Here is a 115,343-nt window from a genome sequence, read left to right as displayed (position 1 = left end):
GTCGCCACGGGTTCCATCCTCGGCAGCGGTGTCGGCAAGCCGGGTGCGCACGTCCGCTGGGCCGTCGCCGGCCGGATGGCGGTGGCCTGGCTGATCACCCTGCCCGCCGCGGGTCTCGTCGGGGCGCTGGCCTTCTGGGTCTCCCACTCGGTGGCCGGGATGACGACCCAGCTCGTGGGCGACGGCCTGATCTTCCTGATCCTGGTCGGCACGTCGTTCGGTCTGTGGTGGCGCGCCCAGCAGCAGAAGGTCGACCACCGCAACGTCAACGCCGACTGGGACGCCAGCACCAATTCCGTGGTGCCCGTCGAGGTGCGGGAGCCCGTGCCCGTCGCAAAGGCCAAAGACGTCGCGGCCGTCTGAGACCCGAGAACGACTGAAGGACATACCGAATGGTTAACCTCGAGAGCATCCTGCGGGTGCTGGTCGTCGGCCTGATCCTCGGTGCGGGGCTGCCCGCGCTGTTCGCCTGCGGGTTGGTCGCGTACTCCTCCGGAGCCGGCACCCCCGACGCCGACGGTGTTACCCGCGCCCCGAACCCCGCGCTGAAATACCTTGGCGTGGCGCTGTTCACGATCGTCGCGGCCGTGATCCTGGTCGGGCTGCTGTGGATCACCCGGTCGACGATCGAGCACCAGTTCGGGCTCGACCTCTTCCCGTTCGCGAAGTGAGGTCGCGGTGACCACAGACAACGCCGGCGTCATGGACAAGGTGCTCACCTGGCTGCGCGACGGATACCCGCAGGGTGTCCCGCCGAAGGACTACTTTCCGCTGCTGGCACTGCTGAAGCGCTCGCTCACCGAGGAAGAGGTCGTCAGGGCCGCGCAGTCGATCCTGCGCTCGACGGACTCCGACGTGGTCACCGAGGACGAGATCCGCACCGCGGTGCACGAGGTGATCGCCAAGGAACCCAATCCCGAAGAGGTCCATCAGGTCGCCGCGCGGCTGGCGTCGGTCGGGTGGCCGCTGGCCGCACCGGTGCGCTGAGTCCGTCAGCCGCGCGTGTCCCGGCGCAACGGATGGTCGTCGGGCACCTGCACGAAGATCAGCGTGACGCCGTCGGGGTCGGTCACGTGCATCTCGTACAGCCCCCACGGCTCCTGCCGGGCCTCCCTGGCGATCTCGACGCCGCGGTCGCGTAACTCGTCCTGCGCGGTGTGGATGTCGCGCACCTGCAGCCACAGCGTGCCGCCGGCGTCGGGGCCGCCGTGGGCGGCCAGTTCGATCAGTGACTGTCCGGCGTAGAAGACCGTGCCGCCGCCGTACTCACGCGCGATGGCGAGTCCGAGCCCGTCGCGGTAGAACCGCAGCGACCGTTGATAGTCCGCCGGCCGCAGCAGCATCCGGCTGGCCAGGATCTCCATGGCTTGTGTCTATCACGGCGGTCAGGCCCCCGGCTGGAACTGCTGCCGCTTGACGATGGCGTTGAACCACGTCGGCGCCAGCGAGTCGACGGCCCGCGCGGTGACGGCCATCCGGGGCGCGATCCGCACCGGCCGGTGGCGCGCCGCGGCGATCATCCAGTCGGCGGCTTCCTGCGGGCTCAGCCCCGGCACCCGGTCGTACTCCCTCGTGGGCGCGATCATCGGCGTCTTCACCAGCGGGTAGTAGAGCGTTGAGGAGTGCACGCTCTTGTCGGCCCATTCGGTCTCGATGACCCGGCTCACCGCCGACAGCGCCGCCTTCGAGGCGACGTAGACCCCGAACAGCGGGGAGGCCTCGCTGAACACGCCCCACGTCGCGACGTTGATGATGTGGCCCTCGCCGCGGGCGATCATGCCCGGCGCCAGCCCGCGGATCAGCCGCAGCGGCGAGTAGTAGTTCAGCGTCATCGTCCGCTCGACGTCGTGCCAGCGGTCCAGCGATTCGGCCAGCGGACGGCGAATTGACTTGCCCGCGTTGTTGATCAGGATGTCGACGCCGCCGAACCGCTCCTCCACGTCGGCCACCAGCTCGTCGACGGCGTCGAGGTCGGACAGGTCGCACGCCCGGGCCGCGGCGACGCCACCGGCCTCGGAGATCCGGCCGACCAGTGCGTCGAGCAGATCCTGGCGGCGGGCCACCGCGACGACCGTGGCGCCGCGCCGGGCGAACTTCTCCGCGGCGGCCTCGCCGATACCCGACGAGGCGCCGGTCAGCAGGATGCGCTTACCGGTGAGGTCGACGTCCGCGCGCGGTTGCAGGAACTGTTCGGCCATCGACGGCCGCATGCTCGTCAGCATCAGGCTGTCCGACAGCCGACGCAACGGATTCTTGCTCACGCCGGGAGTCTAGGCGCGCCGCCTATAGTGCTGATGCATGGCGCTGGCCGACGCTGTCGAGGTACTGCTCCGGGGCGACGCCGTCACCGGTGATGCCACCGACGAGCGGATCCTGCAGGTCGCGGTGGAACGGTTCACCCGGTTCGGCATCGCGCGCACCAACGCCGACGACATCGCGAAGGCGGCCCGGGTCAACCGCACGACGCTGTACCGCCGGATCGGCACCAAGGACGACCTGGTCATCGCGGCGATGGCCTTCGAGGTGAACCGGATGCGCGCCGAGGTGGTGCGCGAATCGGAGGCGATCGACGACAGCGTGGAACGGCTGCTGCACGGGTTCGTGGCCACCCTCGAGACGCTGCGCGGCAACCGGTGGATCCAACAGCTGATCCGTGACGGCGAGGTGCAGCTGCTGCTCGACGACGACCAGACCCTGTTCCGGGCGGGCGCGGCGATGGTGGCCGAGCGAATTCGCCAGTGCTGGAACGACATCGGGCACGACGGCGGCGACGCCGACACCATCGGCGCCATCCTGGCCCGGCTCATTCACTCGTTCGTCACGGTGCCGGCCGCAGCCCCGGTGCTGGCGACCACCGAGCAGATCCAAACCTTTGCCGACATCTACGTGCGGGCGTTGATCTTCTCGACCGGTTGACCGCTGCGGGTGCATCAGTGCAACATAGAAAGGTGCAATGATGCATATCGTCGGGAGGGTGGGGTCATGACGCGGCAGCTGGAACAACAGGTCGAGCTGGTCGAACCCGATTCCCTGCTGGGCCGTATCGCCGGCCAGTGGACGTACCTGCCGATGAACGGCGCCGCCTTCATGATGCAGGGCATGCACCCGGTGATCGGTGACATCACCCAGAAGTACTCGGTCGCGCTGACCGACCCCGCCGGCCGGGCGGTCCGGTCACTGGATTCGGTGCAGCAGTGGATCTTCGGCGGCCAGGCGGCCATCGAGGAGGGCAACCGGTTACGGCGCCTGCACCAACCGCTGCAGATGAAGGACGCCGACGGTAAGCACATCAGCGCCCTCAATCCCGACGCCTACGCGTGGGTGATCGCCACGGCGTACGTGACCACGGTGTCGGCCGCGCCGCTGCTGCTGGGACGTCCGTTCACCGAGGCCGAACTCGACGAACTGTGGCGCGACAGCGTGCGGGTGGCGAAGATCGTCCAGGTCCCGATGAGCCACTTCCCGCAGACCCGCGAGGAATACGCCGCCTACTTCGAGAAGATGGTCGCCGAAACGCTGGTCGCGCACCCGTACATCCTCGAGATCCTCACCGAGATGCGGAAGGGTCAGGTCCCCCCGACGCTGCCCGCCCCGGCCCGGTGGGCGCTGCGCAAGGCGCTACGGCCGGTGTTCGCCGCGACCTACCTCACCACCGTCGGGGTGATGGAGCCCGAGGTCCGCGACATCCTCGGCATCACCTGGACCGACCGCGACCAGCGCAAGCTGGAGAAGACGTGGCGGTTCATCCGAACCGCGTATCGGCTTCTGCCCGAACGCATCTCGTACACCCCGCTGGCCTACCACGCACGGCGCCACCACGAGGTGATCCAGAAGATGCGCCGCCGCGAGCTGAAGTCGTTCGTGTAGATCGCCTGTCAGAAGTAGCGCGGGAAGGCCGACCAGTCCGGGTCGCGCTTCTCCAGGAACGCGTCGCGTCCCTCGACGGCCTCGTCGGTCATGTACGCCAGCCGCGTCGCCTCACCGGCGAACACCTGCTGGCCGACCAACCCGTCGTCGATGAGGTTGAACGAGAATTTCAGCATGCGCACCGCCTGCGGGGACTTGCCGTTGATCTCGGCGGCCCACTGCAGCGCCTCGGATTCGAGTTCGGCGTGGTCGACGACGGCGTTGACCGCGCCCATCTGATACATCGTCTCGGCGTCGTAGGCGCGGCCGAGGAAGAAGATCTCGCGGGCGAACTTCTGCCCGGTCTGCCGTGCGAGGTAGGCGCTGCCGAAGCCGCCGTCGAAGCTGCCGACGTCGGCGTCGGTCTGCTTGAACCGGGCGTGCTGGCGGCTGGCCAGGGTGAGGTCGCAGGTGACGTGCAGGCTGTGCCCGCCGCCGGCCGCCCACCCATTGACCAGGCAGATCACCACCTTGGGCATGAACCGGATGAGGCGCTGCACCTCGAGGATGTGCAGCCGGCCCGCGCGGGCCGGGTCGACCGTCTCGGCGGTTTCGCCGGCGGCGTACTGGTAGCCGGAGCGCCCGCGGATGCGCTGGTCGCCGCCGGAGCAGAACGCCCAGCCGCCGTCCTTGGCCGACGGACCGTTGCCGGTGAGCAGCACCACGCCGACATCGGGCGACATCCGGGCGTGGTCGAGCACCCGGTACAACTCGTCGACGGTGTGCGGGCGGAACGCGTTGCGCACCTCGGGCCGGTCGAAGGCCACGCGCACGGTCGGCTGCGCGACACCGTCGACGACGTGGCGGTGGTAGGTGGTGTCGGTCAGGTCGAAGCCGGGAACCGGTTGCCAGACTGACGGGTCGAAGGGGTTGTCGCTCATGGCAACAGAACCTACGTGATCGGGTCGAAGCGGAAGACGGCGCAGCGGCCGGCCAGCGCCTCGAACTCGTCGGGCGTCGCGTCGGTGACCAACCCGGCGTTCTTCATGAAGTCCACACCGGTGGGCACCAGGGTGGGGAACTGCCGCAGCAGCGGCCGGGCCTCGTCGACGGACATCTCCACCATCCGCACCCGCTCATCGCGGCGGTTCTGGGTGAGCGTCACCTCGGGGTTGGCCCGGGCGTTGCGCACCCAGTCCGCACCCGGAAAGCCGCCCACCACATAACGTTTCCCGTCGACGTACATCGGGGTGATCGGCGTGGTCCGCGGCCGCCCGCTCGTGCGGCCGGTGACGGTCAGGATCATCGGCCCCTCCTTACCGAAGATCGGCAGTCCCAGCTTGGTCGAGGCGATCACGACCTTGTTGAGCGGTTTCAGCCACCACGGCGGCCGGATGCGTTCCTCGGGCATATCCCTCCTAGACCTCGAGACCGACGAGGGTCAGCGCATCGCGCAGACCGGTGGGGCGTTCGGTGGTGGGTAACGGGTCGACCAGGACGAACTGGCAGCCGACCGCACGCGCCCCGCCGTCGGCCTCGTCGCTGTCGCCGACCATCACCGCGTCGGCGGCGTCCACCCCCAGCCGCGTCAGGGCGGCGGTGAAGATCTCGGGTGCCGGTTTGGTGGCGCCGACCTCGAAGGACAGCACGAATTCGTCGACGTCACGGTCGGCGCCGATCGCCGCGAACGCCGGCCGCACGTCGAACGCGATGTTCGACACCACCGCGGTCCTCACACCTCGGCGGCGCAGGCCGGCGAGCACGTCGGCGGTGTCGGGGTAGGGCGTCCACGACGATGGGTCGACCACCCGCCGGTAGAGCTGTTCGGCGTGGTGGTCGGCGAGCCCCGACTCGCGCAGCACGTGGAGGTAGGCCTCGCGGTGCAGATGTGGGGCGAGGTCGCGGTTGACCCATGCGTGGTCGGCCTCCGGGGTCATGTGCACCGACCGCCCGGTCGGCGCGGTCAGGCGGCGCAGCAACTCGGCCTGGACGTGGCCGTCGACCTCCCGGTTGTCGACCTCGATACCGGTGAACCAGCTCTCGTCCTCCTCGAGACGGAAGAGTGTTCCGGAGAAGTCGAACAACGCCGCGCGCACAGTCATCTCAGCCATCGTGCCACGTCACCTCTGGCGTACCCGGGCGGCTTTGTCGGACAACACGTCTCGTTCGCGCTCGTTGTCGGCGAGTGCGGCGGCCCGGTCGAACTGAGCGGCGGCCTCGTCGGCGCGGCCCAGGCGGGCCAGCAGTTCGCCGCGCACGCTGGGCAATAGATAGGAGTCGGCGAGCCCGGTGATCCCGTCGACGATCTCGAGCGCGGCGGCGGCCCCGTCGGCCATCGCGACGGCCACGGCGCGGTTGAGTTCGACGACGGCCGAGGGCGTGATCTGCAGCAGCGCGTCGTAGATGGTCACGATGCGCCGCCAGTCGGTCTCGGCGGTCGACGGTGCGGTGGCGTGGCATTCGGCGAGCGCGGCCTGCAGCGCGTACGGGCCCCACCCGGTGCCTCGCCGGTCGATGGCCGCCGCCGCACGCCGCAGCGCCGCGACGCCCCGGCCGATCTGGGCGCGGTCCCATTTCGTCCGGTCCTGGTCCTCGAGCAGGATCGGGCGGCCCGCGTCGTCGGTACGGGCCGCGAACCGCGAGCTCTGCAGTTCCATCAGCGCCACCAGCCCGTGGGCCTCGGGTTCGTCGGGCACCAGCGCGGCGAGGACGCGGCCCAGGCGCAGCGCCTCGCGGCACAGTTCGTCGCGGATCCAACGCTGCCCGGAGGACGCCGAATACCCCTCGTTGTAGATGAGGTAGATGACGCTCAACACCGCCGACAGGCGTTGCGGGTACTGCTCGCGGGGCGGCACCTCGAACGGGACCTCTGCGTCGGCCAGCGTCTTCTTGGCCCGCACGATGCGTTGGGCCACCGTGGCTTTCGGCGTCAGGAAGGCCCTGGCGATCTCCTCGGTGGTCAGGCCGCCGATGACGCGAAGGGTCAGCGCGATCTGGTTCTACCGCGACAGCACCGGGTGGGCCGCGATGAAGATGAGCCGCAGGATGTCGTCGTCGATGTGGTCGGGGTCCCAGGCGGGTTCGTCGAGGTGGGTTTCGAGGTCGCGGGCCAGTTCGGTGTACTTCGCGTCGAGGTTGTCGCGCCGCCGCCAGTGGTCGATCGCCTTGCGTTTGGCGACGGTGGTCAGCCAGGCGCCCGGGTTGTTCGGCACGCCGGTCGACGGCCACTGGGTGAGGGCGTCGACGAGGGCGTCGGCGGCGAGATCCTCGGCCAAGCCGACGTCGCCGACGGTGCGGGTGAGCGTGGCGACGATCTTGGCGGCCTCCATCCGCCACACCGCGTCGACGGTCTGCTGGATGTCAGAAACCACGGGCCCATTCTGCCGAGCAGACGCAAATGTCCCGCGACACGCCGTCGAGGCGGAGCATTTGCGTCTGCTCGCGGATGAGAATCAGCCGACGGCTCGCCCTGCGCCCTCCCAGAACTGCGCCCGCACCGCCTTCTTGTCGGGCTTGCCCAGCGCGGTGATCGGCACCGACTCGGCGACGACCACCTGCTTGGGCACGTGCACCGAGCCCTTGCGCTCCTTGACTGCCGCCTGGATCTCGGCGGTCATCGTCGCCACGGCCTCTCCGGAGGAGTCGGCGTCGGGCCGCAGCACCACCACGGCCGTGACGGCCTCACCCCACTTCTCGTCGGGGGTGCCGATCACGCACACCTGCGCGACCAGGGGATGTTCGGCGACGACGTCCTCCACCTCGCGCGGGAAGACGTTGAAGCCGCCGGTGACGATCATGTCCTTGGTGCGGTCGACGATGAAGTAGAAGCCGTCCTCGTCCTCGCGGGCCAGGTCACCGGTGTGCATCCAGCCGTCCCGGAAGGTCTCGGCCGTCGCGTCGGGCAGGTTCCAGTAGCCGCCCGACAGCAGCGGACCGGAGACACAGATCTCCCCGACCTCGCCCTGCGGGACCGGCTGCCCGTCCTCGCCGAGCAGCGCCACCCGCGCGAAGAGCGTCGGGCGGCCACATGACGTCAGCCGCTTGTCGTCGTGCTCCTTCTTCGACAGGTAGGTGATCACCATCGGCGCCTCGGACTGGCCGTAGTACTGCGCGAAGATCGGGCCGAACCGCCGGATCGCCTCCTTCAGGCGCACCGGGTTCATCGCCGAGGCGCCGTAGTACACCGTCTCCAGCGACGACAGGTCGCGGGTGTGCGAATCCGGGTGGTCCATCAGCGCGTAGATCATCGACGGCACGAGCATCGTCGCGGTGATCTTCTGCTCCTCGATGACGCGCAGCACCTCGGCCGGGTCGAACTTCGTCAGCACGATCAGCTCGCCGCCCTTGACGATGACCGGGGTGAAGAACGCCGCACCGGCGTGCGACAGCGGCGTGCACATCAGGAACCGCGGGTTCTCCGGCCACTCCCATTCGGCCAGTTGGACGGTCGTCATGGTGGTGATCGACTGGGTCGTGCCGATGACGCCCTTGGGTTTGCCGGTGGTGCCGCCGGTGTAGGTCAGCCCGCCGATGTGGTCGGGCGGCAGATCCGCGGCCACCAGGGGTTTGGCCGGGTATTTGGCCGCCTCGGCGCTCAGATCGACCGCGACCTCGGACAACTCCTCCGGGACCGGGCCAATCGTGAGGACCTGCTTGAGCGACGGAACCTTCTCCAGCAGGCCCAGCGCCCGCTCGACGAACATCGGGTTGGGATCGATGATCAGCGACGTCACCCCGGCGTCGGACAGCACGTAGGCGTGATCGTCCAGCGAGCCTAGAGGGTGTAGTGCGGTGCGGCGGTAGCCCTGCGTCTGGCCGGCGCCGATGATCATCAGCACCTCGGGCCGGTTGAGCGAGAGCAGGCCGACGGCCGCGCCCGTACCCGCGCCGAGCGCCTCGAACGCCTGGATGTACTGGCTGATGCGGTCGGCGAGCTCACCGCCGGTCATCGTGGTGTCGCCCAGGAAGAGCACCGGCCGGTCCTTGTGGCGCTTCAGTGCGCCGACCGTCAGGTGGCCGGAGTGCAGGAAATGCCGCAGCTGATCACTCATGGCCAACAGACTAGAACGTGTTCCAATTCCAGTCAGCCGGTCCCCGCGATTTCAGAACCGGGCCGGGGCGCGGCCCTGTTCGCGCAACCACCCGGCGCGGGCGGCCGGGTACCACTTCAACGACGCGGGTCCACGAATGCCGAAACGTTCGCGCACCTGGGGCGGCAGACCGCCGACGATCACCAGCCCAGGGTGGTGCCCGTAGGCTTTGCCGGACGACGATGCCGGGAGGCGCCATGGTCCCAGCCGACGGCGATGAGCTGCGGGCGACGATCCTACGAATGGCGCGCGAACGCGGCCCGGCCAAGACCATCTGCCCGTCCGACGCGGCACGGGCCGTCGGGGGAGACCGCTGGCGTGAGCTCATGGACGGAGCGCGTGACGCCGCCCGCGAGCTGGCCAGGGCCGGCGAGGTGGAGATCACCCAGAGGGGCGAAGTACTCGATCCCGACGCGGCCTGGCGCGGACCCGTCCGGATCCGCGCCAGGGACGACTACTGACCCAGTTTGTCGGCATCGGCCCGCGCCTGCGCCGCGAGCTTCTCGGCGAGTTCGGCCTTCCACCGGATCTCCTTCTGGACCCACGGATTGTCCTGCGGGAACTCCTCTGTCTCCGACACCCGCCGCACCTCGAGCTTCACTCCGGGCCCCAGCGGCACCTTCTTCGCCCACTGTTTCGCCTCCTCCTTCGAGGACACGTCGAGGATCCAGAACCCGTTGAACAGCTCCTTGGCCTCGGTGTACGGACCGTCGGTCACCACCGGTGGATCGGAGTTGAAGTCGACGACGAAACCCTCCTCGGGACCGGTGAGACCCTCCCCGGCCAGCAGCACCCCGGCCTTGATGAGTTCCTCGTTGAAGCGGCCCATCGATTCGATGACCTGGTCGAAGTCGATCTCCTGTTCGGCCATGGCCGCCTCGGCCTCCGGCCCGACCCGCATGATCAGCATGTAACGCGCCATCGTGTGTCTCCTTCTCGAGTGGTGAAGGGGCACTCCCATCGTGCCCTCGCAAACACGTCGAACGGCACCCCCGGAAAATCGACACGAAAAGAAATTTTTCTCGAAGTTTCTCGCGACTACCGAGAAACCGCAGGTCATCGCATTAGCATTCGCCCATGCCCGCCGCCGATCTCGTCCTGACCGGGACCGTGCTCACCGTCAACGACGCACAACCGACGGCCGAAGCGCTCGCGGTGGCCGACGGGCGCATCGTCGCCGTGGGGTACCGCTCCGACGTCGAGACCTGGATCGGGCCCGGCACCGAGGTCCTCGACGTGGGCGATGGCTGCGTGCTGCCCGGTCTTGTGGAGGCGCACGGGCATCCGCTGATGGAGGCGATCGCGCTGTCCGAGCGGATGGTCGACATCCGTCCCGTGACGATGAGGTCCGCCGACGAGGTCGTCGCCGCCGTGCGCAGCGAGGTGGCGCGGCGCGGACGACAGGGTGCCTACCTCAACGGGTGGGATCCGCTGCTGCAGGACGGGCTGCCGGACCCGACGTTGACGTGGCTCGACGGCATCGCACCGGACAGCCCGCTGGTGATCCTGCACAACTCCGGACACAAGGCGTTCTTCAACAGCGTCGCGGCCAAACGGGCGGGGCTCAACCGCGACGTCCCGGATCCGAAGGGCGCACGCTTCGGCCGCGACGCCGACGGCGAACTCGACGGCACCGCCGAGGAGACCGCCGCGGTGTTCCCGCTGCTCGCCGGCGTCGTCTCACCGAGTGACTATCCGTCGATGCTGGTGGCCGAGTGCGCGCGACTCAACCGCGCGGGGCTCACGACGTGTTCGGACATGGCGTTCGATCCGGTGTTCCGGCCCATGCTCGACGGTCTGCGCGACGAGCTCACGATCCGGTTGCGCGCCTATGAGGTCTCCAACCCGCAGCTGACCAGCACCGCGCACCCGGGCGACGGCGACGACCTGGTGCGCCAGATCGGCATCAAGATCTGGGTTGACGGTTCGCCGTGGATCGGCAACGTCGACCTGACGTTTCCCTATCTGGACACCGCGGCCACCCGGACCATCGGGGTGGTGCCGGGCTCGTGCGGTCATGCGAATTACACCCGCGAGCAATTGCGCGAGATCGTCGGCGCCTACTTTCCGTTGGGCTGGCAGATGGCCTGTCACGTGCACGGCGACGCCGGGGTCGACACGATCCTCGATGTCTACGAGGAGGTGCTCGAGGCCCATCCCCGCCCCGATCATCGGCTGCGCCTCGAACACGTCGGCGCCATCACCGACGAGCAGCTCGAGCGTGCGCACGCCCTCGGCGTCACCTGCAGCATCTTCGTCGACCAGATCCACTACTGGGGGGACGTCATCGTCGACGGGCTGTTCGGCCCGGAACGCGGAAACCGTTGGATGCCTTGCGGATCGGCCGTCGCGACCGGTATGCGGATCTCACTGCACAACGATCCGCCGGTCACCCCGGAGGAGCCGTTGCGCAACATCAGCGTCGCGGTGACGCGCACGGCGCCCAGCGGGCGGGTGCTCGCGCCCGAGGAGCGGCTGACCGTCGATCAGGCGATCCGCGCCCAGACCCTCGACGCCGCGTGGCAGCTGTTCGCCGACGACGTGATCGGCTCGATCGAGGTGGGCAAGTACGGCGATCTGGTGGTGCTGTCGGCGGATCCGCGCAGCGTGCCGCCGGAGCGGATCGCCGAACTCGACGTGCTGGCCACCTATCTCTCGGGCCGCTGCGTTTACGCCAAACAACTCTGACAACCACCGTTGTCATGGCAGGCTCGTAGGTATGCCCGGACTGCCTGACCCCCGCTTCCTCGACGACCGGCTCAACCACTGGGCGCACACCACGCCCGACGCCGAGGCGGTCGTCTATCTCGACCGGACCTGGACGTGGGCGCAGTGGGACGACCGGGTCCGCAGGCTCGCCGGCGCGCTGAGCCGGTTCGGGGTGGGCCACGGCGACGCGGTGGCGTTCCTCGACAAGAACCATCCGGCGTGCGTCGAGCTGACGTTCGCCGCGGCGTCGCTCGGCGCCGCGAATGCGGTCGTCAACTTCCGCCTCGCCGGTGACGAATTGGACTACGTCCTGGGCGACAGCGGCGCGAAGGTCCTGATCGTGGGCCGCGAACTGCGCCCGACGATCGACAAGATCCGCGACCGGCTCACCCACGTCGAACACGTCGTCGAGGTCACTCCCGACGGGCAGGACGGCGACGAATACGAGGCGCTGCTCGCCGGCTCCGCGCCGACCGGGCGCGCCGAGGACGTCGCACCCGACGACGTCTGCGTGATCATGTACTCGTCGGGCACCACGGGACGCCCCAAGGGTGTCGAGCTCACCCAGGCCAACCTCATCGCCCACACCGTCAACGCCCACGACGGCTGGGGGTTCGACGAGGGCGACAAGAACATGGTGTCGATGCCGCTGTTCCACGTCGGCGGCCAGTCCTATGTGCAGTTCGGCATCCACGACGGGGTGCCCACCGTCATGACGCGGGAGGTCGACGGCGCCTCGCTCGCCGACGCGATCCTCAAGGGCGCCAACCGCACCTTCCTGGTGCCCGCCGTTCTGGCCAAGGTGCTGGAGACGGGTCCGGACGCGGTGAAGCTGTTCGGGGCGTTGAAGACCTTCTGTTACGGCGCGTCGCCGATGCCGCTCCCGCTGCTGCGGCAGGCCCTGAAGGCCTGGCCCGACACCGACTTCATCCAGGTGTATGGGTTGACGGAGGTGTGCGGGGTGATCAGCCACCTGATGCCCGAGGCGCACCGCGACGCCGAACACCCGGAGCGGCTGGTCAGCGCGGGTCAGCTCATCCCGAATGCCGAGCTGCGCGTCGCCGACCCCGACACCGGTGACGAGCTGCCGACCGGACAGCAGGGCGAATTGTGGTTCCGCACACCGCAACTGATGAAGGGCTACCACAACAAACCCGAGGCGACGGCCGAGGCCGTCACCCCCGACGGCTGGTTCCGCACCGGTGACGTCGGGCGGATCGACGCCGACGGTTTCATCTTCGTCGAGGATCGCCTCAAGGACATGATTATGTCGGGCGGCGAGAACGTCTACTCGATCGAGGTGGAGCGGGTGCTCGCGGAGCACTCGGCGGTGACGGAGGTCGCGGTGATCGGCGTACCCGATGAGAAATGGGGCGAGGCGGTCAAAGCCGTTGTCGTGGTGGAGGGTTCAGCATCCGAGCAGGAGCTGACCGAATGGTGCCGCGAGCGCCTGGCGCACTACAAGTGTCCGCGCAGCATCGACATCACCGAGGAACTGCCCCGCAATCCGACGGGCAAGATCCTCAAGAAGGAACTGCGCAAACCGTTCTGGGAGGGTCGGGACCGGACCACGGTGTGAGGTCGGCGAGACTGGCGGGGTGAACCCCGCGCTCGATGATCTCGTGGACCGCCTGCACGTCGTCGCCCTGCCGATGCGGGTGCGGTTCCGCGGCATCACGGTGCGTGAACTGGCGCTGATCGAGGGCCCGGCCGGGTGGGGTGAGTTCGGGCCGTTCCTCGAGTACGCACCGCCGGAGGCGGCGACGTGGCTGGCCTCGGCGATCGAGGCGGCCTACTCCGCACCGCCGGCGGTGCGGCGTGACCGGATCCCGATCAACGCGACGGTGCCGGCGGTGAGTGCCGCACAGGTGCCCGAGGTGCTGGCGCGCTTCCCCGGCGCCCGGACCGCCAAGGTCAAGGTCGCCGAGGCGGGTCAGATGCTGGCCGACGACGTCGAGCGGGTGAACGCCGTGCGGGCGGCGGTGCCCACGGTGCGGGTCGACGCCAACGGCGGCTGGACCGTGGAGGAGGCGGTGGGCGCGGCGGCGGCGTTGACGGCCGACGGATCGCTGGAGTACCTCGAACAGCCGTGCCGCACGGTGCCCGAACTCGCCGAATTGCGCTCGCGCATAACCATTCCCATCGCCGCGGACGAGAGCATCCGTAAGGCGGACGATCCGCTGCACGTGGTGCGGGCCGGGGCCGCCGACATCGCGGTGGTCAAGGTCGCCCCGCTGGGCGGGGTCCGTCCGTTGCTCGACATCGCGGCGCAGATCGACATCCCGATCGTGGTGTCCAGTGCGCTGGATTCGGCCGTCGGGATCTCCCACGGTCTGTACGCGGCCGCGGCACTGCCCCGGCTGGAACACGCGTGCGGACTGGGTACCGGCGGGCTGTTCGTCGAAGACGTCACCGAACCGTTGGTTCCCGTCGACGGTCAACTGCCCGTGACGCAGGTCGTACCGGATCCGGACCGTCTGACCGCGCTGGCCGCGCCGCCCGAGCGGCGGCAGTGGTGGATCGACCGCGTTGCTGGGTGTTTGCAACTGCTACGCCGTTGACATGTTGACACAAAAGCATAGTCTTTGTGTCAACATCGACGCCTGGAGGCGACATGGTCGCACCTGCCCACTCTTCACCGCAGCGTCAGGTCGCGGCCGTCCGGCCGAAGGTGATGCGCGAGTTCCGCAGACACAGCGGCAGCACGCTCGGCGGCTTCTTCGGGGCGGCAGCGTTCGACGAGGTGGCTCTGGTCCCGGTGGCGGCCGCGGTGGACAAGACCGGACGGTTCGCCGCGAACTTCGCCGATCGTGGTGTGCGCAGCGGGTTCTCGGCGTTCCTGGCCATCTGGGGGGACGCCGAGGACCGGGTCGCCGAATCCGACCGGCTCAAGATGCTGCACCGCGACGTGCGCGGCCACGGCAGCGGTGACTTCGCCGACGTCCGCTACAGCGCGCTCGACCCCAAGCTGTGGAGCTGGATCGCGGTCAGCGGCATCTTCCTCGTGCTCAACTCGTTCACCCCCTGCACCGGCATCGTGCTCTCCGAAGCCGAACGCGACGCCGCCTACCTGCAACTCCTCGACGCCTTCCGCGGCCTCGAGCTGCCGGGCAAGAACGCCAAACTGCCCGCCACCCACGCCGACGCGGTGGAGTACTACGACGCGATGGTCGCCACCGAACTGCGGGCGAACCCGTTCCTGCAGCGCGTCACCACCGACCTGACCCGGCTGCCGCTGCCGACGCTGTTGCTGCCCGCCCCGGTCCGGCGGGCGCTCACACCGCCGTGGCTGCTGCTGCGCCCGGTCGCCGGGCGCGTCGTCAAGGTGTGCTCGTTCGGCATCCTGCACCCGGGGATCCGCGAGATGACCGGCTTCGACTGGCAGGCGCGCCACGACCGGGAATTCGAGGTGTACTGCCGGCTGCTGCAGGTGGCGTGGCGGGTGCTGCCGGACAGGCTGCTGCTGATCCCGTTGGCGCGCAACCGGATCGAATACGAGAAGCTCGTCCGGTTGCACCGGTCGGTCGCGCTCGACTCGTTCGCACCGCCGCCCGGATGCCCGGCGGGCTGAGCTGATCTGAATGCGCCGCACCAGCGCCAACCGCTCCGAACAGGAAGCCGCGATCCTCAAGGCCGCCGCCGAGGAGGTCGCGCTCGTCGGCGTCGGCCGGTTGAGCATGGACGTGATCGCCCGCCAGGCCGGCGTCAGCCGCAGCACCCTGTACCGCCGGTATCCCAACCGCGAGGCGCTGATCACCGAACTCGGAAGGCAGACATTCGACTTCGCGATGGCGCGGTTGCAGACGGTCAGCGTGGCCGCCGGTGCGCAGGAGGCGGCGGTGGCCGCATTCCGGGAGGGGGTGCGTCTACTCACCGGGGAGCCCGTCATGCGGCGCTTCCTGCAACTCGACGGCGACTTCACCGCCACCACGGGCATGTTCGACGAAGCCCGGATGTTCCTCGTCAGCGCGGCCACCGCGATGGCCAAGGCGTTGCGGGCCGCGGGCGCCACCATGCCCGACGACGCCCTGCTCGCCGTGTGCGAACTGCACATCCGCCTGGCGGCGTCCCTGGTTCAGGTGAGCACACCCGTCCTCGACGTCACCGACGACGACGCGGTGACCCGCTACGCGCGGACCTATCTCACGCCGTTGGTGTGGTGACCGCGGAACCCCGCCCGATGGCCTGATCTGTGGGATCCATGGCGTAGACGCCACGTCCCGGGGCGCTTCACACTGAACGCATGACGAGATCGGTGCTGATCGTCGGGTTCCCCGGCGTCCAGGCACTCGACCTCGTCGGCCCGTTCGAGGTGTTCACCGGCGCCTCCCGCTACCTGGCGACCGACGGCAGGGACGGCTACCACGTCACGGTCGGCTCGCTCGGCGGCCGGCCCGTCACCACCGGGACCGGGCTCACGCTCGCCGCCGAACTGCTCCCGAAGCCGGACACCCCGCTCGACACGCTCGTCCTGCCCGGCGGCGAAGGCACCCAGACCGCCGTCGCCGACACCGAACTCATCGCCTGGGTGCGCGCCGCCGCCCCGCACGCCCGCCGCGTCGTCACCGTCTGCACCGGCGCCTTCCTCGCCGCCGAGGCCGGTCTGCTCGACGGTTGCCCCGCCACCACCCACTGGGCCTACGCCGATGCCTTCGCCAAGCGATACCCCGCCGTCGCCGTCGACCCGGACCCCATCTTCATCCGCAGTTCACCGAGGGTGTGGACGGCCGCAGGCGTCACCGCCGGCATCGACCTCGCACTCGCGCTCGTCGAGGACGACCACGGCACCGAGGCCGCGCAGACCGTCGCCCGGTGGTTGGTGATGTACCTGCGCCGGCCGGGCGGACAGACCCAGTTCGCCGCACCGGTGTGGATGCCACGCGCCAAACGTGCCCCGATCCGCGACGTCCAGGAGGCCATCGAGGCCGAACCCGGTGGCGCGCACAGCATCGCCGAACTGGCGCAGCGCGCGGCGATGAGCCCACGCCACTTCACCCGGGTGTTCAGCACCGAGGTCGGCGAGGCCCCCGGCGCCTACGTCGAACGCGTCCGGACCGAGGCCGCGCGCCGCCAACTCGAGGAGACCGACGACACCGTCACCGCGATCGCCGCCCGCTGCGGCTTCGGAACCGCAGAGACCATGCGCCGCAACTTCATCCGACGACTCGGCGTCTCACCCGATCACTACCGCAAGACGTTCACCGCCTGAGAGGACCGCCCATGACCCAGATCGCGATCGTGCTCTACCCCGGCTTCACCGCCCTCGACTTCATCGGCCCCTACGAGGTGCTGCGCAGCCTGCCCGACACCGACATCCGCTTCGTCTGGCACGAACCCGGACCCGTCACCGCGGACTCCGGTGTGCTCGTCGTCGGCGCCACCCACTCGTTCGACGAGACCCCCTCACCCGACATCGTGCTGGTTCCCGGCGGCCCGACCTCCGGCGAACACGCCCGGGACGAGAAGCTGCTCGCCTGGATCCGCGCCGCGCACGCGACCACCACGTGGACGACGTCGGTGTGCACGGGGTCGATGATCCTCGCCGCGGCCGGGGTGCTCGACGGCAGGCGCGCCACCTCCCACTGGATGGCGGTCCCGCTGCTCAAGCCCTTCGGTGTCACCCCCGTCGGTGACGAACGCGTGGTGCGGGACGGCAAGGTCGTCACCGCCGCGGGCGTCTCGGCGGGCCTCGACTTCGCGCTGTGGCTGTCCGCGCAGCTCGCCGGCGAGGCGCAGGCCAAGGTCCGGCAGCTCATCCTCGAGTACGACCCGCAGCCGCCGTTCGACTCCGGCCATGTGTCGAAAGCGTCGGCCGTGACGAAGGCCGCCGCCACCGCGGCGCTGGGCAAGGACACCTTCGTCACCCACCGCCAGCTCGCGCCGTCGGCGAAGCTGCTGTGGGACACCGCGCTGCAGGCCGTCCGCGCGCGCAACCACCGCCGGAAGGCGTCTGCCTAGGATCTGCCGCATGGGTATACCCGAGGTGGATCCGACCGCCGGCTCGCCGATGCTGAAAGTCGGTGCCAGGCTGCTGCGCCCCCGGCCGGTGCGCTATCTGGTTCGTCACATCGTGCCGCGCATCGACCCGCCGCTGCTGCGCGTCAGCCGCGGCCGGGTGTCCACGGCGATGGTCACCCCGGAGCTGTTGCTCACCTCGGTCGGGGCGAAGACGGGCGAACAACGCGTCACGCCGCTGACCTACTTCACCGACAACGGCCGCGTGATCGTCGTCGCCTCGAACTACGGCGGCCGCCGGCATCCCGCCTGGTACCACAACGTGCGCAAACAGCCGCGTGTCACGCTGACCGCCGGCGGATACCAGGGCACCTTCGTCGGCGAGGAGGTCACCGGCGCCGAGCGCGACCGGCTGTGGGAGTTGGCGAAGAACTGGATCCCCAGCTACGCCGACTACGAGAAGCTGACCCAGGGGCGCACCATCCCGATCCTCGCGTTCACCGAGACGACCGAGTGATTTCGGCGTGCGCAGTCGCGCTGGGCGCGACCCACCACGCCGAAATCGCCGTCGAGTAGCGTCGGGACGCGTGAATCTCGCTTACGACGATCGCGGCACCGGCATCCCGGTGCTGTTCATCGCCGGTCGCGGCGGCGCCGGCCGCACCTGGCACCTGCACCAGGTCCCGGAGTTCGTCCGCAACGGTTACCGGGCCATCACCTTCGACAACCGCGGCGTCGGCGCCACCGAGAACGCCGAGGGCTTCGGCGTCGAGCAGATGGTCGCCGACACCGCAGCGCTCATCGAGAAACTGGGCGCCGCCCCCGTCCGCATCGTGGCGGTGTCGATGGGCTCCTTCATCGCCCAGGAACTCATGCTGGCCCGCCCGGATCTGGTCCGGTCCGCGGTGCTGATGGCCACCCGCGGCCGCCACGACCGGGCCCGCAACTTCTTCTCCGACGCCGAACGGGAACTGGTCGACGCCGGCATCACCCTGCCGCCACGATTTGACGCGAAGGTCCGTGTGCTGGAGAACTTCTCACCCAAGACGATCAACGACGACCGCGCGATCGGCGACTGGATCGAGATGTTCACGATGTGGCCGACCAAGTACACGCCCGGTCTGCGGACCCAGGGGTCGGTGGGCCCGAAGGAGAACCGCCTGCCCGCCTACCGCAGCATCCGCATCCCCACGCTGGTGATCGGGTTCGCCGACGACGTCCTGTTGCCCCCGCATCTGGGCAAGGAGGTCGCCGACGCGATGCCGCACGGCCGCTATTTGGAGATCCCCGACGCCGGACACCTCGGCTTCATCGAGCGGCCGCAGGAAGTCAACGCCGCGGCGCTGAAATTCTTCGCCGATATCCTGTAGCGATGAACCCCTCGACGGCACAGGCGCGGGTCGTCGTCGACGAACTCGTTCGCGGCGGCGTGCACGACGTCGTGCTGTGCCCGGGGTCGCGTAACGCACCGCTGGCCTTCGCGCTGGCCGACGCCGACCGCGCGGGCCGGCTGCGGCTGCACGTCCGCATCGACGAACGCACCGCCGGCTTCCTCGCGATCGGGTTGGCGGTCGCCGACCGGGCGCCGGTGTGCGTGGCGATGACGTCGGGCACCGCGGTCGCGAACCTGGGCCCCGCCGTCGTCGAGGCCAACTACGCCCGGGTGCCGCTGATCGTGCTCAGCGCGAACCGGCCCTACGAACTGCTCGGCACCGGGGCGAACCAGACCTTCGAGCAGCTCGGCTACTTCGGCAACCAGGTACGGGCGAACATCAGCCTGGGTCTCGCCCCGGAATTGAGCGCAGGCAGTCCGGGCGATATGACTTCCCTCAACGCGCAGTGGCGTTCGGCGACCTGCCGGGTGGTGGTGGCGGCGACGGGTTCGCGCAGCGCCAACGCCGGCCCCGTGCAGTTCGACATCCCGCTGCGCGAACCGCTGGTGCCCACCTTCGACGACGACGGCTCCTGTCCGCCGGGCCGCCCCGACGGCAAACCGTGGACCCACACCCCGCCGGTGACGTTCGACCAGCCGCTCGACATCGACCTCACCCCCGACACCGTGGTGATCGCCGGTCACGGCGCGGGCGTGCACCCGAACCTCGCCGACCTGCCCACCGTCGCCGAACCGACGGCACCGCCTGCGGCCAATCCGCTGCACCCGATGGCGCTGCGCCTGCTGCGGCCCAAGCAGGTCATCATGCTCGGCCGCCCGACACTGCACCGGCCGGTCTCCGCGCTGCTCGCCGACCCGTCGGTGCCGGTGTACGCGCTCACCACCGGGCCGCGCTGGCCCGACGTCAGCGGTAACTCGCAGGCCACCGGAACCCGCGCGGTCACCAGCGGCACTCCCGACCCGGCGTGGCTGCGGCGCTGCAAGGAGGTCAACGACCACGCCGTCGCCGCGGTGCGCGAACAACTCGCCGCCCACCCGCTGACCACCGGACTGCACGTCGCCGCAGCGGTGGCCGACGCGGTTCGGCCGGGGGATCAGCTGGTGCTGGGCGCGAGCAACCCGGTGCGCGACGCCGCGCTGGTCGGGTTCACGCCCCACGGTGTGCAGGTGCGCTCCAACCGCGGGGTGGCCGGTATCGACGGCACGGTGTCGACGGCGATCGGCGCCGCACTGGCCCACGACCGCACCGGCGGCCGCACCATCGCGTTGATGGGCGACCTGACGTTCGTACACGACAGCTCGGGCCTGTTGATCGGCCCGACCGAACCGACCCCGCGCAACCTGACGATCGTGGTGTCGAACGACAACGGCGGCGGCATCTTCGAACTGCTCGAACAGGGCGATCCCCGCTTCAGCGACGTTTCGTCTCGGGTGTTCGGCACCCCGCACGACGTCGACGTCGGCGCGCTGTGCCGCGCCTATCACGTCGACAACCGCCAGATCGAGGTCGGCCAGCTCGCCGACGCACTCGACGAACCGCACGAGGGGATGCGCGTGCTGGAGGTGAAAGCCGACAGGTCGTCGCTGCGCGCGCTGCATGCCTCGATCAAGGCCGCGCTGTGAGGCTGGCCGAACGGGTGGCCGCCGTCCGCCGCGTGGTCATCCCGCATCTGTGGGGCGACGGGGACGAGACCCGCGCCGAGCGGATCATCCGGCGGGTGCGCATCGGCATCATCCTCGCGGCGTGCCTGGTGACGCTGCAGTCGGCGCTGATGGTGATCGGCGCCTGGCGGAACGACCGCCAGATCGAACGCCACATGGGCGTCGCCGAGGCGACGGTGCTCAGCGCCGGGCCGCGCCGGTCGACCATCGAGTTCGTCACCCCCGACCGCATCACCTACCGTCCCGAACTCGGCGTGCTGTACCCGTCGGAGTTGGAGACGGGGATGCGCATCTACGTCGAATACGACCGCAACAACCCGGATCTCGTGCGGGTGCGCGACCGTGACGCGTCATTGGCGATCATCCCGGCCGGATCGATCGCCGTCGTCGGCTGGCTGGTCGCCGGTGGTGCGCTGATCGGTCTGGCCGTACTGCAGAAGCGGCTGGCCCGGGAGCCTGTCCCGTCCTGACGCGTTTGGCCGTCCCCGCGCCGGGTATCGCCCGCGCGACGGAGGGAGCTCGACATGTCGATTCTGGACTCGGCCAGAGACCGGGCCACCAACTTGGCCGCAGGCGTGGTCAGCAAGGTCGGCGACAAGACACGCGACGCGACGCACGGGCAGTCGGTGACCATCACCAGCAGCGTCGTCGAGGTCGAGGAGCTGTGGCGCGACGCGCACCGAATGTCGATCGTGCTCGGCGAACTCGGCGACGTGGAGTACACCGGACCCGACCACTACCGCTGGACACTGCACGCCGGCCCGGTCGAGACGACGTGGGAGTCCCGGATCCACAGCATCGACGGCGGGCTGCGGTTCGCCGGCGACGACGGAAACGAGATCATCGTCACCTTCCGGCCCGCGCCGAACCACCTCGGCACCGAGGTCACCCTGAAGACCAAGACCCCGGCGCCCGATCTGCTCTCCGGCGCGCTCGCGTTCAAACTGCTCTACCGCTGCCGCGCGTTGTTGCAGACCGGCGAGGTCCCCACCATCCGTAAGAACCCCAGCGCGCGTCCCTCCGCGCGGTAAGGAAGGTTACTCATGCGCGCACTGTGCTGGAACGGCGTCAACAAGCTGTCCGTCGAGACGGTCGACGATCCCGAGATCCTCAACCCGCACGACGTCATCCTCAAGGTCACGCTGACCACCACCTGCGGATCCGATCTGCACTTCATCGACGGTTATCTGCCTGGCATGCGGGAAGGTGACATCTTCGGGCACGAATTCATGGGTGAGATCGTCGAAACCGGCCGCGAGGTCCGCGACGTCAAGGTCGGCGACCGCGTCGTCGTCCCGTCGTTCATCGGGTGCGACCGGTGCTGGTACTGCGAGCACGACCTGTACTCGTGCTGTGACACCACCAACCCGAATGCCGAACTGCAGCAACCACTCCTGGGCTACCCGTCCGGCGGGATCTACGGATACACCCACCCGTTCGGCGGCTACGCCGGATCGCACGCCCAGTTCGTGCGGGTGCCGTTCGGCGATACGAACTGTTTCCCGATCCCCGGCGACATCACCGACGAACAGGCGCTGTTCCTGTCCGACGCCGTGCCGACCGGGTTCATGGGCGCGGACTTCTGCGACGTCAACGGCGGCGACACCGTGGCGGTCTGGGGCGCCGGGGGAGTGGGCCTGATGGCGGCCAAGAGCGCATTGCTGCTCGGCGCCGAACGCGCCATCGTCATCGACCGTATCCCCGAACGCCTCTCGCTGGCAGGCGAATTCGGGCTGGAGACCATCGACTACGGCGCGGCGGACAGCGTGCAGGAGTCGCTGCGCGAGATGACCGGCGGGCGCGGGCCGGACGCCTGCATCGATGCGGTCGGCATGGAGGGCCACAGCACCGGACTGCAACAGGTCTACGACCGGGCCAAGCAGCTGCTGCGGCTGGAGACCGACCGGGCGAGCGCACTGCGCCAGGCGATCCTCGCGTGCCGCAAGGGCGGAGTGGTGTCGGTGCTCGGCGTCTACGGGTTGACCGACAAGTTCCCGATGGGCGTGGTGACCAACAAGGGGTTGACGCTCAGATCGGCTCAACAGCACGGTCAGCGGTACATGGCGCGTCTGTTCGACTACGTCGAGCAGGGCGACCTCGACCCGGCGAAGCTGATCACCCACGATCTACCGCTCGAACAGGGTGTGCGCGCCTACGACATGTTCAAGAACAAGCAGGACAACTGCATCCGCGTGGCACTGCGTCCCTAGGAAGCGGCGCTAGATCGTCGAGATGAGCTTCGACAGCCAGTTGTCGTCGTTGATGTCGAGCACTTCGTCGTTGACCAGGTCGTAGACCGTCGGCGTGCCGATCCCGTAGATGTTGATCTCCGCTAGGAGTTCGACGTTGAGGTCGGACATGTCCCGGGTGTCGACCGCCTCGCCGCCGCCCGCGACGGCCGCGACGCCGGGTGCGGGGATACCGCTGTTCTGGGCCATATCGGCCATCTCGGCGTCGGTCGGTCCCGAACCGCCGGGCTGCTGATGCGCCCACAACTCCTCGACGAACGCCTGGAAGGCCACCGCCCGCGGCGATGCGTCGGCGGCGGCGAACATCGCGTTGCTCACCCGCGCCGAGTGGTCGCCGTTCTGGTCGAGGAACGTCACCGGCCGATAGGTCACCGCCAACTGTCCGAGGCTGACGTAACTGGCCAGCTCGCTGCCGAAGTCGGCCTGCAGGGCGGCGCAGTGTGGACACTGCGGTTCGGTGAACACCTCGATCTGCGCCGCGGCCTCGGGATCGCCGACGAGGATGCCGTAGCCGTCCTCGGTCACCGCGGCGCGCGGCTGGTTCGGATCCTGGCGGGCGGTTCCGGTGACCTCCCGCGAACACCCGACGGTGAACAGCAACAGTGTCGCGACGAACAGGATCGCTGTGCGCACCGGCAGTTCCTTCCTTCTTCACGTACCCGTTCACGTCCGCGCCGATTCGACGCGCCGTCGGCCCTGGTGGGCGATATCGTCACGGTAATCGTGCCCGCTTGGCCGAGGGGGAGTCATCGGCGGATACCTCAAACCTGATGAAGTGGTCGACCGACTCGCCGACCTTGCGCTGTACTACCGAGAGCTGTGTCGGCCGGTGCACCTCACCGCATCACCGGTCGGCGCTCCCGGGGTGGCGCCGAACGGTTTTCCGATCACAGCTGTCGCCCTGACCGACCGGACGGTGACGTCGCGCAAGATTCCCGCGTTGTTCATCGGTGGCGTGCACGCCAGGGAGTGGGTTCCGCCCGACGCGCTACTCAGTTTCGCGGAGAAATTGGTCGAGGCGAAGACACTCGCCAGGGACATCGTCTATCCGCGATTCGAGAGTGGCGGTGTGCCGTACGAGAATCCGAGCAACGCAGCGCACGACAAGGCGCCCTATGTCGTCGCGGCCGCAGATGTGGCCGCGATACTCCGACGCTTCGACATCATCGTCCTTCCCCTGGTGAACCCCGACGGCCGGTGGGTCTCGGTCACCGCGCCGAAGGAGAACGCCGAGAACCGCCTGTGGCGCAAGAACCGCCGTAGCGCGGTGGCAGGGTCATGCCTCGGTGTGGACATCAACCGGAATTACGACATCGCCTGGGACTTCCAGAGGTACTACGACACCGCCGCCGCAAGTCGCGTCAAGGCGTCTACGAAACCGTGTGCGGGCACGTTTCACGGACCGAGTCCGCTTTCCGAACCCGAGACCCGCAACGTGGCGAATCTGATCGATGCCGAGAAGGTGGAGGTCTTCGTCGACGTGCACATGACCGGGCGCAGTGTCAGCTTCCCGTGGGGTATGGAGACGAACCAGAGCACCGAACGCGCAATGTCATTCGGCAACACCGCGTTCGACGGGAAGCGTGACGGCGTGGCCGCCACCGCGACACGCTACGGCGAGTTCGTCGACAACGACCTGAACAACCTGCTCGCCGACCTCGGGCTCGCCATGGCCAAAGAGATCGTCGACTCGGCCGGTGCCTCGCCCGTCGCGCGCCGGCGCTCGACCTATGCGGTATCGCAGTCCGCCGGGATGGAGGGTGACGGCGAGACCTACACGGGCGTCGCGGATGACTATGCATTCAGCCGACAGTTCGCCGCAGGAGTGGACCGGCGCTGTGTGGCCTTCACCATCGAGTGCGGCTTGACGAAGAGTCAGAATCCCGACAACCCCGACGAGGACGAGGGCGGTTTCCAGCCGAATTACACCGACGTGTATCCCAAGATCGAACGCGAGGTGCACGCCGGGCTGTTCGGTTTGCTCAAGCATGGCTCGTGGAGCGCGTGGCATCAACCGTGATCCACTACATCGCGATCACCGGGTCGCCGTCCAGTCAGCGGCTGATGAATCAGCCGGGGCTCTACCTCGTCGCCACCACACCGGCGCCGTCGGGCGGCTGGATGATCCTGGCCTATGCCGACGAGGTGGCTCGACAAGCCCTGACACAGAACGGATTCCGATTCGAGACGCTGGAGGACGATCGGGCTAGTGACGCGCGATTCGCGATGTCGGCCAGCCAGGTGCTCGGCGGTCCGCCCGTGCCTGAGGCGGTGCGCAGCGACATCGCGGTCGAGCTACTGCTGCGCGCGCTCGACTACCTGCGGGGACGGCTCAACCGGGTGGTGCTGGAGATCATGCAGTCGGCCGACGTGCTGGCCGCGCAGCTCGCCCTCCCGGTCGATGAGGCAGCCTACGACGCGCTGATCGCGGCCATCGACCGGTTCTCCACCGCCGTCGACGTCGGATTCGAGCCGCGCACAATTGATTTCACCAAGGCGGCGTCGGCCTCACTGGCCGGTGTCGTCTCGGCCGCCAAGACTGCGGTGGGCCTCGAGGGCCTGCGCAAGATCGTGCGCCGCGTCCTGGACGCCGGTTCGGTGAGCGGGGAGTTCGCGGATCTGCTCGGGCTGGCCGGCTCGCAGGCCTCCGTGGTGACCGGTGCTTCATCGGTCGAGCTGAAGGTGGCCGCCGGCGATGTCTCGCTGCTCGGGATCGTCTCGGTCGGTGAGGTCGCGCTCGCCGGGGACTTCCGCTACAGCGGCGCACCGCAACTCGGATTGACCCTGCGGCTGCAGGACCTGCGGATGGTCGACTCCGCAGCCGGGTCCCTGACCGCCGCGCTGGGGCTGGCCGACGCGACCGGCAGCGTTTCGCTGCGCATCGACACGGCAGACGGTTTCACGGTCAACGGCGGGGCCCGCGGAGAGCGCATCTCACTGGTGCCGCCCAAATCGAAGGGTCCGGTCCGCATCACCAGCCTCATGCTGGACGTCGTGCCCACCGGGACCCGACTGTTCGTCGCGCTCACCAGTTCGGTGCAGGGCAGCATCGGTTCGCCGCTGACCCTGACCGCGAAGAACCTCGGGGTGCGATTCGAAATCGACCCGCTCGGAGACCGGCTCGTGCGTGAGGCGTCTCTGAAGACGCCCGACGGCTTCGGGATCGCGCTCGACGCCGGTCCGGTTCGCGGCGGCGGATTCCTCGAACGCGTTCCGGTGCCCGGCCACCCCGACTGGACGCGGTACTCCGGAGCGTTGGCGCTACGGATCGGACCGGTCGCGGTCACCGGCTTCGCCGTGCTGACCGATCGGCCCGACGGCTTCTCGTTCGCGGTGTCGATCTCGGTGCAGATCTCCCCGCCCGTCGAACTCGGTCTGCTGTTCACTCTCAACGGTGTCGGCGGCATCGTCGGCGCCAACGTGAGTGCGGACACCCGTGCGCTGGCTGCCGGGGTCGGTGACGGGACGATCAGCAGGTTGTTGTTCCCGGACGACCCGGCCCGCGCCGCCCCCGCCATCCTCGAAACGCTGGCCACGGTTTTCCCCGTTCACGAGGGCGGTTTCGTGATCGGCCCGATGGTCAAGCTCGGCTGGGGCAGGCCCGTCTCGTTCGTCACCGCCGAGGTGGCGCTGATCCTGTCCCTGCCGGATCCGAAGATCCTCGTCCTCGGCCGCCTACGCATCGCGATCCCGGCCGACTTCGCGCCGATCATCGACCTCAAGGCCGAGATCTATGGGGAGTTCAGCGGCGACCGCGTGCTCATACTCGCCTCGTTGATCGACTCGCGGATAGGGTTCTTCACCGTCGCAGGGCAATTCGGCATGCTGCTGCGGTTGGGGGCCGATCCCACCTTCGTGCTGTCGGCCGGCGGTTTTCATCCCCGCTATCAACCGCCCGGTGAACTCGCCAACCTGCGGCGCATCAGCGCCGAGATCTCGCCGCCGGCCTTTCATCTGCGGCTCGAGGCGTATGCCGCGATCACCACCAACACGGTCCAGTTCGGCGGCGCGCTGGACGTCCGCTACGGAATCGACGGCACCGGTGTGTACGGCACGGCCGCTCTCGACGCGCTGATCCAGTTCGATCCATTCGGCTTCCAGGCGGACCTGATGGCGGGCGTGTCGGTCCGCGTCCTCGACATCACATTGCTCGCGATCACCCTACGCCTGCACCTGGAAGGTCCGGCTCCGTGGAAAGCCTGGGGGACAGGCGAAGTGGTGCTGCCGTGGCCGCTGCCCGACATCTCGATCGACGTCGGCCCGGTCACCTGGGGTGGCAAACAGCCCGCGCCGGCGCCGGTGGTCTCCGCCCGGTCGATGGTTGTCGACGCGCTGTCCCGGCCGCAGGCGTGGAGCGCCACCACCGCGGCCGGGCAGTACGGCGTCGCGCTGGCCGCCGCGGACCCTGGCGCGGGCATCCTCATCGACCCATGGTCACAGTTGTCGGCGACGCAGAGCGCGGTACCGCTGGACGTCGACATCGTCCGTATCGGCGCCAGCCGTCTCGCAGACGGCGAGCGGCGCGTCGTGCTGGGACCTGTGACCATCGCCCAGCAGCTGGCGCTCGGCTATAGCGCGGAAACCGCCACGCTCACCGGTGAATTCGCCTCCGGCCAGTATCTGGACCTGTCCGATGACGACGTGCTGCGCCGACCGTCGTTCGAGAACATGCCCGCCGGGATCCAGATCGACCCGCGCGATGCCGATCTGGTGCCCGGCGTCGTCTGGGTTCAGCCGCACTACGTCACCTCGTTCCCACACCACGACACCGGCGGATTCCTGGACTCCGTCGAGGCCGCCGCGGTCAGCGGGCTCGCCGTCGCGGCGACAGCGGCGGGCAGCAGCGTCGCCCGCACCCGGTACGCCACCGCGGGCAGTGACCTCTCCATCGCCCACCCGGGGCAGATGGTCGTGGTATCGGCGAACACGCTGCAAGCCGTTCCCGGCGGACCGGCCACCGCCATGACGTTCACGCTCGCCGAACAGCAACTCACCGCACTCGGCGCCACCGCGGTGCAACTGATGGCGCTGGGCGGTGCGGGGTGACCGCACCGAGGCCGGCCGGGTCACGCTATGCGTTTCTGCCGTACTACCGCACCGGTGCGGTTTCGGCGCTGCGGCAAGCCTTTCGGCCGACCGCCGCCGTCCGGGCCACCATGACGGTGTCGGTTGCGGTGCGGGCACTGCCCGCGGACCAGGATGTCGCGCAACCGCCGAAAGCCGATGTGAACGTCACCATCCGGGGTCCCGGCGACGTGGTCGGCGTCGATCCGGTCCAGATCATCCGTCGACATCCCGCGCCCGGGACCGTCAACGCGGAACCCGGCGACCTCGCGCACATCGAATTCGACCGGCCGGACCTGCCGTGGCAGTTCACCCCTACCGGGCCCGGGGCGGACGGCAACCTGCCGCCGTGGCTGCGGCTCGTCGTCGTCGACGCGGCCAACGCGGTCTTCACCCCGCGCAGCGGCGACCGCCTCGCCACCGTCGAGGTGCCGGCCACGGAGCTGCCGCCCCCCGACGACGCGTGGGCGTGGGCGCACGCGCAGGTGATCGGATCCGACGTCGCGGGCGGCCTCGACGAGAACAATCCCGCACTGAACCTGTCGCGCCTGCTGTGTCCGCGTCGCCTCACCGAAGCCAAGGAGTGGATCGCCTGTCTTGTGCCGGTCTTCCGGGCCGGCCAGGAAGCCGGCCTGACCGGTACGGCGCAGACCTCGACACTCGCCTATGCGTGGCGGGCCGGGGATGCCCGGGTGGTGCTGCCCGTCTACGACTCGTGGACGTTCCGCACCGGACGCGACGGCGACTTCGCCACGCTCGCCGGCCGCCTGCGGCCACCCGACGCGGACTCCCGGGTCGACGTCGGGATTCGACACGTCGACACCGGACACCCGGGTAACGGGATCGTCGGCGTCGGGCCGGGCGATCCTGGCCGGCGCCGCTCGGTTCGCGGCGCGCTTGTCGCCGTGGACGATCCGCTCACCGACGCGAAGAAGTGGCCGGCTCCGACCACCGCCGAACTCCGCAGGCAGCTCGAAGCGGTGGCCGGATACCGCTACGAGGCGAACGTCCCCGCCACACCGACCGTCGGACCGCCGCTCTACGGCGGCGCCCACATCGCGCGCGGCGATGTCTCCGAGGCGGCGCCGGGCTGGTTCCGCACTCTCAACCTCGACCCGGCGGACCGTCTCGTCGCCGGTCTCGGCACCCGCGTGGTGCAGATGGATCAGGAAGACCTGATGGCGTCGGCCTGGGCGCAGGTCGGCGGTGTGCTCGCCACCAACCAGGCGCTGCGCCTCGCGCAGCTCGGGCGGTATGTCAGCGAGTCGCTGCACAGGCGGCTGGAGAAGCTCGACGGGGCCAGCCTGCTCACCGTGACCAACCCCGTCACGGGGCGGCTACCCGATCCCACGTTCGGCACGCTCCGGGCGCGGCTTGCGGCCGGCGCGTTGCCGCTGGCCGCCATCGGTCAGCTGCGCCGGTTCGCCCCACCCCGCGGACCGGCCACCCGCTTCGCGGGTAACGCCGCTTCGCGCACCACGGCCGTGCGCCGGTTGCTCACCGACGATGCGGGCCGCACCCGCAGCTGGGTGCGCCCGCTCGGTGAGGCGCTCGGCTCCGGCAGCCCGGCCGTGCTGGCCGAACTGGGCACCGAGATCGGTTTCGACGCTGCCTCCCTCGTCGCACTCAGCACACCTGATCTGCGGGTGGCTGCCGACGGTGGAGCGGCGCTGCGTGCCCACGTCGCACCTGCGGGCGAGGTCGTCGCGAGAGTGCTCAGCGCCACCCTCGACCGGCTGATCGCGGCGCTGCCCGCCCCCGACGACAACGACCACCCTCCCCACGTGGTCACCGACGTCAGACCCAGGATCAGCGAACTCCTTCGCACCGCACAGCATTGGCGGGTCACGGACTGGTCGCTGTCCGCCGACACGGCGCGCAGGATCGGCCTCGACGCGCGCACCGATGAGCGTGGGCGCCAGACCCTGCGCACCGCCGAACTGGTCGACTGGTGGTCCGATCCCGGGGGCGTCGACACCTCACGGCCGGGCGCCGCGACCTCGTCGGCGTGGCGGCGGGACACCGCGGGACTCTTCGCGGCGGCCGCCACTGCGCCGGTGACAGCCGACACCGCCCGCCCCACCCTCGCGGTGTCCACGCTCAAACTCGTTCCGGCGCTGCAACCTTCGGTCACCACGACCCGCCGGGTCCTGGGGCGGTTGCCGCGCCTGGTGGACTGGCCGGAGTGGCTGCCGCCGGACTGGTTCGACGATCGCCGCGTCGAACCGGTGCTGGCCGGTCCGCGGTTCGACCACCCGATGTACGAGGCACTGCACCGGTACGACCCGGAGTGGTTGATGCCCGGTGTCGCCGACATCCAGCCGGCCGAACTGGTGACGGTGCTGCAGACCAATCGCCGCTTCGTCGAGGCGTTCCTCGTCGGCTGCAATACCGAGTTCGCCTCCGAGCTGGTCTGGCGGGGTTATCCGAGCGACGGCCGGGCGACGTCGTTCCGGTCGTTCTGGACCGCAGCCGACGAGTTGACCCAGCCGGTGCACCGGTTCGATGCGCAGGCACCGCTCGGCGGCCACCTGCGCGATGACGTGGCCAACGCGCTGGTCGTCGTTGTCCGCGGAGAGGTCGTGCGCCGGTATCCGACGATGCTGGCCGCCCTGGTCACCCAGCGCGGCCAGGGTGATCCACCGTCGGGCTTCAACCCGCTCGGCGCGGCCACCCCACTGTTCCGGCTCCACCTGGACCCCGACATCCTGCTGCTGGGCTTCAGTCTCCCCGGTGCGCCGCCGAAACCGGCGGAGCGACTGCAGAATCCGCCTCCCGGGAAGCCGATGGCGTGGTGGTTCACGCTCAGCGAGCACGTCGGCGAGCCGCGCTTCGGGCTGCTCGAAGGCGACGGTCGCCCGTCCACGGCGCCCGCGCTGGACCGTGACGGCCTCACCTGGGACGACCTCGACCCCAGGAAGTCCGGCTTCCTGCCGGCCAAGGCCCCTTCGGTGCCGGTCGACGGCGCTGTGATGCGCGCCGACAGCGCCCGGTTCGCCTGGCTGCTGTTCCGTCACCCCGAACGTGCCGCCTTCGCCGCTCGGGACATCCTCATCGCCAACCGGATGCGAAGCGAACCATGAGCGACCGATACGAATGGGACAACGTCCACTCCCGGACCCCGCTGCTGCTGCTACCCATTCGGATCGAAACCCGGCTGACGCCCGGCCGCACGCAGCTCAAAGTGCGCATCTATCCCGACGACATCCATGTCGACCGGCTCGGTCATGGCCTGTCAGCTGCGGAACAGGCTGCCGCAGCGCGGTATTGGCGACGCCGGTGGACCGAGGATGATGATGCCCCCAAATCGGACCGCTGGCAGAAGCTGGTCGACGAGGTCGGTCCGCGCCGGGCCGCGTGGGCCGCGGCGCTCTACCTGCCGAAGAACTACGGGGCGACCACCGGGCAGCCGGTCTTTCCCAGCCTCACGCCGCAGGCGGTCGCCGACCGGGTGCGCGCGGCGCTCATGCCCGAGCGGTTCTGGGTGCTCGTCCACCAGTTCGAGTGGAAAGTCAAAGCGGGCGCGCGCATTACGCAGGCTCCCGCACTCGGACCGAAGCCCGGTGCCGGCGGAGCGCCCATGACCGAGCTCGCCGGCGCACTGTCCGCGGCCGCCAACGCGGTGGCGGGAGTCAGCGGCGAGCAACAGGACCCGGAGTTGAAGTGGCTCACCGATTACGCCGTCGCCGAAGCGGCCGGCATGGCGGTCACCGTCGACATCTCACCACCCTCGCCCCCGTTGATGCCGCCGGTGCAGGTCGTCGGCGTCAGCATGCGGCCACCGTCGGCGGCCGCGGCGGAGTTCTGTCGTCTGCTCCACGCGCACGCGCACAGCGACGGATTCGAGTTTCTCGCGACCGGTGCGATCACCAACAACACCGCCGAGGACCGCACCACGTTCAGCCGTGCGGCCGGCGTTCCCGCCGAGCCCCGGTTCCGGCCGGTGCCGCCTCCGACGCCACCCCCGCCCCCACCGGCGCACACCGGGATCTTCGGGATGGGAGGCGAGGAGCAGGAGGAGCCGTTCGTCTCTTTCGGCGAACCGCAGCCGCCCGAGGAGGCGTCGTTCCCGCCGGCGGTGACGCCGGCCGCCGCACTCAGTCACGCCCTCGGTGTGGACGTGGGCGCGCTCGCATCCCTCGACGATCCGGAGCGGCCGGAGCAGGACTGGGCCGCGGCGTTCAACACGGCGCTCTGGCCGATCACCTGGGCGCCGCTCTTCGACCGCGTCATGGCTCCCACGGTGACCGGTAGCGTTTTTCCCGAATGGGCCCGGAAAGACCTCAAGGACCACGCGATCGGGCACGTGCGGGGCCGCGGTCCGCTGCCCTCGATCAGGGTGGGCCGGCAACCGTACGGGATCCTGCCCACATCGAATTTCGCCGTCATCAACGACAACCCGCCGACCTGGAAACCCGACCCCGACGACCTCGTCGACGTCAAGTTGTCGAAAGTCGTTCCCGCCGTGCGCAAGCTGTGGGCGGCGCAGGAGCATCTCGCACCCACGGTGACGAATGGCCAGCTCGACCGTGACCTGCCCCGGATCCTGGCGATGCAGCCGACGTCGCGGGCGCTGCGCATTCGTCAGGTACTGGTCGGCGAAGTCGACGCGATGCTGTTCATCCCCGATGTCCTCGAGCCGCCGAGGAAGAAGGCGCTACGGGATCTGATGGCCAAGGTGGCTCAGTGGTCCGGCTATCGGTTCGACGATTTCCGGGTGCCGGAGCTGGTCTCCGATCAGACGCGGATGCTGCGTCTACCGCTCGCGCACGACAGCGATCCGCAGGTGTGCGCCGACATGCTGGACGGCCGCATGATCGTCGAGATAGCCAGCGTGCTGCAGGCTCTGCTCGGGCTCTCGTTGTCCACCGCTCAAGCCGCTGTCGACCGCGTCCAGGTCCGCCGCGATGCGCTCATGGGGGCAGTTGCCGTCAAGTGGCACGGTCTCCGCGCGCTCGAGGAGACGACGCGCGTGTTGGACCACGTCAGCGACTCGAACCGCATCGACGATCCGCTCACAGCGGCATGGGCGGCGTTCGTGGCTGAACAGGCCGAAGCTTCCAATCCTTGGTCGCAGATCCCCATCTTTGACCCGAACTGGCGCACCAACATGTTCGACCCCGTCGCGTTCGCCGCCCGATACACCGGTGCCCCGCCGCATCCGATCGACGTCATCGACACGCCGGGTTCCGGCGTCACCGTGAACAAGGCCCTCAGCGCTGCGATGCGTGCGGTGTTGCGACTCCTGGAGATTCGGCGTGCCATCCGCACGATCGGTGGGATCGTCGACACCCCCGACCGCATCCTGCTGACGGCTGAGACGATCGACTGCGCGTCGTACCGCGTGGATGCCTGGCAGACGTCGCGTGCGACGCGGCGGGTGGCGAAGACACGCGAAGAGGGTGATCGGGGGGTGGCGGTCGGTGTCTACGGCTGGGTGTACGGGATCGACGTCGAGAACGCACCGAGCACCGCCGGTGACGGGGGATACGTTCTCGCGCCGAGCCTGGCCCACTCCGCGACCGCGGCGGTGCTCAGGGGTGCCGCCCTGACTCACGATCCGGAGGGAACCGGGAAGGGGCCGTTGAACATCGACCTTTCCAGCACCCGGGTGCGCGAGGCGTTGGCGGTTCTCGACGGGGTCCGGGCCGGTCAACCGCTGGGCGCACTGCTGGGCTATCGGCTGGAGCGCTGGCTGCACGAGGACCGCCGACCGCTCGACCGATTCATCTACTCGCTGCGGTCGGTCGCCCCGCTCGTGGCGGCCAAGGACACCGACCGGACCTCCGGGGTCGCCGAGGCCGGCCTGGAGGCGGTCAGCGTCAACGACGTCGTCGACGGGATCCGGATTCTGGAGCTGGGCACGGCTGACCCACGCAAGGTCCGCCTTGCCCTCAAGAGCCCACCGGCGGCGTACGCGAAATACCTGCAGAGCTTCCCGCCGGTGGAGGAGGCGGATCTGGATCTTGTCTTCAAACACGTGGAGCGGCTGCGCAGCCTGCACGACGCGATCGCCGACGTACTGCTGTCCGAATCGGTGCACCAGTTGCTGCGTGGATCGCCGACGCGGGCCGCCGCGGCGGCGGACGTGCTCACCGGTGACGGTCCCCCGCCGCCGATCGAGGTGACCGCCAACCCGACCGAGGGGTCGACCGTCACGCACCGGGTTCTGGCCCTGCTGCCGCCGGTCATCACGCTGTCGAACTTCTGGCCGCAGACCGCACGCTCCGAGATGCATCCCCACATCGAACGATGGGCACAGACGATTCTCGGCAGTGCCCGCGAGATAACGCTGAGTTCGACGGTGTCGATGACGAAGGCGGGCCTGAGCGCCACGGATGTCGTCGTGCTGGCCGGCGGGACCACCAGCGCCGACGAACTCTGGCAACAGCTGGCGCGGCGTATCTCGGGCCTCGGACACCGACCGTCCACGGCCTTCACCGAAGCCTGGGTACTGGCCGGCGCGGCCTTCCGGCTCCTCGGCACGTCGCGCGCCGCGACACCCGACGACCTGCGCAGACCGAGCGACGCGGGCACCGACCCCGGCACGCGGCGCCGCGTCGACCTGCACGGGGTGCGCATCCGGTTGCAGGGTGCCCACGACGCCCTCGAGGGCGTGCTGCGCATGACCGACGGGGCGGCGCTGGTCGACACGCTGGTCTGCCAGTTCGGGCGCAGTCACCAGGGATTCATCCCGGAGGAGCTTCCGGCGATCGTTGCGCAGAACCGGGCGCGCCTAGCCGCCTTCGAGCAATCGATGGCATCCTTCACCGCCGCTGCGCCGTCCGCGGAGTCGGACGCGCTCGCCGCGCTCGCCGACATGGCGGCGTTGCTGTTCGACGACCGGATTCCCGTCGTCGCCGAACTCCTTGCCGCAGGCGGTGATCCGTTCATCGCAGCCCTCCGCGTCGGACCGTCGGACACCGGCAGTGCCGGTGCGGTGGCCGAATGGTTGCACCGCTGTGCGACCGTACGTCCCGATCTGTCCCGCTACACCGAGCTGCACCTGCTCACCGACACCGTCGGCCGGCCTCGGCCGGTGCGCGCCTGGCAGCTGCCGTCGGATGCACTGCCGACGTGGGTCGGGGCCCCGTTCCGCGGGAAGCCGCCCGAACAGCCGGTCACCGGTCTCGTCGTCGACGGTCTGCTGCCGGCTCGAGACGAAGACCCCATCGCGCTGTTGGTGCTCGATGCCTGGAGCGAGGTGATCCCAAGTCCGTCCGGCCGTCATACGCTCGGGCTGGCGATCAACGCCAACGGGCCCAATGCGCGTGCGCCGCAGGCGTTGTTGCTCGCGGTCAATCCCGATACCGAGCCGTGGAGCCCGGAGAAAGTCGGCAATCTTCTCTCCGACGTCGTCATGGCCGCCCGGCAGCGGGCGCTGACGCTGGAAGAGGTGCCGCTCGCCGGCCGGATCGTGCCGGCGACCTCGCTGGCGGACTGGTCGCTGCAGGGCGAACCGGTGCTTGACGTCGCGGCCCTGGTGGACGAGGGCTTCGACATCGGCAACGTGCTGTCGCACATCAGCGAGGAGGAGGGGCCATGACCGGGCCCAGTGCGTGGCGGGCGCGCCCGTGGAACGTCGAGGTGGGTTCCATGTTGCCGTTCTCGCCGTCGTTCACCCGTCTGGAGCCGATGAGCCGGTCGGGCAACCCGGCCGCCGCGCTGTCCGCCGCGGTGGCCGACCCGCTGTGGATGTTCATGCGGCAGTGGCAGTTCGGAGAATTCCGGGGTGAGGACGCCGGGACACCGGTGAGTGTGCAGGTGCAGACGACCTCGGCCCCTGCGAACTCATGGGGTACGTCGGCCGGCGCCATGTCTCCCATCGCCGGCGCACCCGTGGACGCCACGGTGGAGCGCGAACCGGCCGGGCCTCTCGACTATGTGACCCGGGCGCGGTCCGGCTTCGACCTGATCAAACGGTTGCGCGCGGCCGGGCTCGGCGCGGTGGCCGACGCGCTACCCCAGCGTGCCCCGCTGTCGGCGCCGTTGGGTGCGCCCGCCGCGGCGGTGGCCCCGCTCCTGGCGTCACGCACGGCGGATCCGGAAACCCTTTACGCCATGCTCCGCGACGCCGGCCCCACCGGAATCCCGTCGACGTGGGGCGTGAAACCCGAGCAGGAGAATGCTTTCCGCACTGTGGCCGCGGCGTGGAAGGACGTCTATGCCGCGGCGCGCACCGGGCCGGAGCGGTCGGCGTGGAGCGGGTCCCGACTCGAATACAACTACCGACTCGAGATGAAGAGCGGCCCCACGCTGACGGCGGCGGAGGCCGGCAGTGGCCGCGGGGAGTGGTGGTCGTTCGACGCGGTCCCGGGCTCGCCGGCAGCCGGCCCGCCGTTGGTGATGACACACCACACCGCGGCCGCGACCCCGTTGCGCTACCCCGGGATGCCTGCCGACCGGTTCTGGGAGTTCGAGGACGCAAAGGTGAACCTCGGGGCGTTGGAGGTGCAACCGCACGACCTGGCGAGGTTGATGGTCGCAGAATGCGCGTTGATCTTCGGTTGCGATTGGCTCAACATCCCGATCGACGCGCCCGGCTCGTCCCTGGTGACAGTCAGGTCGGTGCAGTACCGCACCACGTTCGGTGAGACGTTCACGGTGCCACCGTCACGGATCAGCAACCGGAATGCGCCGTGGCGGATGTTCTCGGTGTCCGCCCCCGGTTCGGCAACCGGTGCGATCGACGGGCTGGTGACGCCGCCGGCAAGCGCACCACCGCTCGAGGGACCGCCGCTGGAAGAGGTGTTCTTTCTCCGTGACGAGTCGGCGAACCTGGCTTGGGCGGTGGAACGAATCGTGCCCGACAGCCTCGGCCGCGGAATGCCCCGCGCCGCCGCTCGGGTCGACGCCGCCGTGCCCGTCGACGTCGCCGCGGGCACCGAGCTGCGGTATCTGCTCGCCACATCGGTGCCCGCCTGGTGGGTGCCGTACGTCCCGCGGTTGATGCGCACGCCGCAACTCGACGGCACGCCGGACCGGGTGGCGATGCGGCTGGTCCAGGGGCGGCTGGACTGTGACGCGTCAACGGCCACCGACATCTGGGGCAGGCTGCTCAGCGGGGACGAACACCGGGTGCTCTTCGATGCGGAGGTGCCCCGCGAAGGCGTTCGGGTGCAGCGGGTGCCGATTCTGGCGCGCCGACGGGACGGCACCTATGTCAGCTGGGTCGCCAGGCGTGTCAGCGTCGGACGGGGTGAAGGCCGTAGCGGGCTGGCGTACGACTCCGCGGAGCCGCACGACGACGTCCGCACGTGATCTTCGTGTCCTGTACCCCGACAGGCAACCTGCGCGACAGGCGGCGCTGAAACCCTCGGTGTGTGCGCGTTGCGATCGTCACGGAGTCATTCCTGCCCAACGTCAACGGAGTCACCAATTCCGTGCTGCGGGTGCTCGAGCATCTGCGCCGCACCGGACACGAGGTGATCGTCATCGCCCCGGACACCCCGCGCGGTGAACCGCCGGCCGAGCGAGTGCACGACGGGGTCCGGGTGCACCGGGTGCCGTCGCGGATGTTCCCGAAGGTGACCTCCCTGCCGCTGGGCGTGCCGCGGCCCCGGATGGTGGGCGTGCTGCGCGGATTCGACCCTGACGTCGTTCATCTGGCGTCGCCGGCGCTGCTCGGCTACGGCGGTCTGCACGCCGCGCGCCATCTCGGGATCCCGACGGTCGCGGTGTTCCAGACCGACGTCGCGGGGTTCGCGCAGAGCTACGGTGTCGGTGCGATGTCGCGCGCCGCGTGGGCGTGGACGCGGCACCTGCACAGCCGCGCCGACCGCACGCTGGCGCCGTCGACCTCGGCGATGGAGAACCTCGCGTCGCACGGCGTCCCGCGGGTGCACCGCTGGGCGCGCGGCGTGGACATCACGGGCTTCGCACCGTCGGCCCGCGACCACGAGTTGCGCCGACGGTGGTCTCCGCACGGTGAGCCGATCGTCGGGTTCGTCGGGCGGCTGGCGCCGGAGAAGCACGTCGAGCGGCTGGCGGCGCTCAGCGCCCGCACGGACCTGCAGGTCGTGGTGGTCGGTGACGGCGTCGACCGCATGAAGCTCGAATCCCTGATGCCCACAGCAGTTTTCACCGGTGCGCTCTACGGTGATGCGTTGGCCGCCGCGTACGCCAGCATGGACGTCTTCGTCCACCCCGGCGAGCACGAGACGTTCTGCCAGGCGGTGCAGGAGGCCATGGCCTCGGGTCTTCCGGTGATCGCCCCGAACGCCGGTGGGCCACGGGACCTGGTCGCCCCGTACCGGACCGGCCTGCTGCTCGACGTCACCGAATTCGAAGACAGGCTCAGCGAATCGGTCGACCATCTGATCGCCGAGCGGCCACGGTATTCGCCGGCCGCCCGGCGCAGCGTGCTCGACCGCACCTGGCCGGCGATCTGCGACGAGCTGATCGGCCATTACGAGGCGGTCGCAGGCCTGCGTCGGTTGCGCGCGGCCTGACCGTCAGCCCTGCGCTTCGATCGCGACGGGCTGCCACTCCTCCCACGTCTTGAGCCGGTTCTCGTAGTCGGCCTTCGCGATGCCCAGCGGCACCTCACCGAAGAACACCCGCAGCGGCGGATTCTCGGCGTCGACGACCTTGAGGATCGCGCGTGCCGACGCCTTCGGATCGCCCGGGTTGGCGGCGCGTTGGCTGCGGGCCCGCTGCGCCTCCTCCTTGATCTCCGCGTAATCGGGCAGCGGGGTGGCGTGCTTGGCCGACGGACCCGCCCAGTCGGTGGAGAAACCGCCCGGCTCGATCAGCGTGACGTGCACGCCGAACGGGGCCACCTCCTGCGCGAGTGCCTGCGAGAATCCTTCCAGCGCCCACTTCGACGCGTGATAGATGCCGACGTTCGCGAAGGCGCTGATCCCGCCGATCGACGACACCTGCACGATGTGGCCGCCGCGCTGCTCCCGCAGGTACGGCAGGGCCGCCTGGGTGATCCACAACGCCCCGAAGACGTTCGTCTCGATCTGGTCGCGCGCCTCCTGTTCGGAGAGCTCCTCGATGAAGCCGAACTGTCCGTAGCCGGCGTTGTTGACCACGATGTCGAGGCGTCCGAAGTGGTCGTGGGCCTGTTGGACCGCCGCGAAGTCGGCTTCGCGGTCGGTGACGTCGAGGGCGATCGGCAGCAGCGCGTCGCCGAACTTCTCGACGAGATCGGCCAGCGTCGCGGTGTCCCGCGCGGTCGCGGCCACGCGGTCCCCCCGTTCGAGCGCGGCGATCGCCCATTCCCGGCCGAACCCGCGCGATGTACCAGTGATGAACCAGACTTTTCCGCTCATACCGCGTTACAAGGGCGCCGGCGGCGTCCCCCATTCCCGGTGGCAGCGGATTCACAGGTAGCGTCGGCGTCGTGAGCCGGGCGACGTTGGACAAGAACCCCCACGAGGTCGCGTCGATGTTCGACGCGGTGGCCCGCCGCTACGACCTGACCAACACCGTGCTCTCGCTCGGACAGGACCGGTTCTGGCGGCGCGAGACCTGTGCGGCGCTGGGCATCGGCCCCGGCGACAAGGTGCTCGACCTGGCCGCCGGCACCGCGGTGTCGACGGTCGAACTCGCCGCCTCCGGTGCGTGGTGCGTGGCCGCGGACTTCTCGGTCGGGATGCTCTCGGCGGGCCGGCAGCGCGACGTGCCGAAGGTCGCCGGCGATGCGACCAGGCTGCCGTTCGCCGACGAGTCGTTCGACGCGGTCACCATCAGCTTCGGGCTGCGCAACGTGGTCGACCATGTCGCGGGCCTCGAGGAGATGGCCCGCGTGACCCGGCCGGGTGGCCGGCTGGTGGTGTGCGAGTTCTCCACGCCGACCAACCGTGCGTTCGCCACGCTCTACAAGGAGTACCTGATGAAGGCGCTGCCGCGGATGGCGCGGGCGGTGGCCTCCAACCCCGACGCCTACGTGTATCTCGCCGAATCGATCCGCGCCTGGCCGGATCAGGCGGGTCTGGCGCGGCGGATCGAGGCCGCCGGCTGGTCGCAGGTGCGGTGGCGCAACCTCACCGGAGGCATCGTCGCCCTGCACGCCGCGGTCAAACCACCGCGCTGACGCATCCGACACGCGCAAACCCGGGCCAAATGCGCGGTTGTGACGCGAATCACCATTAACTTATCGCTCTGACGGGGTTCCGCGACAGGGCGGTGGGTCATGGGTCGGGTTCATCAACAGCAGGTGTCGCGCCGGTCGTTCCTGGCGGGCACCGCCACCGCCGGTCTGGCCGCCGCGACGCTGACGTCCGCACCGCCGCAGGCGCGCGCCGCACCGCGCGGTATGTCGGTGGCGGTGTTCGGCGCCGGCATCGCGGGGTTGACGGCCGCGCACGAACTCGTCGACCGCGGCTACACCGTCACCGTGTACGAGCGAAAAGCGCTGGGCGGCAAGGCCAGATCCATTCCCGTGCCGGACTCGGGTGCCACGCCGCTGCCCGCTGAACACGGCTTCCGGTTCTTCCCCGGCTTCTACCGCAACGTCACCGACACGATGCGGCGAATCCCGTTCCCCGGCAACAGCCACGGCACGTGGCAGAACCTCACCAGGGCGACGTCATATCTGCATTCGGGACTCAACCGCGCCGATCTCACTGTGCCGCTGCCATTCCCGTTGCCTACTTTGCCGAATCCGGTCACCCCGAAGGCGTTCATCGAGTCGGTGACCACCGTGTTCCAGACGCTGTACCGGCTGCCGCTGTGGGAGGCGGCCTATGCGGCGCAGAAGTTGGCGGTCTACGTGACCAGCTGCGACGAGCGCAAGCTCGGGCAGTGGGAGAACATGACGTGGGAGGACTACATCGGCGCGAACAAGCGGTCACACGAGTACAACCGCTACCTCGCCGACGGCATCATCCGCAATCTGGCGGCGTCGAAGTCCAAGGACGCCAGCGCGCATTCCATCGGCCTGGTCGGTGAGGCCTCGGTGTGGTCGATCCTGTTGCTCGGCAACGACTATGACAACAAGGGTTTCGACCGCGTGCTCAACGGCCCGACGAGTTCACAGTGGCTCGACCCCTGGGTCGCCCATCTGCGGTCGAAGGGGGTGACGTTCCACGTGGGTCAGGCGCTGGCCCGGTTGACCCCGGACGGTCAGCACATCGCGTCGGCCACCGTCGTGGGCCCAGGTGGCGTGGCGCAGCCGGTGGTCGCCGACTGGTACGTCAGCGCGATCCCGTGCGAGAAGCTCGCCGCGGTGCTCACGCCCGACGTCGTCGCCGCAGACCCGAAACTGGCCGATGTCGCACTGCTGCGCACCGAATGGATGAACGGGTTGATGTTCTATCTCAGGGAGCGGGTCGACGTCACGAAAGGCCATGTGAACTATGTCGATTCGGGCTGGGCGATCACCTCGATCAGCGAGGCGCAGTTCTGGAAGCGGAAGCTGAGCAGCTACGGCGACGGCACGGTCAAGGACTGTCTGTCGGCGATCATCTCGGACTGGACGACCGCGGGTAACTTCAACCGCAGAAGCGCCCGGGACTGCACGCCGGAGGAGATCGCGCGGGAGGCCTGGGCGCAGATCAAGGCGCACCTCAACGACACCGACACCGTGCTCACCGACGACATGCTGCACTCGTGGTTCCTCGACCCGGCGATCATCGCCCCGGGAACCCCGGAGGTTCGCAACGACGAACCGCTGTTCATCCAGGACCCCGGTTCGTGGGCCCGCCGACCCGAAGCCGTGACCGGTATCGACAACCTGTTCCTCGCGGGTGAGTGGGTCAAGACCGACCAGAACGTCACCACGATGGAGGGCGCCAACGAGGGTGGGCGGTACGCCGCGAACGGTGTGCTGCAGGCGTCGGGTTATCGCGGTCCGATGGTCAAGATCGTCGAACTGTTCCAGGCGCCGTGGTGGGTGCCGTTCAAACAGGCCGACCGGGCGCGCTACCGCGCGAAGCTGCCGAATGCCCTGGACATCCTCGACACCCGCTGGCCCTAGCGTCAGATGTTCGAGGCGTCGGCCGGTGCCTGAGGTGGTTGCTGTTGGGCGGCAGCGTCTTCGGACCCGGTGACCGTAGCCGCTCCCAGCGTGTAGGCCGTCATCGACAGGGATCCGTAGGAGTAGCCGTCGACGAGGATGTCGACACTGTCGGCGGCGGTCGACGCCAGCCCCGCCAGATACAGCCACGGGATGAAGTGGTCGGGGGTCGGCACCGCGATGTCGAAGTCGCTGTGACCGTGCAGACCCGGCGCCCGCGAGGGCTCCGACAGGATCACCTCCCGGGCGGCGTCGTCGAATCGGTGGGCCCAGTCGTAACCGGTGTCGAGGTTCCAGTCCATCGCCCGCAGATTGTGAACGACGTTGCCGCTGGCCAGGATCAGCACGCCGCGTTCGCGCAGCGGGGCCAGCTTGGCGCCGAGTTCCAGGTGGTACTCGAGCGGTTTGTCGGCGTTGACCGAAAGCTGGACGACGGGTATCGACGCGTCGGGGAAGGCGTGGACCAGCACCGACCAGGTGCCGTGATCGATGCCCCAGCTGTCGACGTCGGCGCCCACCCACGTCGGGTGGACGACCTCGCTGACCTCGTCGGCGAGTCCGGGCAGGCCCGGGGCGGGATACTGCACGTCGAACAGTTCCTGCGGGAACCCGTAGAAGTCGTGGATCGTCCTGGGCCGCGGCATCGCCGTGACCGCGGTCGCGTTGATGTACCAGTGCGCGCTGATGACCAGGATCGCGCGCGGACGGGTGACCTGCTCACCGAACGCTCGCCAGGCCGAGGTGTAGCGGTTGACTTCGAGCGCGTTCATGGGGCTGCCGTGTCCGATGAACGCCGCCGGCATCAGGTCCATACCACCACCATCCCACGCGGTGACCGCGCCATCCTAGCGCTGCCCGGCGGGCTCGGGCTTGCGGCGCATCCTGCGCACCACCTCGACGGCGCCGCCCACGGCGACCGCCACCCCGAATGACACCGCGAACGCGCCGATCGTGTTCTCGGCGAACGCCTTCCCTCCGATGAAGCCGATCAGCGTGTTGATACTTCCCCAGAGAACGGCGGCGACGGCGTCGAAGGCGAGGAACCGGCGGTACGGGAATTCGAGTATCCCGCAGGCGATCATCGTCGGCGTCCGACCACCGGGGATGAACCGCGCCACGATGATGATCGATCCGCCGTGCTCGTCGAGTTCCCGCCGCGCCCAGTCCAGACCTCGACGCCCCTTCTCTCCACGGGTGATCCACCGGCAGGCCCGGTCCTCGGCCGACCTTCCGATCCAGTACGCCAGGTTGTCACCGACGAACGATCCGATCGAGGCCATGGCGATCACCAGGGGCAGTGACATCGCGCCGTCCGCGGAGAGGATTCCGCCCGTGATCAGACCGGTCTCGCTCGGGATGACGGGTACGACGGCGTCGAATGTGCAGAAGGCGAGAAGGAGCGGATAGGCCCACCACGCATGCCCGAGCGCGCCGAGCAGGGAGTCCATCACCCTCCTTCGGTGCCCGGGTCGCCCGCAACCGAAACACCGCGGCCGCCCGGGGCTACGACGAGTCCGCCCGGAACCCGGGCGGGCGTGGTGCGTTGAGTTGGTACCGGACGCCGAGCATCCGGATGACGAAACAGACGGCTGCGGCCCCGAGCGCGGCCGGCAATCCGTAGACGTCCAATCGGATCGCGACGACGGTGATCATCGCGGCCACCAGGGCGGGGATCGCGTACAGCTCACTGCGTAACACCGTGGGTACCTGTCCGACGAGCGCGTCGCGGATCGTGCCGCCCCCGACGGCGGTGATGACCCCGAGCAGCACCGCCGGCGCGACGCCGAGGCCGAAGGCCAGCGCCTTGCTCGCCCCGATCACGGCGAACACGCTCAACCCGATCGCGTCGAGCACGGTGATCGACATCTTCAGCCGCTCGAGCCAGCGGTTCAGGACGAACGCGATCATTGCCCCGCCCACGGCGAGCGCGAAGTACGGCCAGTATTGGAACGTCGCCGGCGGCAGCGCACCGATCAGGACGTCGCGGATCACACCCCCGCCCAACGCCGTCGTCATGCCGAGGGTCACCACCCCCACCACGTCGAGGTGCGTCGCGCGCAACGCCGTCAACGCCCCGTTGAGCCCGAAGACGAAGGTCCCGGTGAGGTCGAGCGCGAACAGCAGCGGCGGTTGGGGGTCCACCCGTCCTGCCTATCACGGGGGGTCAGTAGGCGCGGCGCAGTCGCATTCCCAGCGGCCGCCCGTCCGGATCGAGCACGATCCGGTAGGCGGGGATGGTCAACCACCGGTGCCGGGCCGGTGGCCGGGCACGGTCGTGGTCGAGAACGTGGGGGCGCAAGCGCCCTGGCGGCCGCGGCCCCCGGCATCCGTCGGCATGCCACGCGTCGAGCGCCTCCGCCCGCGCGCGCACGGTGGCCGCCGCGCGGTCGGGGTCGAGCAGATCGTCATCGTCATCGAGGCCATCCTCGAAGCCCACGTGTTCGCGCATCAGGTCGAGCCGCAGCCGGCGTGCGAAGCGCCGGGCCCCGTCGCCCAATCCGCCGGGATCCTCCGGTGCGCGGGGATCGCGCTCGTCGTCGATGATCGCGGCCGCCAACTCCGAATCATGGGTCCAGGAGCGGTTGTTCAGGTTGTTGCTGCCGACCACCGCCCAGACGTCGTCGACGATGCACACCTTGGCGTGCACGTAGATCGGCCGGCCCTCGTCGTTCTCGATGTCGTAGATCTGGACCCGCGCGCCGCCCGCGGCCCGCACCATGGCCATGGCCTCCAGCTGACCCAACTCGGCCGCGCGGGTGGCCACCTTCTGGTCGACGCGGCGCGGCACGACGGCGATCAGGTGCAGGTCGGGTGAGCGGCGCAGCGCCGCGGCGAAGATGCGCGCGACGTCCACCGACCACAGGTACTGGTCTTCGAGGTAGACCAGCCGGCGAGCGCGCCGCAACGCCTTGGCGTAGCCGCGGGCGACGCTGCGCTCGCCGAGCGGTGCGAACGGGTGGGCCGGACGGCGGCGCGGATAGGTCCGCAGGATCTGCAGCGCACAGTCGCCGGCGGCGGGCGGATCCGGCTCGGGCGGCGGCAGCCGCGACGCGGTACGCGGTGAGCCGTTGATCCAGTCGCCGACGACATGCCAGGGCAGCCGGGTCATGGCCGCGGGATCGTCCCAGCGTTCCCGGATCGCGTCCTCGACCTCGCGGACGGCGGGCCCGTGCACCTCGACCTGGATGTCGTGCCGGGCGGGGGTGGCGCCGTAGAGGTCGTCGGACGTCTCCGGCTGCGGGTCACCGCGGTGGCCGGCGTCGTCGCGGCTGCCGCGGTCGAAATCGATTCCGCCGACGAACGCCACATCGTCGCGGGGCCGTCCGGCGTAGCGGATCACCACGGCCTTCTGGTGGTGGCTGCCCAAGGCGCGGATCCGCTGGTCCAGAAGCACTTCCACGCCGGCGGCGGCCATGGCGGCGGCGAAGGCGCGATTCTGCTCGAGGTGGTAGCCGAAGGTGCCGAGATGCGCGCGCCACATCAGCCCGCGGACCAGCGCCCCTCGTCGAGCGGCCGCGGCGAGCGCCTCGGCGATCGTCGGCCCGCCGTCGGTGAGCAGCTCGTCGGAGTCGGCGCGCCACGCGGCGAACAGGACCACGTCGCCCGGCCCCGCGGCGGCCAGGGCCTCGGCCAGTGCGGCGAAGTAGGTCCGCCCGTGCACGAGCGGGCGGACGGCGTTGCCCGCGGTCCAGGCGCGCAGCCGGGTGGCGTCGTTGCCGCGTTCGTCCGCGGTGAGGAACCAGGCGTCGACGGCGGTGCGCTGCTGTGGCCGCAGGCCCAGGCTCGCGTCGAGTTCCGGCAGGATCTCCTCGGCGTTCGGCGCCGCCACCACGGTCACGCCGGGCAGTTCGTCGCCCCGGAGGATCCGCCTCGGTTGGCGGCGGTCCTGGCGCAGAGCGATCACCGCCACCCGGCCCGGATGGCGGCGGGCGAAGTCGGCGAAGAGCTCCGGATCCGGTCCCGCGTCGTCACCGACCAGAATCCAACGCAGCTGCGGGTGTTGTTCGGCCAGGGCGTCGAGTGCAGCGCGTTTGGGTGCCAGGCTGTGCCCGACGAGCCAGCCGGGGGCGAGGTCACCTCCCGCAGGCAACGCCGTACCGGTCGGGTAGCCGTTGCGGTGCAGCGCGTCGCTGATCATCGGCCCGGACAGATCCGGTGCGGCGGTCAGGTAGAACACCGGCGGCGCGAGGTCGGAGTGCGCGAGGTGGCGCAGCAGATGCGGCATGCCCAGCACCGATCGGCGGTCCCGGGGACTGCGGTTGAACAGCGCGCTCACCCGTCCCAGCTGCCGTCGCACATGGGTGATCGTCAGCACCCCGTCCACGTCGCACACCACGCCGAACTCGGGCTCGACGGGTGGGTTCGGCACCCCTGAATTGTGCCCCGGCTGACCCGCTGTGACCGGCCGAAGTGCGAATCCGTCGGTCATGGGTTCTGAAGATGTTGTCTGCGAACAGCTTTCAGGAGTGTTCTTCCCACAGCCGCAGGCTTTCCCGTGCGACGACGGAATCGTGGGTCTGCTGGAAGTTGCGCCCGCCGCGGCGGTACGTCGCCAGCACCGCCGACGGCACCTGCGGTTCGAGGAACGGGGCGGGCGACCACCGGCACGGCCGCACATGCACCAGGTCGACGGCCCTTGCGGCACTGGTGTTGTCGTATCGGTACGGTCCGTCGATGCGGCCCAGCCAGTACAGTCCCTCGGGGTCGCGCGTCCACACCAGGGCGCCGTCGGGGGCGTCGGCGAAGCGTGCGATCCGGCGGGCGAGGCGATCCTCGTCGACCCCGAGCGCACCGAATCCGCACAGCCCGAGCCGGCGGGCCCGCGCGATGGTCTGCGCGACGTCGATCCCGTCGTCACGTGAGCGCATCGGCGCCCGGTAGACCGCCACCATGTCCGCCATCCTGCGGGATATGCTGCCGCAGAACGGTGACGGGGGTGGCGGATGCAGACGTTCTGGCGCTACGTGCGTTTCCAGGCGATGATGTTCGTCTTCGGGATCGTCGGCCCCATCTTCCTCGTGCTGTACTTCACCACCCAGCCCGATCCCTCGACGAGGTGGGCGTACTGGATGGGGCTGTTCATCACCTTCGCGGACATCCTCATCGCGCTCGCGCTGACCGATGCGAGTCGCACGGACGACGACCGGTCGCGTCGCCGGCTGATCAGCTGAACGGTTTGCGCGCGTCCAGGCCGCGCGAGGCCAGACCACCCGCGCGCCACACCCGGGCGATCCAGTCGGCGTCCTCGTCGGTGACCAGGTTGCCCATCACCCGAACGGCAATGCGCATCAGCGCCGTCGACCGCATCGCCACCGGACCGGTCAGCGGGAGGAATCTCGGCAGCGTGAGCAGCAACGCCAGCCGGCGCGCGACGGAGAATCCGCGGGCGTAGTGGTCGCTCAGCACGGCGGGCCACGCCTGTGAGAGGTCACCGGAGCCGAGCAGGTCGGCGGCCAGCCGGCCGGTCTCCAACCCGTAGTCGATGCCTTCGCCGTTGAGCGGGTTCACACACGCGGCGGCGTCCCCGATCAGCATCCAGTTGGGGCCGGCGACTCCCGACACCGCGCCGCCCATCGGCAGCAGCGCGGACAGCGGTGCGCGCGGCTCACCGTCGAAGCCCCATTCCTCGCGCCGCAACGCCGTGTAATGCGACATCAGCGGCCGCAAAGCGGCGTCGGCGGGCCGTTTTTCGGTCGCCAGGGCGCCGACGCCGATGTTCACCTCACCGTTGCCCAGCGGGAAGATCCAGCCGTAGCCGGGCAGCACCTTGCCCTCCGGTGACCGCAGTTCCAGGTGCGACGTGATCCACGGTTCGTCGCTGCGCGGGCTGGCGAGGTAACCGCGCACCGCGACGCCGTAGACGGTCTGCTGATGCCACTGCCGGCCGAGCGCACGGCCCAGTGTCGACCGCGCCCCGTCGGCGACGATCAAGGTCCCGACACCGACCTCCTCACCCGAGTCCAGCGTCAACGTCTCCACGCGTCCAGACGAATCATGTTCGACACCAACGGCTTTGGTTCCGAGGAGCATCTTGGCTCCGTCGTCGGCGGCGACGGAGCGGATCCGGTCGTCGAGTTCGGTGCGCGGCACCGCGCTGCCGGTGGACGGGAACGACGGGCCGGGCCAGGCGACCTCCACGGCCGCGCCGAATCCCGACATCCGCAGACCGCGGTGGCGGATGCGGGTGTCCAGCCACGGCCCGAGGCCGAGGCGTTCGAGTTCGGCGACCGCCCGCGGGGTCAGCCCGTCACCGCACGCCTTGTCGCGCGGGAAGCGGGCGGAGTCGATCACCAACACGTCGCGACCGGCGCGGGCCGCCCACGCCGCGGCCGCCGAACCCGCAGGTCCGGCGCCGACAACGACCACATCCGCCCGGGTCTTCATTGTCACAGTATGTTGGCAGGGTGAGGACACCGGCGACTGTGGTGGCGGGCGTGGACTTCGGCGACGCGGCCTTCGCGGCCGACGTCCGCGCCGGAGTCGCCCGCATCGAGGATCTGATGTCCACCGAGCTGGGCAAGGCGGACGAGCTGATGGCCGAGGCCGTTCAGCATCTCTTCCAGGCCGGCGGTAAGCGGTTCCGTCCGCTGTTCACGGTGCTGTCCGCGCGGCTCGGGCCCGAACCCGACGCCTGGCAGGTGACGGTGGCGGGTGCGGTGATCGAACTGGTGCACCTGGCGACGCTGTACCACGACGACGTCATGGACGAGGCCCAGGTCCGGCGCGGGGCGCCGAGCGCCAACGCACGCTGGGGCAACAACATCGCCATCCTCGCGGGCGACTATCTGTTCGCCACCGCGTCGCGGCTGGTGTCGCGGTTGGGGCCGGAGGCCGTGCGGATCATCGCCGACACGTTCGCCCAACTCGTGACCGGTCAGATGCGGGAGACCCGCGGTGCGGTCGAGGGCGTTGACGAGATCGAGCACTACCTCAAGGTCGTCTACGAGAAGACGGCCTGCCTGATCGCGGCGTCGGGGCGGTTCGGGGCGACGTTCTCCGGCGCCGACGAGACCCAGATCGAGCGGTTGGCGCGCTTGGGCGGAATCGTCGGCACGGCATTCCAGATCTCCGACGACATCATCGACATCGACAGCGATCCCGACGAATCCGGCAAGGTTCCGGGCACCGATCTACGTGAGGGTGTTCACACTCTGCCGGTGCTCTACGCGCTGCGGGAGTCCGGTCCCGACACCGACCGCCTGCGCGAACTGCTCGCCCGGCCCGTCGACAACGACGACGATCTCGCCGAGGCCCTGCGGCTGCTACGCCGCTCACCAGGCATGGAGCAGGCCAAGGCGACCGTCGCCCGCTACGCGCAGCAGGCCCGCGACGAACTGGCCGCCCTGCCCGACATGCCGGGAAGGCAGGCGCTGGCGTCACTGGTCGACTACACGATCACCCGCCACGGCTGAACATCGCCGGAACCCAGACGGCTGTATGCAGCGTTGGATCAGCGAAGACTCACGAGGAGGTAGCTGATGACGTGGAATCCGCACGCGAACAGGTTCAAGACGTTCCTGTTGCTGGTGGGGATGTCTGCGCTGATCGTGTTCGTCGGTTCGCTGTTCGGCCGGTCGATCATGGCGTTGGCCGTGCTGTTCGCCGTCGGCATGAACGTCTACGTGTACTTCAACAGCGACAAGCTGGCCCTCAAGGCGATGCATGCGCAGCCGGTCAGCGAGTTGCAGGCGCCGGTGATGTACCGCATCGTGCGCGAGCTGTCCAACGCCGCACACCAGCCGATGCCGCGGCTGTACATCTCCGATACCGCGAACCCGAACGCGTTCGCGACCGGACGTAATCCGCGTAACTCGGCGGTGTGCTGCACGACCGGGATCCTGCAGATCCTCAACGAGCGGGAACTGCGCGCGGTGCTGGGCCACGAACTGTCCCACGTCTACAACCGCGACATCCTCATCTCATGTGTGGCGGGCGCGATGGCGTCGGTGATCACCGCGCTGGCCAACATCGCGCTGTTCGCCGGCATGTTCGGCGGTAACCGCGAGGGCACCAACCCGTTTGCGCTGCTGCTGGTTTCGTTCCTCGGGCCGATCGCGGCGACGGTGGTCCGGCTGGCGGTGTCGCGGTCGCGCGAGTATCAGGCCGACCAGTCGGGCGCCGAACTCACCGGGGACCCGCTGGCGCTGGCGTCGGCGCTGCGCAAGATCTCCGGCGGGGTGGAGGCCGCGCCGCTGCCCCCGCAGCCGCAGCTGGCCGATCAGGCGCACCTGATGATCGCCAGCCCGTTCCGGTCGGGGGAGAAGATCGGCAAGCTGTTCTCGACGCATCCGCCGATGGCCGACCGGATCCGCCGCCTCGAAGAGATGGCCGGCCGCGGTCCGGGCCTCTACTGACCGCTCTGCGGCGCCGAACGTGCGCTCACTGCGAAAAACCGCTCCCGAATTCGCACTGGCCGCACGTTCGGCGCGTCAAAGCCGCGAAACGAAAGCCGCCCACCCGGCGATGATCAAGCCATGAAGCAGTCAGCCCCTGCGCGTCGCCGCACCGGCACATATGGTGTGGGCGTGTTCAGCAGAATCCTGGCAGGGACCGCGACCGCCGTCGGCGCAGCGGTCATGACGGCGGGCCTCGCCGCGGCCCAACCGCCCGCGCCGGCCCCGCCGCCTGCCCCCAACGTCAACGCCTGGCCGCCCGTGAGCCCCGCGGAGTACACCGCGATGAACGGCACCTGGTACGCCTTCGGCGCCCCCGGCGGCCTGACCTGCGTCATCCAGCGCGGCGGCGCCTACGGCTGCAGCGGCCCGATCCCCGCCGCCCCCGGTGGGGCGAACCTGGTCAGCGGCGGCATCGGTGGCGTCCCGACGTTCGCCAACGCGGCGGCGCCGTTCTCCAACGTCGTCGAGACGGTCAAGCCGTTGCCGCCCAACACCCGCGTCAGCTTCCAGACCGTCAGCTGCGGCACCGACGGCACGATGACGACGTGCGTCGACGCCCACAACGGCGCGGGCTTCGTCATCAGCCCCACGGCGAGCTTCGTCCTGCAGCCCAGCAACCCGCTGCTGATGCCCCGCGAAGGCCGCAACCCCTACTTCAACTGAGGCCTAGAAGCCCGACCCGTACACCTCGTGGCCGGGCTTCTCTGCAACCAGACCGCGGTAGGCCTGCTCCACCGTCGACCCGTGGTTGATCACGCTGTCGACCTCACGGGCGATCGGCATGTTCAGCCCGTACTCGTCGGCGAACTCCATGATGACCTTGGAGGCCTTCACACCCTCGGCGACCTGGTTCATCGACGCGATGATCTCGTCGATCGGCTTGCCCGAGCCCAGCTGTTCACCCACGTGCCGGTTGCGGCTGCGCTGGCTGGTGCAGGTGACGATGAGGTCACCCATCCCGGCCAGGCCCGCGAAGGTGTCGCGGTGCCCGCCCATGGCCTCGCCGAGTTTCGACATCTCCCGCACCGCGCGGGCGATCACCATCGCGCGGGTGTTCTCGCCGATGCCGAGTGAATACCCCATGCCGACGGCGATCGCGTAGACGTTCTTCAGGGCGCCGGCCATCTCCACGCCGACCACGTCGTCGGTGGTGTAGGTGCGAAAACGCTTGGTGCGGAACAACTCTGCCAACTGCGCGGCGAGGTGCTGGTCGGGCATCGCCAGCACCGCCGCGGCGGCGTACCCGTCGGCGACCTCACGGGCGATGTTCGGCCCGGCCAGGATGCCCGCCGGGTGTCCGGGCAGCACCTCGTCGACGATCTCGCTCATCCGCATGTTGGTGCCCTGTTCGAGCCCCTTGACCAGCGACACCACCGGCACCCACGGCCGCAGCTCGGCGGCGAGTTTCTCGAGCACCCCGCGGAAGCCGTGTGACGGCACCCCCATGACGACGACGTCGGCGCTGCTGGCGGCCTCGGCGAAGTCGGTGGTCGCGCGCAGCGACTCGCTCAACACCACATCCTCGCCGAGGTAGCGCGAGTTGCGGTGGTTGGCGTTGATGTCCTTGGCGGTGTCCTCCGAGCGCACCCACTGGATCGTGGGCGCGCGCCGGGAACAGATCGATGCGACGGTGGTGCCCCAGGACCCACCTCCGAGGACGACGACCTTGGGTTGTCGTTGCGCGTGTGCCATGGCGATCAGCGTAGGACGGGCGCCGTCGCCGGGAGGGCGATTCGATTGGTGCAGCAACCGCGTCGCGCGACGGGCGATACTGAGAACCAGTCGGCTCGGGGGGTGTGGTGACGGTTTCGCTGTCGGTGGTGGAGGCGTCCGACCCGGACGGTCTGGTCCACGCCGCCGGCCGGCTCGGCGAGAAGATCGGCCACCTCGACACGTTGATGGCCCGGCAGCGCCAAGCGCTCGCGGATCTGCGCGCGAACTGGCAGGGGAGGGCCGCGGCGGCCGCGATCGCCAAGGCCGAGGCGAATCTCGACCGGCAGGAGGAGTTGCGCGCCCGGTTGCAGGCGCTGCAGGAGGCGTTGCAGTCGGGTGGTTCGCACATGTCCTCGACCCGGCGCGCCCTGCTGATGCTGGTGCAGAGCCTGCGCGCGACCGGTTGGCAGGTCGCCGACGACGGCAGCTGCAGTCCGCCGCCGTATCTGCCGCCGGTGTTCACCGGGCTGGCGCGGGCGTGGACGGCGGTCATCAGGAAACTGCTCGCGCAGTACGGCGAGTTCGACCGGTCAACGGCCGCGGCCGTCACCGCCGCGCTGGGCGGCCCGGTACCGCAGACGCCGCCGGGAACTCTGGGCGATCCGCGGCGGCTGCCGGGCGAGGAGACCTCACCCGAGGACGTCAACCGGTGGTGGGACTCGCTCAGCCAGGCCGAGAAGGACGCGCTGATCGCCGAGCACCCACCGGAGTTGGGCAATCTGAACGGCATTCCCGCCGCGGTCCGGGACAAGGTCAATCAGGCGGTGATGAACGACGACCTCAGCCGGGTGCGCGATGTGGCCGCGCGCAACGGTGTCTCCGAGAACGACGTGATCGCCGATCCGGCGCGCTACGGGCTCAGCCGGGCCGACGCCACCCGGTTCCACAACGCCCGTCGCACCAGCGAGGGTCTGGCGCACCAGCGCGGCGCCAACCCGAAGAACCCGCGGCCGGTGATGCTGTGGGGGTACCAGCCGCTGGCCGACAACGGTCAGGGTCGGGCGGCGATCGCGATCGGCAATCCGGACACCGCGAAGAACACGGCGGTGATCGTGCCGGGAACCGGAAGCAGCGTGCGCGACGGCTGGTTGGCCGACGGCCACAACGACGCGATCCACCTCTACGAGCAGTCCCGGCTCGCCGACCCGGACGATCCCACCGCGGTGATCATGTGGATGGGATACGACGCGCCCGACGGGTTCACCGATCCGCGGATCGCGGCGCCCGACCTCGCGCGGGCGGGCGGCGATCTGCTGGCCGCCGACGTCAACGGGTTGGCGGCCACCCACACCGGCGCGTCGCACGTGACGGTGATCGGCCATTCGTACGGATCGACGACGGTGGCCGACGCGTTCGCGGGCAGCGGGATGAGGGCCGACGACGCGGTGCTGATCGGCAGCCCGGGCACCGACCTGGCCAGGAGTGCCGAGGACTTCCACCTCGACGGCGGCAAGGTGTACGTGGGGGCGGCGTCGACCGATCCGGTCAGCTGGATCGGGATGCCCGGTGACCTGCCGGCCGAGGTGCTCAACCGCACGCTGGGCTACCCGGTCGGCCCGGACGCCGGGCTCGGCACCGACCCGGCGGGCGACGAGTTCGGCTCGGTGCGTTTCCGCGCCGAAGTGGCCGGCGAGGACGGACTGGACGTGCATGATCATTCCCATTACTACGACCTGGGCAGCGAATCGATGCGGGCGATCACCGAGATCGCCAGCGGCAACAGCGACCGGCTGGCCGGGCAGGATCTGCTCGCCGAGGGGCGCCGGCAACCGCACATCAGCACCCCCGACCACATCGACCTACCGTTCGGCGGCCGTGTTCCGTTGCCGCACATCGATTCCGACATTCCGGGCAGTCCCGCCTTCATCGACCCGGAAGTCGGCCGACCAGGGAGCTCTGTGACCACCGACCATGACTACAAACCGACCGGGTGAGCTGATGCGGGCGGCGCTGGCCGTCACGCTGCTGGTGTGCACGATCGCGTTAGGAGGCTGTTCGATGTCGGAACCCACCGGCGGTGGCGGCGACCAGGTCGCCGACCCGATGACCGACGAGCAGGCCGAAGCCCAGGTCGTCGATGTCGGCCGCCAGCTACGGACGGTCGCCGGTCTGCAGGACGTCGGCGGCGGGTTCTCGTTCGAGTCGTGCAACGACCAGGGGGAGCCGCCCTACCGCGGGCTGGTGGAGATGAGCGCGCAGCTGCCGCCCGGCACCGACACCGACACCTATGCCCGCCGGGTCGCCGACGCCATGGTGGCGGCGGGCTGGACCGACGGGCCGCCGCCGGGGAAGAAGCCCTTCGGCACCGTCATCCACCGCGACGGGGTGATGGTCGTGATGGGGCCGGGCAATGTCGACGGGCTGCTGGCGTTCACGATCTCGGGGGAGTGCCGCAACACCACCGATCACCGGGACGACGGCAAGACCGTCGGCCGCGACGTCACCCCGGAGTTGCTCAGCGGTAGTTGACGAACTGCAGCGCCACCTCGAGGTCGGCCTGCTTGAGCAGCGAGATGACGGTCTGCAGATCGTCGCGCTTCTTGCTGCTGACGCGGATCTCGTCGCCCTGGATCTGGGCCTTGACGCCCTTGGGACCCTCGTCGCGGATGATCTTGGTGATCTTCTTGGCCTGCTCGCTGGTGATGCCCTCTTTGATGGTGCCGTTGACCTTGTAGGTCTTCCCGCTGGGCTGCGGATCGCCGGCGTCGAAGGCCTTCATCGAGATGTCGCGGCGGACGAGCTTCTCCTTGAAGACGTCGACGGCGGCCTTGACCCGCTCCTCGGTGGAACTGACGATCTCGATGGCCTCCTCGCCCTTCCAGGCGATGGTGGTGTCGGTGCCCCGGAAGTCGAAGCGGGTGCTCAACTCCTTGGCTGCCTGGTTCAGCGCGTTGTCGACCTCCTGACGATCGACCTTGCTCACGACGTCGAAGCTGGAATCCGCCATGGACTCGCTCCCTCCTGGCTTGTTCGGGCGTTTTCGTCTTCGGCCCATCCTCGTTGTACCCTGCTAGTCGCACCAAATCCGAGAGGACGGTGCGACCACCCGGCAGGTTGCCCGAGCGGCCAATGGGAGCGGACTGTAAATCCGTCGGCTTACGCCTACGCAGGTTCGAATCCTGCACCTGCCACCCTGATCAGGCCCCCTTTCGAGGGGGCCTGATTGCGTTTGCCGCGCAGCCTGAGGCGGACCCGGGACGCCTCTGGGCTTCGGCGATGGTAGGCGTCGCGCGCGACGGCATATACAGTGGACCCGGGTTGACTTCCCAGCCCGGTCGGTCCGGCAGCCGCTGAAAGCCGCTGCCCGGCAAGCGTCACTCTTGTGCCGGCCACCCCGGGATGCTCTCGAGTCATCGGAAAATCAACACGCGACTTTCTCGCCGTTCGCCAGACTTTCCTCGTCTCTCCTATCTGATCCCGGAGCGTTTGCGCGCCGGGCGCGGACGCTTCGATGCGCCGCCCATGGAGATGTGAGGCCGGTTCGGCAAACGGCGACAGGGCCCATCGAGGGGGAGAACATGCGGCGGGCGGAGAAATTGGCTGAGTCGGACGTTCACCGCATAGGCAAATGAGGGACCAGCCCGGCGTTAAGCAGCCAGCGTCAGCCCTCATTCGCCGTCCCGCCCTTTGCGTCGCTGCCAGTCAGGGGTCGATATGAGAGGTCTCCAGGCCACCGTGCTCGCGGCGTGGTTGAACAACCGCGGACAGTGCCAGTGCGGCTTCTTCGGTAAACGGCGCCTGTTGCGCTCATCCGCCGTCGCGGACGTGGTCGCGCACTGCCAGGAATTCGGTCACACGCCGATCGGCGTGCAGCCCATCCTGCGGCTCACGTAAGACGTTCCCCCAGAACGAAGCTTGGCTACCTGCCGCCCCGTCGGCAGGTAGCCAAGCTGTGTGACGTCGCATCCCCCGGGCGACGCACGTGGACTTCGTGCGGCTCGTGCGCCCCCTCGCAGATCGCCCCGAAGTCCTTGTCAATAAAACCAAGTGGCTCGGAATTCAGGAATCGGGGTTTTCCCTACGTTGCTCATATGAGTGCAGGATCCGGGTCCCCACCCTGCCACTCAACCGTTGCGGAGCCAGGCCGGCCTGCTCGCACGTGCGGGACACGAGACCCGGTTCGCAGCCGTCGAACACCCCGTAGAGCACCTCGTCGGAGGGCACGGCGACGGTCAGGACCAGATGGATGTCGGTCCCCTCGGCGCGCATCTGCGCCGCGACCGATTCGATGCGCGCGACGAAGGCGTCGATCAGCTCTTCGGTGAGGTCCGGCAGATACCACTCGGCCAGGCAACCCGACGTCTGAGCGTCGACAGTGAGCATGTTCACACGGTAGAGCGCTTTTACCCTCGACGAATTGGGGAATTCCCTACGTTTCGCGCAGCCTCGGCTGGGTCGGTCAGCGGTACGCCTGTCCAAGATCGGCAATCTATTTGCAAAAGCGAGAACCTTGCCCGAGGTGTGTCCAAGTGTTTTCGATCGGTAGGTCTTTCGCGATCCGAAATAGCTGCGGGTTAAGTATGCGGCTAACGCGGGTCGGCGGCGGGGGCGGTCAGTAATTCGCTATCGAGTTCAACAAGTTGCGATTTACATGGGGTGTTGCCGGTCTCTCGTGGCGGCAGCACATAGCTAAGTTGCCAATTCAACGTTATGCCGACTAGGAACGGGTGGGCGGCGTTGGATAGCTGACAGCCCGGTGATCCGGCTTGGTCGACGCCGCGGGCGGTGACCTACCGGCAAACAAAAAGAACTTGCCTTACGGAAAGGTCAAATTTCCCTCACGCGCGGTGCCATAGTGATCCTCGCGTGCCCTGAGGGGCCGTTCGGACGGGGATTCAAGGGGGCTTTCCAGCGATGACAGCTAACGACCGCAAGGTGACCTCCACTTACGCCAGGTACATCGGGCGGGTCGGTGCGCTTGCGCTCGCGCTCGGTGTCGGGGGAGCCGTGGCAACGACTCCGGGGGTTGCCCGGGCCGAGGACTCCCCGTCGTCGGTGACCGATTCGACCGGCGTCTCGAGTCCGTCGGGCGGTGAGCAAGCGCGGACCACCACGGGCGACGACACCACCCCGGATGACGACCAGTCCGAGATCGTCGACGACGGTGACGCCGAAGACCCCGCCGAGAGCGAGGACGCCGAAGAAAGCGAAGACCTCGCCGAGGACGAAGACCCCGACGAGGGCGAGGACCTCGACGAGCCGGACGGCATCGGTGACCCCCTCGAGCCGGCGCAGCCACCGGCAGAGCCCGTCGAGGAACCCGACGTTCCCGCCGAACCCGCCGTCGAGACGCCGGTCGACACCGGTACGCCCGCGCAGGAAACCGGAGGACCGGCGGGCGACGACGCCGGCCAAGCCGCCGACCCGGCCGACGCCACCGTCATCGATGACGCACCGGCGCCGGACCCGGACGCCGCCGTGCCCGACGTGGACGCGGCGAGTGACGAGTCGACGAGTTCCCGCTCGTACCAAACACTGTCGTTGACCGAAAGCGACGATTCGGCACTGGTCACCTCGGCGCGCACGAAGCTCACCGGTCTGCCGCCCCTGCGGCTGAATCTGCCGACGCCCGAAGAGTTCATCGCGAGCATTCCGGCGCCGGTGGTCACCTGCCTGTGCGGGGTCATCAACACGGTGACGAAGTTCTTCGACAACGTGCTCAAACCGATGCTGGGCGGGGGCGCGGGAGCGGCAGGTCCCGGTCCCGCAGCACCAGGCTCCTCGCCTGCGCTGTGGGCGGTCGCGGCATGGGTCCGGCGACAGGCGACCCAGGCGATCGACGGCTTCCTCGCGTCGCCGCTGGCCACTCCGATCCGGATGTTCGAAAGAGCCGTCTTCGACTTCGGTGGCTCTCCGCAGGGCCGCGCGCTGAGTGCGGCCGTCGTCCAATTCATCGGACAATGCGGGCCGAGTGCCGACCTGCCTGCGGAACTCGACCGCACGGTGGTGGTCTCCGGCCTCACCGAGCCGACCGATTTCAAGATCCTCAACAAGCACGACAAGGACGAGGTCGACCGGATCTTCATCGCCGAGAAGGGCGGTTCGGTCAAGGTCTACAACCCGGAGACCCGAACGGTCACCACGTTGACGGTCATCTCCACGACCACCGGCGGAGAACGGGGCCTCACCGGCATCGAGGTCCATCCGGATTTCTGGCACGAAGACGAATTCGGATACCGCTCCATCTACGTCGCCTACACAGCGGGCGACACCAATCGGGACACCCTCGCGCGACTGATCCTGTCCGACGACATGACCAGGGTCGAGCGCTCCGAGATCCTCATCGAATCGACCGAGAACGCCAACACCTTCCACCACGGCGGCGATCTGTCCTTCGACAACGAAGGTCAGCACCTGTACTGGGTGGTCGGCGACAACACCCAGGGTGTGGTGAATTCACAGAGCCTGAGCAACATTCACGGCAAGGTGCTACGGCTCAACGCCGATGGTTCGGTGCCCGAGGACAATCCGTTCGTCGACGACGATCCCGACACGGCGAGCCCGGCCGACTACATCTACGCCTACGGTTTCCGCAATCCCTTCCGGCTGACCTTCACACCGGACGGGAAGCTGCTCGTCGCCGACGTGGGCGAGTCCAAATGGGAAGAACTCAACCTCGTCGTAAAGGGCGGCAACTACGGCTGGCCGCAGGCCGAGGGCAGCTGCACCGGATGTGCGTCGATCAATCCCATTTACGTGTACGAACATTCGGCACCACCCGTCAGCGGCGGCGCGATCACGTCGGTGACGGTCTTCGACGGCGCCGGATTCCCCGAGGAGTACCGCAACCGGGTGTTCATCGCCGATTACAGCCTGGGCTGGATCCGCGTGCTCGACTTCGACGAACAGTACACCAGCCTGATCAGTGCGAAGACGTTCTGGGGCAACGCCGGTGCGACGGTCAACCTGGCCCAGGGACCCGACGACAACCTCTACCAGCTGACGATCTATCCCGGTGAGCTGTCGATGATCTCGCCGTCCGGCGGCAACCGGGCGCCCACCGCGGTCATCGATGCCTCGCAGACGACGACGGCGGACAAGACGCTGGTCGTCAACTTCTCCGGCCTGCGCTCGTACGACCCCGATGACGACGACACCCTCACCTACCGCTGGGATTTCGGTGACGGCAGCAGCTCCACGGAGGCGACGCCGGTCAACGAGTTCAAGGCCACGGGGTCCTACAGCACCTATACGGTCACCCTGACGGTCAGCGACGGTGAGAAGACGAACACGACCACGCAGAAGATCACGGTGGGCAGTACGCCACCGGTCGCCGAGATCGTGAGCATCCCGTCGTCGTACGACGCCGGTGACACCATCACGTTCACGGGCAGGGGGACGGACGCTCAGGACCGTCCGGACGGTACGCCGCTTCCCGGAACCGCCTACAAGTGGACGGTGGTGTTCCACCACAACGAACACACGCACCCGTTCGCCGACAACCTCGTCGGGGAGACCGCCACCATCACCATCCCGCGGTCACGCGATCAGATCGACGGCACCTTCTACCGCGTGCACCTGACGGTCACCGACAGCAGCGGTCTGTCGAGGACGACGTACAAGGACGTCAATCCCAACCTCGTCGAGCTCACGATCGCCGCGAGCGATCCCGGCGCGCGGTTCAGCATCGACGGGTTGCCGTACACGGGCTCGTACACCGAGCGTGCGGTGGTGGGCGTGGACTACGTGATCAGCGCCCCGACCACACAGACGGTCAACGGCAGGCAGCTGACCTTCGACGGGTGGTCCGACGGTGGCGCGGCGACGCACACGATCCGGGTTCCGGAACAGGCGACGACGTACACCGCGACCTACACGGCCAGTTCCGGGGCGAATCTGGCGCAGGTGGTGTGAGGCCAACGACGTTGCGGGTCAGCGTCCTTCGTCGCCGCTGAGCTCTTCGAGACGGCGCGCGAGCGCGACGCGTCCGCGCACGCCGAGCTTGCGGTAGACACGTCCGAGGTTGGCCTCGACGGTCTTGATGCTGATGAACAGGGTCGCGGCGATGTCGCGGTTGCTGACCCCGGACGCGGCCAGTTCGGCGACACGACGCTCTGACGGGGTGAGGCTCTGATCGCGGGTGGGGCGTACGTTGACCCGGGCCAGCTCGTCGCGTGCGCGTTGCGCCCACAGGACCGTGCCGATGTCCTCGAACGTCCGCAGCGCCTCACGCAGTGTCGCGGCGGCCGCCTCCTTGCGTCGCTGTCTGCGCTGCAGCTGTCCGAGAAGCAGTGCGGTGCGCGCGGTTTCGAAGGGCATCGGCACACGCTCGTGGTGGGCCATCGCCGTGGTGACCGCGGCGACCGCACCGTCGAGGTCACCGCGCGCGGCCAGCTCCATGGCGCGCCCGCGTCCGGCCACCGCCGACAACCACGGGCGGTCGAGGCGCTGGCCGTCGTCCTCGAATCTCTCGATGAGGGACTGCGCATCGGTATGTCGTCCCACCGCCACCAGCGCTTCGACGGCGTCGGGGACGAAGAAGGAACCGAAGATCTCGTTGCCCGGGGTGGCCAGATAGTCGGCCAACAGGGGCTCCAGCGTGGTGAGGGCCTGGGAGTAGTTGCCCAGCGACACCTCGAGGAAGACCAGCACGCCGAGTGGCCACCACGTCATCCGCATGACGCCGCTGCGCCGCGCCATCGCCAGCGCGGTTTCGGCATCGGCGCGCGCTGCGCGGACCCGGCCCGCATAGCCGCCGACGATCGCCCGCATACCCAGCGCCACCAGCCGGGAGTTGTCACCTCCGACCTGTTCGGCGCGCTCGACGGCGTCGTCGGCGTAGGTGGCGGCCTCGTCGAGCCGGCCGCGCCAGAGTTCGACCAGGGTGCCGCTCACCGACAACGCGAGCAGGTCGCGGTCGGCGCCCCGGTCGAGGCTCCCGCGCCGCAGGTCCTGCATCGTGGCGTACGCCTCGTCGAGGCGCCCTGTCCACGAGTCGATCAGGCCGGCTATGGCCCGGGCCCGAAAAGGCAACGGCACCTCGGCATCCGGGTCCTCGTAGTCGAGTGCACGTTGCATGTCCCGGTCGTCGAGACCGAACCCGAACACGAAACGCGTGAAGACCCGCACCGCCAGGGCCTGCCCGATCAACTGGTCCTGACCGGTCTGCTCGGCGATCTCGACCGCGCGTTGGGCATTGCGCAGGGAATCCTCGTGATCACCGGTGTTCGTCTGGGCCATTCCGAGCATCAGCAGGCAGTACACCTGCAGGGTCTGGTCGGACTCGCTGTCGGCGAGTGCTTCGTCGAGCAGTTGTAGTCCGCGCTGGAAGTCGTTGCGGTCCATGACGATTCCGGCGAGTTGCATGGAGGCCATGGCGCGCAGCGGACCGTGCGGCATCCGGGGCAGCGTGGCGGTGAGCAGTTCCCCTGCGCGCCAGCTGTCGCCGGCGGTGAAGTAGTGCGCGGCGGCCTGCAGGCGGCGCAGATCGGTGTCCCCGCCGAGTCGCATCGCGAACTCGAGCAGTTCGGCGGCGGCGGCCGGGGCGCCGCGGGCGCGGGCCGCATCGGCGGCCGCATCGAGGGCGGCCAGCGTGTCGTCGTCTTGGCTGGTCGCCGCGAGTGCCAGGTGGCGGGCCTTCTGCTCCGGTTGGGAGATCACACCCGCGAGCCGCCGGTGCATGTGGCGGCGCCGGGCCGGCCCGGCCTCGGAGTACACGCCCCGCGCCAGCAGAGGGTGGGCGAATCGTATTGTCGTTCCCTCGATCTCGACCAGACCCTGGTCCTCGGCGGCTTCGAGGAGTTCGAGCACGTCCTCGGGGGTCTTCTCGGTGGCGCTGGCCACGAGGTCGACGGTCGGCGCGGCGACGCAGGCGGCGGCGAGTAGGACGTCGCGCACCACCTCGTCGATGCCCTGGATGCGCCGGCGCACGACGTCGGTCAGTGACGGAGGCAGGGCGGGCTCACCCGCGGCGGTCTGCTCTGAGATGGCGCGTGCGAGTTCGAGCGCGTAGAGCGGGTTTCCGCCGGAGGTCTCCGCGATGCGGATCAGGGTGGGTCGCGGGAACGAGCGGCCGAGCCGCTCGCTGAGCATCGCGTGCAGGCCGCCCAGGGTGAGCGGCGCGACGTGGTGGCGGTGCAGCCGGTCGGGGTGGCTCAGCTGCAGCCACTCGGTGTGGTGCCCGGGTTCCTCGCTCAGCTCGGTGAGCAGCAGACCCACCTGGCAGTCCAACCGCCGCGCGACCAGACCGATCACCTCGCGGCTGCACACGTCGACCCACTGCACGTCGTCGATGGCCAGGATCAGGGGTTGGTCGCGGCACAGGATCTCGACAGTGTTCAGGACGGCCGCGGCGGCCACCCGGTGGTCGGTCTGGGGACCGTCGGCATCGCCGCGGATCAGCAGCCGGTCCAGGGCGAGGCGCTGAACTTCGGGAAGGTCCTCGGTGACGGCCGCGTCGACGTCTTCGAGGAGGTCGGCGACCACGGCGTAGGCCAGTGATGTCTCGGCCTGACCCGCGCGCGCGGACAACACGCGGTATCCCCGCCGGCGCGCCTCTTCGATGGCGGTGAGCCACAGCCGGGTCTTACCGATCCCGGCTTCACCTTCGAGGAGTAGTCCGGAGGGCCCGTCGGCGACCGCAGCGAGGAACTCCGCGACGGCTGACCGTCCGGCCGGCGTGTCCCGAACCACGTCCATCGCTTCATGATCGCAAACAGCAAAAGCAATTGCGAAACCGACCCAGGGTATGAAACGGCGAAGCGCGGGTGGTCAGGCCGTATATCCGACGGTTATTTCTTGCAACCGCAAGATCAGTTTCTGCAAACTGTCATCTGCGTCAGTAAGGCGACGTGGGCGGATTCAGTTCGCGGCCCGCAATTGCGGGGCCAGCGCGGCGTTGATGCGGCGGCAGTTCTCCGCCATGGCCGCCGTCTGAGGCCGGCTCAGCGGATCCAGGTAGTGGGCGCGCACGGTCCGGCCGTACACCTCCATCGCCTTCTCGAGCAGCGAGCGCCCCTCGTCGGTGATGGTGGCCAGGACGTAGCGGCCGTCCCGATCGCTGGAGGCGCGGTGCGCGAGGTTGCGGGCCTCCAGCCGGTCGACGCGGCGGCTGACCCGGCTCGGCGTGGACACCAGCGTCTGCGCGAGCGTGCCCATCCGCACCGACCCGGTGGCGGACTTGGCGAGTTCGTGCAGCAGTCGGACGTCTTCGAGGGTGAGCCGGCAGGACTCGTTGAGGTCGTGGTTGAGCTTCGCCTGCAGCCGCAGTGCGGCGTCGAGGTAGTTCTGCCAGGACTTCAGTTCGGCGATGTCGAGACCCGGCATGTCACTCGGGGTACGCCCCGTCGCTGTCACTTGGAAGGTTCCCCTGGTGCCGGCGCGGCGGTGTCCCCCGTCCGCGCGGTGATCGATACTGGTTTGTCGGTCCGCGACCTGCTGTAACACTTCCGCTCCCCTCCGTGCTTCTTGCGGACGACCGGCCGTCCCCCTCGGCTGTTCGTTGCCGCAAGTCTCGGACGCGCGGATGGAGCGAGGAATCAGGGGTTTCCCTACCCTTCACCCAATTTGCCATAAGTTCGGTTTTCCGGCACGTTTGACGTCGGCGTCGATTGAGTGGCGACAACTCCGGCAAAGGTGGGGTAATTTCTCCTCGACACACCGACTGGCCGCTGCCGAGGAGTACAACGGTGGACGCGACACCATTCGGGCACTACCGGCTGCAGAAGCTGATCGGTCGGGGCGGGATGGGCGAGGTCTACCAGGCCTACGACACCCATACGGACCGGGTGGTGGCCTTGAAGGTGCTACCACCGCATCTGGCCCAGGACGCGACGTTCCAGCGCAGGTTCCGGCGTGAGGCGCAGGCCGCCGCGGGTGTGCAGGACCCGCACGTGGTGCCCATCCACAGTTACGGCGAGATCGACGGTCGGCTGTATCTCGACATGCGGCTGATCGAGGGCCGCAACCTCGGCACGATCCTGGAGGGCGCGGACAAGCCGCTGCTGCCGTCCTTTGCCGTGAAGGTCGTCGAACAGGTCGCCACGGCACTCGACGCCGCACATGCGGCCGGGCTGATCCACCGCGACGTCAAACCGTCGAACATCCTCATCACCGACCGCGACTTCGTGTACCTGATCGACTTCGGCCTGGCGCGCAGCGCAGGTGAGCCGGGCATGACGACCGCGGGCAGCACGCTGGGCACGCTGGCCTACATGGCGCCGGAGCGGTTCAACGGCGGCCGGATCGATCCGCGCTCGGACATCTACGCGCTGACCTGCGTGCTCTACGAATGTCTGACCGGGGTGCGGCCGTACCCGGCCGACAGCCTCGAGGAGCAGATCGCGGGTCACATCGTGCGGCCGGTACCGAAACCGTCGGACACCGATCCGCGCCTCGCGGCGTTCGACGAGGTCATCGAACGGGGGATGGCCAAGAAGCCCGAGCGGCGCTACCAGTCCGCGGCGGAGATGGCCGCCGCGGCGCGGCGCGCGCTGACCTCGCCGGTGCGCTGGTCGAGCCGGTCCGGCAGGCATTCCGCACGGTCGGCACGAATCCCGATGCGGCGCAGGCTGCCCCGGCGGGCGGCCGCGGTGACCGGTGTCGTGCTGGTGGTCGTCGCGGTCTCCGGTGCGGTGACCTGGCAGTGGAGCGGGTGGCCCGAACGGACCCGCGCCCCGCGGCAGGTGGTGGTCGCCGAGGACACCCCGACACCGGCGCCGACACCGGGGGCGGTCCCGTCGATCGCGGCGACCGTACCAGCGGACGTCCGCGAATCGGGCCGATTGGTCATCGGTGTGAACGTGCCGTACGCGCCGAACGAGTTCCGCGACGCCTACGGCGACATCGTGGGGTTCGACGTCGACCTGATGAAGGCGGTGGCGCGGACGCTGGGGCTGGTGCCCGAATTCCGCGAGACCGCCTTCGAGAGCGTGATCCCGTCGGTGCAGTCCGGGGCATTCACGCTGGGCATGTCGTCGATCACCGACACCCTCGAACGTGAGAAGGCGGTCGACTTCGTGACGTACCTGGAGGCGGGCACGCTGTGGGCGCAGCGGGCGGGCTCGGAGGTGGTCGACCCGTCGAACGCGTGCGGGCTGCGGGTCGGCGTGGCGTACAGCGTGATTCAGGAGACCGACGAGCTGCCCGCCAAGAGCGAGGCGTGCGTGGCGGCGGGCCGCGAACCGATCCGGAAGGTCGTGTTCACCGAACAGGACGACGTCACCGCGGCGCTGCTGGCCGGCGAGGTGGACGCGATGTCGGCGGACTCACCGGTGACCGGATTCGCGATCAAGACCTCCGGCGGCGCGCTGGAGCCGGCGGGGGAGGTGTTCGACTCCGCGCCCTACGGGTGGCCGGTGGCCAAGGGGTCGGCGCTGGCGGAGTCGCTGCGCCAGGCGCTCGAACACGTGATGGCCACCGGCGAGTACCGCACGATCGCCACGATGTGGGGTGTGGAGAAGGGGATGATCGCCACGCCGGTGGTCAACGGCGCGGTGCGCTGATTCCCGTGCCGGGGGCCGAAAGCCGCGGCGGCGCAGCGTAACCTCTGGGGGACACTCAACGTCGTCGAGGAGCAGTGGAGGATTCCGCAGGCATGGCCAAGTTGAGAACCGGCAGCGGATTCGGCGATGTGGTGGTGACCGCGGTCGCCTCCACCACGGCGGTGGCACCCGACGCCGAGGACACCTGGCAGCAGTTGCTGGCGGGCCACAGCGGTATCCGCGCGCTGGACTCCTGGTTCGTCGACGAACTCGACTCGCCGGTGCGCATCGGCGGGCAGCTGCGGGAGAACTTCGACGCCTACCTCAACCGTGTCGAGCTGCGCCGGCTGGCGTACATGCAGAAGATGTCGACGGTGCTGGGCCGCCGGTTGTGGGAGGCGGCGGGCACGCCCGACATCGACCCGCGGCGGCTGATGGTGTCGATCGGACTCGCGCTCGGCTCCACCGAGGAGATCCCGGCGCAGTACGACGACTGGCGGCAGAAGGGTCTGCGCGCGGTGTCGCCGCTGGCGGTGCAGATGTACATGCCCAACGCCCCGGCCGCCGCGGTCGGACTGGACCGGCAGGCCAAGGGCGGCATCATCTCTCCGGTGATGGCCGACGCGTCGGGGGCGGCCGCCATCGCCCAGGCGTGGCGCCAGATCGTGCTCGGCGAGGTCGAGATGGCGATCTGCGGCGGGGTGGAGACCAAGATCGAGGCGGTCCCGGTGGGCGCGTTCACGCGGTTGGGTCTGTTGTCCACCAACAACGACGATCCGGCCGGTGCGTGCCGCCCATTCGACAAGGACCGCGACGGCATGGTGCTCGGTGAGGGCGGCGCGCTGCTGCTCATCGAGACCGAGGAGAACGCCAAGGCGCGCGGCGCGACGATCCTCGGCCGGATCATGGGCGCGGCGATGACCTCGGACGGCTACGACATCGTCGAACCGGATCCGAGCGGGGTGCCCGCCGGCGACGCGATCCGGCACGCGGTCGATCTGGCCGGCCTCGAGCCGTCCGACGTCGACCTGGTCAATGCCCACGCCACCGGTACGGCGTTCGGCGACGTGGCCGAGGGATGCGCCATCCGGCACGCGCTGGGTGCGCACCGTCCGGCGGTCTACGCACCCAAAGCGGCGCTGGGGCATTCGCTCGGCGCGGCCGGCGCCGTCGAGGCGGTGTTGACGGTCCAGGCGTTGCGCGACGGGGTGGTGCCGCCGACGCTCAACGTGCAGCATCTCGACGCCGACATCGACCTCGACGTCGTCACAGGTGAGCCCCGAAGCGGCGACTTCCGTTATGCGGTCAGCAACTCGTTCGGCCTCGGCGGGCACAACATCGTGCTGGTGTTCGGCGCGTACTGAGCCGCGGCGTCTGATTCACACGTCTCATCCGAAGCGCCCGCCATAAGCGGACTTTCGCCTTAACGTCGGGCCGGTGTCGTTGATCTCCACCGCCCTGCTTCCGCTGCGTATCGCGCGCCGCGTCGCCGAGGCCGTCAAGAACGCGGTCGTCGCCGCCGCGCCGTCCCCGCCGGACCTCGTCGTGATCGACGGGATGCCCGAGGGGGTGCCGCCGGCGGCGCTGCAGCGCGAGCCCGCCCTGCCGGTGCCGGCCGGCTGGCCGTTCGGCGAGGACTTCCCCCGCACGTGCGGGACGGGCCGCTTCGCGGGTGGGGCGCTGTTCTGGACCGATTTCCTCTACGACGACCACGGCGCCTCGGGTGTCCCCGTCAGCGTGCCCACCGGGGGCGCACCGCCGCGCGGCACCTACATCTATCCGGACGGGCCCGCGGCCCGCAACGGCGCGGACATCTTCCGGGTGGCGATCGGGCTGAGCACGACCGACACGTGGTGGCGGATCGACTGGAACACTCTGTTGGACAAGACGATTCCGGTCGGCCTGTTCACCTTCGACACCGACCGCGGCACCTCGGCGACCAACGAGTGGCCGGCGAACGCGGGTGTGCGTTCCACCGGTATCGACCTGGCGCTGCTGATCTCCGGGACCGGATCGTGGTTGATCGACCTGACCACCGGCACGCGCACCGCGGTCGAACACCGGGTCGACATGGAATCGCGGTCGTTCCTGGCGACGGTGCCCCGCGCGCTCGTCGAGCCCACCGGCACGTGGACGGTGCGGTTGGCCGCCGGGTTGGCCAACGAGGCGGGTGACGGGTTCGCGGAGGTGCCGTTCGTCCGCGGCGCCGGACCCGGTCAGCCCAACGTCTACAACCTCGCGTTCCGCACCCGCGAACAGGAGAAGGTGCCGCTGAACTTCTGGTCGGATCAGGCCCAGGCCGACGCCCTCGAAGACGGTGACGTATCGCAGTTCTCGGTGGCGGTGCCATGGGATCAGCTGGCCGGGCGGCGGACCGATCCGGAACAGGTGGTGACCGGGACGTCCACCCGCTGGTATGTGTCGTCGGTCGAACTGGGGCAGGGGGTCGGCCCGGGCAACATCCTCGACACCGAACCCCAGTTCCTGGGCCGGGTGCAGCCGTATTCGGTGTGCGTGCCCGCGACGTACGCTCGGGGCCGGCGGCTCCCGCTGACGCTGATGCTGCACTCGCTGGCGCTCGGGCAGAACCAGTACGCCGCGTTCGACCCGAAGCTGCTGCACGAGGTGTGCGACGGACGCAACTCGATCGTCGTGACACCGCTGGCGCGCGGCCCGGCGTGCTGGTACTTCGACGAGGGCGAACTCGACGTGTGGGAGGTGTTCTCCCGGGTCGTCGAACAGCTCGGCGCCGACCCGAACCGCACGGTCGTCTCGGGATACTCGATGGGCGGATACGGCACGTACAAGCTGGGCCTGAGCTATCCGGAGGTGTTCGCCCAAGCGGTCGTGCTCGCCGGCCCGCCGACGTGCGGGGTGCGGCTGGTGCGCGGGGTCGAGGCGCCGGCCGACTTCGACCCGACGTCGCACTGCGCGCGGGAGGGCGACACGTTCCGGCTGCTCGGCAACGCGCGGTGGCTGCCGTTCGTCATCGCCCACGGCGGACTGGACCAGTTGGTGCCGTTCCCGGGGATCGTGCAGCAGGTCCTTGAGCTCGACCGGCTGGGTTACCGGTACCGGTTCGCGACGTATCCGGTCGAGGACCACATCGCGTTCCTGCTCAAGGACGACTTCGACGATCCGATCGCACACATGGGAACCGGTCTGCGACAACCGGATCCGGGCCACATCACGTTCTCGTGGTATCCGCAGCTGGTGCGTGAGGACCTCGGCATCGGACCGCACCGGGTGTGGTGGGTGTCGGAGCTGCGCGCCGCCGACGACGTGAAGGTCGAGCGCGGGAAGCTGGCCACCGTCGACGCCAGGTCCTACGCCCGGCCCGACCGGACCCGCACCATCAAGCGCCGCCGCGGGGTGATCCCCGACTTCGACCCGACGCCCGGTCTGTTCACCGAGATGACGTGGGAGCTGGGGGACGAGGTCGCCCCGATGCCGTGGCTGACGCTGGAGTTGAACGGCGTCGCCGGTCTCGCGGTGGACGTCGTGCGGGCGGGGCTGGCGCCGTTGGCGCGGTCGACGATCGCGGTCGCCACCGACCGCCCGGTGCAGATCCGGCTCGCGGCCCTGCCGCCGGGGATGACCGTCGAGTTGGACGGACGACAGGTCGGTGCGGTGGTCGACGTCCCCGCCGGCCGCTACCGCATCACGCTCGCAGCGGACAATGGGAGCCGGAGGTGATGACATGACCCTTCCCCGGACCCGTGCGATCGCGGCCCTGCCACCCGGACCGCGGCTGCACCCATCGGTGCAGACAGTTCTGCTGATGCGGTCCTGGTCGCGGTTCGTCGCGGCCTGTCGTCGTCGGTACGGTCCGGTCTTCACGCTGCGGATCTCGTCGATCGGCACGATGGTCTACCTGGCCGACCCGGCCGACATCAAGACGGTGTTCGCCGGCGACCCGCGGGTGTACCACGCCGGTGAGGCGAACGCGATGCTGCGCGGATTGCTCGGCGACACTTCGGTTCTCGTGATCGACGACGACGTGCACCGGGACCGGCGCCGGCTCATGATGGCGCCGTTCCACCGGGAGGCGGTCGCCCGGCAGGTCGAGGTGATGACCGAGATCGCCGCGGACAACGTTTCACGCTGGCCGGTCGGCGAGGTGTTCCCGGTGGCCCCGAAGATGTCAGAGATCACGCTCGAGGTGATCCTGCGGACGGTGATCGGCGCCAGCGATCCTGCGCGGTTGGCGGCGTTGCGCGCGATCATGCCGAAACTACTGCAGGTGACGCCGTGGACGACACCGGCGTTGGCCAACCCGGGGCTGCAGCGGCTGCCGCTGTGGCGGTCGCTGCGGGAGCGCATCGAGGAGGCGGACCGGCTGCTGTACGCGGAGATCGCCGAGCGTCGCGCGGATCCGGAGCTGCGGTGGCGCACCGATGTCCTCGCGATGCTGGTGCGCAGCGCCGGCGAGGACGGCCGCACGATGACCGACCGCGAGCTGCGCGATCAGCTGATGACGCTGCTGGTGGCGGGCCACGACACCACCGCCACCGGGTTGTCCTGGGCGCTGGAGCGGTTGACCCGGCATCCAGCGGTCCTCACCGCGGCGGTGCGGGCGGCGGACCGCAGCGCGGCGGGGGACCCGTCGGGCGACGAGTACCTCGACGCGGTCGTCAAGGAGGCGCTGCGGATCCGGCCGGTGGTCTTCGACGTGGGGCGCGTGCTGACCGAACCGACGGAGGTCGCGGGTTACCGGCTGCCGGCGGGAGTGATGGTCGTGCCGGGGATCGGCCTGGTGCACGACGACCCCGCGGTCTATCCCGAGCCGGACCGCTTCGACCCCGATCGGATGCTCGGAGCGTCGCTGACTCCGACCACGTGGCTGCCGTTCGGCGGAGGCAACCGCCGTTGTCTCGGCGCGACGTTCGCGATGGTCGAGATGCGGGTCGTCCTGCGCGAGATCCTGCGCCGCGCCGAGCTGTGCACCACCACGGCACCCGGCGAACGCCGCCGCGTCAAGCACGTGATCATGGTGCCGGCGCGCGGCGCCCGCGTCCGCGTCCGGGCGATGCGACCTACTTGACCAGCGTGAACTGCTCGACGTAGCTGACGTTGCGGTTGAAGAAGTCCGCGCAGCCCAGCAGGTACTTCATGTACCGGTCGTAGACCTCTTCGCTGGTCACCGCGATCGCCTGGTCGCGATGAGCCTCCAGGGCCTGGGCCCAGGTGTTCAGCGTCCGGACGTAGCTGGCGGTGAGGTCGTCGCGTTCGGCGACGGAAAACCCTGCCGCCGTGGAGTATTCGATGACGTCCTCGTCGCACGGCACCGAACCGCCGGGGAAGATCTCCTTGGCGATGAACCGCATGAACCGCAGATCGGTCATGGTGATCGGCACACCCAGCTCCGGCCAGCGCTTGAGCGGGTGACCCATGATCGTCTGCAGCACCATGCGGCCGTCGGCGGGCATGATGCGGTGGCACAGATCGAAGAACGCCTTGTAGCGCTCCTTCGGGAACGCCTCGAACGCCTCGATGCTGACGATGCGGTCGACGGGCTGCTCGAACTCCTCCCAGCCGCGCAGCATGACCTGACGCGACCGGGAGGTGTCGATGCCGTCGAGGACCTGCTGACCCAGCGACCGCTGATTCTTGCTCAGGGTGAGGCCGATGACGTTGACGTCGTACTTCTCGACCGCGCGCTTCATCATCGCGCCCCAGCCGCAGCCCACGTCGAGCAGAGTCATACCGGGATGCAGGTCGAGCTTGCCGAGCGCCAGGTCGATCTTGGCCAGCTGCGCCTCTTCCAGCGTCATGTCGTCACGCTCGAAGAAGGCGGAGCTGTACGTCCGCGTCGGGTCCTGCCAGAGCCCGAAGAACTCGTTGGAGATGTCGTAGTGGGCCTGAACGTCCTCGTAGGCCACCTTCATGGTGGCCGTCGAAGTCTCCGTCGAGGTTGTTGTCGAGCCCCCCGACCCGCTGTCCGTCATCTGCGTTGTCCTCCGTTGTCCTGAAAACCGATCTTGAACTCTATACGCAGATTGCCTAGCTGTGCTAAACGGGTGCCTTCTCGAGCGTGAACTGCGCGACGTCGGTGTAGCCCTCGCGGAACAGGTCGGCGCAGCCGTCGAGGTACTTGAGGAAGCGCTCGTAGATCACCTCGTTGGTGATCTCGATGGCCTCGTCCTTGCGTGCCTCGAGGTTGCGCGCCCAGGTGTCGAGGGTCTTGACGTAGTGCTCCTGCAGGTGCTGCTCGCGGGTCACGGTGTAGCCGGCCTTGACGGCGTGCTCCTTGACCATCGAGGCCAGCGGCAGACGGCCACCGGGGTAGATCTCGTCCATGATGAACTTGATGAACCGCACGCGCGACATCGTCAGCGGCAGCCCCTTGGCCTTGATCTCCTCATCCTCCGGGATGATGATCGTGTGCAGCATCTGCACGCCGTCCTCGGGCATCCAGTCGAAGGTCTTCTTGAAGTAGTCGTCGTACTTGTTGAAGCCGAAGTGCTCGAAGGCGCCGATCGACACGATCCGGTCGACCTGGCCGTTGAAGTCCTCCCACGGCTGCAGCCGGACCTCCATCTTGCGGTCGCTCTTCGAGTTGGCGAACCAGTGCTCCTCGATGTGGCGCTTCTGGTTCTCCGAGAGCGTCAGGCCGATGACGTTGACGTCGTACTTCTCGACGGCCCGCATGATCGTGGCGCCCCAGCCGCAGCCGATGTCGAGCAGCGTCATGCCCGGCTTCAGGCCGAGCTTGCCCAGTGACAGGTCGATCTTGGCCATCTGGGCCTGTTCGAGGGTGTAGTCGTCCTTCTCGAAGTAGGCGCAGCTGTAGACCTGGTTCGGGTCCTGCCACAGCTTGAAGAATTCATTGGAGATGTCGTAATGGAACTGGACTTCGCCCTTGTCGGAGCCGCGGGTCTGCGAAGCCGACTTAGACAGCCACTGGGACTCTGCCTTGGGTGCTGCACTCGATGTATCTGCCACTGTCCGTCCTGGTGAAGTTGCTATATGGGCTGAACACTTCGGTGCCTGCTGCTCGACACGGTGCCGAGACTACGCCTGCCGTCAATTGATCAACGCGCTATGTCGCCACTATGTCTGGCACTTCTCAGGAATGCCAATCGTGATCGGAGGGCGCAAATCCGACCCTTCCGGGAAGCTAACGGAGCCCTCTTGACGAGGCAATAAGTTACCGCGGGTTCTTCACCGGTCTTCGGGTGCCAGCAATGGGTGTGGGTAACCCGGGGCGCGGTGCTGGAAGTCGAGGATCGCGGGGTTGAGCACGGCGCCGTCGCGGATCTCGATGGCCCGCGAGATCGTGGCGCTCTCCGCCCAGGCGGCGGGGCCGGCGAGGACGGTCTCGAGGTGGGGCAGCAGCGCCTCGCTGATCTCCCAGGTCGCCGAGTTCCACAGATACGACGGACTGTGGTCGACGGCGTAGTAGAGCAGTCCGTTGTCCATCGTGACGGCCGGTTCGCGGAACGTGGTGGGCCGCGACCAGCTGAACCCCATGCCGACGTCGCACGAGACGTCGATGAGCAGGCTGCCGGGCGCAAAGGCCGGCAGATCGTCGGTGGTGAGGAAGATCAGCGGCGCCGACGGGTTCTGCAGGACGCAGTTGACGACGATGTCGTGGCCGGCGAGGAACTGCTCGAGCGGGAGGTTGTCGTCCTCGGGCGTGTCGGCCCAGCTGCGGCCATCCTCATCCTGACCCATCTGCACGATCCGGGTGCCGGGGATGGGGGAGCCGACGGCCGCGACCTCGCGGGTGGTCAGCACCCGCACGTCGTCGACGCCGTGGGCGTTGAGCGCGGTGACCGCACCGCGGGCGGTGGCGCCGAAGCCGATGACGGCGGCGCGCAGCCGCCGGCCGTAGCTGCCGGTGATCCCGGCCAGCTGCATGGCGTGCAGCACCGAGCAATATCCGGCGAGTTCGTTGTTCTTGTGGAAGACGTGCAGGCCGAAGCCGCCGTCGGACTTCCAGTGGTTCATCGCCTCGAACGCGATCAGCGTGAGGCGACGGTCGATGGCGACCTGCGTCAGCGCGGCGTCCTGCACGCAATGTGGCCAACCCCAGACGATCTGTCCCTCGCACATCGCCGAGAGATCCTCGGCCTGCACCTTGGGCAGCAGGATGACCCCGCACTCGTCGATCAGTTCTTCGCGCGTGCGGATCCCGCCGACCAACTCAGCGAGCGCGTCGTCGGTGACGCCGAAGTCCGATCCGTAACCGGTCTCGAGGAAGATCCGATCGCGCAGTTCAGGGGCGATCCTGCTCAGGTGTGCCGGGTGGACCGGCAGCCGGCGTTCGTCCGGTTTCCGCGAGCGGGCCAGGACGCCGAGCGAAAGAGGTTCTGTGTCAGTGCTTCTTGTCATTGAAGAGGGCGTCGGCGGACGAGAGCTTCGCGGAGGACTTGGCGTGCTTGACGGCCCGCTTCTCCTTGAGGCTCTTGCCGGATTTCTTGCTCATGGTTTGTCGGGGGGACTTGTCAGACATTGTCGGCCCTTTGAATTGGGGGCCTGGATGGTCCCGATGCACCGACTCTACCGCGCATCGGTGCGCGGCGGGGAACGACTGTCGACCCGGATGCGCTGCGAGGTGTAGCGTCGAAGGAGTTGGGAGCCCAGCCAGTCCGGACCGGGTCAGCCGTCCGCTGCTGATCTCGCAGAGCATCCGCTCGCATCGCGCTGCGCCGGTAATCAACCGCGAGTCGGGACCACCTTTGACTGCTTTATCTGACGTTTTGTCGCAACGTGTTTCGCGTACCCCGAGTTTCGGTGTGCTCAGCACCTACGCGCCGACGCCCTGTGGGGTCGCGGCGTTCAGTGGGGCGTTGTGCGACGGGTTGAACGAACTCGGCGCCGACGTCGGAGTGGTCCGGGTCGCGGCTGACGCCGGTGCCGTCGCTGCCGCCGATAGCATCGTGGACTCGACGGATCCGCGCGTGGTCGGAGAGCTGGCCGACGGTTCGGCGCAGAGGTGCGCGGCGCTGCTCAACCGGTACGACGTGGCGTTTATCCAGTACCAGTACGGCATCTACGGCGGCGCCGCCGGTGAGCACGTGCTCGACATCCTCGACCGACTGGACGTCCCGTCGATCGTGGTGGCCCACACGATCCCGAAGGCCCCGAGTGTCCAACAGCGTGCGGTGCTCGAGGCGATCATCGCCAAGGCAGACCGCGTCGTGGTGATCTCCGATGCCGCGCACGCACGACTGCGCCTGAGCTACAACGTGGATCACGACAAGATCAGCACCATCCCGCACGGGGTCACGCTGCCGCGCGGCGCCGCGCCGAAGCGTGCAGGGCGGCCCACGCTGCTCACCTGGGGCCAGATCGGGCCCGGCAAGGGTATCGAGCGGGTCATCGACGCGATGCCCTCGCTGAGCGACGTTCCGGGCCGGCCGCAGTATCTCGTTGTCGGACAATCAGATCCGCGCATCTCCGCCGAGGAGGGCCAGGCCTACCGGCAGTCCTGCGTCGAGCGCGCCCAGCGGCTCGGTGTGGCGGACTCGGTGCGCTTCGACGACTGCTACCGCAGCCAGACGGCGCTGACGGCGATCGCCCGTTCGGCGGCCGCGGTGGTGCTGCCCTACGACTCGACCGACCAGGCGGCCTCCGGTGTGCTCGCCCAGGCGGTCGCCAGCGGCCGACCGGTCGTGGCCACCGCCTTCCCGCACGCCGTCGAATTGCTCGGCACCGGAGCGGGAATCATCGTCGACCACGACGATCCGGCCGCGCTGGCGACGGCGTTGCGTCGGGTGCTCACCCAGCCGCGCCTGGCCGGTGAGATGGCGGGTGAGGGCCGCCGCCTCGCGCCGACGATGGCATGGCCCGTGGTGAGCGCGAGCTACCTGCGCCTGGCGCAGAAGATGCTCACCGGACGTTCGGCGCTGGTCTACTAGCCGCTCTCGGACCGAAACGCCCGCACAGGGCGTACTGTGGGTAGTACCGGGCAGCCCGATTGCGGGCGATACAGCCTGGCTACGAAAGAAATTCGATGGCTTCGCCCATAACTTTCCGAACGCCCTACGACGTCCGCGTCGACCTGGTCAAGAACACGATCACCGCGCATTCCGACCTCGACGACGCCGCGGCGGGTGAGCTCGCCGTGCACATTCTGCACACGCTCAACTCGATCCCCGAAAAGATGCGCTGAGATGACTGTCACCGTGACCCTGTCCACCGGCGGCACCGACGAGTACATGCGATTCGGCGACTCGTACGTCAAACGCAACGACGGCACGCTCGACGTGGTCCGGCACGGCGCGAAGGAGTGGCATTCCTACGCGTCGGGTGACTGGGTGGATGTCGAAGGCGACGAGAAGAAGAGCAAATCCCGCGGGTTCTGGCGTTGAGGTGGACGAGCACGCACCACGGCTGCGGCTGAAGGACGACGCCCCGGTCAGCGGGTACGTCGACGGCGCATGGTGGCCGCACAGTGGCGATCTGCCGTCGGAACTTCCCGATCTGGTTGCGGCACTGAGGATTCGCCTCGGCCCCGTGGCTCGCGTGCGATACGGCCTGTCCGAGTGGGCGGCTGCACCGCGCAAGATCTCCGTCGACGGGCGAGTCGTCCGGATGGACGGCTATCACCGCCAGCCGCCGCACACGATCGGGGTCTCCGGCGTGCGGGGCAGTGAGATCGTCCTGTTGGTGGTGCCGGCGCAGACCGAAGCGGATCGTGCCCACACCATCGTGATGGCCGCTGCCACCACCGCCGACGCGTCGAGTGTCGATTCGCTGCTCGAAGCCAGTGGCCGGGTGTACTGACGCGACGCGTGAACGATTGAATTTGCAAACGCAACAAGCGCTGTCGACGAGCGAACCGTCCCGGCGCAGCCACGGGCACCGGCGTAGGGTGGGGCCCGTCGGTGCACCGTCACGCTTGACCTTGACCAGATGCAAGTGGGCCGTCGCCGACGCTCAGCGGGTCCAGCGCGGCTCGGACGGGAACGTGTGGCCACGGGATGTGAAAGACCGTGGTGTATCGGTTGGCCGGCGACCCCAGGACGGCCACCGCCGAAGGTGAAGATGAACAACTCCGACCCTGAGGGGCGTGAGCGCAGATGACCACTCGATTGTCCGCCCTCGAGGCGACGGCGCTGTATACGCAGACCTCCACGACACCCGCGCACACGGTGTCGGTGATCGTGCTCGACGCGTCCGAACGGCTCAGCCATGACGCGCTGGGTCAGTGGATCGCCGCAGGGTTACCGCGTTCGGCCCGGTTCCGCAGCCGACTGGTCGGTAAACCCTTCGACGTGGGCCAGCCCGTGTGGGCGGAGATCGACGATTTCGACCCCGGCCCGCAGATTCACCGCGCGACGGTGCCCGCCCCCGGAGACGGGCGCGACGTCGCGGCGCTCGTCACGAAACTCACCTCAGGACAACAGGATTGGCATCGATGGCTGTGGGAGGCCTGGACCATCGACGGTCTGGCGGGCGGCCGGTGGGCGCTGGCGGTGAAGATGTCGCCGGTGTTGAGCGGTGCTTCGGCGGTTCGGGACTGCCTGTTGACCGGCGCACCGGGATCCGGGTACCGCACACCGATGGAGCCCGGTGCGGGCCCGCCCCCGTCGCTGGGTGAACTCGTCGCGGACACCCTGAGCGAGATGGTGGAGAACCAGCTGACCGGGGCGTGGATGCTGACCGACGCGGTGGCGGGGACGTTGCCCGCGGTCCGCCGCGGACTCGCCGAGCTCGCACCGCCGGCCGGGCCCGCGTCCGTTTCCGTATTCGCCGCCCCGCTCACCAAACGGCGGGCCATGGCGTTCGTGTCGATCCCGATGGCCGAGGTCAAGACGGTCAGCGATGCGTTCGGCGGGAACACCGCGAACGTGCTGCTCGCCGCCTGCACGCTGTCGCTGCGGGCCTGGCTGGAGCGCCACGATGCGGTGCCCGATGAGGCGCTGCTCATGGAGGTCCCGCTCTCGCTGCCTGCGGGTGATCCCGCGGAAGCGGGTGAGACGGTCGCGATGGGCAGGGTGCGCATGCCGGTCCACCTCGACGACCCGGTGCAGGTGCTCACCGACCTGCACACGGCGACGGAGAGGTTGAACATCGCACACAGTGACATCGGCGAAGATCTCGATGGCGCAGTCGATCTCGCCTCGGTGGTTTCGCTGCTTCCGCCGTGGGCGATCCGCATGGGGGCGCGGGCCTACCGGAAACTGGGGATGTCCCGACTGCGCGCGACGACATGCCACGGCAGTGTCTCGTTCGCGGCCGGGCCGTCCGGTCCGGCGTTCTGCGCGGGCGCCGAGGTGGTCGGGATGTTCACCGCCGAGCCCATGGTGGAGGGCCGCGGCCTGAACGTCACGGCGACCTCGCACGCCGAGGTGATGGACCTCTGCCTTACCGCGTGCCCGGACACCGTGCCGTGGGTCGACGACATCGCGCGGGGGATCGGCGACGCGCTGCAGCTGCTGCTCGACGCGGCCGGGCGGTCACCGCGCGGAGAGGGCCGGTCGGTGGTCACGGAGATGACTTCCTACACCCCGAAGCGCTCACGCCGGGCGTGACCCCTGGGGGCGGACGGCGAACATCGGGAGGTTAGCTGCCCGAGATCAGCGGGTAACAGAACGGTATGCCGTTAGGGGACGGTACGAAGATCGCCGGGTACACGATCCGGCGGATGCTCGGCTCAGGGGGAATGGGCGAGGTCTACCTCGCCCAGCATCCGAGGCTGCCGCGTGAGGATGCGCTCAAGGTGCTCAAGTCGAGCATCTCGGCCGATCCCGACTTCGTCGAGCGGTTCAACCGCGAAGCCGATCTGGCCGCCAAGCTCTGGCACCCGCACATCGTCGGCATCCACGACCGCGGACGGTACCGGGGCCGGTTGTGGATCTCGATGGACTTCGTCGACGGCACCGACGTCGGCCGCCTGCTGCAGCAGAAGTACCCGGACGGTATGCCGGCCGACGATGCGCTGGAGATCGTCGAGGCGGTCGCGAGTGCGCTGGACTACGCCCACAGCCGGGGACTGCTGCACCGCGACGTCAAACCGGCCAACATCCTGATCGCCGATGTCGAGAACGACGAACGGCGCATCCTGCTGGGCGACTTCGGCGTCGCCCGTGACCTGGCCGACGACGCCGGTGGCGGCCTGACCCAGACGAACATGACCGTCGGCACCGCGGCCTACGCCGCCCCCGAGCAACTGATGGGGCTCGACGTCGACGGCCGCACCGACCAGTACTCGTTGGCGGTGACCGCCTTCCACATGCTGACCGGGGCGCCACCGTTCCAGAACTCCAGGCCGACCGTCGTCGTCGGGCAGCACCTGAACACCCCGCCACCGCTGCTCGCCGACACCCATCCCGAGTTGGCACCGCTCGACGCGGCGATGCAGCGCGCGCTGGCGAAAAATCCCGACGAGCGGTTCGACACCTGTACGGAATTCGCGCGGGCGCTGGTGACGCCGGAGAGTCCGGCGCCGGCGGCGAACCTCGACGAGGCCGAGACGATGGTCCGGGCCGTGGCGCCGCCGCCTCCTCCCGCGCCTGCGCAGCCGGCCAAACCCACTGCACGCCGCCGCACGGGCGGGTGGCTGGTGGCTGCGGCCGCCGTGCTGGTGGCCGTCGCGGCTGTCCTCGCGTATCTCGTCTTCGCTCCCGGGAAACAGGAGCCTGCGCCCGAGCCGTTCACGCTTGCCGGGACGCTGCGCCTGCCCGATGAGGTGGTCACGACCGGCGGGCTCCCGGGCGGCTACACATGCGCGGGCACCAAGACTTTCGGCGACATCGGGCCCAACACCCCGGTGACCGTCGAGGACGAAGCGGGCAAGCTGCTCGCCAAAGGTGCGATCCGAGGCAGCGCCAGTGAGCGTGAGGGGTGCTCACTGGCGTTCCGGGTCAACGAGGTCCCGTCCGGGGCGAAGTTCTACCGGGTGCAGGTGGCCGACCATCCGCAGGTGAACTACACCGAGGAGGAGGCGAAGGCCGGCGTCGAGTTCGCGATCGCCCACGCGCAGCCCGAGCCGGAACCGTCACCGTCGCCGAGCACGGTGACGGCGGCACCGCCACCACCGCCGCCGCCGCGGACCGTGACTGTCACGCCGGATGCGGACGACAGCAGTCTCCAGCAGCTACGGGCCTACGCGAGGAACGATCACGCCTACGTGTCCCGGTATCTCACGGATATGTGGTTGCCGCAGCTCAGCGCCAAGCGGGTAGGCCTCGAGGCCGAGGGCGTCGTATGGGACAACGAGCAGATCCTCGAGGAGCATCTGGCAATACGCGACGAGTATCCGGACGCGCGGTTGCTGTGGTCAGGCGACTGGAAGACCTTCGACGGCCGCAACTTCTGGATCACCATCGTCGGATTGACTTCACCCGACTACACAGATGTTCTGGCGTGGTGCAGTGACCAGGGTTTCGATCGGGACCACTGCATCGCCAAGATCGTCAGCAACTCGCGGGGCCCGTCGGGGACCACGAAGACGAATCCCTGATCCTCCGGTGCCCTCGCCGTGTCATGCTCGTGCCATGGCGTCGGTTCCGGAGACGCTGTATGCCCGGGATGGCGACGCCCATCTCGCGTACCAGGTTGTCGGCGACACAGGACCCGATGCCGGCCCCGACGTGCTCTTCGTGCCGACGGCGACGTTCCCCATCGATCTGATGTGGGATGAGCCCACGGTCGCCGGTCACCTGCACCACCTGGCGTCGTTCAGCCGGCTGATCCTGACCGACCTGCTCGGGACCGGGAGTTCTGATGCGGTACCGATCAAAGACCGCCCGGCGATGCAATCCTGGGCGGACGGACTGGTGGCGGTGCTCGACGCGGTGGGAAGCGAATCGGCGACGGTGTTCGGAATGTCGGAGTCAGGGCTGCCGGTCCTGTTACTGGCGGCCAGCCACCCGCACCGGGTGCGGTCGCTCGTGTTGTGCAACCCGTTCGCGCGGTATATCCGCGGGCCCGATCAGCCGTTCGGCATGCCGGAGCCGATGCTCGCGAGGTACATCGACGCGGCCGAGCATGCGGTGGGCAGTGGCGCCCTCGTGGATCAGCTGGCGCCGAGCTGGTCGGGCGATAAGGCCAAGCGCCGGTGGTGGGGGCGCGCCGAGCGGCTGGCCGGCGGGCCCGCGCACTTCCGGGCGATTTTAGAACTGTTCCTGCACACCGATGTGCGGCCCACGCTGGAAAGTATTCAGGCGCCGACCCTGCTGCTGCACCGGCGGGGCGACCGTCACGTCCGCGGGGACCACGCGGTGGACATGGCCCGGCGGATCCCGCACGCGCGCCGCATCGAACTCGACGGCGACGACAACGCCTGGTTCGCCGGTGACGCCGACCGCGTGCTCGACGAGATCGAATCCTTCGTCACCGGCGGTCGCGCGGCCCCGCAGTCGAACCGGGTGCTGTCCACCGTGCTGTTCACCGACATCGTGGGATCGACCGAGCTGGCCGCGGGGCTCGGCGATGGGGCGTGGACGGCCATGCTCGCCGCGCACGACCGGATGGTCCAGACGCAGGTCGCCGGCGCGCGCGGCGCGGTGGTGAAGTTCACCGGCGACGGAGCGCTGGCGACCTTCGACGGTCCGGCGCGGGCGATCAACTGCGCCAAGGCGATTCGGGAAAGCGTCGCAGAACTCGGCCTCACCATCCGCGCCGGGATGCACACCGGTGAGGTGGAGGTGGCCGACGGCGACGTCCACGGCATCGCGGTGCACATCGCCGCGCGCATCATGGGGCTGGCGGCACCCGGTGAGGTGCTGGTGTCCGGGGTGGTGCCGCCCCTGGTGCTGGGGTCCCGGTTCGAGTTCACCGACCGGGGCCGATATGAGCTCAAGGGTGTCCCGCAGCGATGGCCCGTCTTCGCGGTGCGCGACTGACTAATCCTCCAGTGCGCGCCCGACGATCAGCGGATCCGGTTCGCCGACGACGTCCGGGTCTTTGTCGTCGTAGTCGAACTTCGACAGCAGAAAGCGCATGGCGTTGATCCGTCCGCGCTTCTTGTCGTTGGTCTTGACGACGATCCACGGAGCGTGGTCGGTGTCGGTGCGCTGGAACATCTCCTTGGCGCGGGTGTAGTCGTCCCAGCGCCGCACCGCTTCGATGTCCATGTCGGAGAACTTCCAGTGCCGCAGCGGGTCGACGAGCCGGATGGCGAACCGGGTGCGCTGCTCGGCCGGCGACACCGAGAACCAGAACTTCGTCAGGTGCAGACCCTCGTTGACGAGCATCTCCTCGAACAGCGGTGCCTGGCGCATGAATTCGGCCTGCTGGCGTTCGGTCGCGAAGCCCATCACCTTCTCCACGCCGGCGCGGTTGTACCAGGACCGGTCGAACAGCACCATCTCACCGGCGGTCGGCAGGTGCTGGACGTAGCGCTGGAAGTACCACTGCGACTTCTCCTCGTCGGTGGGCTTCTCGAGCGCGACGGTGCGGGCGCCACGGGGGTTGAGGTGCTCCATGAACCGCTGGATGGTGCCGCCCTTGCCTGCGGCGTCGCGGCCCTCGAAGAGGATGACGTGGCGGGCGCCGGTGCGTTTGCTCCAGCGCTGCAGCTTGAGCAGTTCGATCTGCAGCTTGCGTTTGAGCGCCTCGTATTCTTCGCGGGGCATCCGCTCGTCGTAGGGGTAACGCTCGCGCCAGGTCTGGATCGCGTTGCCGTCCCGGTCGAGCAGGACGGGGTCGTCGTCGTCATCGTCGCGGACGGTGTAGCCGTGGCCGGCGCTCAAGAGGGCGTGCAGGTCGATTTCGGTGTCGGTCACGGCGCAGGGGTGAGCCGGATGGCGGCGATGCCGAGCCGTGTTGCAGCAGATTGGAATTCATCCTTCGACGGGACAATGTTGCCGCGGAACTTCAGGCCCATGGTCTGCTGCGCCTTCTTGGCGCCGTAGTTCTCCGCGACGCGGTGGACGATGTCGGCGACGGTGGCGGGGTCGGTGATGAGCTCGCCGAGCATGTGGGCGGTCTTGCCGCTGTGGGTCACCTCGGCGGGGGCGCCGCCGCGGAAGTTGTATTTCCACTTGGCTTCGAGGATCACGTAGAGGTCGCCGTCGAGGTGGTGGGCGCTGACCGGGATCGAGAATCGGCGCCCGGTCTTGCGTCCGGTGAAGGTGACGACCATGAACTGTTTGAGCGCGGTGCCCAGCGGCGTGCGCAGCGCGGTCCGCAGGGCGGGGTTGATGACGTTGAGCAGCGCCTGCGGCGGGTGCGCGACGTCGATGGATTCGGCCATGACTTCCACGCTAACGGCGCAGCGGCGTGGCTGCCTCGAATTTCTGGGCCTTACCCGCGGACTGCCATTCCAGCCAGCGCTCCCACCGTCTGAGGTTGGCCTGCTGCCAGCGGCGGTCGACCCGGGGACTGAGGCGTCGTGCGACTTCGAGAGCCGCGATGACCGGTGCCTTCGCGAGCAGCAGCGCGACGCCTGGCAATGCGGACGGCAGGCGGTAGCGTCGGCGGTTCCACGGCAGCATGTAGAGGCCGAGGTAGCCGGCCTGGATTCTGTAATGGTAGGTGGCTCTGAGGCGTTGGAGGCCGCGATGGGCGGGCGTGGGTTCGAAGGCGGGGACGAAGGATTCGACGAGTTCGGCGCCGTTTTCGGCGCTGTCGTAGCTGCGGGCGGCGTCGGCCATGAACAGGATGCGCCAGGCGTCGGCGACGGTCTCGGGGAAGTAGCCGTCGCAGCGCACGCCGACGAGGTGGCCGCAGTAGCGGTTGAAGTGCAGCACGGCGCGCATCTCGTGCGGTGAGGTGAGGTGTCCGAGCGCGAACAGGCCGAGGGCCGGGGCGACGCTGCCGCCGAGCAGGGTGAGCAGCATGGCGGACTGGCTGATCGGCAGACCCCAGCGCTCGGCGTCCCATTCGGGGTGGCGTCTGACCCGGTCGCGGACGCTGACATGCATGATCCGCACGTGCAGAGAGATGTTGCGGGCGGGCGAGTTGGGGGTGAGCAGGGCGCCGGGGCGGCTGACCTCGATCCACCAGCGGGAGGTCTCGAGGTAGCGGTGTAGCGCCCGGTCGCCGGCGTAGCCGCCGGACAACGACAGCGGGACGGCGAGCCAGCCCTCGGTGTAGGTGTCGTTGGTGCCGGCGTTGCCCAGCGCGCCGAGCGCGTAGGCCCAGCGGCGCCAGACGGCGGCGCCCTGTTCGAGCAGGTCGGGGTCGAGCCAGTCGGGTCGCGTCTCGAATTCGGCGAAGAGGGTGCGCATGGAAGCCGGGGCGTCGGGGACGGTGTCGATGCCTTGTTCTTGCGCCTGCTCGACGAGGTCGCGGGCTTTCCGCGCGCCGAGGTCGCCGTGGTAGGTCTCGGCGACGAAGCGTTCGGCGGTGGGATCGCCTTCGGTCAGGCCCTCGATGAACCGGCGGGCCGTGGCGCCGTCGGGGACGAGGTCGATGCCGAGCGTGCGGGCGGCGTTCACGAGCCGGGCGCGGCGGCCGGTGGGCGGGTAGCGGAATGCGGTCGGCATCTTCCTGTCTTAGCGCACCGAAGCCCCGAAATCAGCGGAGTTGCGGGTGGGACAGCGTTGTGGTGGCGTGTTCGAGGCACCGGGCGATTCATCCGAACGTGTGACATCCCGGTTGCGGTGGCTGTGGAAGTATCCGCCGCGTGGGTTTCAATCCGCCGCCCGGATGGCCGGTGCCTCGGGGATGGGACCCCCCGGCGGACTGGACGCCGGATCCGGCGTGGCCGCCCGCACCCGCCGGCTGGCAGTTCTGGGCCGATGGTCCTGCACCGGCTTTGCCGCCGAGAACTGTTGAGCCGCAACGGCAATCGAAGCCAACGCGACGCCGGTCGAAGGCCGTCGCCGTGGCCACCGTCTGCGTCGTGGCCGCCGTCGCACTCCTGGGGGCGGGGTACTTCCTCCTCAAGGGTCGGAGTCACGACGACGCAGGCCGCGCCGTCGCCGGGCAACTCCGCAACACATTCCCCGACCCGCCGTCCACCGGCTGGCGGGTCAACGCCGCCACGATCTTCGAGGGTGCGGCGTTCATCCGTCCCGACGCGACGTCCTATCAGTACCAACGGCCCGGATTCATCGACGTCGGGGATACGTTGATCACCTCCGCGGTATTGCCGCAGACCGACCGGGGTGCGACGCTCGTCGCGATCGACGCGGAGTCCGGGGCAGTCAAGTGGACCGCCGACGCGGGGTTCCATCCGGTGTGCGCCACGGCGACCGTCGACGGTCTGCTGCCCTGCCTGGGACAGGAGTCGCACTTCGGCCCGCCGGGGTCCGGTGCTCCGCCCTATGTCCACTTTCTCCGGATCTCGGACGGTGCAGTCGCGCACAGGATCGCAGTCTCGGAGGAGACGCGTTCCGTCGAGGTTCACGACTCCGCCGTGTACACGACGAGTTACGACTACGCCGCCAACGTCCGGTCGATGACGCGCGGGACGCCGGACGCGCTGGACGCGACCTGGCGCCGGAGCTATCCGGTCGGCGACGGCTCGCAATCCTGTCCGGGCTCCGGGGACACCACCTACGACGGGGTCGACCACGACGTGGTGTATTCGGGCAACGACGGTGGCATGGTGGTGGCAGATGCCGCCGACGGGAGGCGGTTGCTGCCGGGCGAGGTCACCGAGCTGAAAGTGTTTCCGGGACAGGGGTTCACAGTCCGCCGGTGTCACGGCGGCGATCCCGACACCGTCGACACGGTCATCGTCGACACGCAGGGCGACATCCTGCGCGAGGTGAGCGGAGCGGTGGCCGACCCGTGGCTGGTCGACGCCGAAGCGCATGTGCCGTACATCGCCGGCCGCACCGCCTACGACTTCGCCACCGGGCGCGAGCTGTGGACCGCGTCCGGCGGGGTGTCGGAGCTGCACACCATCGTCGGCGACACCGTGCTCGGCGGCGGCCGCGCCGACGGTCCGCTCACCGCGTTCGACCTGGCCACCGGCCGGCAGCTGTGGACGAGCCGCGTCGAGGTCGGGGACTTCGAGCTGTCCGACGGCCGTCGCGTCATGGCCGTCACCGCCGACGGCCTGGTGGCGATCGATCTGGCGACCGGGGAGGAGGCCTGGTCGATGACCGGGACCGGCGGCCGGATGTTCGTCGGGCGTGCCGGCGCCGGGTTCGCCTACGCCGCAACAGATGTGATCACGTTCTACCCGCCCACCGGCGGGCCGGCCGGCAGCCCCGGGCGCGCCGGTGCTGCTGAAGCCGCGGACACGTCAGGCTCGATGGTCACCAGATGCGGTCGCACGCCGGAGCTGCGTCCCGTCGAGTACCGGGCCGAGAACGGTGCGCTCGTCGTCGTGATGGAGGTCAAAGCGCGTTGTCCCGGCGGGGATGTCGTGTCGACGAACCGGCTGAGGGTGACCATCAGGGACGAGCGCGGACTCATCTGCTCCGCGACGTTCGACTTCTCCCAGGATCCGCTCGTCCTGGGGCCGGAGGACTCCGGGTCGGCCCTCGTCGAGCTCACCTTCGACAGCGGCACGTACTCACGGCATCCGAACACCCTCGGCGACAACGTCGGTCGGCCATCGAATGGTGAAGCCGTCACGGAAGCAGGGGCTTCCGGAAACGAAGTAGTGGAGTGCGACGACGAGGGCACCACCGGCCGCGTCGAGAGCGCCCCCGGGCCCACCGCCAACGGTCCTCAACGTTCGGTGAGTTCCGATCCGCAAGGCGGACAGGTCTTCTGCGGCAGCGACGCCGACACCATGGCCGCCCTGAGAGCCCAGGTCGACGCGGACCGGCCATATGTGCAGTCCTCTCTCGCTGACCGGTGGGTGGCCCAGTTGTCCTCCAAACAGCCGGGTCTGGTCGCACCGGATGTCGACGGCCGGATGGTGACGTGGACGCCGTGCGAGATCCTGCAGCAGCACCTGCGAATGCGGGGGCAGTATCCCGAAGTACGCCTGGTTTGGAGCGACGAGTGGCGAACCTTCGATCTGCGCGGCTGGTGGGTGACCATCGCCGGCGTGACGTTCCCCGACGCGCACGCCGCCAACGGGTGGTGTGACGCGCGGGCGATCCCCGTCGACGAGTGCTACGCGAAAGTGATCAGCAATTCCCGCGATTCGCGCGGCACCACGGACTACCGCCGCTGACGGCTCCGATGTCGTCCCAACGACCGATACCGCGAGCACTCCCGCTGCGTCAGAGTGGTTTTGAAGTCCATAGGACCGGGCGAAGGGGTGCATCTTGTCAGTCAAGAGGATTGCCGCGAAGGCGGTAATGATCGCCGCGGTGCCGAGCGCATTCGCGGCCACACCCGCCGCGGGCCAGGCGTGCGACGGTGGCGGCATCTCCGCCGATCTCGGCCAGGCGCTCCAGGTGGTGCGGTGTTCCCCGGGCTGGGCGTATGTGACCACCGGCGATCTCGGTGACGCCTCGTCGCTGGTCCGCCTGGTCGGCGACAGCTGGACGCGTTACACGGGCTTCCCGAGCTCGATCTGCCGCGGCCAAGCGGCCGCCGACGGTGTGCCGGCCACCGAACTGTCGAGCTTCCGGCCCTGCTGACGTCTGGCCCCCGCTGGTCTCGTTGCTCGACCTCCGGCGCCGGGTCGCCCGATCACCATGGCCGAAGCATTCGGCAACGGCCCCGGTGCCCCGCGACGGAAGCCGACGGCGGATTTCACCGGGACCGATGAACTCGCGACGGTCAGCTGGTCTCGGCGCGGGCATAATTGACGCCAATGATGGGCAATTCGCCGCCGTTTACCTGCGAATTTGCTGCTAGGGCGTGCGAAGCGCGGTTTTGTTGGCTAAGGTCTGCGCCATGCGCGGGGGGCGCGCAACGGGAATGTCGCCGGTGGTCGCGCGCGTCGAGATCGGCGCCAGGACCGGGTGGCGATCCGTGAAGGTGCCGGGGGGGAGCCCTGATGACTGACCAGTTGACTGCTGAGGGGGTGGCGGTGCAGGTCGCCGACGACGAACGGCGACCGGTCAGCGTCGTCATCATCGACGATCACGACGTCGTACATGCCGGAGTGCAGGCTTGGTGCGCGGAGGCGGACCCGCCGATTCGCTTCCTCGGGAACTACCTCGCACCCCAGGATTTCATCGACCGATACCCGGTCGCGTCACCCGATGTCGACGTGGTGTTGTTCGACCTGCAGATCGACGGCAACAGACCCTCGTTCGACACGTTGCGCGAGCTTTGCGAGTCAGGGCACCGGGTCGTCGTCTACTCCCACATCACCGCCGACGAGATCATCCTCAACTGTCTGGATCTGGGGGCCATCACCTACCTGGCGAAGTCCGAGGGCCGCGCCCACCTCATCGAGGCCGTCCATGCGGCGTCCTCGGACACCCCGTACATGGGCCCGCGGATGGCGCGGGCGCTGCTCAACGACAACGCCGCCGGGCGGCCCAATCTGTCGGAGCGGGAGAAGGAAGTGCTCGTTGCCTGGTTCCAGACGGAGAGCAAGGAATTGGTGGGCAAGCGTCTCTACATCGCACCCAGCACCGTTCGCACCCACCTGCAGCGAGCCAGGGCCAAGTACGCCGCGGTCGGCAGGCCGGCGCCGACGAAGTCGGCTCTGCTCGCCCGCGCCATCGAAGACGGCATCCTGAGCCTCTCCGACCTCGTCTGAAAGGCGAGAAGCCCAGCGCGGCCCGCGTATTCGGCGCAGCCGTGGTTTCCGTGTCGACCGTTCGAGCGACAGACGCGCGCCGCCGCGTTCCGTAACGTTCCGAATGAGCGAAACCCGGACGATCGGAGCGTCGATGACCGCCCCCGCCGCCCAACAGGGCGCGAGCTTCCGGGCGCAGACATGCATCGAGCCGGACCGCATCGCTCATCTCGCCCGTGACGTCAGCGAAGAGGTGCAGGGCGGGTTCCCCAAGGCGTTCATAAGATTCGAGGGTGCGGCGCCCGGCCGGCTGTCCTTCTCCGTGCGCACTCGAATCGCCCACGCCGAGCTGATGTCCTTCGACGTCGCCATCACCCAGCTCGACGACGGCTCGACCAGCCTGAGTACCCATGTCTGTGGTGGGTTGGCGCGCAACAACATCGCGTCTTGGGTTCCCGCGGTGACCTGGTCGCTGGGCCACGACATCTACAAGCGGTACGCGCGGGAACTGGCGGGTGCGCTGGCCCGGTTCGACCCCATGAGCACCGCCGTGCTGCTCGAACGGGTGTCCTGGCCATGACGGCGACGGCACTCAGCTGGGCGCTGATCGGTCTCGGCATCGTGAGCACGACGGTGTGGGGCAACGTCGAATTCTGCCGCCGGCGTGGCCGGGCGCGCACCGAACATGTTGTCCGACAGGATATGGCGGGCTTCAGCCCGACCATTCACGAAGTGGATGCCCGGCCCCTCGTGGAACCGGGCCGACTCCGGATGTCACGGCGGACCAGCTGACCGCGTTCACGGCGTCGCCGCGCGGGACCGCTCGACGATCAACCACACCGTGTCGTCGGTGACGACGACGTCGCCGCCGTGGACGGTCACCGCGGCCGCCAAGGCGGGCGGATCGACGACGCCGCGGCACACCACGCTCAGGCTCACCGAATCACCGGCGGCGCCCAGCACCACGTGAGCGCTCGAGATATCGGCCGACAGCACGGTGTCCAACGGCGCGGCCAGGGCGGCGGCGGCCGCATCGTCCAGCGGCGGCAGATCGCTGCCGGTGTCGACGGTCACGTCGACACCCCAAGCCTCGGCGGCGTCGATCGCGGGGCGCAGCCGCTGTATCACCGGATGAGCGAGGCTGTTCGACTGATCGAACAGTGCTCGCAGCCTTCGTGATTCGGCGCGGGCCTCGCGCTGCATGGAGTCCGTGACCGGCTCACCGTCGCCCAGCCGCTGCAGCAGCGGAACGACGCTGGCGATGAGGGTGGCGTACCGGCGCCGGTTGTCCTCGGCCACGGCGCGGGCCACGCGCTCGGCGACGACCAGCCGACGGTGGGCCGCGACATCGGCGTGCACATCCGCGGCGGCGTCGCGCATCAGTCCGTCGAACATCAACGCGAACAGCTGCACACCCAGGATGCTCGCGGTCCCCAGGCCGATGTTGACCAGGGCGTTGCCCGTCGGATAGCGCCCGACCTCGACGGCGGCCGCTGCCAGCCAGAAGCCGGTGAGGATCACGACCCCGTGTCGGGTGCGCATGGGCAGCACCTGCAGCAGCACACACCAGCCGACCCCGCCCTGCACCCAGTCGGCCTGAGTGCCGGTCTTTTCCGGTGCCAGCAGCGTCATCTGGGTGAGCATGACGCCGGCCAGTGTGGCGAGGTTCAGCCACACCGGAATCCACGGACGGCCACGCAGCGCGGGAAGTGCGAGCAGTGCGCAGATTCCGGCGACGACGCCGAGTGCGGTCTGCACCGTCGGATGCCCGGCCTGGGCCACCCCGTACGGCACGGTCGTGACGAGGTTCGCGATTGCGTACGCCGTCAACGCCGTTCCATAGATCAGCCGGACCCGGTCGATGAGACCGTCGGGATCGGCGACCGGCGGTGGCGCCTGCGGGTCGGGCCGCGCAGACCAGCTCAGCACGATGCTGGTGCCCTCACCCGGCGCGGACCGCACCGACGCCGATCCGCCCGCCCGCGTCATGCGCGCGGACACCGACTCCGCGATACCGTGCCCGCGGGCCGCGCAGGCCTGGTCGAACCCCACGCCGTCGTCGAGCACCGACACGGAGTCGTCACCGATCACGATGCGTGCCTTGGTCGCGCGGGCGTGGCGGTCGACGTTGTTCAACGCCTCCCTGGTCGCCGCGATGACCGCCTGCGCCACCTCACCGTCGACCCGGAGTTGTTCGCGCCCCTCGAGATGCGTGGGCGTCCGGGCGTGGGCGATGACGGTGCGCAGCGCCCCGACCACGTCCACGCGCGCCGGGGTGGGAGGCCAGGGCCCCTCGCGCAGGAGGTCGAGATCGCGGCGCGCCTGCGCGGCGAGCCGCTCGGGCGGCAGGTCGGCACCCTGGCCGACCATCAGCAGCGTCGACGCGGCGGTGTCGTGCAGCAGCGCGAGTTGCTCGCGCTCGAACGCCCGCACCGCCTCGTCGACCTCGCGCGCCAGCTGAGCGGCCTCGCGGGCCCGGCGGGCGTTGTCGACCGTGCCGGCCACGTGCAGCAACATCGCCCGGATCAACGACGCGGTGACCCACTGCAGCGCGAAGTAGTACACCGCGAGCACCGACCACACCTGTTCGGGTCCGACGACTTCAGCCGTGCCTGCGGCATACGTCGCGGCGATGGCGACGCTCATCGGCAACGTGACCGCCGCCGGTAGCGACACCGCGAAGCTGACCACGGCGGTGCCGGCGATGGCCTGCGGAGCGCTGTTGGTCAGGTAGAAGCCGGGATCGGCGACCAGCAGCGGGATTCCGGCACAGACGACCAGGGTGACGCCGAAGTCGATCAAGGTGACGGCGTAGGACTGGGAGCGGGTCACTGTCCGCAACAACGACCACAGCAGCACACCGGTCAGCAGCCACCGCCCCGCCGGGGCCACACCTGAGGCGGGCTCGGCGAGTGCGATCGCGGCGACGCCGGCGTTCACGCAATGCCGCATGAGCAGGCCGACGGTCGCGGCGCGTCGCATCAGGTGCTGCCGCGACACGTCGTCGACGGAGGAAGGGCCGTCGACGGTGGAAAGCCTGATGACCACACCTGCCTTCGACGGGCGGCGGACGCGCGCCTGCGATGCAACCGGCGCGGGCACAAGGGTTTGCCGTGCGTGAGTCTATGGGCTGCGAGGCGCCGGTCCAAGGGCGTCACTGTCGGTCGATCGGAGGAATTTCCGTCGGTCATCTCCGAAGGCCGCGCACACCGCCGCGACTCGGTTTAGCTTTGCCTTGAGCGCACCGCAGGTGTGTGCCGCGGTCGGCATCGTGAACTACTGGGGTGACTAGCCAGCGTGAGTACCGCGCTTAGGGTCGGGGGAGCCGGTCCGGCCCGCCGTCACCTGTCCCGTCGCGTCGGTTTGGTGTGCCTGCTCGTCCGGCACACCACCAGCCTGGTGGTCGCCGTGCTCGCGGCGGTGGCCGACGGGGACGTCGCCGCGCACCCGTCCGGACGGCTGCTCCTGATCCTGCTCGGGCTTTGGTCGGTCTACCGGTTGGCGACCCGGTCGCAACTATGGCAGTTCACCGCCGCGGACTTCTGCTGGATCGTCGCGGTGGGGTGCAGTGTCGGGATGATCGCCGGCGGCGCCGCCGCATTCGAGACCCACAACGCCGCCGAGACGATCGTCGGCGTCGCACTGGCGACATTCGTCATCGAGATCCGGCCGGGTCTGGCGACTCCGATGACGGTGGTGATCGTGTCCGCCTACGGGTGGGGGACAGCGCAGGTCGTCGGGTGGGACGACGTCGGCCGGGTGGCCGACCTCTACTACCTGGTCGCCGGATGGGTGGCGACGACCGTCATCCGCATGATGTCGTGGCGGATCGCGGGCGCGGTCGACCGGGCCCACGACGAGCGGCAGGCGGCGGAGATCGCCCGCAGTGTGTCGGCGGCACGACGAAACTATGACCGGGAACAGCTTGCGCTGCTTCATGATACGGCGGCCGCAACCCTGCTGATGGTCGGTCAGGGCGCCCAGGTTGCCGACGAGCGACTCGCGGCCCAGGCCCGTCGCGACCTCGAACTGCTGGAGAACCCGCCCTGGACCTCGCCGGCGCTCACCGTCGACATCGTCGAGGTGCTCCGCAGGGAGACCGCGTTCCTGCGGACGGCGGTGCAGTTCACCGGCCGTCAGCAGCTGTGGTTGCGCGGCGACCTCGCCGGCGCGATCGTGTCGGCGGCACGCGAGGTGACCAATAACGTCGACCGGCACGCAGACGCGAAGACTATCCGGATCGACGTCGCGGACGACCGGGTCACCATCGCCGACGACGGCATCGGTTTCACGCCTGGCGCGGGACTGTCGGGCCACGGCATCCGCGCGTCCATCGTGGGCCGGATGAACCGTGTCGGCGGCAGCGGGTCGATACGCTCGGCGCCCGCCCAGGGCACCGTCGCCGAGCTGTCCTGGCCCGCCCATCGGCCCATCGCGGCGTCCGTCGACGCGGCCACCGGCGCCGACCGCCTCATCGGCAGGCTGCGCGCGGCGTACACCTTGGCGCTGACCGCGTACGCGATCATCGGTCTCGCCACCGCGGCCCCACCCATCGCTGCCTACGAACGACACGGCGACGCCCAGCTCGGGCTCATCGCGCTCGCGGGCCTGTGCGCACTGACATCGGTGCCCGCCGTGTTCTACCGGGAGCGGCGCCCCGCGTGGGTCGCGGCGGGCGTCCTGGCGGTCATCGCGTTCCTGCAGCCGGCGCTACTGACCACCCGGGAGCTGACCACCCACGCCAACTGGGCGCTCGCCGCGGTCGGCTTCTGTCTACTGCCGCTGTTGTTGAGGTGGGACACCCGGCGTGCTGCGGGCACGCTGCTGGCCTACTGGTGCGGCCCGGCGATCATCGCGTTCGTCCGTGACCCCGGTAAGCCCATGCTGGTCTTCCTCGGCCTCAGCCTCGCGGGGGCGCTGATCCCGCAGATGTTCGCGACGCTGTTCATCTCGTGGGCCGCCCGGGCCGCGCGCGACGCGCGGGCCGAACACGACAACCTGCTACAGGTCGTCACAGCCGAGAAGGTCGCGGCCGCGCTGCAGGCGGACCACCTCAAGCGGTACGCCGACATCATGGCCGGCGTCATCCCGCTGCTGCGCGCGCTGAGCCGAGGCGAGCCGGTGACCTCCGAGATGCGTCGGCGGGCCAGGGCCGAATCCCGGCGCCTGAGAACGTTGTTCGACCGACTCCGGGCGGATCATCCGCTGCTGTTCGAGATCCGCTCGCTGATCGAGGCCGCCGAAGACCGCGGTGTCGAGGTCACCGTGCATTTCGATGGTGATCTCCCGCCCTACGACCCTGCTGACGTCGACCGCATCGTGCGCCGGGTCGAGCAGGTGATCGCGCTGGCCACGGTATCCGCGCGCGTCGTCGTCACCGCCGCGGCCGACGAGGTCACGGTCAGTGTCGTCTGCGAGGTGGCCCCGGGCGATGCGGGCCGCGACATCGACGTCGACGGCGCCGAACTGATGTGGTCGGGGCAGACGGCGTGGTTGACGATCCGGCAGCGTGTCGACGCCGGCGCACAGAACTAGCCGGTCGCCCGAACAGCCGACAGACATCTACCGCGGTCCCTCCCTACGATCCGGTCATGCGCCCGGATCCGGACACGGCGGGGTCGGTCGGCAGCGACGGACTCTGGCGGGTCGTCGGCAGCGCAGTGACCACCGCCGCGCTCGTGGTGACCTCCGCCGCGGTCTTCTACGTTGCGACGAGAGATGAACCGGGGGTCGAATCATCCTCCGGCACCGGGCATGTCAGCGCCATAACCGGTTTTGGCGAGGTGGGCGGCGCCGACATCCTCGGCTTCGTGGATCATCCCGCGCGGTGCCAGTCTCACGAGGGCATGGTCATGATCGGCCGCACCGAGCACACCGTGTTCGTGGTGTGCCGGTCGGCGGGCATCTTCCAGTCCCATTACTACACCGGCGCACGGCTCGCCGACGGAGCGACGACGTCAGGGGTCGCCGTGGCGGCGGTCCCGGGCGGTTTCGACAGCACCGGCGACACGACCGTCATCCGCGTACGCGCGAACACACTCACCGTACGGCGAGGGGCGGAACCGGTGTCCGTGGAGCTGATTCTCGAACACCAGAGGCGTTAACCACGCCAGATCGACGGCGGGGTGACAGGCCGCGGGTACTGCGCGGGCGGCGTCGGCTGTGCGGGTGGACGGGTCCGCGTGGCGAACGGCTGCTGCGCCGGCGGGGCGGGAGCTTCGCGGGACGGAGAGATCGGAGACGACGCGCGGGGCGCCGGCGCCGGTGTCGGCGTTGAGAGAAGTTGCTGGATCACGCTTTCCGCTTCGAGCATGTGCGGATACTCGACCTTGTCGACATCGACGCGCAGCGCTCCGCCCCCGCTGTGGGTGACGATCAGCGCGAGGCCGCGTGCCATCCACAACTGGAACGCCGCGAACCCGAGCAAGCCGAACGCGACGAGCAGCAGCAGCGGGCCGAGTGGGCCCATCCCCATCATGCCGAAGCTCGACGTCAACATGGTGAACCCGACAAAACCGGCGACGGCGGCAGACAGCACCCGCCGCTGCGACAATTGGCGGCCGACGGTCGTGCTCGAGACGTGTCTGAGCGGCGTGCTCGACTCCGTGTGTCCGACCCGGATCACGAACAGCAGATACTGCGGGTGCCGGACGATGACGCGCTCACCTGTGACCACCAGACCGGTCTTGATGTGGCGCAGCAATGGTGACGGCGTGAAATCGCCTGCAAACACGGAGTCTTCACCGGGGAGCAGGGCGATATTCTGATGCTCAGCGTTGCTGGTGGTGCCCCCGATCGGCCGGGCATTCGGCGGGGTGCCCGCGCTGAAGTGCTGCTCGGCCTGGCGAAGGTAGTCGGCGTGTCCGTTCGGGTTCATCGGTTCCTACTCTCTGGACGGTCGGGCGGGATGTTCATGACCGCGGGATCGGGCAGCGGTACCGACGCACCGCCGAGGTCGATGACGCCGCCGGCAGGCTGGACGATCTGCCGGCCGGTGTCGACATCGGTGAGGGTGAATTCAGCTGCCGCGCCGGAGTTGTCGGTGGCGGCGTACTTGACCGCGACGACGGTCTGCAGGCTGAACGCGGGCCACTGCTCGCCATCGAGGCGGTAGTGAGCCAGCGTGTCGTTGTCCGGCGGAGCCAGTGGCGAGCCGGATGCGCACCGGACCCGGGGAACTCCGAGCGGGTCGATCAGCACGGCGCTGCCTGCCTGCAGCACCGCCTGTTTCGGGTCGGGGACACCGTCAGCGGGCGTGTGGGTGGTCACCCAGGTGTCGGAGAGCAGGACGACCGCGGTCAACGTGTTGAGGTAGTGCGGGATCTGCTGCGGGGTGATGCCAAGGGCCAATCCCCAGATCCGCCCGGTAGCGGGGTCGGCGTCGAGGTCGTTGGCCAAGGTGACGGCATCGCAGGGAGACATCTGGCCGGTGGCGCCGTAGAGGCCCGGCTGGCGACCGGAGACCACCCGCACCCCGCGGTCGGCGCGGACCGGGATCTGCTCGAGCAGTTCGGCGGCCTTGGCGGCCGTCTGATCCGAGATCGTCACGGGTGCAACGAGGATGGATCGGGTGAAGGCGTCGACGGTGGGGGTGTTCGCGGCGATCAGCGCGGCCTCGCCGGCCGTCCCGTCCTGGTCGTCGCCGGCGGTGAACAGCACGACCCCGATCAGGGCGGCGACCACCAGCGCCGTCAACAACGCCCCGGACACCGCGAGGATGATTGTGGTGCGCGGGTTGCGCGGGTCCGGCGGATTGGGGTCCGCCCAGCCGCTCTGCGGGTGTGTCACCAGGAGCCGCTGCCCTTGTCATCGATGTCGACCTGGTCGACGACGTCACCTTGGAAGCTCTTCAGCCCTGCGGCGGATCCGGCCGCTCGGGTGTCGGCGTCAGTGCTGACCGCGTCGTCCCATTGCTCGGACAACTCGCCGTAACCTGCGACATGCTCGCCGATGCCGAAGACGGTGAACGGGTTCGGCTTCGCCGAGAAGACTTCGACGTTGTCGTTGCTGTCCTGGGCTGCGTTGCTCCACATACCGGGGTTGACAGCTGACGCCGAGGTCACGATGTCCTGCCCGTACTGCAGGTGGACCGCCGGGATGTTGAGGTCGTTGCGGACCGGCGACCCGAACGTCACGATCTGCTGCACGTTGAATTTCCCGGAGGCGGCGATGTTCTGGGCGTCGAGTCCGCCCTGGCTGTAGCCGACCAACATGACCTCCGCGTCTGCGGGTATCAGCCTTTGCAACGCTTTGACCTGTGCGTCATCCAGGCCCCCGCTGATGGCGTTGACGTTCGCTCCCCAGTTCTGGCTGCCGGCGAGGACGGTGCCGCCGATGTAGACGATGTACTTCTCCTCACCGTCGACCATGACCTTCTGCACCCGGTACCCCGACATGTCCGGGCCGAAGGGGTCCCATCCGTTCGGGGTGTCCTCGAGCTGCTTCCACATCTCGTTCAGCCCGCTGGGAGACTGCGGGTAACAGGCGGCGTCGGTATCGCTTCGCCCTCCCGCACTGCCGGCCCCGTCTGCGCGACTGGCGTCCTCCTGCTCGTCGGCGTTACGGCGCAGGACGTCCGCACCGGAACGCAGCGCGCTGATCGCGGCGTTGAGCGCGAACACCGATTGGCCGTTCCACTCGGAACGAAACCGCTCCGAATCCGGGCCGCGCCAGATCGCCGCGTTGGACACGAAGCCGTTGAGGCCCTTCATCGAACTCTGCAGCCGGTCCGCCGCCTGGATGAATTGGCTTGCGGTGGTGCGGAGCTGGCCGGGATCGGCACCGGTGACGGTCATGTTCATCCTCCTCGGGAACTCGGTGCTCGTGCGCAGCCGGGCGGGCTGCGCACGAGCACCCGAATTCGTGGTTCGTGCCTAGACGCTGGCCTGCTGCTGCTCGGTGGCGTTGCGGTTGGCGTTCTGCGAAGCGTTCTGCAGTGCGGTGACGACCTGGCGCAGCTGCGGCACGTGCTGGCCCTGCCAGTCGGCCTTGAACCGTTCGGCGTCGGGTCCCATCCACTGCACCGAGTTGACCGCCGACGTCAGCTGCGCGATGACGCCCTCGATGTCGCCCGCCTTCGCGTTGAGCTGCGTCGCCAACTGACGTACCTGATCGATGTCCTGCCCGAAAAGTGCCATGTCTTCCTCCTATGTGTCGTTCTTCGTTGTCGTGCTGTGTGGTCAGATCACGGGTTGCGCCACCTGCATCCACACCCCCTTACCGCGCTCGATGAGCACGCCCCGCCCGGGCGGGAAGTCACTGCGGCGGATCACGCCGATCGAGGTGTTGAACAAGCTGTCGGCCTCGACACCGCTGGGCCACAGCAGCATTCCGCGCCTGGCCGTCTTGAACGGCTGCGCCAGCAACCACGCCTGACCCCAACCAGACACCTCGGATTCGCCGACGACGAGCGCGGCGTCGCCGATCGTCTTGATCAGGCGCGCCAGTTCGTTCTCCGCGGCGGTGCCGCCGAAGTCGGCGATGCCCTCGATGACCACCATCAGCTCACCGGTGCCACGCGGGGGCGGGGCGAGCGTCAGCCGGTTCACCAGGTCTATGACCGGGTCCTGTCCGGTCGCCGTGCTCGACCAGACGTCCAGACCGGCGATGGTCGACACGGACGGAGCGAGGTGCACGATCTGCGCGGATGGGTGCTGCCGGCGGACGGCCTGCGCGAGGGTGACCAGGGCGGTGGAGCGGCCGCTGCCGGGCGGTCCGGTCACCATGAACACCCCAGCGGGGGTGATGCCGAGTGGGGCAAGCGATTCGTCGGCCACCCCGATCACCGCCGCACCGGTCGGTGTGCTGACCGGCAGCGCGTCGAACTCGATGCGGTCGGAGAGCCGCTCCACCGGTTTGGGCGCGGCGAACCGGTCGCGCCGCATCTGCTCGGCCAACCGCTCGATCGCGCGGGCCTGCACGGCCACGTTGGCGTCGCCGCCGAACACGGCGACCTGTAGTTCGCGTCCGTCGAGGATGGCCCGGCCCTGGGGTGAGGTGGCCGACAGGATGTCGCCGCTCACTCCCGCGAGCACGTAGTCGTCGTCGGACGCCAGCCGCAGCACCAGACGCCGCTGAATCGTCGACGCCAGCGAGGACGGAATGGCGGCCGGGCGGTCGGCGGTGATGACGACGTGGATGCCCAACATCCGGCCGTCGGAGGCGAGCTGGCTGAGCATCGCGAAGAACGGTGTGTGCGAAACGTGTTCGTACTGTTCGCGGAACGGGCCGATGGCATCGACGAGCAGCAGTACCCGCGGTTCGTCGGGGTCGGCCAGCCTGCGGTACTCGGTGAGTGTGGAGGCGTTGACGCGGGCGAAGCGGCGCGCCCGGTTCTCCAACAGCGCGGTGAGGCGGCGCAGGATACGGCCCATGCGTTCCTCGTCGTCTGCGCCGACGACGGCCGCAACGTGCGGCAGCGCCTCGAGCATCTTCAGGCTGCCGGAGGCGAAGTCGAGCCCGTAGACGTGGGCGGGCCCGTCGTGCGGGTTGAGCGCCGCCGAGATCGCCAAGGTGCGCAGAGCGGTCGACTTACCGGCGCCGCCGGTGCCGATGATCGCCATGTTTCCGGCGTCGTCGGGGGAGAACGTCTCGACAGTCTGGGTCTGTTCGGTCGGAACGTCGCACGTGCCGATCACCAGCGCGGGGCCGTCGGACTGCGGGGCGAGGTCCTCGAGCGCGTAGGTGGCCTGCAGCGGGGGCAGCCACGGTCTGCGCGGCAACGGGATTCGCAGATGCTGCGTCGCGGCGCGGACGGTGCCGACCATCCGCGCAATGTCGGTCGGGCCGCTCGGTCGGACCGCACCCTTGGCGGCGGTCGGGTTGTGCCATGGCCGGCGGCGGCCGAAGACGAATTCGGAGATCTCGATCGGGGCCTGCGCGGGCTGTTCGCTGGTCCAGCCGCCGACGTAGGCCGCCTGGAATGCGGTCAGCCGTCCCGGGCCCGTCCTGGCGACCGCCCGGCCGGGGATCTCGGGCGGGAACGATGCGGCGATCGGATCGTCGATGACATCGAGCGAATCGTCGATATCGTTGAGGCGCAGCGCGATCCGCAGGTTGGTGTTGGCGCGCAGGTTCTCGCGGATCACCCCGGCCGGTCGCTGGGTTGCGAGCACCAGATGCAGTCCGAGTGAGCGGCCGCGCTGCGCGACGTCGATGACCCCGTCGACGAACTCCGGCACCTCGGAGGCCAGCGCGGCGAACTCGTCGACGATGATGATCAGGCTCGGCGGCGTATCAGGATCACCGGTCTGTTCGAGCGAGATCAGGTCCTTCGCGCGTTTGACGTTGAGAAGCTGTTCGCGACGGCGGATCTCGGCGCCGAGCGAGGTCAGCGCCCGGCGCACCAGGTGCGGGGTGAGGTCGGTGACCAGGCCGACGGTGTGCGGCAGCCCGACGCAGTCGGCGAACGCGGTGCCGCCCTTGTAGTCGACCAGCAGGAAGCTCACCCGATCGGGGCTGTGCGCGGCGGCCATGCCCATGATCCACGACTGCAGGAACTCGCTCTTGCCTGATCCGGTGGTCCCGCCGACCAGGGCGTGCGGACCGTGTTCGCGCAGATCGAGGTGGAGCTCCTGGGCTCCGGTAGAACCCACCAGCGCCCGCAGACCGGCCGATTGACCGGCGGGCGGGCGCGGCCTGCCGATGCGGGTCAGCACGGATTCGTTGGAGACCCACTGTGCGACGACGGCTGCCGGGTCGGAGGCCATCCGAGTGCCTGCCAGCGTCAGATACGACACCGAGCGCGGCAGGTCGGTTGCGTCCTCGACAGCCGCGCCCACGTCGACCACCGGTGCCAGCAGCAGCGCGACCTGCCGGGCGTCGGCGACCTCGATGCTCTCGCAGGCCACCGGGAAGGTGTGTCGGCCGTGGCGGACGTGGCCCACGGTGGCGCCTTCGGACTCGTTCTCGATGAGCACGAAGGTGCGGCACGCGGCGGGCAGGCTCTCGACCTGGGTGGCCACCCACACCACGTACACACCGACCGGCCCGCCCTGTTCTGCCAGTCGGGTGAGTCGGGACCGGTCGATGGGCGCGGTGTCCTCCACGAGCACGATCACGGCCGGAACGACCAATGTGTCGTCGCCACTGAGTGTTTCGCGAGCGGCTCGCTGTTTCACGAGGTCCTCGAGACGCGACAGCAGCGCCTGCCCACCGTTGGCGCTGTCGGTCAGGTGGTTGCCCGACAGCGGGCTGTGAATCGAGCCGGTGTGCGGCATCCACTCCAGCCACTGCCACGACGCCCGGGACTGCGGGGAGCTGAACGCGGTGATCGCGAGATCGGCCGGGGAGTGCAGTCCGGCGAGCTGCATGACGATGCCGCGGGCGACGCCGTCGACCACGCCGCGCGGCCCGCAGATGCCCAACGCACCGGATTCGCGCAGGTTCGCCACGATCGGCACATCCTCGACCGTGCTGAACCGGCTCTGCAGATCGTTGAGTTGCGCGGTGTGTTCGATCTCGGCGCTATCGTTGTCCGACAACCGGATCCGGCAGCGGGAGGCCGCATCCCCGAGCCCGAGCCGCACGGTGAGGAAGGCGGGGTGTTCCGGGCGGTGCGTCCACAGCAGCGGCCCGAGCCGGTGGATCGCCTCGACAACCTGGCCCAGCGCGGGGGCTTCGGCCAGCCGCACGGCGCGCTCGACCCGCTGGGCCTCGGTGAGCTCGCCGGCAAGGGCGCGCAGCGAGTCGGCGAACCGTTTCGCCTCGTTCTCCTGGCGCCTGCGCGCCTGCAGTTTCGTGTCGATGTACATGCCGACCATCAGCACTGGACTCAGCGCGATGAACACCACGGCGAGCATGCTGCGGGTCACCGCGAACAGGATGAGCCCCATGATCAGTGGCGCGAGTACCGAGATGATGGGGAAGCGGGCCGGTTCGGGGGGTTGTGGTGGTCTGGGTGCGGTGAACTCGTGCTCGTCGAACCGGGCCACCACCCGAGGTGACCGGTTGAACTCGATGGCCACGCTGTCGGTCTGGGTGGTCCCGGGCCGCAGGGTGGGCAGGATCGCCAGCGAGGTGGCGGCCAGTTGCACGACGTCGCCGGCCCCCACGATCGCGCGTTGCACCGGCTGGCCGCCGATGCAGACCCCCGACGGCCCGGCCAGGTTGACGATCTCGATGCTCTCCCCGACGGTGATCGCCGCGTGGACGTCGGTGAGCCCGTGGTCGGTGAGGGTGACGTCGTTGGTGAGGCCCGTGCCCACAGATGAGTTACCCTGCGGCAGAGGAAATTCAAGTCCCGCGTCGGGGCCGTCGAGGATGCGGGCGACGGCCGCGGTGCGGCCCCGCCTGCGGCCGTGGGTGACCGTCGGCGCCGCCGCGAGGCTGACCGTCGACCCCGACTGCAGACCCGAATCGGTGAGGCTGCGTGCCGGATCCAACAGCCGTCCGGCCGCGCCGCGGTCGAAGGCGGTGTGTTCGACCTTGAGGGTGAGCCCGGTGCCGGGTGGCGGTTGACGCTGATCGGGGTCGCCGGCGGCCAACGCCTGAGCCAGTTCGGCCACCGTCGCGGTGGCGTCGGCGGTGATGGCGAGCTGCGCTCTGCTGTCGTCTGGCCGGCGGAGGATGAATTTGGCCTGCATCTACCCGCGTCTCCCTGATACGGGAACCGGTGACACGACCCGGTTGAGTCCGCGGTTGGGCGTCCGGCGCAGCGTGCGTTGTCGGGGTTGGCCCAGCGGGTTCGCGCCGGTCGTCACGTCGAGCACGCCGAGGCCGCTGAGCCGGTCATGCCACGCGGCGGCGGGTTGAGGGCTCAGCAGCACCGGCAGGCCGGCCAGGCCGAGAGTGGCGACGAACGCCAGGCCGCGCAGTACCGTGGCGCCAACCCCCGGCGGCCGGTGGTCGGCGGCGCGGACAAGCCGTAACCCCAGCATGGCCTTCCCGAAGGTGTTGCCCGTCAGGCCCTGCCAGATCTGCAGCCAGATCCACACCGCCACGAACGCGACCGGCACGACGACGTAGACGACCTCGGCCACGCCGAGGACGGCGCCGGCGGTGGACAGCGGCATGGCCGGGCTGATCATGACGGCCAGATCGAGTAGTGATGCAGCGCAACGGACCCCGCCGCCCGCAGGTGTCACCGTGTCCGGCGGCGTGGCCGGCTCGTCGACGGGCGCAGCGCGGGCCCGCGGACGTGGGACGAGGATGCGGCCGCTGAGGGTTTGACCGCACGTCCCGCAGAACCGGGCGTGCGGCGGCAGGCCGGAGCCACACTGCGGGCACGAAAGCGCCGCACCGCCTGGCTGTCCCGCCACCAGCTGACTCCGTTCCGCGCCGAACTCGACGTACGTATCCGTGATCGGGTTGTGATGGGTGAAACCTGCGCACCGAGCTTGTGGGCGGGTGCGCGGTCGTGAAGAGATTAGTCTTTGCCGGACGGATCGGGCGGGAATCGCTGTCGCCCGATCGTACGATTGCCTCAACCTGAGAGGCACATGAGAAACTCTTTCCTGGCAAACCCGTACGACCGTCAGGAGGGCACGCGCGGTGGCTGACTCGACGCTGCCGCCCGGCAGGTTCGGCGCGGGTTACATCTCCGGCGGCGCCACGTGGGCGCCGGCCGCCGGATTCACTGCCCCCGAGTTGTCGCCGGCACCGCCGCTCAATCGACTGGCGGTCGCCACGTTCGTCACCACTCTCGTGTTCGGGCTGGTTACGGCGCTGTTCACGCTGCCGCTGTCCTATGTGGCGCACCGTCAGATCGAGACATCTGGTCAGGGCGGGTCGGGTCTGGCCCGCGCCGCGATGGTCATCAGTGGGGTGTACGTGGTGGTCGGCGCCGTGGTCGTCGGCCTGTACCTCTATCTGCCGGAGCCGGGGGCGGTGCGGTAAATGTTCGCATTCGCAAATATTGACCGCGTCGACCGAACGACGGATACCTGGGCCGAAGGTGCAAATGTGAGGATGAGTCGCGGCTGCGATGACTGGTTTGCTCACATCGCAACTAATGAGGCTTTAAAGTCTGCCTGCACTACCGGCGAGACGGCCAGAGATATTTCGCAGCGTTATAGAGAGATGGGGAACTCGGGATGGACGTGACGCTCGGGGTAGTGCTGGACAAGGCGGAAGCGCGGATCGCGCTACTCGACGCGACCGCCCCGCACGCGGTCATCGACCAGTCCGCGATCGACCTGTCGAACCAGCCAGTCGACGCGGTGGTGTCGGCGCTGGCATCGACCGACCGCATGTTGACCGAGTCCGGGCACCGGCTCGTCGGTACCAGTGTCTGCAGCGCGGACCCCGATACGGCGGCCGGCGTGCGCGATGCCCTGATCGACGCCGATCTGACCAACGTGACCGTGGTGTCGCGCTCCGATGCGGTCACCGAGGTGACCCGCAGCCTGGTCGGCGGCGACACCACCGCGACGCTGACCAGCGATGCGGACACCGCCGCCCTGACGATCGTCGACGCGGCCGCCGACACCACCTCACTGATCGCGGTCGAACCGGTGACCGGCGGTGACCGGGGCGCGGCCTACCGGACGCTGTTGGAACGCTTCGGCGAGGAACCCGGCGGAGCGACCAGCGTGATCGTGCTCGGTGCACCCGTCGACGACGCGCTGACCGCCGATCTGCAGGCGGTGTCGCCGGTGCCGTTGCAGTTCGTGGACGACCCGGAGTCCGCGATCGCGCGCGGCGCGGCGCTGGCGGGAACCCGGCGGCCGGGGAATTCCGTTGCGGGACAGGCTCTGATCGACTCGATGAACTGGGGTGACACCATGCTGAGCCCCCAGGCGCAGCAGTTGGCGTACTCACAGGTCGACGACGCGGAGGATTTCGGCATCGCCGATGCCGCCGTGCCGATGCAGACCCCGATGCGACCGTTGAGCGCCGTGGATTCGCAGGACTACGAGGTCGAGGAATCCGCGGAGGAGGCGGCCGCTCCGGCGGACCGGCCGCGGGCGCTGCTTCTGGGCAGCACGGTGGCCGCGGTGGTGGTCGTCGGCTTCGCCGCGCTGGCGGTGACCGTCGCGCTCAACATCCGTCCCGACGTGCGGGAGCAGGCGGTTCGGCTGACCGACGATTCGTTGGCGGGCAAGTACTTTCCGGTGGCTCCGGGACAGGGCGTGACCCCGGACGGGCCGGGCTGGACGATGATCGAGGAGGTGCCGCCGCCGGGTGTCGAGCCCGAGGCCCGCACCTTCCGGCCGCAGATGCTCAACGCCTCGCGCGGTACCGGGGACGCCGGCGCCGAGGTCATCAAGCTCTACCGGGACGGAACGGTCGGCGTGGTGCCGGACGCCACGCAGTTCAGCGCCGCGATCCAGCCGCAAGGCATCGTGGGGCCCGGCAGTGTCCCGGATGCCTCCGGGTACGTGACCCGGTTGATTCCGGACTTCACGCGGTGGAGTCCTTGCCAGGTGCTGGCGCTGGTCGGCAACATGCGGCTGCTGAGCCAAACCGCGATCGACGCGGTCGCGGGCACCACCAGCGCCGGACTGAACGCGGTCAACTCCGTCGCCGGGAATTCCGGCGCATTCCCGGATCTGAGCGATCTCGGTCGAGTAGCCCTCGTCCCTCAGACCAAGGGCGAGCTGTTCGACGTCGCCGACACCCTCGAGGGCACCTCGACGGACATCAATGCGATACCGCCTCAAATCTTCAAGACGGGCGCCGTGGACACCGTCGCCAAGGACGTGCTGCCTGTCGACACCAAGATCGTCGACACGACGGCCCTGCAGGGGCTCGTCCCGACGGGTGGGCCGGGTGAGGGGACGCCGGCACCCATCCTCGGCGGAATTCTGTCGCCGGAGGTCGGCGAATCGCTGCCCGGTACCAAAGGCACGCGTCCGGTCATCGACCCCGGGACCGTGTCCGAGGGTCTGGTCCCGGGTTCGGGGGTGGATCTGCCCGAGAAAGGGATCGACGTCTCGAGTGTGCTCCCGGGCGACGGCCCGCCATCGGGATCGACGCCGCCTGTGAACATCCCGGGCGCCGGCCCGTCGCCCGACGGTCCCGTCACGCGACTGAACCCGGGCGGGATCGCACCCGAGGTGGGTCTGCCCAAGCCCGAGGTGGGTCTGCCCAAGCCGGCGGTGGAGCTGCCGAAGCCGGCGGTGGAGCTGCCCAAGCCGCCGCCCGTCGATCTGCCGGACCCGGTGATTGAGCTACCCAAGCCGTCGCCGAAGATTCCGGAGCGGGTGTTGGAGGCGCCCGAGCCCCCGGTCGTGATCCCGGAGCCCAAGTTCGAGATCCCCGTGCCGGACGTTCCGGAGGTTCCGGTGTACGAACCGCCCTCGCCGCCCGTGCAGCAGCCCTCGCTGCCGTCGTTCGAGTTGCCGAAGCTGGAGATCCCGACGTTCGCCCCGGAACCCGAGGCGCCGGCAGCACCCTCGGTGCCGGATCTGCCGTCCTTCGAACTGCCCGAATTGCCGTTCGGCGGTGGGCTGTTCGGATCCGGAAGCAACTAGCGGTATCGGAGATCGGTGATGAGCAACGCAATCGAAGACCCGGCCACGGCGTCCCAACGGCTGCACCGGGCCAACGTCATCCGTGACGCGGTCGCCGCGGTGCTGGTGACGCTGGCGGTCCTGCTGCCGTGGAACATCGCTACCGGGATCACCATCGCCGGCAGCCCCGGCTGGATCATGGGCCTGCTGATCGTGGCGGCGCTGACGTCGTTGGCCGCGCTGGTCCTGACCCACGTGGGCCGCGGAATCAACAGGGACGAAAGTGATCTCGCGACGCTGAACCGGCTGCGAATCACGTTGAACTGCCCGATGCTGGCCATGGCGTTCGCATTCCTGGTCTATGCAGTGGTGCAGGCGGTACGGGCGGGCGGAACCGCTGAGGTCCCACCGGGAATGGGTCCAGGCGCATGGCTCGCGGTCGGCGGTGCGCTCCTCGGCGCGGCGCCGGTGATCGCGGCCGTCGGCGATGACCGCTCTGGGAGCAAGGCCTGCCGGATCATCGGCGTAGTCTCGCTGGTTCTCGCGATCGCTGCGGTCGCGTTCAACCTGTACTGGCGCACCCGGTTTGTCCTCCCGCAGATCGGCAACGCCGAGACCGGGACGCAGAACCTCGTGGTCACCGTCGCCGCGGTGCTCTACGCCGTCGTCGCGCTGCTGCCGGTGGTCATCACCAGCCGTTGGCTCATGTCGACGAACCGGGAGGCCGGGCTGGCCACAGTTCTGCTCGCGGGTGCGGCACTGGTCGCCGGCGTGTTCACGTGGCTGCTGCCCGTCGGGCGCGACCTAGACGCCTTCCACGGCATCGCGCAGAACACCTCGACCGCGGGTGTCGGATTCGAGGGTTACCTGGCGTGGGTGGCCGGAGCCGGCGCCATCGCGACGGTGACTGTGCTGGCCGCGCTCAACCGGAACGCGGTCGACGTCTGGCGGTCAGCGGCGCGAAAGTGCTTGGTTCTCATCGCCGTCTGGTGCGGCGGGTCGGCGGTGCTGCGGATCGTGGATCTCATGCTGGCGTCGGCACTGGCCCTGCCTTCCCCGCCGTACTACGCGACCACGTTGATGGCCTTCGACCTGGTCGCGGCCGTCGTGGCGGTCTGGCTGTTCCTCAACAGCTCGGGCAAGGCGGCGCCGCGGATGTTGCTGAGCATCGGGTACGGCGTGCTGTTCGTCCTGGCGGTGTGCCGGGTCATCGTGGGGGTGGCGCTGGTGCCGCGGGTGCCGCCGTTGAACCCGGACGCGATCACCGAGGTGTACGGCAACACGCTGGGCCAACAGATCACCAGCACCTTCGATGTGGCGTTGTGTGTGCTCGGCGTCGCCCTGGTCGTGATCGCGTTCGTGACCAGCACGGCGGACCGGTCGACAGGCACCACCGTCGCACCGAAAGACACTGCGCCGGAGCCGGAGTCGGCCCCCACGACGACGATCACCACCTACTCGTGGGCGCCGCCGGTCGAGCCTGCGGTGTCCCAGGCACCGCCGACGATCGCCATCCCGCGCGCGCAGGAGGCAGCCCCCGCCACGGCCAAGATCTTCCGCCCCGACCCCCCGCCCGGCACCGACCGGGTGGCCAAGGTACTGGCGGAGTCGACGCAACGCTTCGCGGCCGGCACCACCTACGGCGGCGGTGACACCGAACGGCACTGACATTCCGCGTCATTCGGTGCGACGCGTGCGCCCGTCGATGCGAAGATCTCCCGGACGGGTGGTCAAGTCGAGACGGGGAGTCGGCGATGTCTGAGTGGGGTTGGTCGGTCGCGCTGAACGATGCGAACCCCGACCCCCGCGTCGCCTGCGTCGTGCTGGCCGACGTGTCGGGATCGATGCAGGGCGAGCCGATCGCGGCGCTGGAGCGCGGTTTCGCGGCGTTCACCCGCTATCTGCAGAACGAGGTGTTGGCGAGCAAGCGGGTCGAGGTCGCCGTGGTGACGTTCGGGACGGTGGCCACCGTGCTGGTGCCCATGCAGGAGGCCCGCACGTTGCAGCCCGTCGCGTTCACCGCGTCGGGGACCACCAACATGGCCGCCGGTATCCACCTCGCACTCGACATCCTCGAGGACCGCAAGCACGCCTACAAGGCCGCGGGGCTGCAGTACTACCGGCCGTGGATTCTCCTGCTCACCGATGGCAAGCCCAACCTGGACGGCTTCGACGAGGCCGTCGCGCGGCTCAACGCCGTCGAATCCGCGCGCGGTGTCACGGTTTTCGCGGTCGGCGCAGGACCGCGGGTGGACTATCAGCAGCTCGGGCGGCTGTCGCTGCAGCGCAGCCCCGCGCCGCTGGAGGGCCTCAAGTACGAGGAGCTCTTCGAGTGGTTGTCGGCCTCGTTGAGCAACGTGTCCAACAGCACCGAGTTCGCCCGCGACGATCAGACCCACGAGGCGATGAACGGCCGGGTGCCGCTGCCCTCGGCCGCCGGCTGGACCAGCGCGTGAGACCCGGGTGCCCCGACGGGGCGCCGCGGTGGGCCGTGTGCGGTGCGTCGGTGACCGGGCAGGAGCATGAGCGCCGCGGACTGGGCTGCGACGACGCCTACAGTTATGGCGTCGCAGGCAATTACGTCGTGGCCGCGGTCGCCGATGGTGCCGGCGCGGTCACCGGAACCTCGGCGTGGGGTGCGTACGCCGCCTGCCAGAGCGTGCTGACCGACGGGCTGCAGCCGGCGTTCGTCGAGAACTTCCGCAGCGGCGACCCCGAACAGTTGATGCGTTGGTTGTTCGACAACGCGCTCACCCGGGTCACCCGGCAGGCCGCCGCGCTCGGAGTGGAGCCGATGCGGCTGTCGACGACGCTGTGCGTGGCGGTCGCGGACCACGGCCGGGCGGTGTTCGGCCAGATCGGCGACGGGGTGATCGCCGCCGAACTTTACGACGGCCGGGTCGGATCCCTGCTGATCGAGGAGAAGGACGGCTACGCGAACACCACCTCATTCCTGCAGTCCGACAGGGCGTTTGAGGGGTCGTTCCGCACGCAATCGGTGGACGGGGTGACGGCGTTCGCGCTCAGCACGGACGGGATGAGTTACAAGATCACCGACATCGGGACGGGGGAGGCCTACGAGCCGTTCTTCCGCGACTCCTGGCAACATGTGCGCGCCGGGGCGCGGGCCGACCAGTTCGCGGCGCTGCTGCGCGGGATCACCGACGACCAGACCGGCGACGACAAGACGATGGTGCTGGCCGCGGTGTCGGGGTCGGCGGTCGGTGCGGTGACGGACAGTTCGCCCGCGCCGGGAACGTCGGTCGCCGAGCTCGAGACCGTGCCGCTGACCCGAGGTGCACGGCGTCGTGGGTTGTGGCGGCGTCGGCGATGACGGAACTACGTCTCGCGACCGGTGAGCGACTGACGCTGGCGCCGGTGCTCGCCCGCGCCGGTGAGGGCACCGTCTACGGCGTCGCGGAGCGACCGGATCTGGCGGCCAAGGTGTTTCACCCGGACCTCACGCGGCTGGGCGCGAAGCTGGACAAGGTCGCGGCGATGGTACAGTCCCCGCCCCCGGGGCGGGTGCAGCCCAACGGTTTCGTGGTGCTGACGTGGCCGTCGGGGCTGCTGCTCGAGGGGGACCGGCCGATCGGGTTCGTCATGCCGCGGGTGGACACCGCGACCGCGGTGGAGATCCACACGATCAGCAACCCGTCGAACCGAGAGGACCCGCTGCCGGGCGGTCCGCAGTGGACCCGGCATGCGTCGTGGGAGCATCTGGTCAGCACGGCGGCCAACCTGTGCCTGGCGGTGCAGGTGGTGCACCGCGTCGACGCGGTGATCGGCGACTTCCAGGAGCGCAACATCCTGGTCTCCGACACCACCGAGGTGACGCTGGTGGACTGCGACTCCATGCAGTTCACCGATGCGGCGGGCCGCCGATTCCTGTGCAGTGTCGGCAGACCGGAGTTCACCGCCCCCGAACTCATCGGCGTCGACCTGCGGCGGTACCCGCGGGAGAAGCCGTCGGATCTCTTCGCGCTCGCCGTGCACATCCATCTCCTGCTGATGGCGGGCAACCACCCGTTCATGCGGGGCATCTGGACCGGCGGCGGGCAGCAGCCCGACGCGCTGACGTTGGCGCGGTCGGGCGCCTGGGCGGGTGGGCCGGGGTCCCCGCTGCAGACGCATCCGTTGGCCCCGCCGCCGACGTTCCTGCCCGCCGAGATTCAGCAGTTGTTCGCCCGGGCGTTCACCGACGGGCTGCGCGACCCCGCGAGCCGGCCGAGCGCGGCGGAATGGCGGGACAGCCTGCTGCGGTTGCAACTGACGACGTGTTCGTCAGGGACGCACCGGGTTCCGGTCGGTACGGCACGGTGCCCGTGGTGTGCGATCAGCGAGGAGCGCCTCGCACGCCGGGGCGCGCCCACGGGGCCGCGGCCCGTGGTACGCGCGGCACCGGCCGTCCGGCCGGCCTCTACCTTCGGGGTGAGCACGAATATCGTTGTTGCCGGCCTGATTTCGGTGTCGGTGATCGTCGCGATACTCGCAGCGTTCATCGTCTGGGCGATACTCAGCGGGGCGTCGACGTTCGGGGTCTGAGGCTCTGGGTCACAGCTGTGAGCGAACGAAGTGCAGGACTTCGTCGGCGGTGGCGAAGCCGCCGAGGTGGCTCTCCTCCGAGCGCAGGACGAGTTCGGCGTCGGGCAGCAGCTCGACCGCTTTCTGCGCATCGGCCAGCGGAACGATGTGGTCGGCGTCGCCGTGCCACCACCGCACCGGCGCATTGACCTCGGCGAGCCGAAAACCCCAGTCGCGCCCGAAGAGCCGGGCGTCGTCGACGATGGCCTGGAACCGGCCGCGCGCGACCAGGACGAGGTCGTCGATGAACATGCCCTCCATCTCCGGGTCGTGCAGCACGCGGCGGTCGCCCTCAGGCGTGGTCATGGCGTATGCCTGGCAGGCGTAGTGCGCGGCCGGGAGGAGCGGGGTGAGGAGCGTCGAGATGAATCCGGCTAGGGGACGGCGTAATTCGTGCAGGACCGGGGCGAAGCGGCGGGCGAGGTCGACGGCGCCGGTGGCGAGGGCATCGGGTCCGACGGAGGGGACGACACCGCCGAGGACGGCGACGGCGGCGATGCGGCTCGCGAGCGGCGGGACGGCGGCGCAGGCGAGCGCGTAGGGGCCGCCGCCGGAGAGGCCGACGACGGCGAGGCGGTCGGCGCCGAGGGCGTCGGCGACGTGGGCGACGTCGGCGGTCCAGTCGGCGACCGCGTCGTAGGGGTGCGGATCGGACAGCCCGGTGCCGGGCCGGCCGAGCAGCACGACGCGCAGGCCGAGCTTCTCGGCGGCGCGGCGGCCGAGGAGCGGGAACTGGCGGCGTCCACCGGGGGTGCCGTGGAACCAGAGCACCGGGTCGCCGGACGGGTCACCGAATTCGGCGAAGCCGAGGCGGCGGCCGTCGGGCAGGTAGAAGCGGCCCTCGGCGCGCGGTTTGTCGACGCGCGGCACCCGGTAGGGGTGCCGCATCAGAGTGTTCATAGGTGTCACCTCGCTGCCTGAATGTAACGGGGTGGAGTGGGTGGCGGCGTGAAATCAGCGGAGTTCGATGCGGCCGTCCGGCTGCGGGACGACCTCCAGGCGCTCGCCGGGCGATACTGCTTCGGCCAGGGTGGCGCGGCCGACGCTGAGGACACCGGACCGCGCGCGGTCGGGACCGTTGCGTGGGTCCCACCGCACCTCCAGCTCGCGGCCGCGGAGGACGAGGCGCACCGACGTGCGGGTGTCGGGGAGGGCGGGTTTGATTGCGACTGGGATCCGGATGCGCCCCGCGGCGAGATCGGGTGCGGTGACCGGCTGGGTGAACAGCGTTCCCGCCTTGCCCGCCAGCGGCACTCCGAGCTCGGCGGCCCGAGCGGCGAGCTTGGCGTCGAAAGTGGCGAGGGCGGCTGCGTGATGCTCGGCGGTGTAGAGGACGCAGCAGTCCGGCATCTTGAGGCCGGTCGTGGCACGCAGTTCACCCAGGCGCCGAGCGCTGCCGGCGGGTAGGTCGAGAGACACGACCTCGAGGCGGCTCAGGAGATAGCCGAGGAGGTCTGCTCGCTCCGCCGCTGCCGCGTAGATCTCGGCAAGCGTGACGACGCTGGATCCGAATGGCTCGGACGCGTGGGCCGCGAGCAGGTCGGTGGATTCAACGTGATGGGCGTCGGTGGATTCGAAGTGGGCGATCAAGACGCTAGCGTCGAGGATGATCACTCGGGCCAGTCCTCGCGGAGCTTGTGGAGATGGCTGGCGCCGAACATCCCGGTCAGCGCGCCGCCGGTTTCGTCGATCGCTTCTTGGCGGGCGCGACGCATCTCGATCTCGTTGTGCGCGAGCATCTTCTGTCCGACCAGGATCAGTTGGCGCAGCAGTGCTCCGGGCCTGTCTGCGAGCTCGGGCCAGGCGCGACGTGCGTCATCGAGAGCGCGGCTGATGTCGTCGGTCTCGGTGATTGCGTGGCGCCGGTGATCGGTCGGCATGAGCGCGAGTGTAGCACCTGACCCTTAGGTGTAACACCGTCGAGGAAATTAGCGGAGTCGGGGGTATTCACGGTGCCGCAGAATCAAAACATCATGGAAGCGGGTGCGGAGGGTGGCGATGCTGGTCAATCCGGAGATTCTGCGCGCATTTGCCGGTCAGGTGGATATCGCGGCGGCGGACATCGGCGCGGCGGACGTAGGCGCCAAGACCCTTCCCGCGGGCGATGCCCTGCCCGGCTCGACGACGCAGTGGGCGGTGCGAGCGGTGGGGGAGCACTTCACTCAGATGGCGACCCGTCTGGCGGAGAACGTGACGAAGATGGGGACAGCGGTGCGCGGCGCGGGTGAGACGTTCGAGGTGGCCGACGACGCGTTGGCCGGCCAGTTCGACGGGCTGTTTTGATGCTGCCGTCACGGTCGACGCTGCAGAGCTGGAACCCGGACGCGCTGGCGACCTCGGCGGGTGCAGTCGGTGCGGCGGCGGACACTGTGGCCGCCGCGGTCAAGGGCGTCGACACCGCGTGCGGTCGGATGCCCGAAACGCGGGCATGGGAGGGCCGCGCCCACGACGCCGCGAGCGCGATGTTCGGGCGGGCGAACGCCAACGCCACGGAGCTGTCTAATTACGCGGATGCGGTCGCGGCGGCGCTGCGCAACGGCGCTGACGCGATCGGTGCGGCGCGGGGTGCGCTGCTGGCCAAGGCCGACCAAGTCGACGCGGGGCCACTGAGCGTCACCGATCAGTGGGTGGTGCTCATCGACCCGGTGCGGATGCCCGCGGACGATTTCGCCGAGTTGGAAAGGCTCGCGGCCGCTGAGCAGGAGGCGATCAACGGCCTGCTGTCCGCGGTGGGCGATGCGGACGACGCGCTGGCCAAGGCGGTGACTGAAGCCGGCGGGCGCTTCGGGTTCGTCTCGGCCGCGCCGGCGAATGATCCCTTCGAGATACCGCTTGCGCCGCAAAGGCCGCAGGACCAAGTGCCGGATCCGCGGGACCCGATCGGCATGCTCCAGGAGGAGGCGTTGCGCGATGGCGACATGTCGATCACCGTGCGAGAGGTCGTCGAGTCGGAGAATGCGTACGGCGAGGAGGTGACGACGGTGTTCATGCAGGACGGCAGTAGGCAGGAAATCACGCGGAAGGACCCGTTCGACTGGCCGGACCGGCAGGAGTTCATCACCGTCGAGCAATTCGACAAGACCGGTGAGGAGGTTTCGCGGTCGAGTTCGTGGCACGACCTCGGGAATGATTGCGACTACACCTCGGTCACATGGCCCGACGGGTCGAACTTCACGATGTCGATGGACCCGACGGGATACCGGAATGCCGGGTTCACCACCGCCGGCGGTCGGCATCAGGCGGTGCCGGTCGAAGTGATCGACAACATGTCTCTGGGCGCGGGGTCAGTGCTCTCGGGCCTGGAGAAGCATGTGCAACGCGGTGGTGGCCTGCCCATGCTGACCGCGCAGTCCGTCGATGACATCGGCAAAGCAGCGAAGTTCGGTGGGCCGGCGCTGGGTCTGGCGACGACGGTGTTCGACATGGTGATGGCCGAGTCCGGAAGGGATGCGTGCATCGCGGCGTTCGGCGGGATCGGTGGGGCTGGCGGTGGTTGGGCGGGCGCTGAGGCGGGCGCAGCCGCGGGCGCGGCCGTTGGTGCGGTGACCGGCCCGCTTGCAGTTGGCGCCGTTCCGCTGTTCGTGATCGGCGGATCCTTGCTCGGGGGTTGGAAAGGGGCCGACCTGGGTGAGGCCGTGGGGAACGTCTTGTGCCCGTACTGAACCTGCCCGAGCCCGATGCGTGGCAGCGTGCGCGCACGAGGTACCGCTGGCTGTTTGCGTTCGGCTTCCTCCTCATCGGCTTCGGATTGGAGTACGCCGTATCGGCGGCCGTCCGTGGCAGCTACCCGACGGCGGTGTTCTTCCTTCTGCTCGCCGCGTCGCCGCTGCCCGTGGCCGTCGGAATGGCGCGCGCTTCTTACGGTTTCGTGCCATATCGCGTCCGGTGCGACGCAACCGGGACCACTGTGCTGCCGGACCGCTGGATGGCCGTCTTCGGGTTCGTCTCGCTGCTGGCCTTCATCGCGACAGCTGTGCTGTACAACGTCCTGTATTTCACCGGGACTCTGGACATGTCCACGTCGAGTATGTCGCGGCGGGCCTCACCGTACGCATTCGCCGTCGTGGTCATACTCGTGGTCGGACGGTTGGCCGTCGGCTGGCGGCGCAGGAACGGGTGGGGGTACGTCCGATTGACCCTCGCGGGTGTCGAGAACACCGATGTGATCCGCACCAAGTTCTACGCGTGGGGCGACATCGACGATGTCCTGGACGCACCAGAGAAGAAGCGAACCCGTAAGGCGGTCGTGCTGGCGCTGAAGGACGGCAGTGAGGTGATCATCGAGGGCGCCGACCTCTACGTTCCCCGCGGCGTGGGTTTGTACTGGATGGTGCGACACTACTGGCGTCATCCGGAGGACCGCGCGGAACTGACGGACGGACGAGCGCACGAACGACTCATCGAGGAACGCTTCGACGTCGACTGAGCATCGAGGTCACAGCGGCAGCAGGATCCCCTTGACGCTGGGATCAGTGGCCAGGAACTGCTGCACGGCCGGGTCCTTGAATGTCTCGACCAGTTTCTTGATGTTGTCGGTGTCGGCCCAGCGGCTGCCGATGGTCAGCTGCCCGGCGAACTCGTCCGGGGCCGGTGGAGCGAAGATCTGCTGTTGCAGCGGGATCTTGGCCGCCAGGTAGTACTCGGTGTAGCCCACCGCCGCGTCGAGATCGGGCAGCGAGCGGGACTGCGCGGCGAAGTCGAGCAGCGTGAACTTCAGATTCTTCGGATTCGCGACGATGTCCTTCTGCGTCGCCGTCCACTTGTCGACGGCCGGGTTCAGCGTGATCAGGCCGGCACGCTCGAGTAGCCACAGGCCCTGGGCCTCGTTGGCGGGATCGGAGTACAGCGACACGTTCGCCCCGTCGGGCAGCTGGTTGACGTCGGTGTACTTGTCCGACCAGATGCCGAAGCCCCACCGGAACACCGGCGTGGCGGCTTCCTCCTGGAAGTCCGGGTTGGCCTCCAGCACCTGCCCGAGCCACAGCTTGTGCTGGTAGATGGTGCCGGCGACCTCACCGTCGCTCACGGCGCGGTTGATGGTGTTGCTGTCCGCCAGCCCGCGGAACCCGACCTTGATGCCGTGCCGGGGTGCGACCTCGCGGGAGATGTACTCGATGAGCGCCTGCTCGGCGGCGTTGCCCTCGTTGGTGGCGACGATCAGCGTCGCCCCGGGAATCTCGTTCGCCGACTGCGCTTTCCCGAAGAACAGGAACCGGCCGGCGACGAGCACGGCCACCACGAGCACCAGGCTCTCGGCGATCCAGATCCACGTTGGTCTCTTCTTGAGTTCGAACCCGTGGTCGGAGCTGTCGACTTCGGTGGCGGTCATGCGTTGACGGTTCCTCTCACGCGGGCATGCGGGGTGGTGAAGCGGACCAGGGCGTCGCCGATCAACTGCACGGCGGCGACGGTGACGACGAGGATGACGATGGTGGCCAGCATGACGCCCTGG

At 69.1% G+C, this 115,343-nt stretch carries 100 protein-coding genes, 1 tRNA gene and 1 pseudogene (2 of these 102 only partly in view); 62 read left to right on the top strand and 40 right to left on the bottom strand.

All coding sequences use genetic code 11. The features are described 5' to 3' along the window. The 3 genes in view from G6N49_RS19675 to G6N49_RS19665 are tightly spaced (at most 31 nt apart) and all read left to right on the top strand, a layout consistent with a single transcriptional unit that may run on beyond the window. Positions 1-363, top strand: the 3' portion of a protein-coding gene (locus G6N49_RS19675; RefSeq protein ID WP_011558152.1) for an inorganic phosphate transporter. 888 nt of this gene lie to the left of the window's left edge; 363 of the gene's 1,251 nt are visible here — the last part of the coding sequence; the start codon falls outside the window, past its left edge; the stop codon is at positions 361-363. A 29-nt stretch (positions 364-392) separates the two neighbouring features. After that, complete coding sequence (locus tag G6N49_RS19670) at positions 393-671, top strand: hypothetical protein (RefSeq protein ID WP_011558153.1); 279 nt, start codon at positions 393-395, stop codon at positions 669-671. Positions 672-702: 31 nt separating this feature from the next. Next, positions 703-987 (top strand): DUF3349 domain-containing protein, encoded by a 285-nt coding sequence (locus tag G6N49_RS19665; RefSeq protein WP_049771594.1) that lies wholly within the window; start codon positions 703-705, stop codon positions 985-987. Positions 988-992: 5 nt separating this feature from the next. On the opposite strand, the gene G6N49_RS19660 is transcribed toward G6N49_RS19665, so the two are convergent. Together G6N49_RS19660 and G6N49_RS19655 are read right to left on the bottom strand one after the other, a co-directional pair. Beyond that, positions 993-1,364 carry a VOC family protein gene (locus G6N49_RS19660; RefSeq protein ID WP_011558155.1) on the bottom strand — a complete coding sequence of 124 codons (372 nt, stop codon included), beginning with the start codon at positions 1,362-1,364 and terminating at the stop codon, positions 993-995. Between the two features lie 21 nt (positions 1,365-1,385). After that, positions 1,386-2,261, bottom strand: a complete 876-nt coding sequence (locus tag G6N49_RS19655) for an SDR family oxidoreductase (RefSeq protein WP_011558156.1) — start codon at positions 2,259-2,261, stop codon at positions 1,386-1,388. A 37-nt stretch (positions 2,262-2,298) separates the two neighbouring features. Between G6N49_RS19655 and G6N49_RS19650 the strand changes: the two genes are divergently transcribed. Continuing rightward, entirely contained in the window at positions 2,299-2,916 is a 618-nt protein-coding gene (locus G6N49_RS19650) for a TetR/AcrR family transcriptional regulator (protein WP_083044826.1), read from the top strand. A gap of 66 nt (positions 2,917-2,982) precedes the next feature. Then, positions 2,983-3,867, top strand: coding sequence for an oxygenase MpaB family protein (locus G6N49_RS19645; protein ID WP_011558158.1), 885 nt, complete (start codon positions 2,983-2,985; stop codon positions 3,865-3,867). A gap of 8 nt (positions 3,868-3,875) precedes the next feature. Here G6N49_RS19645 and G6N49_RS19640 read toward each other — a convergent pair whose 3' ends face one another. The 6 genes and pseudogenes from G6N49_RS19640 to G6N49_RS19615 form a co-directional block, all read right to left on the bottom strand. Beyond that, positions 3,876-4,787, bottom strand: coding sequence for a 1,4-dihydroxy-2-naphthoyl-CoA synthase (locus G6N49_RS19640; RefSeq protein ID WP_011558159.1), 912 nt, complete (start codon positions 4,785-4,787; stop codon positions 3,876-3,878). Between the two features lie 11 nt (positions 4,788-4,798). After that, positions 4,799-5,257 carry a nitroreductase family deazaflavin-dependent oxidoreductase gene (locus G6N49_RS19635; RefSeq protein WP_011558160.1) on the bottom strand — a complete coding sequence of 153 codons (459 nt, stop codon included), beginning with the start codon at positions 5,255-5,257 and terminating at the stop codon, positions 4,799-4,801. Between the two features lie 7 nt (positions 5,258-5,264). Then, on the bottom strand, positions 5,265-5,957 hold the full coding sequence (locus tag G6N49_RS19630) for an HAD family hydrolase (protein ID WP_011558161.1): 693 nt from the start codon (positions 5,955-5,957) through the stop codon (positions 5,265-5,267). A gap of 9 nt (positions 5,958-5,966) precedes the next feature. After that, positions 5,967-7,175 (bottom strand): annotated as a pseudogene (locus G6N49_RS19625) (RNA polymerase sigma factor). 123 nt (positions 7,176-7,298) lie between these two features. Further along, positions 7,299-8,897, bottom strand: a complete 1,599-nt coding sequence (gene fadD8 / locus G6N49_RS19620) for a fatty-acid--CoA ligase FadD8 (RefSeq protein ID WP_064872948.1) — start codon at positions 8,895-8,897, stop codon at positions 7,299-7,301. A gap of 51 nt (positions 8,898-8,948) precedes the next feature. Further along, entirely contained in the window at positions 8,949-9,080 is a 132-nt protein-coding gene (locus G6N49_RS19615; RefSeq protein ID WP_406540056.1) for a hypothetical protein, read from the bottom strand. A gap of 53 nt (positions 9,081-9,133) precedes the next feature. Between G6N49_RS19615 and G6N49_RS19610 the strand changes: the two genes are divergently transcribed. Then, complete coding sequence (locus G6N49_RS19610) at positions 9,134-9,397, top strand: DUF3253 domain-containing protein (protein ID WP_011558164.1); 264 nt, start codon at positions 9,134-9,136, stop codon at positions 9,395-9,397. On the opposite strand, the gene G6N49_RS19605 is transcribed toward G6N49_RS19610, so the two are convergent. Further along, positions 9,391-9,858, bottom strand: coding sequence for a YciI family protein (locus G6N49_RS19605; RefSeq protein WP_041309459.1), 468 nt, complete (start codon positions 9,856-9,858; stop codon positions 9,391-9,393). The genes G6N49_RS19610 and G6N49_RS19605 overlap by 7 nt on opposite strands. Positions 9,859-10,013: 155 nt before the next feature. On the opposite strand from G6N49_RS19605, the gene G6N49_RS19600 reads away from it, so the two are divergent. From G6N49_RS19600 to G6N49_RS19540, 13 genes are all read left to right on the top strand, one after another. Beyond that, complete coding sequence (locus G6N49_RS19600; RefSeq protein WP_083044827.1) at positions 10,014-11,624, top strand: amidohydrolase; 1,611 nt, start codon at positions 10,014-10,016, stop codon at positions 11,622-11,624. 31 nt (positions 11,625-11,655) lie between these two features. Further along, positions 11,656-13,224, top strand: a complete 1,569-nt coding sequence (locus tag G6N49_RS19595) for a long-chain-fatty-acid--CoA ligase (protein ID WP_083044828.1) — start codon at positions 11,656-11,658, stop codon at positions 13,222-13,224. 19 nt (positions 13,225-13,243) lie between these two features. Beyond that, on the top strand, positions 13,244-14,206 hold the full coding sequence (locus tag G6N49_RS19590) for an o-succinylbenzoate synthase (RefSeq protein ID WP_011558168.1): 963 nt from the start codon (positions 13,244-13,246) through the stop codon (positions 14,204-14,206). Positions 14,207-14,259: 53 nt separating this feature from the next. Beyond that, the gene (locus G6N49_RS19585) at positions 14,260-15,216 is read left to right on the top strand and encodes an oxygenase MpaB family protein (protein ID WP_083044829.1); all 957 of its coding nucleotides are present in this window, start codon (positions 14,260-14,262) and stop codon (positions 15,214-15,216) included. A gap of 10 nt (positions 15,217-15,226) precedes the next feature. After that, a complete protein-coding gene (locus G6N49_RS19580; protein WP_011558170.1) occupies positions 15,227-15,808 on the top strand; it encodes a TetR/AcrR family transcriptional regulator in 582 nt (193 codons plus the stop codon). An 80-nt stretch (positions 15,809-15,888) separates the two neighbouring features. Beyond that, entirely contained in the window at positions 15,889-16,854 is a 966-nt protein-coding gene (locus G6N49_RS19575) for a GlxA family transcriptional regulator (protein ID WP_083044830.1), read from the top strand. 11 nt (positions 16,855-16,865) lie between these two features. Further along, the gene (locus tag G6N49_RS19570) at positions 16,866-17,603 is read left to right on the top strand and encodes a DJ-1/PfpI family protein (RefSeq protein ID WP_011854581.1); all 738 of its coding nucleotides are present in this window, start codon (positions 16,866-16,868) and stop codon (positions 17,601-17,603) included. 10 nt (positions 17,604-17,613) lie between these two features. Continuing rightward, positions 17,614-18,117, top strand: coding sequence for a nitroreductase/quinone reductase family protein (locus tag G6N49_RS19565; RefSeq protein ID WP_011558173.1), 504 nt, complete (start codon positions 17,614-17,616; stop codon positions 18,115-18,117). A 70-nt stretch (positions 18,118-18,187) separates the two neighbouring features. Then, positions 18,188-18,970, top strand: a complete 783-nt coding sequence (locus tag G6N49_RS19560; RefSeq protein ID WP_041309460.1) for an alpha/beta fold hydrolase — start codon at positions 18,188-18,190, stop codon at positions 18,968-18,970. A gap of 2 nt (positions 18,971-18,972) precedes the next feature. Continuing rightward, positions 18,973-20,616: a 2-succinyl-5-enolpyruvyl-6-hydroxy-3-cyclohexene-1-carboxylic-acid synthase gene (gene menD, locus G6N49_RS19555; RefSeq protein ID WP_011854582.1), complete on the top strand. Its 1,644-nt coding sequence runs from the start codon at positions 18,973-18,975 to the stop codon at positions 20,614-20,616. Further along, complete coding sequence (locus G6N49_RS19550; protein ID WP_011558176.1) at positions 20,613-21,125, top strand: DUF3592 domain-containing protein; 513 nt, start codon at positions 20,613-20,615, stop codon at positions 21,123-21,125. Before menD ends, G6N49_RS19550 begins: the two co-directional genes overlap by 4 nt. A 54-nt stretch (positions 21,126-21,179) precedes the next feature. Then, positions 21,180-21,686 carry an SRPBCC family protein gene (locus G6N49_RS19545; RefSeq protein WP_011854583.1) on the top strand — a complete coding sequence of 169 codons (507 nt, stop codon included), beginning with the start codon at positions 21,180-21,182 and terminating at the stop codon, positions 21,684-21,686. Positions 21,687-21,698: 12 nt separating this feature from the next. Continuing rightward, positions 21,699-22,865, top strand: coding sequence for a zinc-dependent alcohol dehydrogenase (locus G6N49_RS19540; protein ID WP_011558178.1), 1,167 nt, complete (start codon positions 21,699-21,701; stop codon positions 22,863-22,865). Positions 22,866-22,874: 9 nt separating this feature from the next. On the opposite strand, the gene G6N49_RS19535 is transcribed toward G6N49_RS19540, so the two are convergent. Next, positions 22,875-23,537 (bottom strand): DsbA family protein, encoded by a 663-nt coding sequence (locus tag G6N49_RS19535; protein ID WP_011558179.1) that lies wholly within the window; start codon positions 23,535-23,537, stop codon positions 22,875-22,877. 142 nt (positions 23,538-23,679) lie between these two features. Between G6N49_RS19535 and G6N49_RS19530 the strand changes: the two genes are divergently transcribed. The 6 genes from G6N49_RS19530 to G6N49_RS19505 all read left to right on the top strand — a co-directional run bounded on the left by G6N49_RS19530 (position 23,680) and on the right by G6N49_RS19505 (position 38,419). Then, positions 23,680-24,924, top strand: coding sequence for a M14 family zinc carboxypeptidase (locus tag G6N49_RS19530; protein ID WP_011558180.1), 1,245 nt, complete (start codon positions 23,680-23,682; stop codon positions 24,922-24,924). Continuing rightward, on the top strand, positions 24,909-27,950 hold the full coding sequence (locus G6N49_RS19525) for a DUF6603 domain-containing protein (RefSeq protein WP_235679549.1): 3,042 nt from the start codon (positions 24,909-24,911) through the stop codon (positions 27,948-27,950). The genes G6N49_RS19530 and G6N49_RS19525 overlap by 16 nt, the downstream gene beginning before the upstream one ends. Further along, positions 27,947-31,051, top strand: a complete 3,105-nt coding sequence (locus G6N49_RS19520) for a hypothetical protein (RefSeq protein WP_011854585.1) — start codon at positions 27,947-27,949, stop codon at positions 31,049-31,051. The genes G6N49_RS19525 and G6N49_RS19520 overlap by 4 nt, the downstream gene beginning before the upstream one ends. Continuing rightward, the gene (locus G6N49_RS19515; RefSeq protein WP_011854586.1) at positions 31,048-35,514 is read left to right on the top strand and encodes a hypothetical protein; all 4,467 of its coding nucleotides are present in this window, start codon (positions 31,048-31,050) and stop codon (positions 35,512-35,514) included. Before G6N49_RS19520 ends, G6N49_RS19515 begins: the two co-directional genes overlap by 4 nt. Beyond that, the gene (locus tag G6N49_RS19510; RefSeq protein WP_011854587.1) at positions 35,511-37,229 is read left to right on the top strand and encodes a hypothetical protein; all 1,719 of its coding nucleotides are present in this window, start codon (positions 35,511-35,513) and stop codon (positions 37,227-37,229) included. The genes G6N49_RS19515 and G6N49_RS19510 overlap by 4 nt, the downstream gene beginning before the upstream one ends. A gap of 62 nt (positions 37,230-37,291) precedes the next feature. Next, complete coding sequence (locus G6N49_RS19505; protein ID WP_011854588.1) at positions 37,292-38,419, top strand: glycosyltransferase family 4 protein; 1,128 nt, start codon at positions 37,292-37,294, stop codon at positions 38,417-38,419. Positions 38,420-38,422: 3 nt separating this feature from the next. On the opposite strand, the gene G6N49_RS19500 is transcribed toward G6N49_RS19505, so the two are convergent. Beyond that, positions 38,423-39,247 (bottom strand): SDR family oxidoreductase, encoded by an 825-nt coding sequence (locus G6N49_RS19500; RefSeq protein ID WP_011854589.1) that lies wholly within the window; start codon positions 39,245-39,247, stop codon positions 38,423-38,425. A gap of 71 nt (positions 39,248-39,318) precedes the next feature. On the opposite strand from G6N49_RS19500, the gene G6N49_RS19495 reads away from it, so the two are divergent. Both G6N49_RS19495 and G6N49_RS19490 read left to right on the top strand, forming a co-directional pair. Then, positions 39,319-40,011 carry a demethylmenaquinone methyltransferase gene (locus G6N49_RS19495; protein WP_011854590.1) on the top strand — a complete coding sequence of 231 codons (693 nt, stop codon included), beginning with the start codon at positions 39,319-39,321 and terminating at the stop codon, positions 40,009-40,011. A 99-nt stretch (positions 40,012-40,110) separates the two neighbouring features. Continuing rightward, entirely contained in the window at positions 40,111-41,895 is a 1,785-nt protein-coding gene (locus G6N49_RS19490) for a hydroxysqualene dehydroxylase (RefSeq protein WP_011854591.1), read from the top strand. A 2-nt stretch (positions 41,896-41,897) separates the two neighbouring features. Here G6N49_RS19490 and ygiD read toward each other — a convergent pair whose 3' ends face one another. From ygiD to G6N49_RS19465, 5 genes are all read right to left on the bottom strand, one after another. Continuing rightward, entirely contained in the window at positions 41,898-42,737 is an 840-nt protein-coding gene (ygiD, locus tag G6N49_RS19485; protein ID WP_456320119.1) for a 4,5-DOPA-extradiol-dioxygenase, read from the bottom strand. A gap of 42 nt (positions 42,738-42,779) precedes the next feature. Then, positions 42,780-43,382: a DedA family protein gene (locus tag G6N49_RS19480; protein ID WP_011558190.1), complete on the bottom strand. Its 603-nt coding sequence runs from the start codon at positions 43,380-43,382 to the stop codon at positions 42,780-42,782. 55 nt (positions 43,383-43,437) lie between these two features. Further along, positions 43,438-44,076 (bottom strand): trimeric intracellular cation channel family protein, encoded by a 639-nt coding sequence (locus G6N49_RS19475; protein ID WP_011558191.1) that lies wholly within the window; start codon positions 44,074-44,076, stop codon positions 43,438-43,440. A gap of 22 nt (positions 44,077-44,098) precedes the next feature. Then, positions 44,099-46,303 (bottom strand): phosphatase domain-containing protein, encoded by a 2,205-nt coding sequence (locus tag G6N49_RS19470; RefSeq protein ID WP_011558192.1) that lies wholly within the window; start codon positions 46,301-46,303, stop codon positions 44,099-44,101. A 91-nt stretch (positions 46,304-46,394) separates the two neighbouring features. Then, positions 46,395-46,835, bottom strand: a complete 441-nt coding sequence (locus tag G6N49_RS19465) for a hypothetical protein (protein WP_011854593.1) — start codon at positions 46,833-46,835, stop codon at positions 46,395-46,397. Positions 46,836-46,877: 42 nt separating this feature from the next. On the opposite strand from G6N49_RS19465, the gene G6N49_RS19460 reads away from it, so the two are divergent. Then, complete coding sequence (locus tag G6N49_RS19460; protein WP_041924964.1) at positions 46,878-47,105, top strand: hypothetical protein; 228 nt, start codon at positions 46,878-46,880, stop codon at positions 47,103-47,105. On the opposite strand, the gene menJ is transcribed toward G6N49_RS19460, so the two are convergent. Continuing rightward, entirely contained in the window at positions 47,098-48,318 is a 1,221-nt protein-coding gene (gene menJ / locus G6N49_RS19455; RefSeq protein WP_011854594.1) for a menaquinone reductase MenJ, read from the bottom strand. The genes G6N49_RS19460 and menJ overlap by 8 nt on opposite strands. A 20-nt stretch (positions 48,319-48,338) precedes the next feature. Here menJ and grcC1 point away from each other — a divergent pair, with 20 nt between their 5' ends. The 3 genes from grcC1 to G6N49_RS19440 all read left to right on the top strand — a co-directional run bounded on the left by grcC1 (position 48,339) and on the right by G6N49_RS19440 (position 50,993). Next, positions 48,339-49,346, top strand: coding sequence for a nonaprenyl/(2E,6E)-farnesyl/geranylgeranyl diphosphat synthase (gene grcC1 / locus G6N49_RS19450; protein ID WP_011558195.1), 1,008 nt, complete (start codon positions 48,339-48,341; stop codon positions 49,344-49,346). 66 nt (positions 49,347-49,412) lie between these two features. Next, positions 49,413-50,288, top strand: coding sequence for a zinc metalloprotease HtpX (htpX, locus tag G6N49_RS19445; protein WP_011558196.1), 876 nt, complete (start codon positions 49,413-49,415; stop codon positions 50,286-50,288). A gap of 120 nt (positions 50,289-50,408) precedes the next feature. Then, the gene (locus tag G6N49_RS19440) at positions 50,409-50,993 is read left to right on the top strand and encodes a hypothetical protein (RefSeq protein WP_064872208.1); all 585 of its coding nucleotides are present in this window, start codon (positions 50,409-50,411) and stop codon (positions 50,991-50,993) included. A gap of 3 nt (positions 50,994-50,996) precedes the next feature. Here the strand turns inward: G6N49_RS19440 and G6N49_RS19435 are convergent, their stop codons facing one another. Further along, positions 50,997-52,022, bottom strand: a complete 1,026-nt coding sequence (locus G6N49_RS19435; protein ID WP_011558198.1) for an NAD(P)H-dependent glycerol-3-phosphate dehydrogenase — start codon at positions 52,020-52,022, stop codon at positions 50,997-50,999. Positions 52,023-52,129: 107 nt separating this feature from the next. Here G6N49_RS19435 and G6N49_RS19430 point away from each other — a divergent pair, with 107 nt between their 5' ends. Together G6N49_RS19430 and G6N49_RS19425 are read left to right on the top strand one after the other, a co-directional pair. Continuing rightward, the gene (locus G6N49_RS19430; RefSeq protein WP_011558199.1) at positions 52,130-53,977 is read left to right on the top strand and encodes an alpha/beta hydrolase; all 1,848 of its coding nucleotides are present in this window, start codon (positions 52,130-52,132) and stop codon (positions 53,975-53,977) included. Beyond that, a complete protein-coding gene (locus tag G6N49_RS19425; protein ID WP_011558200.1) occupies positions 53,955-54,512 on the top strand; it encodes a lipoprotein LppJ family protein in 558 nt (185 codons plus the stop codon). Before G6N49_RS19430 ends, G6N49_RS19425 begins: the two co-directional genes overlap by 23 nt. Here G6N49_RS19425 and G6N49_RS19420 read toward each other — a convergent pair. After that, entirely contained in the window at positions 54,499-54,990 is a 492-nt protein-coding gene (locus G6N49_RS19420) for a YajQ family cyclic di-GMP-binding protein (protein ID WP_041309463.1), read from the bottom strand. The two genes, G6N49_RS19425 and G6N49_RS19420, sit on opposite strands and share 14 nt — an antisense overlap. A gap of 101 nt (positions 54,991-55,091) precedes the next feature. Between G6N49_RS19420 and G6N49_RS19415 the strand changes: the two genes are divergently transcribed. Further along, positions 55,092-55,174, top strand: a tRNA-Tyr gene (locus tag G6N49_RS19415). A gap of 523 nt (positions 55,175-55,697) precedes the next feature. Next, positions 55,698-55,877 carry a hypothetical protein gene (locus tag G6N49_RS19410; protein WP_225891786.1) on the top strand — a complete coding sequence of 60 codons (180 nt, stop codon included), beginning with the start codon at positions 55,698-55,700 and terminating at the stop codon, positions 55,875-55,877. A gap of 165 nt (positions 55,878-56,042) precedes the next feature. On the opposite strand, the gene G6N49_RS19405 is transcribed toward G6N49_RS19410, so the two are convergent. Continuing rightward, a complete protein-coding gene (locus G6N49_RS19405; protein WP_011558202.1) occupies positions 56,043-56,366 on the bottom strand; it encodes a hypothetical protein in 324 nt (107 codons plus the stop codon). 531 nt (positions 56,367-56,897) lie between these two features. Between G6N49_RS19405 and G6N49_RS19400 the strand changes: the two genes are divergently transcribed. Further along, positions 56,898-59,897, top strand: coding sequence for a PQQ-dependent sugar dehydrogenase (locus G6N49_RS19400; RefSeq protein WP_064872206.1), 3,000 nt, complete (start codon positions 56,898-56,900; stop codon positions 59,895-59,897). 18 nt (positions 59,898-59,915) lie between these two features. Here G6N49_RS19400 and G6N49_RS19395 read toward each other — a convergent pair whose 3' ends face one another. Both G6N49_RS19395 and G6N49_RS19390 read right to left on the bottom strand, forming a co-directional pair. Further along, on the bottom strand, positions 59,916-62,681 hold the full coding sequence (locus G6N49_RS19395) for a helix-turn-helix transcriptional regulator (RefSeq protein ID WP_064872204.1): 2,766 nt from the start codon (positions 62,679-62,681) through the stop codon (positions 59,916-59,918). Between the two features lie 162 nt (positions 62,682-62,843). Then, positions 62,844-63,428 carry a MarR family winged helix-turn-helix transcriptional regulator gene (locus G6N49_RS19390; protein ID WP_011854600.1) on the bottom strand — a complete coding sequence of 195 codons (585 nt, stop codon included), beginning with the start codon at positions 63,426-63,428 and terminating at the stop codon, positions 62,844-62,846. A gap of 242 nt (positions 63,429-63,670) precedes the next feature. Between G6N49_RS19390 and stpK7 the strand changes: the two genes are divergently transcribed. The 4 genes from stpK7 to G6N49_RS19370 all read left to right on the top strand — a co-directional run bounded on the left by stpK7 (position 63,671) and on the right by G6N49_RS19370 (position 70,508). Then, entirely contained in the window at positions 63,671-65,485 is a 1,815-nt protein-coding gene (stpK7, locus tag G6N49_RS19385) for a serine/threonine protein kinase StpK7 (RefSeq protein ID WP_011854601.1), read from the top strand. A gap of 92 nt (positions 65,486-65,577) precedes the next feature. Beyond that, positions 65,578-66,828, top strand: a complete 1,251-nt coding sequence (locus G6N49_RS19380) for a KasA/KasB family beta-ketoacyl-ACP synthase (protein WP_011854602.1) — start codon at positions 65,578-65,580, stop codon at positions 66,826-66,828. Between the two features lie 73 nt (positions 66,829-66,901). After that, on the top strand, positions 66,902-69,160 hold the full coding sequence (locus G6N49_RS19375; protein ID WP_011854603.1) for an alpha/beta hydrolase-fold protein: 2,259 nt from the start codon (positions 66,902-66,904) through the stop codon (positions 69,158-69,160). A gap of 4 nt (positions 69,161-69,164) precedes the next feature. Further along, positions 69,165-70,508 carry a cytochrome P450 gene (locus tag G6N49_RS19370; protein WP_083044831.1) on the top strand — a complete coding sequence of 448 codons (1,344 nt, stop codon included), beginning with the start codon at positions 69,165-69,167 and terminating at the stop codon, positions 70,506-70,508. Here G6N49_RS19370 and G6N49_RS19365 read toward each other — a convergent pair. The 3 genes from G6N49_RS19365 to G6N49_RS19355 all read right to left on the bottom strand — a co-directional run bounded on the left by G6N49_RS19365 (position 70,501) and on the right by G6N49_RS19355 (position 73,801). Then, on the bottom strand, positions 70,501-71,412 hold the full coding sequence (locus G6N49_RS19365) for a cyclopropane mycolic acid synthase family methyltransferase (RefSeq protein ID WP_011854605.1): 912 nt from the start codon (positions 71,410-71,412) through the stop codon (positions 70,501-70,503). The genes G6N49_RS19370 and G6N49_RS19365 overlap by 8 nt on opposite strands. 64 nt (positions 71,413-71,476) lie before the next feature. Next, a complete protein-coding gene (locus tag G6N49_RS19360; protein ID WP_011854606.1) occupies positions 71,477-72,409 on the bottom strand; it encodes a cyclopropane mycolic acid synthase family methyltransferase in 933 nt (310 codons plus the stop codon). Between the two features lie 219 nt (positions 72,410-72,628). Beyond that, positions 72,629-73,801, bottom strand: coding sequence for a N(5)-(carboxyethyl)ornithine synthase (locus G6N49_RS19355; protein ID WP_011854607.1), 1,173 nt, complete (start codon positions 73,799-73,801; stop codon positions 72,629-72,631). A 347-nt stretch (positions 73,802-74,148) separates the two neighbouring features. Between G6N49_RS19355 and G6N49_RS19350 the strand changes: the two genes are divergently transcribed. The 7 genes from G6N49_RS19350 to G6N49_RS19325 all read left to right on the top strand — a co-directional run bounded on the left by G6N49_RS19350 (position 74,149) and on the right by G6N49_RS19325 (position 81,264). Then, complete coding sequence (locus G6N49_RS19350) at positions 74,149-75,330, top strand: glycosyltransferase (protein ID WP_011854608.1); 1,182 nt, start codon at positions 74,149-74,151, stop codon at positions 75,328-75,330. Positions 75,331-75,425: 95 nt separating this feature from the next. Beyond that, positions 75,426-75,584 (top strand): DUF6307 family protein, encoded by a 159-nt coding sequence (locus G6N49_RS29220; RefSeq protein ID WP_011558214.1) that lies wholly within the window; start codon positions 75,426-75,428, stop codon positions 75,582-75,584. 1 nt (position 75,585) lies between these two features. Beyond that, positions 75,586-75,783: a hypothetical protein gene (locus tag G6N49_RS19345; protein WP_041924967.1), complete on the top strand. Its 198-nt coding sequence runs from the start codon at positions 75,586-75,588 to the stop codon at positions 75,781-75,783. Continuing rightward, on the top strand, positions 75,734-76,198 hold the full coding sequence (locus G6N49_RS19340; RefSeq protein ID WP_011854609.1) for a DUF5994 family protein: 465 nt from the start codon (positions 75,734-75,736) through the stop codon (positions 76,196-76,198). The genes G6N49_RS19345 and G6N49_RS19340 overlap by 50 nt, the downstream gene beginning before the upstream one ends. Before the next feature lie 296 nt (positions 76,199-76,494). After that, positions 76,495-77,949 (top strand): wax ester/triacylglycerol synthase domain-containing protein, encoded by a 1,455-nt coding sequence (locus G6N49_RS19335; RefSeq protein WP_011558216.1) that lies wholly within the window; start codon positions 76,495-76,497, stop codon positions 77,947-77,949. Positions 77,950-78,014: 65 nt separating this feature from the next. Continuing rightward, on the top strand, positions 78,015-79,880 hold the full coding sequence (locus tag G6N49_RS19330; RefSeq protein WP_011854610.1) for a serine/threonine-protein kinase: 1,866 nt from the start codon (positions 78,015-78,017) through the stop codon (positions 79,878-79,880). 34 nt (positions 79,881-79,914) lie between these two features. Beyond that, positions 79,915-81,264 (top strand): adenylate/guanylate cyclase domain-containing protein, encoded by a 1,350-nt coding sequence (locus G6N49_RS19325; RefSeq protein ID WP_011558218.1) that lies wholly within the window; start codon positions 79,915-79,917, stop codon positions 81,262-81,264. Here G6N49_RS19325 and ppk2 read toward each other — a convergent pair whose 3' ends face one another. From ppk2 to G6N49_RS19310, 3 genes are read right to left on the bottom strand one after another with little or no spacing between them, the layout of a single operon-like run. Continuing rightward, positions 81,265-82,146 carry a polyphosphate kinase 2 gene (ppk2, locus tag G6N49_RS19320; RefSeq protein ID WP_083044832.1) on the bottom strand — a complete coding sequence of 294 codons (882 nt, stop codon included), beginning with the start codon at positions 82,144-82,146 and terminating at the stop codon, positions 81,265-81,267. Next, positions 82,143-82,616 (bottom strand): hypothetical protein, encoded by a 474-nt coding sequence (locus tag G6N49_RS19315; protein ID WP_011854611.1) that lies wholly within the window; start codon positions 82,614-82,616, stop codon positions 82,143-82,145. The genes ppk2 and G6N49_RS19315 overlap by 4 nt, the downstream gene beginning before the upstream one ends. A gap of 10 nt (positions 82,617-82,626) precedes the next feature. Next, positions 82,627-83,850, bottom strand: coding sequence for an oxygenase MpaB family protein (locus G6N49_RS19310; protein ID WP_011854612.1), 1,224 nt, complete (start codon positions 83,848-83,850; stop codon positions 82,627-82,629). Positions 83,851-84,191: 341 nt separating this feature from the next. Here G6N49_RS19310 and G6N49_RS19305 point away from each other — a divergent pair, with 341 nt between their 5' ends. From G6N49_RS19305 to G6N49_RS19290, 4 genes are all read left to right on the top strand, one after another. Continuing rightward, positions 84,192-86,447 carry a BamB-related PQQ repeat family beta-propellar protein gene (locus tag G6N49_RS19305; protein WP_049771744.1) on the top strand — a complete coding sequence of 752 codons (2,256 nt, stop codon included), beginning with the start codon at positions 84,192-84,194 and terminating at the stop codon, positions 86,445-86,447. Positions 86,448-86,586: 139 nt separating this feature from the next. Beyond that, positions 86,587-86,859 carry a hypothetical protein gene (locus G6N49_RS19300; RefSeq protein ID WP_133056640.1) on the top strand — a complete coding sequence of 91 codons (273 nt, stop codon included), beginning with the start codon at positions 86,587-86,589 and terminating at the stop codon, positions 86,857-86,859. A gap of 362 nt (positions 86,860-87,221) precedes the next feature. Further along, positions 87,222-87,935 carry a response regulator gene (locus tag G6N49_RS19295; RefSeq protein ID WP_011854615.1) on the top strand — a complete coding sequence of 238 codons (714 nt, stop codon included), beginning with the start codon at positions 87,222-87,224 and terminating at the stop codon, positions 87,933-87,935. A gap of 133 nt (positions 87,936-88,068) precedes the next feature. Further along, positions 88,069-88,494, top strand: a complete 426-nt coding sequence (locus G6N49_RS19290; protein WP_011854616.1) for a hypothetical protein — start codon at positions 88,069-88,071, stop codon at positions 88,492-88,494. Between the two features lie 218 nt (positions 88,495-88,712). On the opposite strand, the gene G6N49_RS19285 is transcribed toward G6N49_RS19290, so the two are convergent. After that, the gene (locus tag G6N49_RS19285; RefSeq protein ID WP_235679547.1) at positions 88,713-90,962 is read right to left on the bottom strand and encodes an ATP-binding protein; all 2,250 of its coding nucleotides are present in this window, start codon (positions 90,960-90,962) and stop codon (positions 88,713-88,715) included. 249 nt (positions 90,963-91,211) lie between these two features. Between G6N49_RS19285 and G6N49_RS19280 the strand changes: the two genes are divergently transcribed. After that, positions 91,212-93,449 carry an ATP-binding protein gene (locus tag G6N49_RS19280; protein WP_011854618.1) on the top strand — a complete coding sequence of 746 codons (2,238 nt, stop codon included), beginning with the start codon at positions 91,212-91,214 and terminating at the stop codon, positions 93,447-93,449. 125 nt (positions 93,450-93,574) lie between these two features. Continuing rightward, complete coding sequence (locus G6N49_RS19275; protein ID WP_163647423.1) at positions 93,575-94,018, top strand: hypothetical protein; 444 nt, start codon at positions 93,575-93,577, stop codon at positions 94,016-94,018. Here the strand turns inward: G6N49_RS19275 and G6N49_RS19270 are convergent. The 6 genes from G6N49_RS19270 to G6N49_RS19245 all read right to left on the bottom strand — a co-directional run bounded on the left by G6N49_RS19270 (position 94,015) and on the right by G6N49_RS19245 (position 102,172). Further along, the gene (locus G6N49_RS19270; protein ID WP_011854620.1) at positions 94,015-94,791 is read right to left on the bottom strand and encodes a hypothetical protein; all 777 of its coding nucleotides are present in this window, start codon (positions 94,789-94,791) and stop codon (positions 94,015-94,017) included. The genes G6N49_RS19275 and G6N49_RS19270 overlap by 4 nt on opposite strands. After that, on the bottom strand, positions 94,788-95,702 hold the full coding sequence (locus G6N49_RS19265) for a DUF6777 domain-containing protein (protein WP_011854621.1): 915 nt from the start codon (positions 95,700-95,702) through the stop codon (positions 94,788-94,790). The genes G6N49_RS19270 and G6N49_RS19265 overlap by 4 nt, the downstream gene beginning before the upstream one ends. After that, positions 95,699-96,709, bottom strand: coding sequence for a WXG100 family type VII secretion target (locus tag G6N49_RS19260; RefSeq protein WP_011854622.1), 1,011 nt, complete (start codon positions 96,707-96,709; stop codon positions 95,699-95,701). The genes G6N49_RS19265 and G6N49_RS19260 overlap by 4 nt, the downstream gene beginning before the upstream one ends. A gap of 78 nt (positions 96,710-96,787) precedes the next feature. Further along, the gene (locus G6N49_RS19255; protein WP_011854623.1) at positions 96,788-97,051 is read right to left on the bottom strand and encodes a WXG100 family type VII secretion target; all 264 of its coding nucleotides are present in this window, start codon (positions 97,049-97,051) and stop codon (positions 96,788-96,790) included. 42 nt (positions 97,052-97,093) lie between these two features. After that, positions 97,094-101,497, bottom strand: coding sequence for an FtsK/SpoIIIE domain-containing protein (locus tag G6N49_RS19250; protein WP_011854624.1), 4,404 nt, complete (start codon positions 101,495-101,497; stop codon positions 97,094-97,096). Continuing rightward, positions 101,498-102,172 carry an RDD family protein gene (locus tag G6N49_RS19245; RefSeq protein WP_011854625.1) on the bottom strand — a complete coding sequence of 225 codons (675 nt, stop codon included), beginning with the start codon at positions 102,170-102,172 and terminating at the stop codon, positions 101,498-101,500. It lies immediately after the preceding gene. Between the two features lie 232 nt (positions 102,173-102,404). Between G6N49_RS19245 and G6N49_RS19240 the strand changes: the two genes are divergently transcribed. The 6 genes from G6N49_RS19240 (at position 102,405) to G6N49_RS19215 (ending at position 109,852) form a co-directional block, all read left to right on the top strand. Continuing rightward, positions 102,405-102,749, top strand: a complete 345-nt coding sequence (locus G6N49_RS19240) for a DUF4190 domain-containing protein (RefSeq protein WP_011854626.1) — start codon at positions 102,405-102,407, stop codon at positions 102,747-102,749. A 197-nt stretch (positions 102,750-102,946) separates the two neighbouring features. Next, positions 102,947-105,328, top strand: coding sequence for a DUF7159 family protein (locus G6N49_RS19235; protein WP_011854627.1), 2,382 nt, complete (start codon positions 102,947-102,949; stop codon positions 105,326-105,328). Positions 105,329-105,346: 18 nt separating this feature from the next. Continuing rightward, entirely contained in the window at positions 105,347-106,975 is a 1,629-nt protein-coding gene (locus G6N49_RS19230) for a DUF7937 domain-containing protein (protein WP_011854628.1), read from the top strand. An 86-nt stretch (positions 106,976-107,061) separates the two neighbouring features. Further along, positions 107,062-107,763, top strand: coding sequence for a vWA domain-containing protein (locus G6N49_RS19225; protein WP_011854629.1), 702 nt, complete (start codon positions 107,062-107,064; stop codon positions 107,761-107,763). 50 nt (positions 107,764-107,813) lie between these two features. Then, a complete protein-coding gene (locus G6N49_RS19220; protein ID WP_235679546.1) occupies positions 107,814-108,641 on the top strand; it encodes a PP2C family serine/threonine-protein phosphatase in 828 nt (275 codons plus the stop codon). Further along, positions 108,638-109,852 carry a hypothetical protein gene (locus tag G6N49_RS19215; protein ID WP_011854631.1) on the top strand — a complete coding sequence of 405 codons (1,215 nt, stop codon included), beginning with the start codon at positions 108,638-108,640 and terminating at the stop codon, positions 109,850-109,852. The genes G6N49_RS19220 and G6N49_RS19215 overlap by 4 nt, the downstream gene beginning before the upstream one ends. Before the next feature lie 9 nt (positions 109,853-109,861). Here G6N49_RS19215 and G6N49_RS19210 read toward each other — a convergent pair whose 3' ends face one another. Genes G6N49_RS19210 through G6N49_RS19200 form a run of 3 tightly spaced genes read right to left on the bottom strand, consistent with a single transcriptional unit; the run spans position 109,862 to position 111,771 of the window. Next, positions 109,862-110,791 (bottom strand): alpha/beta fold hydrolase, encoded by a 930-nt coding sequence (locus G6N49_RS19210; protein ID WP_011854632.1) that lies wholly within the window; start codon positions 110,789-110,791, stop codon positions 109,862-109,864. A gap of 54 nt (positions 110,792-110,845) precedes the next feature. Beyond that, entirely contained in the window at positions 110,846-111,505 is a 660-nt protein-coding gene (locus G6N49_RS19205; protein ID WP_011854633.1) for a type II toxin-antitoxin system VapC family toxin, read from the bottom strand. After that, complete coding sequence (locus G6N49_RS19200) at positions 111,502-111,771, bottom strand: hypothetical protein (RefSeq protein WP_011854634.1); 270 nt, start codon at positions 111,769-111,771, stop codon at positions 111,502-111,504. The genes G6N49_RS19205 and G6N49_RS19200 overlap by 4 nt, the downstream gene beginning before the upstream one ends. Positions 111,772-111,889: 118 nt before the next feature. On the opposite strand from G6N49_RS19200, the gene G6N49_RS19195 reads away from it, so the two are divergent. From G6N49_RS19195 to G6N49_RS19185, 3 genes are read left to right on the top strand one after another with little or no spacing between them, the layout of a single operon-like run. Further along, complete coding sequence (locus tag G6N49_RS19195; RefSeq protein ID WP_011854635.1) at positions 111,890-112,174, top strand: type VII secretion target; 285 nt, start codon at positions 111,890-111,892, stop codon at positions 112,172-112,174. Further along, positions 112,174-113,553, top strand: a complete 1,380-nt coding sequence (locus tag G6N49_RS19190; RefSeq protein ID WP_011854636.1) for a WXG100 family type VII secretion target — start codon at positions 112,174-112,176, stop codon at positions 113,551-113,553. The genes G6N49_RS19195 and G6N49_RS19190 overlap by 1 nt, the downstream gene beginning before the upstream one ends. Next, positions 113,541-114,317, top strand: a complete 777-nt coding sequence (locus G6N49_RS19185) for a hypothetical protein (RefSeq protein ID WP_011854637.1) — start codon at positions 113,541-113,543, stop codon at positions 114,315-114,317. The genes G6N49_RS19190 and G6N49_RS19185 overlap by 13 nt, the downstream gene beginning before the upstream one ends. Positions 114,318-114,326: 9 nt before the next feature. Here the strand turns inward: G6N49_RS19185 and G6N49_RS19180 are convergent, their stop codons facing one another. Together G6N49_RS19180 and G6N49_RS19175 are read right to left on the bottom strand one after the other, a co-directional pair. Further along, positions 114,327-115,220, bottom strand: a complete 894-nt coding sequence (locus tag G6N49_RS19180) for a MetQ/NlpA family ABC transporter substrate-binding protein (RefSeq protein ID WP_011854638.1) — start codon at positions 115,218-115,220, stop codon at positions 114,327-114,329. Then, positions 115,217-115,343, bottom strand: the 3' portion of a protein-coding gene (locus tag G6N49_RS19175) for a methionine ABC transporter permease (protein ID WP_011854639.1). Its footprint extends 491 nt past the window's final position; only the last 127 of its 618 coding nucleotides appear in the window; its start codon lies beyond the right edge, outside the window; it ends in the stop codon at positions 115,217-115,219. Before G6N49_RS19175 ends, G6N49_RS19180 begins: the two co-directional genes overlap by 4 nt.

Origin of the sequence: Mycolicibacterium monacense, assembly GCF_010731575.1 — a bacterium.
Classification (GTDB): Bacteria; Actinomycetota; Actinomycetes; order Mycobacteriales; family Mycobacteriaceae; genus Mycobacterium; species Mycobacterium monacense.
Note: the sequence above shows the minus strand (reverse complement) of the source record. Positions and strands in the feature narration are given on the sequence as shown.

Coding starts and splice junctions, on each gene's coding strand:
- G6N49_RS19670 (WP_011558153.1), top strand. CDS start 393: ATGGTTAACCTCGAGAGCATCCTGCGGGTGCTGGTCGTCGGCCTGATC.
- G6N49_RS19665 (WP_049771594.1), top strand. CDS start 703: ATGGACAAGGTGCTCACCTGGCTGCGCGACGGATACCCGCAGGGTGTC.
- G6N49_RS19660 (WP_011558155.1), bottom strand. CDS start 1,364: ATGGAGATCCTGGCCAGCCGGATGCTGCTGCGGCCGGCGGACTATCAA.
- G6N49_RS19650 (WP_083044826.1), top strand. CDS start 2,299: ATGGCGCTGGCCGACGCTGTCGAGGTACTGCTCCGGGGCGACGCCGTC.
- G6N49_RS19645 (WP_011558158.1), top strand. CDS start 2,983: ATGACGCGGCAGCTGGAACAACAGGTCGAGCTGGTCGAACCCGATTCC.
- G6N49_RS19640 (WP_011558159.1), bottom strand. CDS start 4,787: ATGAGCGACAACCCCTTCGACCCGTCAGTCTGGCAACCGGTTCCCGGC.
- G6N49_RS19635 (WP_011558160.1), bottom strand. CDS start 5,257: ATGCCCGAGGAACGCATCCGGCCGCCGTGGTGGCTGAAACCGCTCAAC.
- G6N49_RS19630 (WP_011558161.1), bottom strand. CDS start 5,957: ATGGCTGAGATGACTGTGCGCGCGGCGTTGTTCGACTTCTCCGGAACA.
- fadD8 (WP_064872948.1), bottom strand. CDS start 8,897: ATGAGTGATCAGCTGCGGCATTTCCTGCACTCCGGCCACCTGACGGTC.
- G6N49_RS19610 (WP_011558164.1), top strand. CDS start 9,134: ATGGTCCCAGCCGACGGCGATGAGCTGCGGGCGACGATCCTACGAATG.
- G6N49_RS19605 (WP_041309459.1), bottom strand. CDS start 9,858: ATGGCGCGTTACATGCTGATCATGCGGGTCGGGCCGGAGGCCGAGGCG.
- G6N49_RS19600 (WP_083044827.1), top strand. CDS start 10,014: ATGCCCGCCGCCGATCTCGTCCTGACCGGGACCGTGCTCACCGTCAAC.
- G6N49_RS19595 (WP_083044828.1), top strand. CDS start 11,656: ATGCCCGGACTGCCTGACCCCCGCTTCCTCGACGACCGGCTCAACCAC.
- G6N49_RS19585 (WP_083044829.1), top strand. CDS start 14,260: ATGGTCGCACCTGCCCACTCTTCACCGCAGCGTCAGGTCGCGGCCGTC.
- G6N49_RS19580 (WP_011558170.1), top strand. CDS start 15,227: ATGCGCCGCACCAGCGCCAACCGCTCCGAACAGGAAGCCGCGATCCTC.
- G6N49_RS19575 (WP_083044830.1), top strand. CDS start 15,889: ATGACGAGATCGGTGCTGATCGTCGGGTTCCCCGGCGTCCAGGCACTC.
- G6N49_RS19570 (WP_011854581.1), top strand. CDS start 16,866: ATGACCCAGATCGCGATCGTGCTCTACCCCGGCTTCACCGCCCTCGAC.
- G6N49_RS19565 (WP_011558173.1), top strand. CDS start 17,614: ATGGGTATACCCGAGGTGGATCCGACCGCCGGCTCGCCGATGCTGAAA.
- menD (WP_011854582.1), top strand. CDS start 18,973: ATGAACCCCTCGACGGCACAGGCGCGGGTCGTCGTCGACGAACTCGTT.
- G6N49_RS19545 (WP_011854583.1), top strand. CDS start 21,180: ATGTCGATTCTGGACTCGGCCAGAGACCGGGCCACCAACTTGGCCGCA.
- G6N49_RS19540 (WP_011558178.1), top strand. CDS start 21,699: ATGCGCGCACTGTGCTGGAACGGCGTCAACAAGCTGTCCGTCGAGACG.
- G6N49_RS19515 (WP_011854586.1), top strand. CDS start 31,048: ATGAGCGACCGATACGAATGGGACAACGTCCACTCCCGGACCCCGCTG.
- G6N49_RS19510 (WP_011854587.1), top strand. CDS start 35,511: ATGACCGGGCCCAGTGCGTGGCGGGCGCGCCCGTGGAACGTCGAGGTG.
- G6N49_RS19500 (WP_011854589.1), bottom strand. CDS start 39,247: ATGAGCGGAAAAGTCTGGTTCATCACTGGTACATCGCGCGGGTTCGGC.
- G6N49_RS19490 (WP_011854591.1), top strand. CDS start 40,111: ATGGGTCGGGTTCATCAACAGCAGGTGTCGCGCCGGTCGTTCCTGGCG.
- ygiD (WP_456320119.1), bottom strand. CDS start 42,737: ATGCCGGCGGCGTTCATCGGACACGGCAGCCCCATGAACGCGCTCGAA.
- G6N49_RS19480 (WP_011558190.1), bottom strand. CDS start 43,382: ATGGACTCCCTGCTCGGCGCGCTCGGGCATGCGTGGTGGGCCTATCCG.
- G6N49_RS19465 (WP_011854593.1), bottom strand. CDS start 46,835: ATGGCGGACATGGTGGCGGTCTACCGGGCGCCGATGCGCTCACGTGAC.
- G6N49_RS19460 (WP_041924964.1), top strand. CDS start 46,878: ATGCAGACGTTCTGGCGCTACGTGCGTTTCCAGGCGATGATGTTCGTC.
- menJ (WP_011854594.1), bottom strand. CDS start 48,318: ATGAAGACCCGGGCGGATGTGGTCGTTGTCGGCGCCGGACCTGCGGGT.
- htpX (WP_011558196.1), top strand. CDS start 49,413: ATGACGTGGAATCCGCACGCGAACAGGTTCAAGACGTTCCTGTTGCTG.
- G6N49_RS19440 (WP_064872208.1), top strand. CDS start 50,409: ATGAAGCAGTCAGCCCCTGCGCGTCGCCGCACCGGCACATATGGTGTG.
- G6N49_RS19435 (WP_011558198.1), bottom strand. CDS start 52,022: ATGGCACACGCGCAACGACAACCCAAGGTCGTCGTCCTCGGAGGTGGG.
- G6N49_RS19425 (WP_011558200.1), top strand. CDS start 53,955: ATGACTACAAACCGACCGGGTGAGCTGATGCGGGCGGCGCTGGCCGTC.
- G6N49_RS19420 (WP_041309463.1), bottom strand. CDS start 54,990: ATGGCGGATTCCAGCTTCGACGTCGTGAGCAAGGTCGATCGTCAGGAG.
- G6N49_RS19410 (WP_225891786.1), top strand. CDS start 55,698: ATGAGAGGTCTCCAGGCCACCGTGCTCGCGGCGTGGTTGAACAACCGC.
- G6N49_RS19405 (WP_011558202.1), bottom strand. CDS start 56,366: ATGCTCACTGTCGACGCTCAGACGTCGGGTTGCCTGGCCGAGTGGTAT.
- G6N49_RS19400 (WP_064872206.1), top strand. CDS start 56,898: ATGACAGCTAACGACCGCAAGGTGACCTCCACTTACGCCAGGTACATC.
- G6N49_RS19395 (WP_064872204.1), bottom strand. CDS start 62,681: ATGGACGTGGTTCGGGACACGCCGGCCGGACGGTCAGCCGTCGCGGAG.
- G6N49_RS19380 (WP_011854602.1), top strand. CDS start 65,578: ATGGCCAAGTTGAGAACCGGCAGCGGATTCGGCGATGTGGTGGTGACC.
- G6N49_RS19370 (WP_083044831.1), top strand. CDS start 69,165: ATGACCCTTCCCCGGACCCGTGCGATCGCGGCCCTGCCACCCGGACCG.
- G6N49_RS19365 (WP_011854605.1), bottom strand. CDS start 71,412: ATGACGGACAGCGGGTCGGGGGGCTCGACAACAACCTCGACGGAGACT.
- G6N49_RS19355 (WP_011854607.1), bottom strand. CDS start 73,801: ATGACAAGAAGCACTGACACAGAACCTCTTTCGCTCGGCGTCCTGGCC.
- G6N49_RS29220 (WP_011558214.1), top strand. CDS start 75,426: ATGGCTTCGCCCATAACTTTCCGAACGCCCTACGACGTCCGCGTCGAC.
- G6N49_RS19345 (WP_041924967.1), top strand. CDS start 75,586: ATGACTGTCACCGTGACCCTGTCCACCGGCGGCACCGACGAGTACATG.
- G6N49_RS19340 (WP_011854609.1), top strand. CDS start 75,734: ATGTCGAAGGCGACGAGAAGAAGAGCAAATCCCGCGGGTTCTGGCGTT.
- G6N49_RS19335 (WP_011558216.1), top strand. CDS start 76,495: ATGACCACTCGATTGTCCGCCCTCGAGGCGACGGCGCTGTATACGCAG.
- G6N49_RS19330 (WP_011854610.1), top strand. CDS start 78,015: ATGCCGTTAGGGGACGGTACGAAGATCGCCGGGTACACGATCCGGCGG.
- G6N49_RS19325 (WP_011558218.1), top strand. CDS start 79,915: ATGGCGTCGGTTCCGGAGACGCTGTATGCCCGGGATGGCGACGCCCAT.
- G6N49_RS19315 (WP_011854611.1), bottom strand. CDS start 82,616: ATGGCCGAATCCATCGACGTCGCGCACCCGCCGCAGGCGCTGCTCAAC.
- G6N49_RS19310 (WP_011854612.1), bottom strand. CDS start 83,850: ATGCCGACCGCATTCCGCTACCCGCCCACCGGCCGCCGCGCCCGGCTC.
- G6N49_RS19295 (WP_011854615.1), top strand. CDS start 87,222: ATGACTGACCAGTTGACTGCTGAGGGGGTGGCGGTGCAGGTCGCCGAC.
- G6N49_RS19290 (WP_011854616.1), top strand. CDS start 88,069: ATGACCGCCCCCGCCGCCCAACAGGGCGCGAGCTTCCGGGCGCAGACA.
- G6N49_RS19270 (WP_011854620.1), bottom strand. CDS start 94,791: ATGAACCCGAACGGACACGCCGACTACCTTCGCCAGGCCGAGCAGCAC.
- G6N49_RS19260 (WP_011854622.1), bottom strand. CDS start 96,709: ATGACCGTCACCGGTGCCGATCCCGGCCAGCTCCGCACCACCGCAAGC.
- G6N49_RS19255 (WP_011854623.1), bottom strand. CDS start 97,051: ATGGCACTTTTCGGGCAGGACATCGATCAGGTACGTCAGTTGGCGACG.
- G6N49_RS19250 (WP_011854624.1), bottom strand. CDS start 101,497: ATGCAGGCCAAATTCATCCTCCGCCGGCCAGACGACAGCAGAGCGCAG.
- G6N49_RS19235 (WP_011854627.1), top strand. CDS start 102,947: ATGGACGTGACGCTCGGGGTAGTGCTGGACAAGGCGGAAGCGCGGATC.
- G6N49_RS19230 (WP_011854628.1), top strand. CDS start 105,347: ATGAGCAACGCAATCGAAGACCCGGCCACGGCGTCCCAACGGCTGCAC.
- G6N49_RS19225 (WP_011854629.1), top strand. CDS start 107,062: ATGTCTGAGTGGGGTTGGTCGGTCGCGCTGAACGATGCGAACCCCGAC.
- G6N49_RS19215 (WP_011854631.1), top strand. CDS start 108,638: ATGACGGAACTACGTCTCGCGACCGGTGAGCGACTGACGCTGGCGCCG.
- G6N49_RS19210 (WP_011854632.1), bottom strand. CDS start 110,791: ATGAACACTCTGATGCGGCACCCCTACCGGGTGCCGCGCGTCGACAAA.
- G6N49_RS19200 (WP_011854634.1), bottom strand. CDS start 111,771: ATGCCGACCGATCACCGGCGCCACGCAATCACCGAGACCGACGACATC.
- G6N49_RS19195 (WP_011854635.1), top strand. CDS start 111,890: ATGCTGGTCAATCCGGAGATTCTGCGCGCATTTGCCGGTCAGGTGGAT.
- G6N49_RS19190 (WP_011854636.1), top strand. CDS start 112,174: ATGCTGCCGTCACGGTCGACGCTGCAGAGCTGGAACCCGGACGCGCTG.
- G6N49_RS19180 (WP_011854638.1), bottom strand. CDS start 115,220: ATGACCGCCACCGAAGTCGACAGCTCCGACCACGGGTTCGAACTCAAG.